Source organism: Cytobacillus solani, from assembly GCF_001420595.1.
GTDB classification, from domain to species: Bacteria; Bacillota; Bacilli; order Bacillales; family Cytobacillaceae; genus Cytobacillus; species Cytobacillus solani.
Genome location: NZ_LJIX01000006.1, coordinates 1,386,073 through 1,501,415, shown reverse-complemented (window position 1 = coordinate 1,501,415; position 115,343 = coordinate 1,386,073). Strand labels below are relative to the sequence as shown.

General features: G+C 36.9%; 117 protein-coding genes, 1 tRNA gene, 1 pseudogene and 1 other annotated feature (1 of these 120 running past the window's edge). Of the genes and pseudogenes, 28 read left to right on the top strand and 91 right to left on the bottom strand.

Annotated elements, in window-relative coordinates; genetic code table 11:
* The 4 genes from AN957_RS09220 to AN957_RS09205 all read right to left on the bottom strand — a co-directional run bounded on the left by AN957_RS09220 (position 1) and on the right by AN957_RS09205 (position 4,433).
* Entirely contained in the window at positions 1-714 is a 714-nt protein-coding gene (locus AN957_RS09220) for an amino acid ABC transporter permease (RefSeq protein ID WP_231690041.1), read from the bottom strand.
* 12 nt (positions 715-726) lie between these two features.
* Positions 727-1,434, bottom strand: a complete 708-nt coding sequence (locus tag AN957_RS09215; RefSeq protein ID WP_053475311.1) for an amino acid ABC transporter permease — start codon at positions 1,432-1,434, stop codon at positions 727-729.
* Positions 1,435-1,470: 36 nt separating this feature from the next.
* Positions 1,471-2,334 (bottom strand): transporter substrate-binding domain-containing protein, encoded by an 864-nt coding sequence (locus AN957_RS09210; protein ID WP_231690040.1) that lies wholly within the window; start codon positions 2,332-2,334, stop codon positions 1,471-1,473.
* A 434-nt stretch (positions 2,335-2,768) separates the two neighbouring features.
* A complete protein-coding gene (locus AN957_RS09205) occupies positions 2,769-4,433 on the bottom strand; it encodes a sensor domain-containing diguanylate cyclase (RefSeq protein WP_056683601.1) in 1,665 nt (554 codons plus the stop codon).
* 284 nt (positions 4,434-4,717) lie between these two features.
* Between AN957_RS09205 and AN957_RS09200 the strand changes: the two genes are divergently transcribed.
* Positions 4,718-5,080, top strand: coding sequence for a hypothetical protein (locus AN957_RS09200; protein WP_056683598.1), 363 nt, complete (start codon positions 4,718-4,720; stop codon positions 5,078-5,080).
* A 39-nt stretch (positions 5,081-5,119) separates the two neighbouring features.
* The gene (locus tag AN957_RS09195) at positions 5,120-5,704 is read left to right on the top strand and encodes a peroxiredoxin family protein (protein WP_056683595.1); all 585 of its coding nucleotides are present in this window, start codon (positions 5,120-5,122) and stop codon (positions 5,702-5,704) included.
* Between the two features lie 47 nt (positions 5,705-5,751).
* On the opposite strand, the gene AN957_RS09190 is transcribed toward AN957_RS09195, so the two are convergent.
* The 10 genes from AN957_RS09190 to AN957_RS09145 all read right to left on the bottom strand — a co-directional run bounded on the left by AN957_RS09190 (position 5,752) and on the right by AN957_RS09145 (position 13,215).
* A complete protein-coding gene (locus tag AN957_RS09190; protein ID WP_053475308.1) occupies positions 5,752-6,528 on the bottom strand; it encodes a sulfite exporter TauE/SafE family protein in 777 nt (258 codons plus the stop codon).
* Positions 6,529-6,655: 127 nt separating this feature from the next.
* Positions 6,656-7,783 carry an MBL fold metallo-hydrolase gene (locus AN957_RS09185; protein ID WP_053475307.1) on the bottom strand — a complete coding sequence of 376 codons (1,128 nt, stop codon included), beginning with the start codon at positions 7,781-7,783 and terminating at the stop codon, positions 6,656-6,658.
* 40 nt (positions 7,784-7,823) lie between these two features.
* Positions 7,824-8,402 (bottom strand): sulfurtransferase TusA family protein, encoded by a 579-nt coding sequence (locus tag AN957_RS09180; RefSeq protein ID WP_053475306.1) that lies wholly within the window; start codon positions 8,400-8,402, stop codon positions 7,824-7,826.
* 75 nt (positions 8,403-8,477) lie between these two features.
* Positions 8,478-8,957, bottom strand: a complete 480-nt coding sequence (locus AN957_RS09175; RefSeq protein WP_053475305.1) for a DsrE/DsrF/DrsH-like family protein — start codon at positions 8,955-8,957, stop codon at positions 8,478-8,480.
* A gap of 62 nt (positions 8,958-9,019) precedes the next feature.
* Positions 9,020-9,247: a sulfurtransferase TusA family protein gene (locus AN957_RS09170; protein WP_053475304.1), complete on the bottom strand. Its 228-nt coding sequence runs from the start codon at positions 9,245-9,247 to the stop codon at positions 9,020-9,022.
* 84 nt (positions 9,248-9,331) lie between these two features.
* Positions 9,332-9,937 (bottom strand): SAM-dependent methyltransferase, encoded by a 606-nt coding sequence (locus AN957_RS09165; RefSeq protein WP_053475303.1) that lies wholly within the window; start codon positions 9,935-9,937, stop codon positions 9,332-9,334.
* A gap of 567 nt (positions 9,938-10,504) precedes the next feature.
* Entirely contained in the window at positions 10,505-12,157 is a 1,653-nt protein-coding gene (locus tag AN957_RS09160) for a CoA-disulfide reductase (RefSeq protein WP_056683592.1), read from the bottom strand.
* 50 nt (positions 12,158-12,207) lie between these two features.
* The gene (locus AN957_RS09155) at positions 12,208-12,504 is read right to left on the bottom strand and encodes a rhodanese-like domain-containing protein (RefSeq protein ID WP_053477488.1); all 297 of its coding nucleotides are present in this window, start codon (positions 12,502-12,504) and stop codon (positions 12,208-12,210) included.
* 23 nt (positions 12,505-12,527) lie between these two features.
* A complete protein-coding gene (locus AN957_RS09150; protein WP_053475301.1) occupies positions 12,528-12,887 on the bottom strand; it encodes a rhodanese-like domain-containing protein in 360 nt (119 codons plus the stop codon).
* A gap of 67 nt (positions 12,888-12,954) precedes the next feature.
* Positions 12,955-13,215, bottom strand: a complete 261-nt coding sequence (locus AN957_RS09145; protein WP_053475300.1) for a metal-sensitive transcriptional regulator — start codon at positions 13,213-13,215, stop codon at positions 12,955-12,957.
* 219 nt (positions 13,216-13,434) lie between these two features.
* Here AN957_RS09145 and AN957_RS09140 point away from each other — a divergent pair, with 219 nt between their 5' ends.
* Entirely contained in the window at positions 13,435-15,030 is a 1,596-nt protein-coding gene (locus AN957_RS09140) for a catalase (protein WP_056683589.1), read from the top strand.
* A gap of 363 nt (positions 15,031-15,393) precedes the next feature.
* Here AN957_RS09140 and AN957_RS09135 read toward each other — a convergent pair whose 3' ends face one another.
* From AN957_RS09135 to dapA, 6 genes and pseudogenes are all read right to left on the bottom strand, one after another.
* Complete coding sequence (locus tag AN957_RS09135; protein WP_053475298.1) at positions 15,394-15,942, bottom strand: histidine phosphatase family protein; 549 nt, start codon at positions 15,940-15,942, stop codon at positions 15,394-15,396.
* A gap of 37 nt (positions 15,943-15,979) precedes the next feature.
* Entirely contained in the window at positions 15,980-16,435 is a 456-nt protein-coding gene (locus tag AN957_RS09130; protein ID WP_053475297.1) for a GNAT family N-acetyltransferase, read from the bottom strand.
* Positions 16,436-16,698: 263 nt separating this feature from the next.
* Positions 16,699-17,246: pseudogene (locus tag AN957_RS09125) on the bottom strand (GNAT family N-acetyltransferase); the annotation flags it as partial.
* Positions 17,247-17,618: 372 nt separating this feature from the next.
* Positions 17,619-18,926 (bottom strand): fosfomycin efflux MFS transporter AbaF, encoded by a 1,308-nt coding sequence (gene abaF, locus AN957_RS09120; RefSeq protein ID WP_053475296.1) that lies wholly within the window; start codon positions 18,924-18,926, stop codon positions 17,619-17,621.
* A gap of 31 nt (positions 18,927-18,957) precedes the next feature.
* Positions 18,958-20,442 carry an aldehyde dehydrogenase gene (locus AN957_RS09115; RefSeq protein ID WP_056683586.1) on the bottom strand — a complete coding sequence of 495 codons (1,485 nt, stop codon included), beginning with the start codon at positions 20,440-20,442 and terminating at the stop codon, positions 18,958-18,960.
* A 19-nt stretch (positions 20,443-20,461) separates the two neighbouring features.
* Positions 20,462-21,325 (bottom strand): 4-hydroxy-tetrahydrodipicolinate synthase, encoded by an 864-nt coding sequence (gene dapA / locus AN957_RS09110; protein ID WP_053475294.1) that lies wholly within the window; start codon positions 21,323-21,325, stop codon positions 20,462-20,464.
* 565 nt (positions 21,326-21,890) lie between these two features.
* On the opposite strand from dapA, the gene AN957_RS09100 reads away from it, so the two are divergent.
* Entirely contained in the window at positions 21,891-22,433 is a 543-nt protein-coding gene (locus AN957_RS09100) for a helix-turn-helix domain-containing protein (RefSeq protein ID WP_053475292.1), read from the top strand.
* Between the two features lie 200 nt (positions 22,434-22,633).
* On the opposite strand, the gene AN957_RS09095 is transcribed toward AN957_RS09100, so the two are convergent.
* From AN957_RS09095 to AN957_RS09075, 5 genes are all read right to left on the bottom strand, one after another.
* Positions 22,634-22,705: transfer RNA gene (locus AN957_RS09095), tRNA-Val, on the bottom strand.
* 171 nt (positions 22,706-22,876) lie between these two features.
* Positions 22,877-23,527: an amino acid ABC transporter permease gene (locus AN957_RS09090; RefSeq protein WP_056683584.1), complete on the bottom strand. Its 651-nt coding sequence runs from the start codon at positions 23,525-23,527 to the stop codon at positions 22,877-22,879.
* A gap of 11 nt (positions 23,528-23,538) precedes the next feature.
* Positions 23,539-24,192 (bottom strand): amino acid ABC transporter permease, encoded by a 654-nt coding sequence (locus AN957_RS09085; protein ID WP_056683581.1) that lies wholly within the window; start codon positions 24,190-24,192, stop codon positions 23,539-23,541.
* A 72-nt stretch (positions 24,193-24,264) separates the two neighbouring features.
* Positions 24,265-25,077 (bottom strand): transporter substrate-binding domain-containing protein, encoded by an 813-nt coding sequence (locus AN957_RS09080; protein ID WP_056687118.1) that lies wholly within the window; start codon positions 25,075-25,077, stop codon positions 24,265-24,267.
* Positions 25,078-25,105: 28 nt separating this feature from the next.
* Positions 25,106-25,834 (bottom strand): amino acid ABC transporter ATP-binding protein, encoded by a 729-nt coding sequence (locus tag AN957_RS09075; RefSeq protein ID WP_056683579.1) that lies wholly within the window; start codon positions 25,832-25,834, stop codon positions 25,106-25,108.
* 370 nt (positions 25,835-26,204) lie between these two features.
* On the opposite strand from AN957_RS09075, the gene AN957_RS09070 reads away from it, so the two are divergent.
* The 3 genes from AN957_RS09070 (at position 26,205) to AN957_RS09060 (ending at position 28,113) form a co-directional block, all read left to right on the top strand.
* Positions 26,205-26,930, top strand: coding sequence for an alpha/beta hydrolase (locus tag AN957_RS09070; protein WP_056683576.1), 726 nt, complete (start codon positions 26,205-26,207; stop codon positions 26,928-26,930).
* Positions 26,931-27,171: 241 nt separating this feature from the next.
* Positions 27,172-27,684, top strand: a complete 513-nt coding sequence (locus tag AN957_RS09065; RefSeq protein WP_053475287.1) for a YjcG family protein — start codon at positions 27,172-27,174, stop codon at positions 27,682-27,684.
* Between the two features lie 6 nt (positions 27,685-27,690).
* Positions 27,691-28,113 carry a GNAT family N-acetyltransferase gene (locus AN957_RS09060; protein WP_053475286.1) on the top strand — a complete coding sequence of 141 codons (423 nt, stop codon included), beginning with the start codon at positions 27,691-27,693 and terminating at the stop codon, positions 28,111-28,113.
* Positions 28,114-28,171: 58 nt separating this feature from the next.
* On the opposite strand, the gene AN957_RS09055 is transcribed toward AN957_RS09060, so the two are convergent.
* Entirely contained in the window at positions 28,172-28,459 is a 288-nt protein-coding gene (locus AN957_RS09055) for a hypothetical protein (protein ID WP_053475285.1), read from the bottom strand.
* Between the two features lie 122 nt (positions 28,460-28,581).
* On the opposite strand from AN957_RS09055, the gene AN957_RS09050 reads away from it, so the two are divergent.
* Positions 28,582-30,888, top strand: coding sequence for a UvrD-helicase domain-containing protein (locus AN957_RS09050; protein ID WP_056683573.1), 2,307 nt, complete (start codon positions 28,582-28,584; stop codon positions 30,886-30,888).
* Positions 30,889-30,926: 38 nt separating this feature from the next.
* On the opposite strand, the gene spoVIF is transcribed toward AN957_RS09050, so the two are convergent.
* From spoVIF to AN957_RS09020, 7 genes are all read right to left on the bottom strand, one after another.
* Complete coding sequence (gene spoVIF / locus AN957_RS09045; protein WP_053475283.1) at positions 30,927-31,181, bottom strand: sporulation-specific transcription regulator SpoVIF; 255 nt, start codon at positions 31,179-31,181, stop codon at positions 30,927-30,929.
* A gap of 112 nt (positions 31,182-31,293) precedes the next feature.
* Positions 31,294-31,431, bottom strand: a complete 138-nt coding sequence (locus AN957_RS26765) for a YjcZ family sporulation protein (protein WP_075209115.1) — start codon at positions 31,429-31,431, stop codon at positions 31,294-31,296.
* Between the two features lie 86 nt (positions 31,432-31,517).
* On the bottom strand, positions 31,518-31,874 hold the full coding sequence (gene spoVAE / locus AN957_RS09040) for a stage V sporulation protein AE (RefSeq protein WP_053475282.1): 357 nt from the start codon (positions 31,872-31,874) through the stop codon (positions 31,518-31,520).
* A 15-nt stretch (positions 31,875-31,889) separates the two neighbouring features.
* Positions 31,890-32,903: a stage V sporulation protein AD gene (spoVAD, locus tag AN957_RS09035; RefSeq protein WP_053475281.1), complete on the bottom strand. Its 1,014-nt coding sequence runs from the start codon at positions 32,901-32,903 to the stop codon at positions 31,890-31,892.
* Positions 32,903-33,382, bottom strand: coding sequence for a stage V sporulation protein AC (spoVAC, locus tag AN957_RS09030; protein ID WP_053475280.1), 480 nt, complete (start codon positions 33,380-33,382; stop codon positions 32,903-32,905). The genes spoVAD and spoVAC overlap by 1 nt, the downstream gene beginning before the upstream one ends.
* Positions 33,383-33,397: 15 nt before the next feature.
* The gene (locus tag AN957_RS09025; protein WP_053475279.1) at positions 33,398-33,865 is read right to left on the bottom strand and encodes a YhcN/YlaJ family sporulation lipoprotein; all 468 of its coding nucleotides are present in this window, start codon (positions 33,863-33,865) and stop codon (positions 33,398-33,400) included.
* Positions 33,866-34,234: 369 nt separating this feature from the next.
* Positions 34,235-34,591 (bottom strand): DUF1360 domain-containing protein, encoded by a 357-nt coding sequence (locus AN957_RS09020; protein WP_053475278.1) that lies wholly within the window; start codon positions 34,589-34,591, stop codon positions 34,235-34,237.
* 140 nt (positions 34,592-34,731) lie between these two features.
* Here AN957_RS09020 and AN957_RS09015 point away from each other — a divergent pair, with 140 nt between their 5' ends.
* The gene (locus AN957_RS09015) at positions 34,732-35,238 is read left to right on the top strand and encodes a CotY/CotZ family spore coat protein (RefSeq protein WP_053475277.1); all 507 of its coding nucleotides are present in this window, start codon (positions 34,732-34,734) and stop codon (positions 35,236-35,238) included.
* A gap of 54 nt (positions 35,239-35,292) precedes the next feature.
* Here the strand turns inward: AN957_RS09015 and AN957_RS09010 are convergent, their stop codons facing one another.
* From AN957_RS09010 to mgtE, 4 genes are all read right to left on the bottom strand, one after another.
* The gene (locus AN957_RS09010) at positions 35,293-35,871 is read right to left on the bottom strand and encodes a CotO family spore coat protein (RefSeq protein ID WP_053475276.1); all 579 of its coding nucleotides are present in this window, start codon (positions 35,869-35,871) and stop codon (positions 35,293-35,295) included.
* 123 nt (positions 35,872-35,994) lie between these two features.
* Positions 35,995-36,765: an enoyl-ACP reductase FabI gene (gene fabI / locus AN957_RS09005; RefSeq protein WP_053475275.1), complete on the bottom strand. Its 771-nt coding sequence runs from the start codon at positions 36,763-36,765 to the stop codon at positions 35,995-35,997.
* A gap of 145 nt (positions 36,766-36,910) precedes the next feature.
* A complete protein-coding gene (locus tag AN957_RS09000; protein ID WP_056683570.1) occupies positions 36,911-38,773 on the bottom strand; it encodes a monovalent cation:proton antiporter family protein in 1,863 nt (620 codons plus the stop codon).
* Between the two features lie 74 nt (positions 38,774-38,847).
* Positions 38,848-40,224 carry a magnesium transporter gene (mgtE, locus tag AN957_RS08995; RefSeq protein WP_053475273.1) on the bottom strand — a complete coding sequence of 459 codons (1,377 nt, stop codon included), beginning with the start codon at positions 40,222-40,224 and terminating at the stop codon, positions 38,848-38,850.
* Positions 40,225-40,450: 226 nt separating this feature from the next.
* Here mgtE and prpE point away from each other — a divergent pair, with 226 nt between their 5' ends.
* Entirely contained in the window at positions 40,451-41,188 is a 738-nt protein-coding gene (gene prpE, locus AN957_RS08990) for a bis(5'-nucleosyl)-tetraphosphatase PrpE (RefSeq protein ID WP_056683567.1), read from the top strand.
* Between the two features lie 303 nt (positions 41,189-41,491).
* On the opposite strand, the gene AN957_RS08985 is transcribed toward prpE, so the two are convergent.
* The 4 genes from AN957_RS08985 to AN957_RS08970 form a co-directional block, all read right to left on the bottom strand.
* On the bottom strand, positions 41,492-42,376 hold the full coding sequence (locus AN957_RS08985) for an RluA family pseudouridine synthase (RefSeq protein ID WP_053475271.1): 885 nt from the start codon (positions 42,374-42,376) through the stop codon (positions 41,492-41,494).
* 189 nt (positions 42,377-42,565) lie between these two features.
* Complete coding sequence (locus tag AN957_RS08980) at positions 42,566-43,360, bottom strand: NAD kinase (RefSeq protein WP_053475270.1); 795 nt, start codon at positions 43,358-43,360, stop codon at positions 42,566-42,568.
* A gap of 47 nt (positions 43,361-43,407) precedes the next feature.
* The gene (gene yjbM, locus AN957_RS08975; protein ID WP_056683564.1) at positions 43,408-44,040 is read right to left on the bottom strand and encodes a GTP diphosphokinase; all 633 of its coding nucleotides are present in this window, start codon (positions 44,038-44,040) and stop codon (positions 43,408-43,410) included.
* 80 nt (positions 44,041-44,120) lie between these two features.
* Positions 44,121-44,492, bottom strand: coding sequence for a UPF0738 family protein (locus AN957_RS08970; protein WP_056683561.1), 372 nt, complete (start codon positions 44,490-44,492; stop codon positions 44,121-44,123).
* A 124-nt stretch (positions 44,493-44,616) separates the two neighbouring features.
* Between AN957_RS08970 and AN957_RS08965 the strand changes: the two genes are divergently transcribed.
* The 4 genes from AN957_RS08965 to AN957_RS08950 all read left to right on the top strand — a co-directional run bounded on the left by AN957_RS08965 (position 44,617) and on the right by AN957_RS08950 (position 47,466).
* Positions 44,617-45,204 carry a CYTH domain-containing protein gene (locus AN957_RS08965; RefSeq protein WP_056683558.1) on the top strand — a complete coding sequence of 196 codons (588 nt, stop codon included), beginning with the start codon at positions 44,617-44,619 and terminating at the stop codon, positions 45,202-45,204.
* A gap of 18 nt (positions 45,205-45,222) precedes the next feature.
* Positions 45,223-45,861: a lytic transglycosylase domain-containing protein gene (locus tag AN957_RS08960; protein WP_053475266.1), complete on the top strand. Its 639-nt coding sequence runs from the start codon at positions 45,223-45,225 to the stop codon at positions 45,859-45,861.
* 313 nt (positions 45,862-46,174) lie between these two features.
* A complete protein-coding gene (locus AN957_RS08955) occupies positions 46,175-46,582 on the top strand; it encodes a globin domain-containing protein (protein ID WP_056683555.1) in 408 nt (135 codons plus the stop codon).
* Positions 46,579-47,466: a ClpXP adapter SpxH family protein gene (locus tag AN957_RS08950; RefSeq protein ID WP_053475264.1), complete on the top strand. Its 888-nt coding sequence runs from the start codon at positions 46,579-46,581 to the stop codon at positions 47,464-47,466. Before AN957_RS08955 ends, AN957_RS08950 begins: the two co-directional genes overlap by 4 nt.
* A 643-nt stretch (positions 47,467-48,109) precedes the next feature.
* Here AN957_RS08950 and pepF read toward each other — a convergent pair.
* The 6 genes from pepF to AN957_RS08915 form a co-directional block, all read right to left on the bottom strand.
* Positions 48,110-49,927, bottom strand: a complete 1,818-nt coding sequence (gene pepF / locus AN957_RS08940) for an oligoendopeptidase F (RefSeq protein ID WP_056683549.1) — start codon at positions 49,925-49,927, stop codon at positions 48,110-48,112.
* A gap of 132 nt (positions 49,928-50,059) precedes the next feature.
* Entirely contained in the window at positions 50,060-51,256 is a 1,197-nt protein-coding gene (locus AN957_RS08935; RefSeq protein ID WP_056683546.1) for a competence protein CoiA, read from the bottom strand.
* Between the two features lie 95 nt (positions 51,257-51,351).
* A complete protein-coding gene (cls, locus tag AN957_RS08930; RefSeq protein WP_053475260.1) occupies positions 51,352-52,869 on the bottom strand; it encodes a cardiolipin synthase in 1,518 nt (505 codons plus the stop codon).
* A gap of 83 nt (positions 52,870-52,952) precedes the next feature.
* Positions 52,953-53,615 (bottom strand): adaptor protein MecA, encoded by a 663-nt coding sequence (mecA, locus tag AN957_RS08925; protein ID WP_053475259.1) that lies wholly within the window; start codon positions 53,613-53,615, stop codon positions 52,953-52,955.
* Between the two features lie 392 nt (positions 53,616-54,007).
* The gene (gene spxA / locus AN957_RS08920; protein ID WP_053475258.1) at positions 54,008-54,403 is read right to left on the bottom strand and encodes a transcriptional regulator SpxA; all 396 of its coding nucleotides are present in this window, start codon (positions 54,401-54,403) and stop codon (positions 54,008-54,010) included.
* Positions 54,404-54,741: 338 nt separating this feature from the next.
* Positions 54,742-55,317 (bottom strand): GNAT family N-acetyltransferase, encoded by a 576-nt coding sequence (locus AN957_RS08915; RefSeq protein ID WP_056683543.1) that lies wholly within the window; start codon positions 55,315-55,317, stop codon positions 54,742-54,744.
* 184 nt (positions 55,318-55,501) lie between these two features.
* On the opposite strand from AN957_RS08915, the gene AN957_RS08910 reads away from it, so the two are divergent.
* Complete coding sequence (locus AN957_RS08910) at positions 55,502-55,687, top strand: hypothetical protein (protein WP_053475256.1); 186 nt, start codon at positions 55,502-55,504, stop codon at positions 55,685-55,687.
* A gap of 207 nt (positions 55,688-55,894) precedes the next feature.
* On the opposite strand, the gene AN957_RS08905 is transcribed toward AN957_RS08910, so the two are convergent.
* The 5 genes from AN957_RS08905 to AN957_RS08885 all read right to left on the bottom strand — a co-directional run bounded on the left by AN957_RS08905 (position 55,895) and on the right by AN957_RS08885 (position 61,756).
* A complete protein-coding gene (locus tag AN957_RS08905) occupies positions 55,895-56,830 on the bottom strand; it encodes an ABC transporter ATP-binding protein (protein WP_053475255.1) in 936 nt (311 codons plus the stop codon).
* 2 nt (positions 56,831-56,832) lie between these two features.
* The gene (locus AN957_RS08900; protein ID WP_053475254.1) at positions 56,833-57,900 is read right to left on the bottom strand and encodes an ABC transporter ATP-binding protein; all 1,068 of its coding nucleotides are present in this window, start codon (positions 57,898-57,900) and stop codon (positions 56,833-56,835) included.
* Positions 57,901-58,039: 139 nt separating this feature from the next.
* Entirely contained in the window at positions 58,040-58,957 is a 918-nt protein-coding gene (locus AN957_RS08895; RefSeq protein WP_053475253.1) for an ABC transporter permease, read from the bottom strand.
* Complete coding sequence (locus tag AN957_RS08890; RefSeq protein ID WP_053475252.1) at positions 58,958-59,893, bottom strand: ABC transporter permease; 936 nt, start codon at positions 59,891-59,893, stop codon at positions 58,958-58,960. It abuts the gene before it with no gap.
* A gap of 216 nt (positions 59,894-60,109) precedes the next feature.
* Positions 60,110-61,756, bottom strand: a complete 1,647-nt coding sequence (locus AN957_RS08885; protein ID WP_053475251.1) for a peptide ABC transporter substrate-binding protein — start codon at positions 61,754-61,756, stop codon at positions 60,110-60,112.
* 574 nt (positions 61,757-62,330) lie between these two features.
* Positions 62,331-62,547, top strand: a binding site (T-box leader).
* A 133-nt stretch (positions 62,548-62,680) separates the two neighbouring features.
* Between AN957_RS08885 and trpS the strand changes: the two genes are divergently transcribed.
* Entirely contained in the window at positions 62,681-63,670 is a 990-nt protein-coding gene (trpS, locus tag AN957_RS08880) for a tryptophan--tRNA ligase (protein ID WP_056683540.1), read from the top strand.
* Positions 63,671-63,700: 30 nt separating this feature from the next.
* Here trpS and AN957_RS08875 read toward each other — a convergent pair whose 3' ends face one another.
* The 9 genes from AN957_RS08875 to AN957_RS08835 form a co-directional block, all read right to left on the bottom strand.
* A complete protein-coding gene (locus AN957_RS08875; RefSeq protein WP_056683537.1) occupies positions 63,701-64,447 on the bottom strand; it encodes a YjbA family protein in 747 nt (248 codons plus the stop codon).
* A gap of 164 nt (positions 64,448-64,611) precedes the next feature.
* Complete coding sequence (opp4C, locus tag AN957_RS08870) at positions 64,612-65,526, bottom strand: oligopeptide ABC transporter permease (RefSeq protein WP_056683535.1); 915 nt, start codon at positions 65,524-65,526, stop codon at positions 64,612-64,614.
* A 12-nt stretch (positions 65,527-65,538) separates the two neighbouring features.
* Complete coding sequence (locus AN957_RS08865) at positions 65,539-66,489, bottom strand: ABC transporter permease (RefSeq protein WP_056683532.1); 951 nt, start codon at positions 66,487-66,489, stop codon at positions 65,539-65,541.
* A gap of 138 nt (positions 66,490-66,627) precedes the next feature.
* Complete coding sequence (locus AN957_RS08860; protein ID WP_053475246.1) at positions 66,628-68,298, bottom strand: peptide-binding protein; 1,671 nt, start codon at positions 68,296-68,298, stop codon at positions 66,628-66,630.
* A gap of 196 nt (positions 68,299-68,494) precedes the next feature.
* Complete coding sequence (locus AN957_RS08855) at positions 68,495-69,517, bottom strand: ABC transporter ATP-binding protein (protein WP_053475245.1); 1,023 nt, start codon at positions 69,515-69,517, stop codon at positions 68,495-68,497.
* Positions 69,514-70,494: an ABC transporter ATP-binding protein gene (locus AN957_RS08850; RefSeq protein WP_053475244.1), complete on the bottom strand. Its 981-nt coding sequence runs from the start codon at positions 70,492-70,494 to the stop codon at positions 69,514-69,516. The genes AN957_RS08855 and AN957_RS08850 overlap by 4 nt, the downstream gene beginning before the upstream one ends.
* A 326-nt stretch (positions 70,495-70,820) precedes the next feature.
* Entirely contained in the window at positions 70,821-71,600 is a 780-nt protein-coding gene (locus tag AN957_RS08845; protein ID WP_075209114.1) for a DUF2268 domain-containing putative Zn-dependent protease, read from the bottom strand.
* Between the two features lie 341 nt (positions 71,601-71,941).
* Positions 71,942-73,180: a beta-ketoacyl-ACP synthase II gene (fabF, locus tag AN957_RS08840; RefSeq protein ID WP_056683528.1), complete on the bottom strand. Its 1,239-nt coding sequence runs from the start codon at positions 73,178-73,180 to the stop codon at positions 71,942-71,944.
* A gap of 67 nt (positions 73,181-73,247) precedes the next feature.
* Positions 73,248-74,180 carry a beta-ketoacyl-ACP synthase III gene (locus tag AN957_RS08835; RefSeq protein WP_056683525.1) on the bottom strand — a complete coding sequence of 311 codons (933 nt, stop codon included), beginning with the start codon at positions 74,178-74,180 and terminating at the stop codon, positions 73,248-73,250.
* A gap of 219 nt (positions 74,181-74,399) precedes the next feature.
* Between AN957_RS08835 and AN957_RS08830 the strand changes: the two genes are divergently transcribed.
* Complete coding sequence (locus AN957_RS08830) at positions 74,400-74,756, top strand: hypothetical protein (RefSeq protein WP_056683522.1); 357 nt, start codon at positions 74,400-74,402, stop codon at positions 74,754-74,756.
* A gap of 194 nt (positions 74,757-74,950) precedes the next feature.
* Here AN957_RS08830 and AN957_RS08825 read toward each other — a convergent pair whose 3' ends face one another.
* From AN957_RS08825 to AN957_RS08810, 4 genes are all read right to left on the bottom strand, one after another.
* Positions 74,951-75,145, bottom strand: coding sequence for a ComZ family protein (locus AN957_RS08825; RefSeq protein WP_053475240.1), 195 nt, complete (start codon positions 75,143-75,145; stop codon positions 74,951-74,953).
* Positions 75,146-75,167: 22 nt separating this feature from the next.
* Complete coding sequence (locus AN957_RS08820; RefSeq protein ID WP_053475239.1) at positions 75,168-76,127, bottom strand: BMP family ABC transporter substrate-binding protein; 960 nt, start codon at positions 76,125-76,127, stop codon at positions 75,168-75,170.
* A 132-nt stretch (positions 76,128-76,259) separates the two neighbouring features.
* Positions 76,260-76,760: a hypothetical protein gene (locus AN957_RS08815; protein WP_056683520.1), complete on the bottom strand. Its 501-nt coding sequence runs from the start codon at positions 76,758-76,760 to the stop codon at positions 76,260-76,262.
* 80 nt (positions 76,761-76,840) lie between these two features.
* Positions 76,841-77,584 (bottom strand): alpha/beta hydrolase family protein, encoded by a 744-nt coding sequence (locus AN957_RS08810; protein WP_053475237.1) that lies wholly within the window; start codon positions 77,582-77,584, stop codon positions 76,841-76,843.
* 214 nt (positions 77,585-77,798) lie between these two features.
* Between AN957_RS08810 and AN957_RS08805 the strand changes: the two genes are divergently transcribed.
* Positions 77,799-77,990, top strand: a complete 192-nt coding sequence (locus AN957_RS08805) for a DUF2929 family protein (protein ID WP_053475236.1) — start codon at positions 77,799-77,801, stop codon at positions 77,988-77,990.
* A gap of 228 nt (positions 77,991-78,218) precedes the next feature.
* Here the strand turns inward: AN957_RS08805 and clpB are convergent, their stop codons facing one another.
* Together clpB and AN957_RS08795 are read right to left on the bottom strand one after the other, a co-directional pair.
* Positions 78,219-80,825 carry an ATP-dependent chaperone ClpB gene (gene clpB, locus AN957_RS08800; protein WP_056683517.1) on the bottom strand — a complete coding sequence of 869 codons (2,607 nt, stop codon included), beginning with the start codon at positions 80,823-80,825 and terminating at the stop codon, positions 78,219-78,221.
* Positions 80,826-80,965: 140 nt separating this feature from the next.
* Positions 80,966-81,145: a YjzC family protein gene (locus AN957_RS08795; protein ID WP_053475234.1), complete on the bottom strand. Its 180-nt coding sequence runs from the start codon at positions 81,143-81,145 to the stop codon at positions 80,966-80,968.
* A gap of 177 nt (positions 81,146-81,322) precedes the next feature.
* Here AN957_RS08795 and AN957_RS08790 point away from each other — a divergent pair, with 177 nt between their 5' ends.
* Positions 81,323-82,135 carry an undecaprenyl-diphosphate phosphatase gene (locus tag AN957_RS08790; RefSeq protein WP_053475233.1) on the top strand — a complete coding sequence of 271 codons (813 nt, stop codon included), beginning with the start codon at positions 81,323-81,325 and terminating at the stop codon, positions 82,133-82,135.
* A 41-nt stretch (positions 82,136-82,176) separates the two neighbouring features.
* On the opposite strand, the gene argF is transcribed toward AN957_RS08790, so the two are convergent.
* The 7 genes from argF to argC form a co-directional block, all read right to left on the bottom strand.
* Positions 82,177-83,133: an ornithine carbamoyltransferase gene (argF, locus tag AN957_RS08785; protein WP_056683514.1), complete on the bottom strand. Its 957-nt coding sequence runs from the start codon at positions 83,131-83,133 to the stop codon at positions 82,177-82,179.
* Entirely contained in the window at positions 83,133-86,246 is a 3,114-nt protein-coding gene (locus AN957_RS08780) for a carbamoyl-phosphate synthase (glutamine-hydrolyzing) large subunit (protein ID WP_056683512.1), read from the bottom strand. The genes argF and AN957_RS08780 overlap by 1 nt, the downstream gene beginning before the upstream one ends.
* On the bottom strand, positions 86,239-87,321 hold the full coding sequence (locus tag AN957_RS08775; RefSeq protein ID WP_056683510.1) for a carbamoyl phosphate synthase small subunit: 1,083 nt from the start codon (positions 87,319-87,321) through the stop codon (positions 86,239-86,241). Before AN957_RS08775 ends, AN957_RS08780 begins: the two co-directional genes overlap by 8 nt.
* A 74-nt stretch (positions 87,322-87,395) precedes the next feature.
* On the bottom strand, positions 87,396-88,553 hold the full coding sequence (locus tag AN957_RS08770) for an acetylornithine transaminase (protein WP_053475230.1): 1,158 nt from the start codon (positions 88,551-88,553) through the stop codon (positions 87,396-87,398).
* The gene (argB, locus tag AN957_RS08765; protein WP_056683507.1) at positions 88,550-89,323 is read right to left on the bottom strand and encodes an acetylglutamate kinase; all 774 of its coding nucleotides are present in this window, start codon (positions 89,321-89,323) and stop codon (positions 88,550-88,552) included. Before argB ends, AN957_RS08770 begins: the two co-directional genes overlap by 4 nt.
* 14 nt (positions 89,324-89,337) lie before the next feature.
* Complete coding sequence (gene argJ / locus AN957_RS08760; RefSeq protein ID WP_056683504.1) at positions 89,338-90,570, bottom strand: bifunctional ornithine acetyltransferase/N-acetylglutamate synthase; 1,233 nt, start codon at positions 90,568-90,570, stop codon at positions 89,338-89,340.
* A 13-nt stretch (positions 90,571-90,583) separates the two neighbouring features.
* A complete protein-coding gene (gene argC / locus AN957_RS08755) occupies positions 90,584-91,615 on the bottom strand; it encodes an N-acetyl-gamma-glutamyl-phosphate reductase (RefSeq protein WP_056683501.1) in 1,032 nt (343 codons plus the stop codon).
* A gap of 191 nt (positions 91,616-91,806) precedes the next feature.
* On the opposite strand from argC, the gene AN957_RS08750 reads away from it, so the two are divergent.
* Positions 91,807-92,499, top strand: coding sequence for a Crp/Fnr family transcriptional regulator (locus AN957_RS08750; protein ID WP_056683498.1), 693 nt, complete (start codon positions 91,807-91,809; stop codon positions 92,497-92,499).
* Positions 92,500-92,543: 44 nt separating this feature from the next.
* On the opposite strand, the gene AN957_RS08745 is transcribed toward AN957_RS08750, so the two are convergent.
* From AN957_RS08745 to AN957_RS08735, 3 genes are all read right to left on the bottom strand, one after another.
* Positions 92,544-93,260 (bottom strand): YwiC-like family protein, encoded by a 717-nt coding sequence (locus AN957_RS08745; protein ID WP_056683496.1) that lies wholly within the window; start codon positions 93,258-93,260, stop codon positions 92,544-92,546.
* A 124-nt stretch (positions 93,261-93,384) separates the two neighbouring features.
* Positions 93,385-93,906: a molybdopterin-guanine dinucleotide biosynthesis protein B gene (gene mobB, locus AN957_RS08740; RefSeq protein ID WP_053475224.1), complete on the bottom strand. Its 522-nt coding sequence runs from the start codon at positions 93,904-93,906 to the stop codon at positions 93,385-93,387.
* Positions 93,900-95,165 (bottom strand): molybdopterin molybdotransferase MoeA, encoded by a 1,266-nt coding sequence (locus tag AN957_RS08735; protein ID WP_056683493.1) that lies wholly within the window; start codon positions 95,163-95,165, stop codon positions 93,900-93,902. Before AN957_RS08735 ends, mobB begins: the two co-directional genes overlap by 7 nt.
* A 211-nt stretch (positions 95,166-95,376) precedes the next feature.
* Between AN957_RS08735 and ric the strand changes: the two genes are divergently transcribed.
* On the top strand, positions 95,377-96,075 hold the full coding sequence (gene ric, locus AN957_RS08730) for an iron-sulfur cluster repair di-iron protein (RefSeq protein WP_053475222.1): 699 nt from the start codon (positions 95,377-95,379) through the stop codon (positions 96,073-96,075).
* A 141-nt stretch (positions 96,076-96,216) separates the two neighbouring features.
* Here ric and moaA read toward each other — a convergent pair whose 3' ends face one another.
* The 4 genes from moaA to AN957_RS08710 form a co-directional block, all read right to left on the bottom strand.
* Positions 96,217-97,233, bottom strand: a complete 1,017-nt coding sequence (gene moaA / locus AN957_RS08725) for a GTP 3',8-cyclase MoaA (RefSeq protein ID WP_056683489.1) — start codon at positions 97,231-97,233, stop codon at positions 96,217-96,219.
* A 292-nt stretch (positions 97,234-97,525) separates the two neighbouring features.
* Positions 97,526-98,653, bottom strand: a complete 1,128-nt coding sequence (locus AN957_RS08720; protein ID WP_053475220.1) for a TIGR04053 family radical SAM/SPASM domain-containing protein — start codon at positions 98,651-98,653, stop codon at positions 97,526-97,528.
* Positions 98,654-98,900: 247 nt separating this feature from the next.
* A complete protein-coding gene (locus AN957_RS08715; protein WP_056683486.1) occupies positions 98,901-100,190 on the bottom strand; it encodes a methyl-accepting chemotaxis protein in 1,290 nt (429 codons plus the stop codon).
* 129 nt (positions 100,191-100,319) lie between these two features.
* Entirely contained in the window at positions 100,320-100,811 is a 492-nt protein-coding gene (locus AN957_RS08710; protein WP_056683482.1) for a YajQ family cyclic di-GMP-binding protein, read from the bottom strand.
* A 143-nt stretch (positions 100,812-100,954) separates the two neighbouring features.
* On the opposite strand from AN957_RS08710, the gene AN957_RS08705 reads away from it, so the two are divergent.
* Positions 100,955-101,821 carry a CvfB family protein gene (locus AN957_RS08705; RefSeq protein WP_056687115.1) on the top strand — a complete coding sequence of 289 codons (867 nt, stop codon included), beginning with the start codon at positions 100,955-100,957 and terminating at the stop codon, positions 101,819-101,821.
* Between the two features lie 36 nt (positions 101,822-101,857).
* Here the strand turns inward: AN957_RS08705 and AN957_RS26760 are convergent, their stop codons facing one another.
* Both AN957_RS26760 and AN957_RS08700 read right to left on the bottom strand, forming a co-directional pair.
* Entirely contained in the window at positions 101,858-101,989 is a 132-nt protein-coding gene (locus AN957_RS26760) for a DUF3941 domain-containing protein (RefSeq protein WP_075209113.1), read from the bottom strand.
* Between the two features lie 151 nt (positions 101,990-102,140).
* Positions 102,141-103,001, bottom strand: coding sequence for a DegV family protein (locus AN957_RS08700; RefSeq protein WP_053475217.1), 861 nt, complete (start codon positions 102,999-103,001; stop codon positions 102,141-102,143).
* A 124-nt stretch (positions 103,002-103,125) separates the two neighbouring features.
* Here AN957_RS08700 and AN957_RS08695 point away from each other — a divergent pair, with 124 nt between their 5' ends.
* Together AN957_RS08695 and AN957_RS08690 are read left to right on the top strand one after the other, a co-directional pair.
* Positions 103,126-103,956 carry a YitT family protein gene (locus AN957_RS08695; protein WP_056683479.1) on the top strand — a complete coding sequence of 277 codons (831 nt, stop codon included), beginning with the start codon at positions 103,126-103,128 and terminating at the stop codon, positions 103,954-103,956.
* 20 nt (positions 103,957-103,976) lie between these two features.
* A complete protein-coding gene (locus AN957_RS08690) occupies positions 103,977-104,387 on the top strand; it encodes a Gmad2 immunoglobulin-like domain-containing protein (RefSeq protein ID WP_056683476.1) in 411 nt (136 codons plus the stop codon).
* Between the two features lie 41 nt (positions 104,388-104,428).
* Here the strand turns inward: AN957_RS08690 and AN957_RS08685 are convergent, their stop codons facing one another.
* From AN957_RS08685 to AN957_RS08680, 3 genes are all read right to left on the bottom strand, one after another.
* Positions 104,429-104,614 carry a DUF3813 domain-containing protein gene (locus AN957_RS08685; protein WP_053475214.1) on the bottom strand — a complete coding sequence of 62 codons (186 nt, stop codon included), beginning with the start codon at positions 104,612-104,614 and terminating at the stop codon, positions 104,429-104,431.
* Position 104,615: 1 nt separating this feature from the next.
* Entirely contained in the window at positions 104,616-104,768 is a 153-nt protein-coding gene (locus AN957_RS28030; RefSeq protein WP_162840473.1) for a hypothetical protein, read from the bottom strand.
* A 127-nt stretch (positions 104,769-104,895) separates the two neighbouring features.
* Entirely contained in the window at positions 104,896-105,714 is an 819-nt protein-coding gene (locus tag AN957_RS08680; protein WP_053475213.1) for a Cof-type HAD-IIB family hydrolase, read from the bottom strand.
* Positions 105,715-105,940: 226 nt separating this feature from the next.
* Between AN957_RS08680 and AN957_RS08675 the strand changes: the two genes are divergently transcribed.
* The 3 genes from AN957_RS08675 to AN957_RS08665 all read left to right on the top strand — a co-directional run bounded on the left by AN957_RS08675 (position 105,941) and on the right by AN957_RS08665 (position 107,479).
* Entirely contained in the window at positions 105,941-106,708 is a 768-nt protein-coding gene (locus tag AN957_RS08675; RefSeq protein ID WP_056683473.1) for an alpha/beta fold hydrolase, read from the top strand.
* A gap of 119 nt (positions 106,709-106,827) precedes the next feature.
* Positions 106,828-107,136, top strand: coding sequence for a metal-sulfur cluster assembly factor (locus AN957_RS08670; protein ID WP_053475211.1), 309 nt, complete (start codon positions 106,828-106,830; stop codon positions 107,134-107,136).
* A gap of 4 nt (positions 107,137-107,140) precedes the next feature.
* Positions 107,141-107,479 (top strand): DsrE family protein, encoded by a 339-nt coding sequence (locus tag AN957_RS08665; protein ID WP_053477484.1) that lies wholly within the window; start codon positions 107,141-107,143, stop codon positions 107,477-107,479.
* Between the two features lie 58 nt (positions 107,480-107,537).
* Here AN957_RS08665 and AN957_RS08660 read toward each other — a convergent pair whose 3' ends face one another.
* A complete protein-coding gene (locus tag AN957_RS08660) occupies positions 107,538-109,037 on the bottom strand; it encodes an alpha-amylase family glycosyl hydrolase (protein WP_053477483.1) in 1,500 nt (499 codons plus the stop codon).
* A gap of 297 nt (positions 109,038-109,334) precedes the next feature.
* Between AN957_RS08660 and AN957_RS08655 the strand changes: the two genes are divergently transcribed.
* Positions 109,335-109,898 (top strand): DUF2777 domain-containing protein, encoded by a 564-nt coding sequence (locus AN957_RS08655; protein WP_053475210.1) that lies wholly within the window; start codon positions 109,335-109,337, stop codon positions 109,896-109,898.
* 105 nt (positions 109,899-110,003) lie between these two features.
* On the opposite strand, the gene AN957_RS08650 is transcribed toward AN957_RS08655, so the two are convergent.
* The 4 genes from AN957_RS08650 to AN957_RS08635 all read right to left on the bottom strand — a co-directional run.
* Positions 110,004-112,925, bottom strand: coding sequence for a bifunctional diguanylate cyclase/phosphodiesterase (locus AN957_RS08650; protein ID WP_053475209.1), 2,922 nt, complete (start codon positions 112,923-112,925; stop codon positions 110,004-110,006).
* Between the two features lie 150 nt (positions 112,926-113,075).
* Entirely contained in the window at positions 113,076-113,423 is a 348-nt protein-coding gene (locus tag AN957_RS08645; RefSeq protein ID WP_053475208.1) for a DUF1516 family protein, read from the bottom strand.
* Positions 113,424-113,507: 84 nt separating this feature from the next.
* Complete coding sequence (locus AN957_RS08640; protein ID WP_053475207.1) at positions 113,508-114,413, bottom strand: fumarylacetoacetate hydrolase family protein; 906 nt, start codon at positions 114,411-114,413, stop codon at positions 113,508-113,510.
* A gap of 54 nt (positions 114,414-114,467) precedes the next feature.
* Positions 114,468-115,343, bottom strand: the 3' portion of a protein-coding gene (locus AN957_RS08635; protein WP_056683470.1) for a DUF418 domain-containing protein. The gene runs 312 nt beyond the window's last position; 876 of the gene's 1,188 nt are visible here — the last part of the coding sequence; its start codon lies beyond the right edge, outside the window; its stop codon occupies positions 114,468-114,470.

Sequence of the window (115,343 nt, the reverse complement as noted above, 5' to 3'; positions counted from 1 at the left end):
TCAAGCATTTACTGCCTTATACTTAATTAACCGTTTCTCATAAAGTTTGAAAATATATTCTACTAAACTACACAAAATCAAATAGACTAGAAAGATATCGATGTATGCCTCAACATAATTGTATCCCACATTGGCAGCTACTTTTGCCCTTAAAGTGATCTCTTGCAAGGACAGTGCATATCCTAGAGAAGTTGCTTTAATCAGATTAACCGTTACAGTACAAATATTTGGTAATGCAACAACCAATGTCTGAGGGATAATAATTCTTCTAAAAGCTTGCACATTTGTTAAACCAACTGATTGTGCAGCTTCCAGCTGTCCTTTACTCACCGTATTTAATGCCGAACGAAACACTTCAATTAAGATGGCAGTCGTATTAAAGGAAAAAACGATGAAAGCGTACCAAATCGGATTCACATCATACACATTCATCTCGAAGTTATATTTAGTAACTATAGAATCAAGCAATAAAGGGATACTGCTATATACAATAAAAATTTGAACAATAATTGGAGTTCCCCTTACAAAAGAAACGTATATTTGTGCAAATCGATGCAATACCAGAAAACGGTTAATTCTTGATAAGGCAAGTATAAAACCTAAAGGGAGCGCAACCATTAAAGCTACGATTGTGATGGCCAATGCGATAGGCACCCCTGATAATGCAACAAAAAAAGTATCAATCAAAAATTTATAATCCAGACCTTCCGACACTCTTTCACCGCCTTACAACGCTTTCAATGATTGTTTTCCCTTACTAAATGCCCTTTCTAATTTCAAGAAGAAATGTTCAATCGCAATGGAAATAACCCAGTAAATAATAGATAATGCTAGAAAAATTTCCAACGCATGCGCATTGTAGTTACTTGCAATAATAAGATTAGCCTTCCCTACAATATCAATTAACCCAATTGTATAGGCTAAAGCCCCTTCCTGAAGCAGTGCTAGCAAGCTATTGCCAAAGTTAGGAAGCGCGACCACGAATGCCTGTGGAAAAATAATCCTCCCGTAAGCTTGGATATTGCTTAAACCGACACTGACAGCCGCTTCAAATTGGCCTTTATCAATCGATTCATATGCAGAGCGAATGACCTCACACATTAACGCACCAAACTGAAGTGAAAAAGTAACAATTACAAAAACAGCTTTGTCAATGTCATTTAGGTTCATCCCTAAATTATTACCAATGGCAGGAATCCCATAATAAACTAAGAAAAGAAGAACGATGGAAGGTGTACATCTTAATATGGTTATATAGCCATTGGCTAAATTCCTAGCAATCTTGCTTTTTCCTAATTTGGCAGCTGCTAAGATAAAGCCAATAATTGTTCCAAATAGAATGGATAAACAAGCAACCATAAATGTCACTTTTAAAAAGGGAAGTAACATGGGTATCGACTGCAGAATATAAGTTGCATCAAAATATTTTTCCATATTTCCTCCCTATCTGCTTTTTCTTTAGCGCTGTTATTATCTGTTCACCTTATCCAATACTTCAAACAAATCTTTTCCATAGAATTCCACACTAAATTCATTTGTCTTTTTTTCTTCTTTTAGCTGTTTTACAGCTTCATCATAGGCATCAGCAAATTCCTGTTCTTTTTTATTAAATAGCGGCCAAGTTTTAATCACTGCGAACTCATTATAAACAACATCATTTTTTAAATGATGGTATGGACCATCTTTAGCAGTCACTTGTTTTTGAAAAGGTCCTTCTATCATTACGCCTCCATCTACACGGCCTTCATTTACCCACTGAACAACATCAACAGAAAATTCATCACCGGCTTTAAGTTTTACCTTATTATCCGGATTAGCTATGTTATATTCATCGATAATCGTATATTGAGCGTTATTTGCAGCAATTGGTGCTAATGTGAAACCAGCTGATGCAAAATCTGCCAAACTTTTAATATTCTCATTTTCTTTTTTTAGGACGAGACCCGCACTGCTTAGTCCTATGAATTCTTTTGGAAATATAAATTTTTCCGTTCTTTCCTGTGTCCAGAAAGCATTCTTTACACCTGCCTGATATTTTCCTTGTTCAACACCAATCAATAAGTCATCACTTGATGTCCCAACATATTCAAATTCGTATGCTGGAAGTAATTCATCCACTTTTTTCATTACTTCCACATCATATCCAGTAGGTTTCCCATTTTCATCTATCCAGGACATTGGTTTTGAAGCTTGATCATAGGCTACTTTTACTTTTCTGATCTTATTATCAGATGAAGCTCCAGACTCTGTACTAGTCTTAGAACCTGATCCACATCCGGCCAAAATCATTACAAGTGCAAATCCAGTTACAAAAGTTTTTAAAACTACTTTCACTTTATTCACTCCCCTACCTCAATACCAATAAAACACAGTTGTTTAATCGGATTAATATAAATAAGATGTTAGCATTATCTAAATTTTCCGTCAATGCATTTTTGTAAAATTTTATCAATAAAAAACGACACCCTTTGCAGAGTATCGTCTTCTATTTATATTTAAACTTTTCAGGGAACTGCTTGACAATATTGGAGAGACAGTTGCGGAATCAATTGGATCTTGGTAATATCATAAAGCCTTATTTTGGAGAAGAAGCAGGCACAAAGTGTAACTATTACAATGAGTGAAATGAATAACTTTTTCAATTACTAATTCTCCTTTACCTATATTTTTTCCAATTTAGTATGCGCACTAGTTCTTTTCTGATATAAAAAAAATCATGCAGGGTTCATCCATCAGGATGCTCTACATGAAATATCTTCAGTCCATCTTTATTTAATTCGATACGTATTCCTGCCAGCTCTTTTTGCTTCATAAAGTGCGAGATCAGCCGTCTTTAGTATACTTGATTCAGTTGGATATTCATCAAATATAATGGCAATGCCCATACTCGTTGTAATTTTAAACTCATGATTGTTAATATTCCATGGCTCATCCATAGATTTTTGAATTTGCTCTGCAATTGCCGCTACTTCTTTTTTTGACTGTCTATTTGGTAAAAGAACAGTGAATTCATCCCCGCCAAGTCGAGCAATTATTTGATCGTTTTGAAGACAATTACTAACCCTCTTACTGAACTCCACCAACACCTCATCACCAATATCATGACCCATTTCGTCATTGATACATTTAAAGTGATCAATATCCATCAAAATGACAGCCAATCCCATTTTATTTTTTTTGCACTCATTTAATGTATGTGTTAGTTTCTCTTTAAATAATCGGCGATTTGGCAAATTGGTTAATGAATCATGGAAAGCAATATGCTTCAGCTTCAGTTCATATTCCTTTTGCATGTGAATGTCTCTTGTCACACAGACCATATGTATGAATTGACTTTGATTATCAAATACAGGTGTTCCACATAATTCACACCAAATCCAGCCTTTTGTTTTATGCTTGTTCAACACTTGCAGCTTCCATGATTTTTCATTTTTTATAGATTGTAAGATCGATTCCCACAATTTATCCTTATGTTCTAAATGAATATTATGAAAAAAATACTTTCCTATGTATTCCTCCTTATTAAAGCCAAGCACAGTCTTATATGAGGGGGATACATATATAATTTTTCCCTTTTCATCAAGCATTGTAATTAAATCTTGAGAGTTTTCTGCAATTATTCTAAAACGCTGTTCACTTTCCTGATACATTTTCAGAATCATTAATTGTTCGGTAACATCTTTTAATATCCAGTAAATACCAACCACTTCACCATTCACAATTGTCGGTGTGAATTTCGCAATGACTTCCACACGGTTACCAGATTTATTCGTAATAGCAATATTAATATGCTGATTTTTCCCTTCAACTGCACGATTGAAGCTTTCCATTGTTGTATTTATATTCTCTACAACAACCAATGAAATAAAATTGGAATCGGTTAGGCTATTTGCTTGGTAGCCAGTTACATCTTTAACAGCAGCATTGCCTTTTATGATCTGACCATTCCTATTAATTGAAAAAATAGCATCTTCATTAAATTCATACAAGGAACGATAGCGCTGCTTACTTTCAAGAAGACTGTCCCAATAGCTTTTTAATTCAAATTCGCCCCATTTTTTCTCTGTTACGTCATGGACAAGTGCAACGATATGTGTACATTTGTTTGAATCATCGAAAAGAGGAGATAGTGTTATTTCTGAATAATACATTTCACCTAATAGAGAAGTGCTTGAGTCTTCATATGTTACACTTTCAAGGCTAATAACAACTTTTTTATAATGTTCAATTAAAAAATCCGCTCTTTCAGCTGCATATACATCACGAATTGATTGCCCAATTACAGTTTTAGTAAGTCCTGTTTTCTCCATAGCGGCACGGTTCAAATAAACATAGACAAAATCCAAGTCATTAATAACCTTCACGATGAAGACACTTTCTTTTATACCTTCCATGAGAACACTATTTAATAAATCCCCTTTGATTTCAAACATCAATCATCACCTTTCTTATTTTGCTCCTACTAAAATATTTTATTTATCCCTATTGTTATGAGGATAATAGATTTTTACCTTTTTCTTCAGAATAATACTACACATTTTCAATTTCCTTAGCAATGTCCAATAGTTATATATTTTATCCTTTTTCTTACCATTCTAAAATAAATAATGCAAAACTTATTTTAAAAATAAAAGGAAGTACCATATCCATCAAATTACTTACTTCTTTCATTATTCTTAATCAAACTTTAACAAAATGATCCCATAATTAAGGAGATATGCCCCTATCCATTGTCTATTATAACGGCGGGACAAAAGGGCATATGCTAGCAGAGGCTATTCTCTCCTTGTATCTGCTTTTTATCGCAGGCAAGAAAAAAGAAATGGCTCAGGTTTCTTTGCTTTATTTTATTTGCTATGAAACTGTTATTAATATACTAGAACCAGATTGGATAGAAATGATCATTCACTCCATCGTGTTATTAGGATATTTATTTACCCTTTATATCCTTAATAGAAAAAAAACGCTGCTTTTCAATCAACTTTTTACTGTATTCATCCTGTTGGAATTGTTTGTATTTAGCTTATTCCATTCAATCCTTTCGCTAGAGGCATTGACTTTTCCTGGATTGGAATCATAACACTCATTCTATCTAAATATCATAAGGAGGGGTTCAGTATTGAGTAAAAATCTACTATCCATAGCCATCCTAATATTAGCCATGGGTATTGTATTCGTGAATGTATGGAAGCCATCTCAGGCAGATGGAGAAAAGGATCTTCCTAAAGAAGAAGCTTTTCGTGGAAGTGAGGAGATCCCTGGTGCAAGTTTTTCAAAGGTGAAGGAAGGCAGACCTGCGCCTGACTTTGAATTAACCACCTTAGACGGTGAAACTATCAAACTATCCGATTACAAAGGGAAAAAGGTTATTTTAAATTTCTGGGCAACATGGTGCCCGCCTTGTAAGGCTGAGATGCCTCATATGCAAAACTTCTATGAAGAAAACAATAATAAAGGAATTGAAGTATTAACTGTAAATCTTACCAATATCGACAAAGGCGAGGAAAACATCAAAACTTTTGTTAAAGAATATGGGCTCACCTTTCCGATCCCCCTCGACGAAAACGGATTGATTGGACCTCAGTATCAAGCTTTTACCATTCCTACCAGCTATATAATTGATTCAAATGGAATGATTACAAAGAAAATTGTCGGTCCAATGGACGAGGCAATGATGAAGAATTTAACAAACAATATTAAATAAAGTTCAAAAAAAGACGTATCAATAACGTCTTTTTCTTTTGAATTAAATTATAAAATATCGATCCATATCTTTACTGAAGTTGCCAAAATTAATACAGCTAAAATCATCTGTAATACTTTTGTATTTATCCTTTTGCCGGAATAAGCTCCAAGAGGTGATGCAATAAGACTTGCTGCCACCATGATAAGCGCAGGAAAATACTCCACTTGCCCTGTCGTAATCTTCCCAACCGCTGAACCAATTGATGAGATAAATGTTATGGCAAGTGAGGAGGCAATAGTCATACGTGTAGGTATCTTTAACACAACAAGCATGATAGGCACTAACAGGAATGCTCCCCCTGCACCAACGATTCCAGCCCCTATACCGACGATTAATGCAAGTGATGCGGCAAGCCATTTGTTAAATTTCACCTGTTCTAAAGGAATTTCATCAATCCCTTTTTTCGGAACTAACATCATAACTACTGCAATTAAAGCAAGAATTCCATAAACGACATTAATTCCACCTTCAGTCATATGAGTTGAGCCAAATCCGCCGATAAAACTGCCAATTAGAATGCTAATACCCATGTAAGTAATTAAAGTTTTATTTAGGAATCCACCTTTACGATAAGCCCAAACACCACCAATCGTGGCAAAAAACACTTGAATGGCGGTTATTCCAGAAACCTCATGTGAACTAAAATTTGCCACACCAAGTGCTGCTGGAATTAAAAGCAGCATCGGGAAGTTAATAATCGATCCACCTACCCCTAGCAACCCCGAAATATAAGATCCAATAAATCCAATTAAAAAAATGGTTATTATAAATTCAATGTCCATCTTCTTTCCTCCTAAGAAAAGGGAACCTGAACCGGTTCCCTTTTTATATGAGATACTATTAATCCAAACTTTTACTAATATTTCCTCCCCTTATATTAGAGGTCAATTGTTAAGCCTACATTAAGATTTACCTAACAGCACAGCGATTAGGACCAATTTCCATCTCACGCTGCTGCTCTTCATCTGGATAGATTTTCCCCATATTTGTTTGACGAATTTCCTGAAAGGCATTTGGCTGCGGCGGCAAATTTTCTGTTACAAGTTTTCTAAACTCGTTTTCATCTTCAATGTTTAACCCATGATTGTTTTCAAACAAAGTGCCTAATTTTTCTGCTACGCTTCCATTTTCATTTAATTCATCAATGATCATAAAATGAGCCGGCAGAACGATGAGTTCCTCAGAAAGCTCTCGATAGCTTGAATATAAACTTTCTCTTAAATCACCAACCCAGTCCTCTGCCATTCCAGCAAGATCAGGTCTTCCGATCGAATCAACGAATAAAATATCCCCTGAAAGTAAGAACTTTTCATCAACGACAAAGGATGTAGAACCAATTGTATGTCCTGGAGAATATAATGCGTGAATATCAATAGCGGTATTTCCAATTCTCACGATATTTCCACCTTCAAGCGGACTGTAATCAAAGGTTACCTCCTCTGCGTCTTTAGGAGGCAGCCAGTAGGCAGCATTAGTTTTCTCTGCAATCACTCTACCCCCAGATATATGATCTGCATGTAAATGTGTATCAAATACATGTGTAATCGTTACATCCAAGTTTTTAGCAAATTCAAGATAATGATTAATCATACGTGTGGCATCGATTATAGCAGCTTCTCCATTTGAAACAACCATATAGGATAAGCAGCCTTTACCAATACGAACGAATTGATAGATTTCTCCACCGTTGTATAGATCCCCAACTTTCACAGGCTCTAAGTGCTCACTCCAAGCCTTCATTCCTCCCTCTAGATAGGATACTGATAAGCCTGCTTCAGATATCATATCGGCTACCATGATAGAGGAACCTTCCTTTGCACATACAACAAGTATATTTTTACTAGAAGGCAGCTTATCCAGCATATCTTCGACCCCATCAAGCAATTCAAAGTAAGGAATATTTAAATAATCGAAGTTTTCTCCTTCAATTTTCCAGTCTGCAAAATCTGCTTCATTTCGTACATCTAAAATAAATAATTCTTCTTTATTAATAACTTTTCGTGTCACTTCTTTTGGTGTCATTGGTTTAACTGACATTCACAATTACCCCCTGCGGTATATAATAAGTTAAATTTTTTTACTTTCTTTGAACACTATCCATTTCACCAAACCATTGACTCATGCCTGGCAGAACATTAACAACATGGATAAAGCCTTTTTCTGTTAACTTTTGGGCAGCAAGATCACTGCGATTTCCTGTACGGCATACAACGAAAATATGATCCTCTTTGTTTAATTCGTTTAATCGATCTTTTAATTCTCCCAAAGGAATAGATCGTGCATTTGGAATATGGTTAAAGGCAAACTCTGCCGCTTCCCTTACATCCAGTACAACGATATTTTCATTCATGTTTAGTTTTTTCTCAAGCTCTTCATTACTTATTACATTTGGATGTTTTTTTTCAATCGTTTCATCACTAGATGACTTTCTTAAATAATGCTTTAATACATCTCCCTCTTCGAGTGTTCCCAAATACTGATGACCGCTACTCTCAGCCCAAGCTTTTAAGTCTGCTATTGAGCCTTTATCTGTCGCCTGAACTTCTAGAACGAGACCAGCTTCCAATTCATTCATCGCCTTTTTCGTTTTCACAATCGGCATTGGACATGCTAATCCTTTTGCATCTAATCGTACATTTGCTTTAATTGTCTCCATTCATAAGCCTCCAAATCAATATATACCTATATAGGTATTATTATTCTTAAAAAGTTTTAATCTAGCCTATTTTTATTAGATAAATAAGTTTACATTCCCATCCTCTGCATCTGCTAAATAAGCTGCCACTCCAGCGTATTCAATATTCTCCAATAGCTCTTCTTGCTGCAATCCTAATAAATCCATTGTCATCGTACATGCGACTAACTTAACCTCTTGTTCTTGCGCCATTTCAATTAGCTGAGGAAGAGACATCGCATTATGCTTTTTCATGACATCTTTAATCATTTTCGGACCAAAACCAGCAAAGTTCATTCTGGAAAGACCCATTTTTTCTGCACCTCTAGGCATCATCTTACCAAACATTTTTTCCATAAAGCCTTTTTTAACGTCAATCTGCTCATCTTTGCGCAAGGCATTTAATCCCCAAAATGTATGGAATATGGTTACTTCATGATCATAGGCTGCTGCACCATTGGCAATGATATAAGCTGCCATTGACTTATCATAATCCCCACTGAATAATACAATCGTTGTTTTTTTCTTTTCGCCCATAATTTCCTCCTATATAATTCATTTTACGACTACCCGTATAGGTATCTATGAATCAAAAAAAATTACCCTTTTTTTAACCAAAACTTCAGCACATTATTTTCTTCTTCATGCTTCAAAAGCTCATGTCCACTTGATTTTGCCCATGCGGTTAGGTCATTTTTAGCACCTTTATCAGTTGAATGAACCTCTAATACTTGACCAGATTCAAGTTCATTTATTGCCTTCTTTGTTTTAACGATTGGCATTGGACATGCTAAACCTTTTGCATCTAATACTTTATCTACTATCATTTTTATTCCTCCAAGTTTTTATTTTACTATTACCCCTATGGGTATATTACTAAAAGAAAAAAAGAAAGTCAACCAAAAAAATTATCATTTTTTAAGCGGTTTTTGTCCAACAAACTGGATCACATGGGATAAACCTTTATGCAGTTCTCCTTCATTTCGTTCAACCTCTCCTATAAAAAAGTGAACAATACGCCAATCTGAAAAAGTTTGCAAAAATTCTTCAGGAGTATATAAAAAGCCTATATCTTTAGGTCCTCCGCTTTGATAAGGAATTTGGCAGTTAGAATATACTTCAGATATAAAATATCCGCCAGGCTTAACTGCCTCTTTAATTCCCCTAAGTGTTTTTATGCGCAAATCTTTTGGGAAGTGACCAAAAATACATACTAGCTCATCCCATAACTCTTTCTTCCAATGTGCTTCATTTAAGTCGACAAGCTCAGTATGAACGGTTACACCCCGTGTTTCAGCAAGCTGTTTCGTTTTTATCAGCCCAGATTCTGCATAATCCCATGCAGTTACATTCATTCCTTGTTCAGCTAAAAAAACCGCATTTCTTCCTTCCCCTTCAGCTATAGCCAAGACATTACCTGATAATTGAAGCCGTTTCTGTGTTTCTGCTAGAAACACATTCGGCTCAGTTCCATAAACATAGCTCTCATCTTGAAAACGTATATTCCATGGATTCATATTCTATCCCCCTCTATATATAGCTTTTCTTAAGCCTTTATAGGCGAATCACGATAAATTGCCCCCCGTCAAATAAAGTTTTTGTATAATCTATTTTCACATGATCAAAATACACGTGATCTCTTTCACTAATTAAAAAGTGGATTCCACTTTCTTCTACTATTTTATCATTGTCTAAAGCTGACTCTTCCAGAGTCAGGCGAAGCTTAGGTCCCCCTCAGCCAATTCCCATCGATAAGCGAATAAATGGTGTTTTTCCTTCATTGATCACATCTTGAATTTCTTCCGTAATGATTGAAATTGCTGCCTGAGTTATTTTAACCATACTACAAACCCTCCTAAAATCATTTTTAATTACCCATACGGGTATATTATAGGTAATTTATTTGTTAGTCAAATTGTTTGTTTTATATTATTTTTATTATTAATGCACTTATTATCTATGGGTACCAATTTAAAATAGATCACTCAAAATTGACTATAAAAGCAGGTAAATTTCATTTGTATCGAAATCCCCCTGCTTTTTAGGCTAAAACTTTTTTACCGTTTTTCTTAGAAAAAAGCCTCTTAATTGCGTCCGAAAACAGAAGAATACGTTTTCCATCCGCCATCAACATTCTTAACATCATACCCATTATTTTTAAGAATCCTGCTTGCTAAATACCCTCTTAGACCAACCTGACAACTAACATAAATGGTTTGATCCTTTGGAAGTTTGTCTAATTTCTCACGAAGTTCATTTAATGAAATATTTATAGAACCGGCAATAAATCCATTTTCGCGTTCTTTTGTTTCTCTAACGTCAATTAATAATCCACCTTTAACAATAATTTCATCGATCTCATGCCATTGTACCTGTTCCAGTTCCCCTTCCATGACGTTCGTTGCCACATATCCCGCCATGTTCACTGGATCTTTTGCAGAGGAATAGGGTGGGGCGTATGACAATTCTAAATAAGTTAAATCTTCAACGGTTAATCCGCCTTTTATTGCTGTTGCAATTACATCTATTCTTTTATCCACTCCATCTGCTCCAACCGCTTGAGCCCCAAAAATTCTTCCTGTTTCTTGATCAAAAATTAATTTTAATGAGATTGATGCAGCACCAGGATAATACCCTGCATGAGAGCTTGGATGAATATGAACAACCTCGTATGGAATTCCTAACCGTTTTAACGTTTTTTCGTTATTTCCGGTTGAAGCGACAGTTAAATCAAACACCTTTGCAATTGAAGTCCCTAGCGTTCCTTGATACGTCTCTTTTTTGCCCATCAAATTATTTGCGGCAATCCGTCCTTGGCGATTAGCTGGGCCAGCAAGCGGAATCATCGCCTTCATGCCGCTAATGTAATCGACTACCTCCACTGCATCACCAACAGCATAAATATCCTCATTCGATGTTTGAAGATATTCATTGACGAGGATTCCACCACGTTCACCTATCACAAGACCAGCCGACTTTGCCAATTCATTTTCCGGCTTTACGCCAATAGACAAAATTGTCATATCTGTTTCTATTTCAGTTCCATCTGACAAGAAAATCTTCCTGCCATTTTCAGCAAATGATTGAACACCATTTTCTAAGATTAGCTTCACACCTTTATCTATTAAATGATTGTGCAAAATATTAGCCATTTCAAAATCAATCGGTGCCATAATTTGATTAGCCATCTCGATAATTGTTACTTCCATTCCTCTTTCCGCGAGGTTTTCAGCCATTTCTATTCCTATGAATCCACCTCCGATCACAACAGCCTTCTTAGGATTTTGGTTATCAACATAGCTTTTGATTTTATCTGTATCCGGAATATTTCTTAGCGTAAATAATGTTTCATTTTCTTCTAAACCAGGGATTGGCGGAACAATTGGTTTTGCACCAGGCGAGAGTAAAAGCTTGTCATATGTTTCATCATATACTTCCTCTGTTTGCAAGTTTTTAATAGTAACTTTTTTGTATTCTGGATTGATCTCGATAACTTCACTTAAATTGCGAATATCCATATTAAAACGTTCAGACATGCCTTTAACCGTTTGTACTAATAGCTTTCCTCTCTCTTTAATCGTTTCACCAATATAATAAGGCAAACCACAATTAGCAAAAGAGATATATTCACCTCGTTCAATGAGAATAATTTCTACATCTTCGCTAATTCTTCTTAACCTTGCAGCAGCCGTTGCTCCTCCGGCAACCCCGCCAACGATGATAACCTTCTGTTTCATAACTTCCCCTCCAAATATATACCTACTTAGGTATTATTTTATATAAATTATTATTCAACTTTTCCTTCCCATGAAAGCATTCCGCCAGTCATATTAATGACTTGAAAGCCATAGGTATCAAGCAATTGTGCTGCTCTCCCACTTCTTCCGCCAGATCGGCAAACGATTATATACTCCTTTGTCTTCTCTAACTCATGCATACGAAATTCAACTAAACCTAGTGGCATATTAACTGCTCCTGGAATCTTTCCCTCAGCAACTTCCTCCGTTTCTCGAACATCGATAATATTGAGTTCTTTTCCTTCATTTAATAGTGTTTCTACTTCTTTCGCAGTAATTGTTTTCATCATTCATTTCCTCCGCTTCTTAGTTACGACCAGGCGCTCATGCCGCCTTTGACATTCGTTACATTTTTAAATCCTAGTTTTTTTAATAATTTACTAGCTTTGTTGCTTCTCATGCCACTTTGACAGATAACGATTACCTCTTTGTCCTTTGATAGCTCATTTGCTTTTTTAGCTAATTGTTGAAGAGGAATATTGATAAATCCACGGATATTGCGCGAATGAAATTCTCCAGGTGTTCTTACATCAATAAATTGTTTATTTTTATTAGTTAATTCTTTTTTCAATTCTAATGTACTAATTTGTCTTACACCTTTTGTCGGTAACATCCGTGATATAATTAAAAGAATGACAAGCACGAAAATAATATACTTTAAATATTCCATTTGTATCTCCTTTCATTACCCCCATAGGTATATAAATATCTAAAAAAAGAAGTTTCCTTCTTCTTTATTACCTGCTTTTCACAAGCAGGTTGACTGCTTCTTTAATCAATTCATCTGTTTTTTCTCCATTTCTTTCTGCCTCAAGAACACATTCCACTAGATTAGAACTAACAATGACACCTACTGTTCGATCGACGGCTGAACGAACCGCTGACAATTGGGTAATCACTTCTTTACAATCTTTATTGTCTTCCATCATTTTCAAAATCCCTCTTAACTGCCCTTCCATTCGCTTCACTCTATTTTTAATTTGATCATTATACTCCATGAGATAACCCCTTTCTATCACTTAATCGTTCATCTACGTATAACTTACAGAGCAGAATTAGTATGATCTTATATCGTTATATTATACCCTTATAGGTATATTGTCAACGAATCATTTTTAACTAAATGAGGATTTTTTTATACTAGCTGGGGAAAATAGCCTATGTAGTTGAAAAATACTAGGATACGTATGTTTATTAACACTAAAGGAGATAGGAAGATGACAAATGAACAAAGTAGCCATGAAACAAATGTAGAAAACGAAAATACGCTAACGAACAGGCAAGGTCACCCAGTTACAAATAACCAAAATATAAGGACAGTTGGAAATCGAGGACCTGCTACATTAGAAAATTACGATTTCATTGAGAAAATCAGCCACTTTGACAGAGAGCGTGTTCCTGAACGTGTCGTTCATGCCCGCGGTGCAGGAGCGCATGGTTATTTCGAAACATATGGGACAGCCGGTGATGAACCCGTTTCTAAATATACACGTGCGAAATTATTCCAAGAAAAAGGTAAACAAACCCCTGTCTTCGTTAGGTTTTCATCTGTTATCCATGGCGGTCATTCTCCTGAAACTCTTCGTGACCCACGTGGATTTGCTGTTAAGTTTTATACAGAGGACGGGAACTGGGATCTTGTTGGGAATAACTTGAAAATTTTCTTTATCCGAGATGCGATTAAATTCCCAGATATGATTCATGCGTTTAAGCCTGACCCAATAACGAATATTCAGGACAGTCAGCGTTTTTTTGACTTTTGTGCAAGCTCTCCTGAAACATTCCATATGGTGACATTTGTCTATTCCCCATGGGGGATTCCAGCCAACTACCGAATGATGCAGGGGTCAGGTGTGAACACATATAAATGGGTAAACAATGATGGGGTAGCAGTCCTTGTTAAATATCATTGGGAGCCGAAACAAGGAATCAAAAACCTGACAATGAAAGAAGCAAGTGAAATTCAAGCAACGAATTTCAATCATGCAACACAGGATCTATATGAAGCGATTGAGCGTGGAGAATACCCTGAATGGGAGCTTCTTGTTCAAATTATGAGCGACGATGAGCACCCAGAATTAGATTTTGATCCACTCGATGATACAAAGCTTTGGCCAGAGGATCAGTTCCCATGGCTTCCAGTTGGAAAAATGATCTTAAATCGAAATCCAGAGGACTACTTTACTGAGGTAGAGCAAGCTGCATTTGGAACAGGTGTCCTTGTGGACGGGCTTGATTTTTCAGATGACAAAATGCTACAGGGTCGTACCTTCTCTTATTCAGACACACAGCGCCACCGTGTCGGAGCCAATTATTTGCAGCTGCCTATTAACGCACCAAAGAAGCGGGTCGCAACCAATCAAAGCGGCGGCCAAATGCAATATAAGGTAGATCGTGCACCTGGGCAAAACCCACATATTAATTATGAACCATCAATCTTAGGTGGATTAAAAGAAGCTGAACAAGTGGGAAAAGAATACACCCCTCAGATTGAAGGAAAGCTTGTCCGCCAATCCATCGACAGGCAAAGCAATACGAAACAAGCAGGTGAAACGTATCGCAGATTTGAGCAATGGGAAAAAGATGAGCTACTAGCAAACCTGATTTCTGATCTATCAACTTGTGATCAGCGAATTCAAGAGAAAATGATTGCACTTGCTGAAGAAGCTGATGACGAATATGGCAAGAGACTAAGAGAAGGGTTAGCTCATGCATCTAAAGAGGGATCCAATCAAAAGCCACTCGGAAGCAGAGGTGGGGATAAAGCACCTGAGAAAGCAATTGAAAAAGGACATGATGCTGAACCATATTAATTTTATTACCAAAGAAAATATTGTGACTTGGTGACAGTCATGAAAAGCAGATAATCGTGAAGCAAATAGGGCAGGACAAGTTCGGACTTGTTGATGATTTCTTGAGTCATCGTGTCCGAACTTGAGTCTACTTCAGACTACTTTGATGATTTCTTGACCTTTCGTGTCCGAACTTGATTCCACTTCAGACTACTTTGATGATTTCTTGACCTTTCGTGTCCGAACTTGATTCCACTTCAGACTACTTTTGCAGTTTCTTGAGCTTAAGTATCCGAACACGAGGCGAATTCGGATTAATTTGGGTTAAAATCATGAGAAATAAGAGATCCCCTTTACTAACTTAAGTGTAGGCCTCTTCATTCATTAATTTTCCTCCCATATTCTTCCAATCTGTACTTCATTATTTTTAAAACGCATAATAAACACATCTGGATTACTCAATTGCTGCCATTCATCAAAGCCAAAAGATTTATTGTAGAAGTTTAATAGTAATGACATGATATTTCCATGTGTGACGATTACCGAACTTTGTGCTTGGCTTCCGATCATTTCATTTACAACCTGCACGATGCGATCCATCGCTTCTTTACTAGATTCTCCGCCTTCATACCTTAAATCCATATCACTGAATGTCATCTTAAGTTTTTCGAACCAATCGGGCATCGAATTAGCACTAAGTACACGTTCTGCTAATCGCTCATCCGTCTCAATTTCAATAGTTATCTTCTGTGCAAAAGGCTTTATTGTTTCGACAGCACGCAAAAAAGGGCTTGAAAAGATTCTGTCCACTTTAATAGAACTTAGAAAATCTGCTAACTTTTCTGCTTGTTTTATCCCCTCTGCTGTCAATTGTGATTCGGGTGGCTGTCCCACAGCTTGGCAATGTCTAATTAAATAAATAGTCTTTTCCATCTTTCTCCCCACTTTCATAGAACAAAACCTACAACTATCAATACAAGTCCTGAGACAAACGGATCATATCCCTGCACCATATTCCATTTTCATAAATATCTTCCTCGTAATGTCTTATAAAAAAATCGGTATCAACACCAGTAATTCTAAATCCGCATTTTTGATAAAGAGCCAATTGCCCTACACTTGAATTCCCGGTTCCTAATTCAATCGTCTTGTACCCTTTTTCCTTAGATCGATGTATAGCATCTAGTATTAAATTCTTCCCTATTCCTTTACCTTGTTCAGCCTCGGATACAGCAACATTTACTAATTCAACTGTTTCAGGTCTAGTTGGAAGTATTACATATACACCATTGATTTCTTTTCCTTTTTCACATACATAGCATTCCCCTCGGTTCACATAATCCTCTATTAGTTTTCGAGAGGGGTCTGCTAATAATAATAGATTCATTGGCAGCTGTTCATTATCATTCAATCTTCGAATTTGCATCGTATCCTCCTAATTTGTGCATATTAAGTCACATAAATATTCTTATTGCCGCTGTTCCTCTAAATAGGTTGATTAAGAAAACCTGAAACTTATCAACAAAAATATCTGCAAAATCATTCCCTAACTCCTTAATTCACTGTATAAATGAGTAACCCATAAAGGATTTCCCTCTCCATAAATAAATAGTTCGAACCATCCTCTAGTAGTTTCTAACATTTCTTTTTTCCACATAGAATCCCCTCCACTATCCTAACTTAAATTTATTAGCAGAGTATTTTTTCGTAGCAAGTACATTCGTGTACTCTTTTAAACTTTCTTTTTATGTTTTCTTTACCTTGTCCAACATAATGTGCAAATGTTTGAACAGGAATTAGGTTGGGCATTTCACTTCTTATTTGTTCCTTTAGCTCCTTCCCGCCATCCATGTAAACGTGTAAATATGAATCTGTTTTTTTAAATTCATTCTTTTCATACCACCTCATTACCCAATCATCATCTCTCGTCATGCTTCCAAACGATTTAACTGCTTTTCTTTTGCTAATTGCTCAGCCTTCATTAGTAATCGTTTAGCAATCCCTCTTCTACGAAATTCTGGATGTACAGCAATATGCCAAATCATACCACCAAGACCAGTTCCTCTTGAACAAACAGTTCCTTCCTTCCATTCATATTCGATATCTAAAGGCCCCACGATTTGTCCTTCATCCACAGCTACTAGTTCAATAGATGGATTTTCATATTTTTCTTTTTCTTTTAGCACATGATCGAATTATGCCGTATCAAGAAATGATAGAACCCAGCCAGTTTCATCATTTTACATATAGTCTCTAATTTCCATAAATTTCTCCTCATTCAATGATAATCAAAAAAACTTGTTCTGAGGGACTCCTTCCAAAAATAAATAAAGACCTCGTATCCATACGAAGGTCTTTGTAAGTGAATTTGTATTCAGTATATATTGGTTTGAAGGAGGAAAGAGCCACCGTATTTAAAATCAAGTATGCAGTTTATATTTATCATATAAAATCCCTTCTCTTCCGTTCCTTACACATTAAATTATATCGAACTTTCAGAAAAAGTAAACTTAAATAATTATAGAGACCGTTTTTATCAAAATTTATTTTAAATCAAGAGTTTTAAAGTTTTTGTAAATGCCGATTAGCATCAGCCTTACTCAATAAACCTACTCTGCTTTCTTAAAAGTCAGTGATTTTCCTTTTGTTTCTTTCACTACCATTATACTTAAAATAGAAATGATACTTGATAGGACTAAATAAATTGAAATTGGGATGGAGCTATTAAATTTGTTTAGTAGGCTTAATGAAATTAATGGAGCCAATGAGCCTGCTAAAATGGGTGCTACTTGATAGCATAGAGATAATGCTGTATATCTGATATGAGTAGGAAATAATTCTGTCATTAATGCTGAGTATGGCGAATACGTCATCGATTGTATAAATAAACCAAATGTAATTGCAGTCATGATTAGCCAGTCATTTCCTGTATCCATCATTGGAAACCCAATAAATCCCCAGAAAGCAGTTAAAACGGCTCCAGTAATATAGATCGGCTTACGTCCCCAAACATCACTTAAATGTCCCATTAATGGGATAAAGAAAAAGTGGATAGCATGGGCACCAAACATTAATAATAATATTTGTGTAGTATCTTTATCCACCACAAGTTTTAAATAACTAATGGAGAAAGTTACAACCATATAATATAAGATGTTTTCTGCAAAACGAGCTCCAATACCTGCAATAATAGCCTTTTTATGGTATTTAAACACTTCAATAATTCCTAATTGCTGTTTTTCTAATTTAGCTTGTTTTTCTTGTGCCTCTTTGAAAACAGGGGCATCATCTATACTTTTTCGAATCCAAAGACCAATTAGTACAACAACTGCAGAAAACCAAAATGCTACGCGCCAGCCCCAGTCCAAAAATTGTTCAGGGCTTAAGTTTTTAGATAAAAGTAAAAGAATGATTGTTGCTATTAAATTACCCAAGGGCACGCCTGCCTGCGGCCAGCTTGCCCAGTAACCGCGCCTATCATTTGGGCTGTGCTCAGATACTAATATTACAGCTCCTCCCCATTCTCCTCCAAAAGCAAAACCTTGAATTAAACGTAATGTAACGAGTAAGATGGGAGCCCAGTAGCCAATACTATGGAATGTTGGAATACATCCCATTAAAAAGGTCGTAATCCCAACGATAATTAAACTAAGCTGTAATAATTTTTTACGCCCAATTTTATCACCGTAATGACCAAAGACAAGCCCTCCGATCGGTCTAGCTAAAAATCCTACCGCATAGAGTGCAAATGCAGCGAGGATACCGTCAATAGCACTTCCAGTTTGTCGGAAAAACAATTCTCCAAAAACTAGAGCTGAAGCTGTACCATACAAGAAAAATTCATACCATTCAGCTACAGATCCAATCATAGAAGCAGCAACTACTTTTTTTAGCTGCTTATTATCTGTTTTTGCCATATTTATTCCCCCATAAAAGCCAATCAAATTTTTATGAATTCATATACCAAATCACTTTTGTTTGCACATATTGTTCAAAAGCTTCTAAGCCGTTGTCTTTTCCACCGAAGCCAGATTGTTTAAAGCCTCCAAAAGGAGTGGTGATATCTCCTTCACTAAAACCATTTACAGAAACTGTTCCAGCTTTAATGGCACGTGCCACCCGCATCGTACGTTGTACATTCTGGCTGTAGAAAGAAGCAGCCAAACCGTAAGAGGTGTTATTGGCAAGGGCGATGGCTTCTTCTTCCGTTTCAAATGTGCTTACCGCTAATATAGGACCAAATACTTCGTTTTGGAACAAGGTCATGTTAGCGGTTACATTGTCAAAAATAGTGGGTTCTACGTACCAGCCGCTCCCCACTTCACTGTGAATATTGCCCCCAGTAACTAAACGGCCGCCTTCTTGCAGCGTAATGTCCAAGAATGATTTCACTTTATTAAAGTGTGCTTCTTCGACCATGGGGCCAATGGCAACAGATTCATCCATTGGGTTACCGACTTTCCAGCTTGTTAATTCAGATTTTAATTTTTCTAATAATACTTCTTTGATTGATTCATGCACAATTAAACGTGAACCGCAGCTGCAATTTTCACTCATATTCCAAAAGGCAGCAGATAGTATATGCGGAACAGCCGCATCCAAATTAGCGTCTTCAAACACCACTTGTGGACTTTTGCCACCGCACTCTAAAACAATTTCTTTGAGGTTGCTCTCTGCTGAGTACTTCAAGAAATAGCGGCCTACTTCAGTTGAACCCGTAAAGGAGACAATATCCACATCCATGTGACGACCTAATGGTTCGCCTACTTTTTCGCCCAAACCACACACCAAGCTTAGAGCACCTTTTGGCACACCTGCTTCATAAGCAAGTTCTGTCATCCGGAAAGCGCTAAGTGAAGTTAATTCCGCAGGTTTTACAATGACAGAATTACCGGCCGCTAAAGCGGGTGCCACTTTCCAAGCATACATTTGCGCAGGAAAATTCCAAGGCAATACCGCACCAACCACGCCAATAGGTTCAGTGACAATCAAGCCCAAAGCATCGTTGCTCGTAGGAGCGACTTTTCCAAAAAGTTTATCAACTGCTTCTGCATACCAATAAAAAGTATCGATTGTTGCTGGCATGTCAGTATTCAAACATTCGGTAATCGGTTTACCAGCATCCACGCAATCCAAGGCAGCCAATTCCTCACTGTGCTCTTCTAGCAATTGTGCCCAGCGAAGCATCACTTTTTTGCGCTCATTGGGGGATAATTGACTCCAACTACCTGCTTCGAATATGTCTCTTGCTGCCTTAACAGCAGCACCCACGTCCCGTGCATCCCCATCGGCAATATATCCAATTAAACTGTTGTCGATTGGGGTGCGGTTTTCTAATTTACCGGCTGTGCTCACAAAACCATCAATTAAGTTGCCTGCCCATAGTTTGCCTTCTTTGGCGAGGGCAAAGACTTGTTCTTTTGTTATAGTCATTTATCTCTCCTCCAGATTATTATTTAAAGAAAGCTAAGAATTCTGCTTTTTCTTCTACTGATAAATCAGATAAAGGCAGGCGAACCGTACCAACGTTGATTTCACCTTTTAAGCAGCCTAGTTTGGCTTTTTGATTGTAGTTACCTGACTCCATTGAGTAAATAGCAGGGTAAATATCGCTCATGATTTGTCGAGCCTTGTCCCAGTCACCAGCTTGGGCAGCATTAAACATGGCGACTTGCTCTTCCGGAAACACATTACCTGCACCAGCGATCCAGCTTTTCGCACCCCAGAAGAAAAAATCTACGGGTTGATCATCACACCCACAAATTACTTCAAAATTTTCAAATGGTGTTTGCAGCAAACGTAAAGCGCGGCTAAAGTCACCACTGCTTTCTTTAATTGCAACGATATTCTGATTCTTCGCCAAGTGCACCACTGTGTCATATTCAATTTCAATGCCTATGCGAGCAGGAAAATTGTACATGATAATAGGTAAATCGATTTCCGCTGCCACAGTTTCATAGTGAGCAATCACACCAGATTGATCAGGTAGACTATATGGTGGGGGTGCCAACATTAAGCCTTCATAGCCCATAGCTTTGGCTTGTTTGGCACGGTTAACGGCCCCTTCAGTGGATAAATCATTGATACCGGCAATCAAAGTTACGCGACCTTTGGCTACTTCTGCCACAGTTTTTAAAACCATTTCACGTTCTGCTTCATTTAAGGCGTAATATTCGCCAGTAGTGCCGCACACCACTAAGCCAGAAACACCTTTATCAATAAATGTGTTAGTCAATTGTTTTAATGTTTCTACATCCAAGTTTTGATCGCTTTTAAAAGGGGTAACCAAAGGAACTAAAATACCATGAAAATTCATCTTCATTCTCCTCAAATGTTAGATTTTATTTAATAATAGATTACTTAATTAATAATTATATATTGAAGTGACACTTCAATTAATTAAGATATTAACACACTGAATTTTCATTGTAAATGGAATTTTTAGAATTTTATAGAAGGAAATTCTCTACTTTCTAGATTTGTAATTACTTTCTTTTTAAGTATTACTTCATTTAATAATGTAATAGAACTTTTTTTACAATCTAATTTTTCCATCTTTATTGAATAAATATATGTTTTAATCAAATGAAGAGGATGCTTCATCTTCATTCCTGACAGAATCTCAAACAATTCGTTCATTTGCATAGAATTGCGTGTTACCTTGTTAATTTTTACGTACTTAGGTTCATTCATGTTGATTTTTGTGTTATTCTTATCCATGTGTGCTCTTTAAGTAGGGATTTGGACAGGATTACCATACCTAATAATTTGGAGCATTATTGTATTTTTTTTGCTATTTTATAGTAAAAGTAAATTGAGTTTCTTTGTAAATAAACTTCCCAGAATAGAAGGATTAATGTCAGTAAAGGGGGTTTGGAAAAGTGAACGATTTAATTGGAGAAAGAATAAAGAGTTTACGAAAAGAGCGCAAGTTAACATTAAAACAAATAGCAGATCATACTAATCTTTCAATCAGCTTTTTATCTCAAGTGGAACGTTCAAAATCATCCATAACGCTTGAATCATTGAAAAAAATATCTGAAGCACTTGGAGTTAACCCAAGTTACTTCTTTTCAAAATCTGATAGTAAAGATGCAACAACCGTTATGAGAAACGTAATAAAAACTAACACTCTTCATAACCCATTTTTTTATATGGATTTGGCGGGCAAAATTAAAAATCCACTATTTAATCCTATATTAGTCTTGCTTAATCCAGGAGCTAATAGAGAGGATTCTTATTCACATTCGGGGCAAGAATTTCTTTATGTTCTTGAAGGAAAACTTACAATTATTATTGACAAAGAGGAACATGATTTGAATCCCTTTGACTGTATTTTCCTAGATTCAACAACCCCCCACAATTGGATTAATAAAACAGATTCGATTGTAAAATTCCTTTGCATTTCAAGTACTCCTGTATAAGTCAGAATGGGGAAAATCAACACTTTATAATGGTTACCCCTCTCTATCAACTTGAGATACTTTACATGGAGGAAGCTCGTTTTACTGATTAGGAATAGTTAGCAATTGGAACTTAAAGATAAAAAAAGATCGCTTCCGAAGAAGCAATCTTTTTGACAGAAACCCTTTGTTCCGAAGGGTTTCACGGGTTTGGCACCCAATGATCTGAGAGGGATTTGAACCCCCGACCCCTACCCTGTCAAGGTAGTGTTCTCCCGCTGAACTATCAGATCGTAATATGCAAGAAACTATACTATCAATTATAATAAAATAGATTACAAAGTCAATATATTTTTCCTTACTTCTAGATTAATATCGATGAAATTTTGACTAATACCATTAAAAAATAAAGAAACCGATTTTCTTTTAAAGATTGAAAGACGGTTTCTTTATTACTATATTTATTATGCTTGCCTGCTTTCCAGCCTCCGAGCAATTAAAGATAAGCCATAATTAACAATGAAATACATAACTGATACTAAAATAAAAATTGGTATAACATAATTTATGTTCTGAGCATAAATAATTTGTGCATTATGCATTAATTCTGGCAATGCAATAATGACAGCCAAAGAGGTATCTTTCAGTAATGATATAAACTGACTAACAATTGGCGGAACCATTCTTCGAAGGGCCTGAGGCATAACTATTTTAGATAATGTTTGAATATAGGTTAAACCAGATGATCGGGCTGCTTCGATTTGTCCTTTATCAATTGAGTTCAATCCACTTCTAACAATCTCAGACAGCATTGCAGATTCAAATACAGTTAGTGCTGTGATAGCAGCAGCTGTAATACTCATTTTAATTCCTATTTCCGGAAGAGCAAAATAAGTAAAGAATATAATTAATAATAGAGGTAAATTCCTTATGGTTTCCACTATCAATGCTAAAACCTTTGATATAACGGGAATCTTTGCATACCTTAATGTTCCAATGATAATACCAATGATAAAACTCAATACAATCGAAATAAAGGCGATATAAAGTGTCACCATAAAACCATTAAAAAGGAATTTTAAATGATCGCCTGATAAAGCTCCTGCAAAATCCATAATTCCCCTCCTTAATGATTTCTAGCTAGACGTTTTTCTAGATACCCTACGCCAAGACTTAATGGAATGGTTAAGACAAGATAAAACAAGGCTACAAAAATATATACATCAAATGTAACAAATGTAGTTGAAGAAACAATATCACCGAAATACATTAAATCCAAACCAGCAACAATTCCTAAAATAGAAGAATTTTTCACTAGATTAATAAACTGGTTGCCAATTGGAGGGATGACGATTTTTATTGCCTGAGGCAGAATAATTTTTGTCATTGTTTGTAAATAGGTGAGACCTGATGATCTAGCTGCCTCCATTTGCCCCTTTGGTACAGATTGAATGCCTGCTCGAATCGCTTCCGCAATAAATGATGCTGTGTAAATAGCAAGAGCTATTGTACCTGCAACAAAACCCGATAAGGTTAATCCAAGAGCTGGAAGCCCGATAAAAAAGAAGAAGGTAATGATAAGAAGTGGAATGTTTCTTATAAACTCCACATATGCAGTACCAATCCAATTTAGAGGCTTAAGAGGAGAAATCCTGAATATTGCAATAATTACACCAAGAATAAAACTGCCTATAAGTGCAATGATGCTCGATAACACCGTATTTTTAAAACCTTCTAAATATGTATCCAAATTATTTATAAGTATAGATAAATCAATCATCCGAATCTCCCCCCTTTCTTAAGAAGTGGTCGGGATGAGCAATTGGACGCCCATCCCGAATCTTTTGCAGGTTTAGTTCGTTTTAATCCACTTACTGTGAATTTCATCATATTTTCCATTTTCCTTCAATTTCTTTAAAGCATCATTGATTGCATCAACTAACTCTGCATTTCCTTTTTTAACGGCAATTCCATAAGGTTCTTCAGTAAAGGTTCCACCGACTAGCTCATAGTTAGAGTCTTGATCAGCCATACCATAAAGAATCGAATCATCTGTTGTTAGCGCATCCCCCTGCCCAGATTTCAATGCAGTAAACGCTTCGGTATAGTTTTCAAATTCTAACACAGTTGTATCAGGGGCTTTTTCGCGAATATTTACTGCAGAAGTCGACCCTTTAACAGCAAGAACTTTAGTACCCTTTTTCAAATCCTCAATTCCTTTAATCGCACTTCCTTTTTTAACAAGCAATGATTGACCTGCATCGAAATAAACATCAGAGAAATCAACTTCTTTTTTACGTTCTTCTGATATTGTCATTGTCGCAACAATCGCATCAATATCTCCATTATTCAATAAAGGAATACGTGTTTTAGATGTAACTTCTTTAAACTCAACTTTCGATTCATCCCCAAGAATTTCTTTTGCTATTTCTTTAGAAATATCAATATCAAATCCTTCAACTTCACCTGTACTCGGATTCTTTAATCCAAACAATCTAGTATCATGTTTTACACCAAATACAATCTTATCCTTCTCTTTAATTTGTTCTAATGCATTTTTGCCTCCGGTTCCGCTTGTTTCCTTACTTCCATCTCCTCCACAAGCAGAAAGCAACAGTGTTGCACTTAATAAAACCATTCCAGCTATTTTTTTACTCTTACTCATAAACATACTATTAATCCCCCTCTTTTTTTTAATGATTTAATATACGGCTAAGAAACAAACGAGCCCTTTCTTCTTTTGGATTCGCATAGAACTCAGCCGGTTTTGCCTGTTCAAGAATTTGGCCATGGTCCATAAAAATAATGCGATCTGCTACTTCTTTCGCAAATCCCATCTCATGAGTAACCACTACCATTGTCATTCCTTCCTTTGCTAAGGCTTTCATTACATCAAGCACTTCGCCTATCATTTCAGGATCTAATGCAGAAGTAGGCTCATCAAAGAGCATAATATCCGGTTTCATTGCTAATCCTCTTGCAATTGCAACCCTTTGCTGCTGTCCCCCAGATAATTGGGAGGGATAACTATTTGCCTTATCAGGTATCCCCACCTTTTCTAGAAAGTACATAGCAGTTTTCTCAGCTTCTTCTTTGGTTTGCTTTAGAACCATAATTGGGGCAATTGTAATATTTTCAAGAACCGTTTTATGTGGATATAAGTTAAAATGCTGAAATACCATTCCAATATTTCTTCTTAACTGATTAATATCTGTTTTCTTATCATTTACTTCAGTATTATTAATTGTTAATTTCCCGTCAGTGATTGACTCCAACCGATTTATACAGCGGAGCATAGTACTCTTCCCTGAACCTGAAGGGCCAATAACAACAACGACCTCACCCTTCTCTATTTTTAGATTAATATCTTTAAGTACATGAAAGTCCCCATAATACTTGTTAACCGCTGCAAATTGAATCATATAACTCCCCCATAACTCATCATCAGTTATTTATGTATGTCATCTATCAATGAATTATCTTAATAAACTATTATTTTCCGCTAATTAATAATATTCTGACAGATATAAACATTATTTTACTATTTGTTTCAGAATTAGTAAATGTTTTTTTGATAATTGCAAATATTCACCTCCCTCTTATAGCAAGTAATCTCTAATAAAATATAGATAATAAAATGGTTTTTTCTATAAAAATACATATAATAACAGAAGTGTTTTTTATAATACGACAGATATTTTTCTTTTCACGAATCAAAAAAAAGCATTTCCACTTATATTATGTTAAAATATCATGCAAAGCTTTACATATCATCAAATGGAGGAATCATCGATGGAAAATTCTAGAGGATCAATTAGAGATGTAACATTTACGAGTAAAGAGTTGGGGGAAGATGTTGAACTGCTTATCTACTTGCCGGCCACGTTTACTCCTTTATATAAGTATTCAATTTTAATTGCTCCTGATGGCAAGGATTATTTTCAACTAGGAAGAATTGGGAGAACTGCTGATGAATTATTAAAGAATAGAGAAATTGAGAACATTATTATTGTTGGCATCCCATATAAAAATGTGGAAGATCGCTGGAAGAAATATCATCCAAACGGCGAACAGAACAAAGCATTTATACGTTTCTTAGCGCATGAGCTAGTACCATATTTAGATCAGGAGTTCCCTACGTATCAAATGGGAATGGGCCGTGCATTGATTGGTGATTCACTTGCAGCAACTGTATCAATAATGGCTGCTTTAGAGTACCCGCATACGTTTGGAAAAGTAATACTTCAATCACCGATGGTTGATGAGAAAGTCATGAATGCTGTTAAAGAAGTAACTCAGCCACATTTAACAAGTATTTATCATGTCATTGGGAAGCAAGAAACCGCTGTTCAAACGACTAAAAAAGAAGAAAAGGATTTCCTTACACCAAATAGAGAGTTATCTAAGCTGTTTAGTGAAAAGGGGTTCCCTTACTTCTACGATGAATTTGACGGTGACCATACATGGACACATTGGCAACCTGATTTAAAACGTGCATTAAAGAAAATGTTTTCTTAATATAATCGCTAAGCAAGCTTAGGATGATATTTATTAAGGATTGAGCGAAGCCTCGCTTTTAGGCGTGCTTCGCTTTTCTCTAAACTTTTTTAGATATTCCTTCTACCTATATTTGAAAATTAAGCATTCCTATACTTTATATTTGGAAAATTTGTTATAATGGGCATATACATTTTTTTCATATTGATTGCTGTTGCCCATTCAAATGAAGTTTATAAAATCTATTTATGGAGGTTATGTTATGAAGCTAGGTATCGTTATTTTCCCTTCAAAAAAATTGCAAGATGAAGCTAACTCATATCGAAAACGATATGACCCAAATTATTCGTTAATTCCTCCTCATTTAACTCTCAAACCAAGTTTTCACGCTTCCGAAGATCAAATTGAGCAGTTAACCGTCATTTTAGATGAGATTTCTAATCGTTTTGAACCTTTTCAAATAAAGTCCACAAAATTTAGTTCATTCAAACCAGTGAATAATGTCATTTACTTTAAATTTGAGGCTTCAGAAGTGCTTGAAGAACTGCAAAAAGTAATCAATGATAACATTTCTGGGGATATGCCTGAATATGCCTTTGTCCCTCATATTACCATTGGGCAGGAATTATCCAATGACGAGCATTCAGATGTATATGGATCGTTACGAATGAACCAATTTAATTATGAAGAAACAGTCGATCGTTTCCACCTGTTGTATCAGCTTGAAAATGGCTCTTGGACAGTTTATGAAACATTTCGGCTTGGAAAGGAATAAAAAATTGTGGAAGTAAAAATTGTATCAAATGATAATCAATTGCAAGAAGCTTTTTCTATTCGTAAAAAAGTCTTTGTTGAAGAACAGCAAGTACCGTTAGAAGAAGAAATTGATCAATATGAAGATGAGGCGGTTCACTTTCTTCTTTATGATCAGAACCTTCCAATTGGTGCTGGCAGATTTCGTCCAGTAGATGGCTTTGGAAAAGTTGAAAGAATTTGCGTTTTGGAAGATCATCGTAAATCAGGCTCAGGAAAAGCCATCATGGATAAAATAGAGGAATACGGAAAAAGGGAAGGTTATAAAAAATTAAAGCTAAATGCCCAAACTCATGCGATTCCCTTTTATAACAAACTTGGTTATGAAATTGTTTCAGAGGAATTTTTGGATGCGGGGATTCCACATCGCACAATGATAAAAAAGATTTAAAAAACTTCTGTCCAATGGGCAGAAGTTTTTTCATGTAAAGAAAGAGATTAAAAGTTGTTTATACAGACTCATTATAATAAATACCCTTTCCAGTTAGTTGGCTTTGCAGCTTTTCTATTTGTTCTTTTTTGTGCACACTTTTAGAATGAATTTGTTCTTGAACCATTTTTGTCCTTTTTATAGGAAGAATCTGCCCGTTTAGTGTCGGATGATCATATTCTCGAGGATTCGTTGTGGGTTTTATTCTATTGATTGGCACAAAACGATAAGGATCATACCCTTTGCTAATTACTCTCTCTACATACTGGCTATATTGATAATTTGTAATAGGTGCGATATACCCCATTAAACTCCCCTCCTGTTATATAGACATACGATCAAACATTTGATTTTATGTTCCCTTTCGTAATTTCTTTAATTTTGTTATGATAAGGTTTGTCTTAATTGTGTTGAAAAAGAGGAACTAAAATGAAAACAGCCATGTTACATAATAAAATCATAAATATTAATAGAGTTAGCAGGGAAATGTTTCAGTCCCTGTATGACAATGGAAAAAAGGGACACTTGCAATGCCCGGTTTGCAAAGAAAAAGTGCGATTTTATATAGGAATTAATCAGGAACCTCATTTCTATCATATTCCTGAGCTTAATCATACGTGTAAAGATCCAGATGATTCTCCTTCTATTCCACAAGAAAAAGTTGAGTATGAGGAGCGGAATGGATTTAGACTCCCTGTTTCGCGCACCATTACAGCCGTTCAAGAGTCAGATAGTAAAATTAAACAAGCTCAGATGGTGAAAAACATTCCTCCCTTCATCCCTGAAACTATGAGCAAATACAATTGTTCCTTCCATTATTTACGTACATTAGCACAATCCGGAGTTATTCTTGATAGTGAGCAAGCAGATGCAGTGTGTCGTACAGAGGGTCCGCTTCTTGTGCTTGCTGGGGCTGGCAGTGGAAAAACAAGGGTTTTGACAACTCGAACAGCATTCATGATTCAAGAAAAAGAAATTGACCCAAAATCAATTATGCTTGTTACTTTTACCGCAAAGGCCGCTGCTGAGATGAAGGAAAGACTTTCCCGTTACCCCAATATGGAAAGACTGCAAATCCGGCAAATTGTTTCCGGAACCTTCCATAGCCTTTTTTATCGGATATTATCCTTTCATGCCCCAGAGAAGTGGTCCTCTGATAAATTATTAAGCAAAGGCTGGCAGCGTGAACAAATGATTAAGCATGCTGGAAGAGAATTACATTTAGATGAAAAAGAGTTCGCTTACGATCTTGCTCTTCAACAAATAGGTTTTTGGAAGAATACGCTTATTTCCCCTGAACAGGTTAGGCCCACATCATCATGGGAGGAAAGTGTTGTTAACCTGTATAAGAAGTATGAACAAGCAAAGGAAAAAGAAGGTTTATTCGATTTCGATGATATGCTGACAGGGTGCTATGACCTTTTTCTGCATAATCCTGCTATTCTCGAAAACTATCAAAATCGTTTTCAGTATTTCTTAATTGATGAGTTTCAGGATATTAACAAAGTTCAGTATGAACTGATAAAAATGCTATCGGCCAAGTCGAAAAATGTTTGTGCTGTAGGGGATGATGATCAATCTATTTATGCATTTCGCGGCAGTGACCCCAAATACCTGCTAGATTTTGAAAAAGATTTTCCTGGTGCAGAGGTTATTGCTTTAAAACAAAATTATCGATCCACTCACGAAATCGTTTCGACAGCAAATCAAGTGATTTTACAAAATAAGAAAAGACGAGCAAAAAAAATGAAAGCTCAATATACTGGAGAGAAGTTCCCTTGCTTGTTTTTTCCTTTTGATGAAGAAGAAGAAGCAACATCCATTGTAACTGATATACAGGAGAAAATTGAGGAAGGCTTTGAACCAAAAGACTTTGCCATCCTGTTTCGAACGAATACAGGCAGCCGTGCTGTTTTTGAACGCCTTGCCAACTCAAGTCTTCCTTTTAGAATTGATCAGGATGCTGAATCCTTCTATGATCGGTTTATAGTGAGAAGTATGCTTTCCTTTTTGAAATTGTCTTTAAATGAAGATGAGAAGGGAGCCATGCAAAATATCCTTCCTGCCCTTTTTATGAAGCAAACCGTTATTAAGGATATGATGGCAGAAAGCATTTTAAATGACTGCACCCTTCTTGAATGCTTAAAACATGTAAAGACTGGCTTTGCTTTTCAAGAAAGAAAATTTAAAAAAGTAGTTCCCGTTATTCGCTCCATTGCCCACCTTTCTCCCATTATGGCGATTGAAAAAATTGAAAAAGAACTAGGCTTTCAAGACTTCATCAAAAAACGCGGCAATGAAGGGAATAAAATTGAAAAGGGCTCTGATGATCTTAAAGACTTGAAAGTAGCGGCTAAAAGCTTTACATCTATCCTAGACTTTTTAGAACATACGGAACATATGAGGGCCATGAATAAGGAGATTAAGCAACAAAGTAAGAAAAATCAAAACGCAATCACTTTAAGTACAGTTCACCGTGCAAAAGGGCTAGAATATAAGGTCGTTTATATAATCGGTGCTGTTGATGGCAGCCTGCCACACGACCATGCCCTAGAGGCATATAGAAATGGAGATTTTGCCCCGATTGAGGAAGAACGCCGCCTGATGTATGTTGCAATTACACGAGCAATGAATCATCTCTACATTTCTGTTCCTGAAAAAAACCGTGGGAGGAAAGCTTATCCATCCAGATTTCTATCACCATTAATAAGAGAAAAAGCAAACCAAAATCAATAAAAAAATAGACCTGGTATTTTGCCAGGTCCATTTTTTACTTACTTCTTATTAATCATTTTTGAAATTGTACCGAAATCAAGCTGTTTTCCTTCAGTAACAATTGATTTTACAATTTTATCTTCTGTTTCCTTAGAAACTGGTTTATTGGCAATTTGTGAAACCCTTCTAATAACACCTCTAACCGTTTTTTCATCTTTGAAATTAGCACTTTGCAGTGAATTAGCTAATTCAAACACATCATTCATATTCACGCCTGTTTTCTTTTCCAAGTTTTTAAAGAAGTTATTATCCATGTAAAGATCACGCCCCTTTTAGTAAGCTACTTTATATAGTATGAAGGAGCGTGAAAAATGTGAGAGGCAACTTACTATTATTACAGCCAGCTGCCAGCCCTTTTGAGTTCTGCTAATTATAGAAACTCGCACCAACTATAATTAGAAGAATAAACAATACGACAATAAGCACAAATGTAGATCCTGCGTAGCCGCCACCGCCATATCCATAACCGCCGTAGCCGCCGCATCCTCCAAAGCCAAAGCCCATACCTATCACCTCACTTTTTCAAGTCTTTACAACATATGTAAAATAACTAAAAGGTGTATAGGCAAGCCCCTAAATAAGATATTTCTTTAGCCCTTTGGTTTAAAGATGAGTGCACCAATAAATCCAAAAACAATCGCTGCTGATATACCTGAGCTTGTTACTTCAAACATTCCGGATAGGACGCCAACTAGCCCATGCTTTTCTGCTTCAGCCATCGCTCCATGTACAAGGGAGTTACCAAAGCTTGTAATTGGAATCGTTGCTCCAGCACCTGCAAAATCAATTAATGGCTCATATAATCCAACACCATCTAAGATTGCACCGATAACAACAAGTAAACTTAAAGTATGCCCTGGTGTTAGTTTTGCGACATCAAATAATAATTGACCAATAACACAGAAAACCCCGCCAACAACAAATGCCCAAAAGAACATTGCAAGCATATATCTCCCTCCTTATTATTCCATCTCAATTGAGACCGCATGTGCGATGCAAGGGATGGTTTCGTTTTGCTGAAAAGTTAATGGGGATAGAAGCGCACCTGTGGCCACAACAAGAATTTTTTTATACACCCCTTGCCTCATTTGATTCAATAAATGGCCATAGAGAACGGTTGCGGAACATCCTGCACCACTTCCTCCAGCATTGACAGGCTGGTCCTCTTTATAAATCAATAATCCGCAATCCTGAAATTTTCCCCGTTCTATTTTCAAACCGGCGGTTGTTAATAATTCATAGGTAGTATTCTGCCCGATTTCTCCCAAATCCCCAGTAACAATGAGATCATAATAAGAAGGATCGATCTGTAAATCTTTAAAATGAGCAGTTATCGTATCAGCCGCCGCTGGAGCCATAGCGCCACCCATATTAAACGGATCAGTCAAACCCATATCAACGACTTTCCCGATTGTTGCTGAAGTTGTAACAGGCAAACTTTTTACCCCTCCGTTTGCTGATAATATTGCCATACCTGCTCCTGTTATTGTCCATTGTGCAGTTGGCGGCTTTTGTCCGCCATATTCAGTCGGATATCTGAATTGCTTTTCAACAGCCGCATTATGGCTTGAAGCTCCAGTCAAAATATGCTTGGCACCTTGATAATTAATCATAAAAGAACCGAGAGCAAGCCCTTCCATTGAAGTGGAACAGGCACCAAATATTCCGAAATATGGAATTTGATTTGTACGTGCACTCATACTTGATGGAGTAATCTGATTGATTAAATCTCCTGCGATAAAGAAATGGACATCTTCCTCCTGTAACTTTGCCCGTTGAAGCGCAACTTGACTAGCTTCCTCAATTAAAACACGATGGGCTTTTTCATACGTATCCTGTCCCATCCATAAATCGTCATGGAGAACATCAAAATCACTGGCAAGCTTCCCATTCGCTTCAAATGGACCGCCTGAAACTCCAGTTGCTGTGATCACAGGGCGATTATTAAAGATCCAGGTTTGTTTCCCTTTCAGCATTACAAAACCCCCCATTGGATTAATATTGTTTTGATCAGCGCCACGACAAATGCTGAAAATACACCAAATAGAATAACGGCACCAGCCAGTTTAAACATATTTCCCCCAACTCCTAGGACAAACCCTTCTGTGCGATGCTCAATTGCAGCTGAAATGACGGCATTTCCAAAGCCCGTAACCGGTACAGCACTTCCTGCTCCTGCATACTGCCCAAGATGGTCATAGATTCCAAACCCTGTCAGAAGCATAGAGAAAAACACCATTGTGGCCACTGTAGGATTCCCTGCTGTTTGTTCAGTAAAGTTAAAGAAATAAATGTAGAAGTATGTGACTGCTTGGCCAATTGTACAAATTAAGCCGCCCACCCAAAATGCTTTTATACAGTTTTTTAAAACGGGGCGTTTCAATTCATGTTTTTGTTGAAGCCCTTGATATTTTTGCTGAGCAGGAGTCAAATTTTTCTTTTTTTTATCCGCCATTGCCAGTTCTCCTTTCTATGCCATTTCATTTTTCAATTCAATAATTTCCTTTAACCTCTTATTTGCCTTTTTCTCAGAGTAATCCGGATTTTGCATTTTTTCATTTAGCTTAACAGCCTCTAAAAAAATCTTATAATCACTTGAAACAGTAAATTTTTCGTCCGGAAATTTCTTATCAAGCCTCCCCTTTATTTTCTTTTCAATCTTCTTCATATGAAAACGTTGAAGATGCTTTACCTTATACACAACAAGAGTGTCTTTTTTTCCTTTCACAACCGCCACATCATATATTTCCTTATACGATGCGATTTCTTCTTTAATGTTTGTAACTAAATCTAAGTTGCCTTCTGTATTTTCATCAATTAAAACGGGATTAGGATCCGTCTTTTTGATTAGAGCCAGTTCACTCTCTTTTGATTCATTTTGACTGCAGCCAGCTAACCCCAGCAAAATAAAAATAACGATATACACAGATATTCTCATGATTTAACCCTTCCTATTCAGAATTCATTTATGATTATTGTCCACGAAAAAATGTGAAATTATGAATGAATTCCCATAGGCTCTTATTTCCAATTTCAAAAAAAATCAGCCGGCTTCTGCCGGCTGATTTTAGCTCATTTTCTTTTTTCCACATCCACAGCCTTTTTTCTTCTTTTTTACCGGCTGTGGCTTTATTTTGTCTGGTTGAACATATTTATTTAACAAAACTTTCGCCTCCCCTTATAATTGTTTATCACTTTAATTGCTGCGGCAATCCAGATTAAATAAGTATTTATATTAATGTATGAAGATTGATTTTTCTTGTGTAACACAGATGCCTATGGAAACAAGTATTATTAGGTAGCAGGGCTAATTTTCCATCCAATTCTGTATAGCTGTTTCAATCAATGCTGCTAAGCCAGCAACAGCTAAAACAAGAAGGATTGGCAATGTAAGGGGCATATTGAATAAATACAATAAACATAAAATGATAGAGGACCATACACCCGTACACCAGTAACAGCTAAGCAAATTACCGAAGAATCCGCGAATGCCCCCTTTTTTAGGAACTAAATAAATTTCTACCTCCCCATCCTTATTTGTCTCTTCTAGTTCTTCAAAAAATGGCCGTCTAATAAATTCAGTTATTTTATCATAGACAAGCAGTCTTGTTAGGCGAAAGCTAGCCAATGCTAATATAAGCAATTCCATAAATGAAATATACATATTCAATACCTCCAGCACTTATTTATTTCGAAAAAACGCCTATTTTTTCATAAAACAAGGCGTTTGTCCGTTACCCATTGGGTACTTCGGCAATATGTTATTAGTGTAGTATCACAAGAATTAAACAAGGAGGAAATAAAATGGGTTGTGGAAAAAAAGGCGACTTCAAAGGCAACAGCTGTGTGTGCGAAGTAGTTCGTGCAATAAAAGATATTCAAGATAATGCAGAAGATGTATGTGAATGTCCTTCCAACTGTTTCTTAGAGCCACTTGGGCATATCTCACCTGGAAAAAAGAAACATAGACATCCAGATACTCGTGTTTTTGTTTTAAAAACTGCTGACGGATCACCGTTTCATGCATTTTTCACAGGAAACGAGTGTGCATGTGTTTCAATCTTCTTCCGAGTAGAAGATATCTTTGATAATTGCTGCGCAGTACTTCGTGTTCTTGAACCGGTAAATAGAATTCCTGGACCAGATAACGATAGAACAGTTGACTTAGCAAAAAATTGCTGCATTGATCTTGAAAAGGTTTGTAAAGTTGACTACTTCCGGGCTACAGATAGTTGTATTACTGTAGATCTAAGCTGCTTCTGTGCAGTTCAATGTATCGATGACGTCTTTCTTGGCATTTGTGAAGATTAAATTTCAATCGAAATGTAGCCAGTCGTTAAATATACGACTGGCTTTTTTCATCGATCATCTTCGTAAACCGATCATTTTGATATCCTCTAACTCACTTAACGAAATCTTCATAGTCTCTCCATTGAGCAGTTTAATTTCAATAAACTCATTTAATTGATCGTTTAGAAACCCCTTAACCGTATTCCCATTTGCAATAAATAAACACGGAACTGGCGGCAGCTGCTTTGGAAACTCCATTAAATATTGGAGCCGCTCCATAATATTCATTTCTTTAAAGCTTTTTACTCTTTGAAATGAAGGCTTTCGTTCTGTACGAAATGATAATGCAGTGTTTTCCTCTTTTTTTCTGCGATCTGTTTCAAACTCTTCCAGAGTATCCTGGATCTTTTCCTCTTGGAATAAGTCAGCTTTAATTAATTTTTCTCCATGGGCTTCTTTTTGAAACTTCGTGCCAGATAACTTTTCCTCTTCTACTTCTTGTTTTGCTTTCGTCTCTATCGATTCGTTCATTTGAGCCTCTTTTAGTGATTCAGCTCTTTTACTGGAGTAAGTTTCCTGCATTTTTATGGTAGGAAATTGAAAGGTAGGCTGTTGAATGTAAAACAATGGTTCCTTCTCTTTCCTTTTTGTCATTATCATCCACCTCCAAGACATATGTGTTCACCCTATATGTATGCAAAATGGCTGATGACGTTGCTTGAGGAATGAAAAAAACCTGCTTCACTATGTGAGCAGGTCGTTTTTTTGCTTTATTATTTAGACGATATGGAAACCAGAATCAACGTGAATATTTTCTCCTGTAATTCCTCGTGATAACTCACTAAATAAGAATACAGCTGTATCGCCAACCTCTTCAGGAGTGGTTGTTCTGCGAAGTGGTGAACGTTCTTCAATCTCTTTCAAAATTGAATTGAAATCACTTACCCCTTTAGCAGATAATGTACGGATTGGTCCAGCAGAAATTGAATTAACTCTGATTCCATCTTTTCCTAAGTCTGCTGCTAAATATTTCACACTTGCATCAAGAGATGCTTTTGCAACGCCCATGACATTATAATTTTTGATTGCGCGCTCCCCGCCAAGATACGTTAATGTCACAATACTTCCGCCTTCAGTCATTAACTTCTTAGCTTCCTTTGCAACAGCAGTTAAGGAATACGAGCTGATATTATGTGCCAGCAAAAAGCCATCTCGAGTTGTATTCATGTAATCGCCTTGAAGCTCTTCCTTATTTGCAAACGCAATACAATGTGCCACTCCGTGGATTATACCAGCCTTCTCTTTAATTTCCCCAAAGCATTTTGCAATTTCTTCATCGACTGTTACATCACAAGGAAGGACTAGAGATTGTCCATCCCCTAGTGATTCCGCTAGCTCTCGAACGCCTTTTTCCATTCTTTCACCTGCATATGTGAAAATTAAGCGTGCTCCAGCTGTATGAAGCGATCTAGCAATTCCCCATGCAATACTGCGTTTATTGGCAACACCCATAACAACAAATGTTTTCCCATTTAATGAAAGTGTCATTTTAAATCCTCCTGAATTATTACAAGTTATTAGTACCTAGTGCTAATTTTACTATACATTCGATAAAAAGAAAAGGAATCTTGCTGAAAAAAGACAGTAAAAAACTAGTCTGCCGTTTTATCTAGCAGACTAGCTCACAACAACTTTAACACCACTCGCAAAACTCCAGCTCACGTTTGAGCTCATCAACATATTCCTTCGTTCCTGTAACAATTAATCGGTCATTTATTTGAAGCTCTGTATCCCCATGCGGAACAATGGAGTCATGTCCACGGAATATCCGTACGAAAATAACATCACCAGTGAACGGGAATGCTCTTAAGGACATCCCTTCAAACTGGTTATTTAACAGCTTAATTTCATAAAGAGCGGTTTCCTGATTCGTTAATATATTCATCACGCTTGGTGATTCAATCAAAGCTCTTAGCAAGGTTTTTTGCGACATTAATACTGAAAATACTTCGATGTCATGGTCCCACAAACTTTCCTGCAAATCAGGACTTTCAAGACGGCAAATCACCCGACCCACTCCATATTCCTTAAATGCAATCGCAAGAGTGGCATTTGCCTCCTCTTCTCCAGTGGAAATAACAACAATATCGGAATGAATCGCCTCTGTTTGCTCGAGCGTTTGAAGAGAGTAATCCTCCAATTCGATAATTTCAAATAAGGAATCCGAGATACCCTTATCTGCCTTTTCTAGTTTTTTATGATACAGGATTGGTTCATATAAACCCGATTTCAGCTCGCTATAGACTGGCAACGTCAGCTGATTCGCTCCTATAAATGCCACTTTCAATTTCTTTTCAATATTATTTTCCTTAGGGAAAAACTTCTTAAAAACAATTGGTGTGAAAATACTTGTAATGACCGCTACCAAAATTAAAGTTCCGCTCATTTCAGAAGTTATGACCCCAATTCTTTCACCAATCGTTGCGGCTGCAATGACTAATGATAAGGTAGATGTTAATAAGAATGCCGAAGCGATAACAGTATTTTTGTCATACCACCGTTTTAATAAATAAACGGGAAGAATTTTCGATATTAGCAGTCCAATTAGTAATAGCGGAATTAACATCAGCATTTTTTTATCGCTTAATAAGGACCATACATCTAAATCTACGCCAACCATTACAAAGAATATTGGGATTAAGAAACCATAACCGAATGAATCCAGCTTATGGACGAGTTCTTGGTTTGGTGCTAATAAGGATACGAGTACTCCTGCAAGGAAAGCTCCCAAAATATTCTCTGCCCCTACTGTTTCTGAAAGTGCTACAAGGAAAATTATGAGTGCAAATACAGCCCTTGTTCCAATTTGCACGGTTCCAGTTGACATCGCCTCAATAAATTTACGATTTTTGAATCGTCTCCCGATAAAATACAGTAGGACTCCAGCTGCAAAGAGAATAAGCAACAACCATGTATTACCCTGTCCTCCATCATATAAAGAAACAAAAACAGCAAGTAAGATCATTGTTACAAGATCAGCAATGACCGCTACTAATAAAATAATTTGGCCAATTGTCGTTTTCATAAGATGTGCTTCCTTTAACGTTGGAACGACAACACCTAATGAAATTGTTGATATAATTAAGGTCATTAAGAATACATTATCGATAAAGCCCATCAGGACGAACAGATACGACAATCCTAATGAAACAGCAAAAATACCTGTAAAAATAATCGTTGATGCTAAGAAAGCATTCGGTTCTAATTTCCCACTCGGCAGCTTATCTCTCTTTTTCTTCCCAGAGAATGCAGTAAAATCTATTTCTAACCCACTGAGGAACATGAGAAAAATAAATCCAAGCGTTGATAAAGTCTCAAGCCACATATCGGGATGAACAAGATTAAATCCGCTTTTTCCAATGATTAAGCCCATTAATATTTCTGCTACAACGACAGGCAGAAAATTCATCTTCAACCGATGCAGCAGAATGGGAGTCAGAAAAGCAACAATAATAACTATTACTAATGATGCAACCGATGCGCCATGTTCTTCCATCAAATCTCCCCTTTCGAAAAAATAAGTAAATCAGTTTTGTCCACTAATGATGCTATGCGCCTTATATTAATAACCTAAAGCAGATAACTCATGAATAAAGTAGCCATACCAAAATAAATTAATATGCTGATTAAATCATTTATTGTTGTAATGAATGGACCTGAGGCAACAGCTGGATCAATCTTAAACTTATGCATAATCAGTGGAATTAGAGCGCCAGCTAAAGTAGCTACAATTAAAGTACATAAAATAGAAATACCAACGAGTATGCCTAGAAAAATATTCCCCTTCCAAATAAAAATGATAATTGATACAAGAACTCCGCAAATCGCACCTGTTATCAGTCCGGTACCGGCTTCTCTTACAATCAACTTCCATTTATTTTCCTTTTCCAAATCACCTGTCGCAATCCCACGGACAGCAACCGCAAGAGCCTGGGTTCCAGTATTCCCAGCCATACCGGCAATTAACGGAATAAAAACTGCTAAAATAGCTACTTTATTTAAGGTTTCCTCAAATCGTCCAATTAAGCTTGCTGTCATCATTCCGAGAAACAACAAGATAATCAGCCATGGGAGCCGCTTTCGTGCCGCTGAGAGTGGATTACGGTCGATCGTATCCATATCCGATACAGCAGCAAGCTTGGAATAATCATCAGATGCTTCTTCTTCCATGACATCCATAACATCATCAACCGTAATAATTCCTAATAAGTGATTTTGAAAATCGACTACAGGCAAGGCTAAGAAATTATAATCCTTTATTTTACGGGCAACCTCTTCCTGGTCATCCCCAACCGAAACAGAAACAATTCGGTCATTGGTTATATCTGCAATCATTGTGTCATCATCATTAACAATTAAATCTCTTAATGAAATGACACCTAATAATCGTCTGTGCTCATCTAAGACATAGATATAATAAATCGTCTCCGCTTTTGGAGCCTCATTTTTTAAAATATACATCGCTGAACGTACCGTTTGATTGGCTGATATTGAAACGAAATCAGTTGTCATGATACTTCCAGCTGTATACTCTTCATAATGAAGAAGATCCTTTATTTCCTGGGCTGCTTCTTCATCCATAATGGTTAAATAGCTAACTACCTGTTCCTTTTCAAGCTCATTTAATACGTCTACTGCATCATCGACATACATCTTTGAAATCATGTCAGCAGCGTAATTCGGATTCATTTCTGCAAGGACATCTTTATATTCATCATCATCTATTTCTAGGTTTTCAAATAGTGTTGCCATTTCCTCAGGCGAGAGGTAATGATAAATTTTCTCACGATGCTCCTCATCCAATTCCTTAAAAAATGAAGCCTGGTCATAAGGATGCAATTCCAAAAATTCTCCACGAAATCCTTCAATATCTTCATTTTTTAAAGAATCGATTAGTATTTCCTTATTTATGTGATGGACCGCATGCTCTTCTTTTACTTCTTCCATCTCATTCCCTCCTTCCTTATTGCCTTCAATACCTCATAATACTAGCAAATCTTTACTTTTTTGTCGCTTACTATTAATTAAATTCCATATTTTTTATTTACTTTCCCCTGAAAAAGGCATTTAAATCATCAGGAGATTTGGGTCTTGTAAGACAATGGAATAGAACAATTGTAGAAATGAAATGATAAAATGGACTACATAAGAATAGCCAAGGTAGGTGTAAGTGATGGAATTAGATATTATAGGAGATATACATGGATGCTATCAAGAATTTCAGGAGCTAACAAATAAGCTCGGATATAAATGGGATTCTGAAGGGATTCCTATAAATTCTAATGGAAGAAAATTAGCCTTTGTCGGTGATTTAACGGATCGTGGACCCCATTCTCTGAAGGTTGCTGAAGCGGTTTCGGCCATTGTCAATAAAGGGTTAGGTTACTATGTTCCAGGGAATCACTGCAATAAGTTGTATCGATTCTTTTTAGGCAATAAAGTGCAGCACACACACGGTCTCGAGACGACAGTTGCCGAATATGAAGCACTTGATCAAAAAGAAAAGAAGAGGATTCGCGATAAATTTATTCATCTATACGAAAATGCCCCATTACATTTGATTCTTGATAACGGGAAGCTCGTTATTGCCCATGCAGGTATCCGCGAAGATTTAACTGGGAAACACTCAAATAAAGTCAAAACCTTTGTTTTGTATGGAGATATAACGGGGGAAAAGCATCCCGATGGTTCTCCTGTAAGGCGTGACTGGGCCAAACAATATAAAGGTGATGCTGTCATCGTTTACGGACATACACCAGTTAAAGAAGTTCGCATCGTAAACAATACATACAATATTGATACCGGTGCGGTTTTTGGCAACAAATTAGCCGCTCTAAAATACCCCGAAATGGAAATCGTTTCAGTTCCATCAACGATGCCGCTTGTGGAGGAGAAATTTCGAGAAATTTAACTTCTTTGAGTAATAGTTAATAATTTTTTTCTAAATTGAGTTTTAGAATAATTTTATGTGACCACTTTTCCTAGTTTTTTACTTTTTCGGGCTGTAAAATAATTTTATGTGACCGCTTTCCTAGTTTTTTTACTTTTTCGGGCTGCAAAATAATTTTATGTGACCGCTTTTTCTAGGTTTTTACTTTTTTAGGTGCTTAACGTATTGTACTTGACCACTTTATCTACTCAATTGGATCCTTCCGAAAACCTTTTTTTGAGCTATTTACATTACAAAGCAAAAAAGCCGGGAGCTCCGGCTTTTTCAAATTAATTGCCTCATATCCTCAGGCAGCTCTTGCTGAAAGGTTAGATGTTCTTCCAAAAACGGGTGATAAAAGCTCAGCTCACAGCAATGAAGTGCTTGTCTATTTATTAAGTCCACACTTCCACCATATAAATCATCCCCTAATAATGGATGGCCTAAATAAGATAGATGAACACGTATTTGATGCGTTCGACCTGTTTGTAATTGCAGTTTTAAATGGGTAAAAGTCGGATAACAGGAAATCACTTCATAGCGCGTACAAGCATACTGACCATTCGGGCTGACTTCTCTTTCAATGATGCTGTCCTTTTTACGTGCAATTGGCTGTTCAATTACTCCAATACGATTCGTCAAAACCCCTTCAGGAAACGCCTCATATATTCTTTTCACACCTTTAGCTTTCTGCTGTTCACTTAATAAATGATGGACATGCCGGTGTTTTGCAATAAGTACTAATCCAGATGTATCACGATCAAGTCTGGTAACAATATGGGCTGTTGCTTTTAGACCTTTTTGTTCGTAATGACCAATCAAAGCATTGGCCAAGCTTCCAGCAGGATGTTCTCTTGAGGGAATCGTACTCATACCTGCAGGTTTATTCACAACGAGTATAAAATCATCCTCATATAAGATATGTAATGAAATCCTCTCACCTTCCATTCCTTCACTGGGATATTCTTCAGGAAAGCCGATGGTGAGACAATCACCCTGCTTGAGCGAGTACCTGACCGTTTGTTCCGATCCATTTACTGTAATAAAACCGCCTTTAAACTTTATATCTGTTAATGCGGCTTTAGAAATTTGCTTTTCTTTTAAAAAATCCTTAATGATTTTATTGGCATCGGACTCAGTTACTTGCCATTGTAATTGAAATCTTGTCATAACATACCTCTTAACAGCTCGTCTTATGCTTGTCGCCGATAATCGGGCGTCTTCCGCTTTTCCTTGTCTAGCTCCAGACGCCATCGGCTCGAGGTCATAAGTCATCTCGTCATGAAGGTTAAAGTACAAACCTTCCTGACGATCTGTCTTATGCTTGTCGCCGATAATCGGGCGTCTTCCGCTTTTCCTTTAGTCCGCAACAAACGAGTCATGAACCCTTTTCCAGAATGGAAATGGCCGGAAGCGGGCAAAGCGAATTTTTTCATCGGCTACGCGAAATTGGATGGACTTCACATCTTTATGGAGCATGGTTAAATGGTCGACAGCAATTAAAAAGTCCGGTGCATTTACTGGTTTCAGCGTACATGTATGATGCGCCGGGAGGACAAGCGGGGAGCCAACTGTCCGGAAAACCTTATTATTGATTGAGGCCATTTCAGCAAGCTGAATTGCCGGTATTGAAGGATGCAGGATGGCGCCACCGAGTGCCTTATTATAGGCAGTACTCCCTGAAGGTGTTGAAACACAAAGTCCATCTCCTCTAAACCGTTCAAAGTGCTGACCGCGAATGTCAACATCCATAACGAGTGTCGCATCAACAGCTTTTACAGTGGCTTCATTTAATCCAAGGAAGCGTGTTTCTCGGCCTCCATTTTGATAGCGGATAATTACCTCTACTAATGGGTATTCAATCACCTGAAATGGAGTTTTGGCAATGGCGATCACAAGCTTTTCAATTTCCTCTGGGACCCAATCCGCATAAAATCCTAAATGACCTGTATGAACGCCAACAAACGCGGTTTTGTCTAGACGTCCCGTATAGCGGTGGAACGCATACAGCAGTGTTCCATCCCCGCCTACTGAGATAACAATGTCAGGCTGCTCTTCGTCATATATTAGATCAAAATCTAATAAATACGTTTTCATTTTATGCATGAGCGTATTCGATTTAGTATCACCTTTCGATGTAATAGCAAATTTCATTCGTATCATGCTCCTCTATATTAGAAATGCAATTGACCTCTTGAATATTATGTATTTTCCTGCTGTTCCTTTTTCTTTGTAAAAAACGCTTGAGCATCCTGGATTTCTCCTCTGATAAGCGACATTTCCTCATCAAGCCTGAAAGCTGCTTCTGCTGCACGCTGCAGTCTCATTTTAATATCCTCAGGGAACTGGCCTTTATATTTGTAATTTAAAGAATGCTCAATCGTTGCCCAAAAATTCATTGCTAATGTCCGAATTTGAATTTCAGCAAGAATCTTCTTCTCCCCATGAATAGTCTGAACTGGATAACGTATAACCACATGGTAGGAACGGTAGCCGCTCACCTTTTTATGGGATATGTAATCTCTTTCTTCAACAATTTCAAAGTCATTTCTATTTCTCAGCAGTTCAACGACCCGCTTAATATCATCAACAAACTGGCACATCATTCGCAGTCCTGCTATATCCTGCATTTCTGTTTCCAGCTTATCCAAAGGAATTCCTTTTTGGTTGGCTTTATCTATAATACTCGCTATTGGCTTCACTCTGCCAGTAACAAATTCAATTGGAGAATGAGAGGATGCTTGCTCATACTGCTTTCTCATCCCTTTTAGCTTTACCTTCAATTCTTCTACTGCTTGCTTATATGGACTTAAAAATTGATCCCAATTCTTCATATGTAAAACACACCACCTTATCCATTTTATATTTATGTAAGATAGCCTGAAAAATTAGGCTTGGGTGGATGATCTAAATTTTATACAAATAGTGCTTCGACTTTTTCTACCATTACTTCCCCGTAATTGCTATTCCCTTTAATATTTTCAATTAAGTAGCTTAGTTCTTCGTGAAAATCTGTTAAAAGCAACTGTTCATTTTGGTCAGTTATGTATATTGCTGTACAATTCTCAAGCGCATTTTTAAGCTTAGGCCACGTTGACTCAGGAATGGAAATATAGGTATATTCGTCATCCTTATCAACAACATATATAAAAGCCAATTGGTCAGAATCAACAAGCATTTGTCCCATTGGCTTCATTTCCAAAATCGAAGCCCCTTCTTCAACATGCAATACCAATTCCTCATTTTTATTCCATTCAGCATTGATAATTTTAATTTTCTTTTTCATTTTTTCTACCTCCAAACTCTTTTATTATTCTATCACACGGTGAGAAATAATCTAAAAAAAAATTGCTGATAAATGAGAAGAAAGCGATAATAAGATGATGACTGATTGAAAGGATGAATAATCTTTGTCTCAAAATATTGAAATTGAATTTAAAAACTTACTTACGAAACAAGAATTTGAAAGGCTAGTCAACCATTTTAGATTGAATGATACTGACTTTTTCACACAGGAAAATCATTATTTTGATACACCCGATTTTGCTTTAAAGGAACAAGCTTCCGCCCTCCGTATCCGAAAAAAAGAAGAGAAATATGAACTAACATTAAAACAGCCCTATCAGGATGCTCTCCTAGAAACAAATGAATCAATTGAACCTTTAGCTGCGGAAAAAATATTCGAAACAGGAAAGATTATGAATGAGACAATTATTAAGCTAATCAAAGAGATGAATGTCGATCCTGATAGGATTCAATATTTTGGCTCATTAACAACAAAAAGAGCTGAAGTGGAATATGAGAATGGACTAGTCGTTATAGACAATAGTTTCTATTTAAATATAGAAGATTTTGAGTTAGAATATGAAGTAAGCAACAGAAAAGACGGTCAGAAGAAGTTCTCCGCCTTGCTTGAACAATTAAAAATCCCTGTTCGAAAGACAGAAAACAAAATTAAACGTTTTTATAACATAAAGTATATGCAGTATAACGATTGATAAAGGAGAAAGTATTTTATGAACGTAGAGCAGTTGAAAGTTATGCTTGAATTACAAGCATTGAAGGGTTTTAATAGCTCCCAATCAGGGACTGATTCAAATACAATGTTTCAAGATCTTCTTACTGAATTATTAGCAGATTCAAGCCTATCTTCGGCTGATCCATCTTACAATCAGCAAGGAACAGTTGCATCATTACAATCTTATTTGAATACTTCATTTTCTCCGTTAGCAGGTACAGCATTACCGCCTGTCAATCTAACAAAGTTTTCCGGATCTAATAAGAACTTTAATGAAATTATTGAAAAGGCTGCAGCACTTTATAACATTCCCGAAAAACTGCTGCATTCTGTTATTAAGCAGGAATCAAACTTTAATCCGAATGCAGTTAGCTATGCTGGTGCATCTGGTCTTATGCAATTAATGCCTGACACAGCAAGAGGATTAGGCGTCAAAAATGTATTTGATCCTCAGGAAAATGTATTTGGCGGTGCCAAGTACTTGCGCCAAATGTTAAACAAGTATGATGAGAATATTGAATTAGCACTAGCTGCCTACAATGCTGGACCTGGTAATGTAGATAAATATGGGGGTATCCCTCCATTTAAAGAAACTCAAAATTATGTACAAAAAATCAAATCTCACTTTCTCGCATAAAGGGAAACTTCAATACGTGGGGTCCATCCCCACTGAATTTACAAGCTGTAGCCTACTTTAGTTTTCCTCAATTCCTAAAGTGGGAGTCATACAGTCCGTTAAATTTCGATATTACAATTATATTCAAAAGCCGTCTAAAGAAAGGACGGTTTTTGCATGTAAAGAATGCCATCGTGAACCATACACTCTTAAAAAACATGTATAAATTGCCATTGTAAGCTATTTATTTGAGATATAAAGCACTCATTGATAGAATAAAGGTAATTCAACAGAGGTATGGAATGTCTTGCATTCCATAAAAAGGAGTATTAGTATGGTCGAGAAAATGAATACACCTTTCGATATCATCGGTGCGGATAAGCTTCACAAGCTTGTTGAGGCTTTTTATAATCGCGTTGGGCAGCACCCAGATCTTATTCCCATTTTCCCTAATAATCTTACAGAAACAGCTAGAAAACAAAAGCAATTTTTAACTCAATATTTAGGTGGCCCCCCCTTATATACAGCAGAACATGGACATCCTATGCTCCGTGCCAGGCACATGCCTTTTGAAATAACTGAAACAAGGGCGAAGGCTTGGCTGTCATGCATGAATGAAGCAATGGATGAAGTTGAACTCTTTGAACCAATAAGAGAAGATTTCTATGCACGACTCTTTTTAACTGCACAGCATATGGTTAATACATCTGAAAACGATATGATGAAAGGTGAGAACTTGTGAACAATCAGGAATCATTCAAATCAAAGTCGTCATCTCCTCACTGTCATGGCAATGAGAAGAAGCCGCTTGAATTGTACATGTTCATTGATCCTCTTTGTCCAGAGTGCTGGGCACTTGAACCAATTATTAAAAAACTAATGATTGAATACGGTCGTTACTTTTCCATTAAACATGTATTAAGCGGCAGGTTAGCGACATTAAATATGGCAAGAAAGCAAAACTATGAGAGTATGGCTGATCTTTGGGAAAAGACAGCAAGTCGAACAGGAATGTCATGTGATGGCAATCTATGGCTCGAGAATCCAATTTCTTCTCCACATCTTGCCTCCATTGCGATTAAAGCTGCCGAGCTTCAAGGAAGAAGAGCCGGCATCCGTTTTTTACGAAAGCTGCAAGAAGTTTTGTTTTTAGAAAAACAAAATGTTTCGAACTTAGATATTTTAACAAAGTGTGCAAAAACAGTTGGACTTGATGTCGATGAATTTATTTCTGATATTCATTCAGAAAGTGCATCAAGAGCCCTCCAATGTGATTTGAAAATCACTTCCGAAATGGAAGTTCAGGAAATTCCTACTCTTGTCTTCTTTAATGAACATATCGAGGAAGAAGGAATTAAGATTACTGGAAATTACCCATATGAAGTGTATGAACAAATCTTAGAGGAAATGTTAATGAAGAAGCCAGAACGATCTGTGCTTCCGCCGTTAGAGGTATTTTTACAATATTTTAAATTTGTCGCATCACAGGAGATTGCTGTTGTCTATAACCTAACAGTCAATGAAGTGGAAAAAGAAATGAAAAAGCTGCAATTAAAGCAAGTAGTTGAACAAATTCCCGTTAAATACGGAATGTTTTGGAAGTATAACGAATTAAATCAACCCTGACCTTATAAATCAGATATATATATATTATTTTCTTCAGAAAAAGACCATGCCTTCGTCAGCATGGTCTTTTTTCTTTTTTATCGAACAAAGGGGATGGGAGAAATTTTTCACGGCCCAAACAAAGGGGTTAATGTTTGTTTGTGATCAACTTCATGTCATTACTATATCATTTTAATTTTTCATCGACAATAAGTTTGTGTGTTTCTTCACAAGATTGTCAAATCCATCGCATAATTCATGGACAAGCGCATACAATGTCATTAAACAGGACACTTCATTTTTGAGAGGAAGAGTGCAGGTGAAAATGAAAAAGCTTACGATAGCCATGTTGATACTATTTATTCTTTTCTCCTTAGGACTAAATATTCTTGGCCTCATGAAACTATTTCCAATTTATATTAGTTCTCCTATCCTTTTTTTATCTGTATTTATTTTAATTACCTTTATTAACGATCGAAAAAAATTCAGGGGTTTTTAGAAATTGAAAAGCGAAGGCGACTGTACAGCCCTGACTAGCATAAGCCGAGCTGGATGGAAGGTCGTTCTTAAACCTTCTAGCCTGCTTGGCTTATAACCTCGAGGAGTAGGAGCCACAGCTAGACAAAAAAGGAGAACGGAAGCAATCCGTTCTCCTTTTGTCCATTTAACCTAGCAGGTTTTCCATTTCAATTAATTTTTCCTCAAATACTTTACATGCATCCTCAATTGGTTTTGAGCTGTTCATATCTACTCCTGCTTTCTTTAATACCTCAATTGGGTAATCGGAGCTACCTGCTTTAAGAAATTCGATATATCGCTCTACCGCTGGGTTGCCTTCTTCTAAAATTTGTTTGCTTAGTGCTGTCGCTGCACTGAAGCCAGTTGCATACTGATAAACATAGTAATTGTAATAGAAATGCGGGATTCGAGACCACTCTAATCCAATTTCCTCATCAATAACAAGATCCTCTTCACCAAAATACTTCTTATTCAGCTCATAATATTCCTTTGTTAATGATTCAGCGGTTAACGCTTCATTATTTTGTACCTTCTGATAAATGAGATGCTCAAATTCTGCAAACATCGTTTGACGGAATACTGTTCCTCTAAAGCCTTCTAAATAATGATTTAGCAAGAATAAACGCTTCTTCTCATCATCGATCGTCTTCAGCAAATAATCATTAAGGAGCGATTCATTGCATGTGGACGCAACTTCAGCAACAAAAATCGAATAGTTTCCATACGGGTACGGCTGAGATTTCCTTGTATAGTAACTATGAACAGAATGGCCAAATTCATGTGCAAGGGTAAACAGATTGTTCACATTGTCCTGCCAGTTCATCAAAATATATGGGTTAGTTCCGTATGTTCCGGATGAGTAGGCACCGCTCCGCTTCCCTTTATTTTCATGGACATCCACCCAGCGATTATCAAAGCCTTCTTTTAGGACATTTAGATAGTCGTCCCCTAAAGGTGCTAATCCTTTTAATATTAATTCCTTTGCTTCATCATATTTCACTTCCATTTTCACATCTTTTACAAGAGGTGTATATAGGTCGTACATATGAAGCTCTTCTAAACCAAGTACTTTTTTACGCAGCTTGACATAGCGGTGTAATAGGTGAAGGTTATCGTTCACTGTTTTTACAAGATTATCATAGACAGATTCAGGAATATTATTAGCTGCAAGTGCGGCATGACGGGCAGAATCATAATTTCTTACTTTGGCATTAAAATTATTTGTTTTCACATTTCCGCTTAATGTACTTGCAAATGTATTGCGGAACTTGCCATATGTGTCATAGACAGCTTTGAACGCATCATGTCTTACTCGCTGATCATCGCTTTCAAGAAAGCGGATATAGCGCCCATGAGTAATCTCCACTTCCTCCCCATTTTCATCTGTAATAGACGGGAACTCAAGATCTGCATTATTTAGCATGCCGAACGTATTGCTTGATGCACCAAATACTTCAGAAGCTTGTGCAAGTAGACTTTCCGCCTCAGCAGATAAAACATGTGGACGCTGAAGATTAATTTCTTCCAACGAATGCTTGTAAACTTTCAGCTCTTCCTTTTCCTCTAAAAAGGCATTAATTTTCCCCTCATCAACAGCAAGTAGTTCTGGAACAATATAGGCAAGACTGCTTGCTGCTTTGGAGTATAAGCCTTTAATCCGGTCATCCATCCCCTGATAAAAGGAATTTGTTGTATCTTGGTCATAGCGCATATGTGCATATGTATAAAGCTTTGAGAGACGTTCTAAGAGGTGATCCTGATATTGAAGGGCTTCATACAATTGATTTGCACTTTCACCAAGTTTCCCTTGATACTGGCTTGCTTCTGGTACTAGAGCTTCTACTTCCTTGTATTCTTTATCCCATGCATCATCACTAGCAAAAATATCCTCCAGTTTCCATGTATCCTCTACAGAGATTTCACTTCTATTCGGAAGTTTTTTAACTGCTGTTTCGTTAGCCATTTTCTTATCCTCCATTCAACATTTCGTCATTCGAAAAAAATCCTCATTTGTTTATTTCTATCCTTACGTACAAAATCCTCCTTTTAATAGAAATTCACCTCCTCCTATTGTATTCAAAAGAGACGATTTCCATTATTGTAACTTATTTAAGTGTTTATAGATTATTTTTCCATATTCCTGATAAAAATCCGTTTGCATTTTTTCCTGCTCCACATAGGTTTCAGCATATCGATTCCTTACTACTTGAAAATAATAATGATCAACCACCTTCAAATAATTTACTTTAACAAGCAGTTGGATATACTCTTTAACAGCTTCTAAATCATTGCCCTTTTTTACTAAAGGAAGCGTTCTAATTTGAATATCCCCTTTTTGCATTCTTTTTCTAAAAACATGAACAACTTCCTTCATTGAAAATGGCCGTCGATGGTGAAAAACATCCATTAATAAATAGCTTTGCCACTTTAGGACAGATGTTTCAATAAAAGGTGCATTGGTAACAGGAAGGCCGATTTCTGGTGGTAAAAGGGCTGGAATGAGGGAGTGTTTGTATAAATCCTGGAGGAATTTATTCTGAGAGGTTCCATATAGGGGACTAATATTTTTTTCCTTTCTGATTTCAATTTGCCAATCATTAAGTCTAACTTGTTGTTTCCAGCTCGGCTTCAGCAAATCGATTAATTGAGCCTTATCCAGATCAATGATCGAAAATTTCGTAATGACATTTTTCACTGTAACAGGAAGAATGGAATGTAGGGTAATGAGGGTTTTGGTGTCAGGACAGAAGGACGGCATATGCCATTGCTCTGTAGAAGATTTAGAGAGAAATAAATAATCAAAGCTTGATAATGCTGCTTTATTGCTTCCTTTTCGTTTTATATTTTTTCCGGATATGATCCAAATCGGGGTTATGTTTGCTTGTAAATAGTTATTTGTTCTTTTCACAAATAATTCTTCTGGAATGACTGAACATTGGTATTCGATTGCATATTGGACATCTTCATAAACAAAACTAATATCTGGCCGCTGGGAAATTTCTTGCCTGTAAGGCTCAAGTATCGGCTTCAAACCTAATGAATCCAACCATTTATACAAGAGAAGTTTTCCTCTTAAATGGTAGTCTGATTCTCTCTCATAGCTTTCAGCACACACACTTCCAGCTTTATGAGCAAAATGAGCAATCCTTTTCGAACCGATTTTTAAAATCACCTGTTCGCCACATTCCGGGCAAAAGAAAATCTCCTTTCTTCTTATTTCCTTTAGCATTTCTTGGTTATGCTTCTCAGCCAAACTAACCCATTCGCCCTGTCTCGTCTTTGAAACAAGCAAAATCTCATCTCCTTTCTTTTATTATTTATTCATTCGACGAGAAATGACAAATACCTTTTAATTATTAAAAAACCTAGCCCAAAATGGACTAGGTTCTATAAAAACGGGGATAGCAATCTTGATGTTGATTCAATCATACGGTATCCAATATGTCTTCGCTTAAATTTATTAATATCTATTTTCCTTGAATTTTTCAGGTCATTTATATATTCTTTTACAAGCTTTTGGGTACTTCTTGTTCGATATAAAAATGCATTTACTTCAAAATTCAAATGAAAACTTCTCATATCCATATTAGATGTACCGATGGATGCCAATTCCTCATCAACAATGACAATTTTACTATGCATGAAGCCTTTTTTATATTCATATATTTTCACGCCTGCCTCCAGCAGCTCTGGAAAATAAGATCTTGAAGCATAGAATACAATTTTCTTATCTGGCCTTTGCGGCATAAGCAAACGAACATCAATTCCACTTAGTGCGGCTACCTTTAAAGCAGAAAAAATATCTTCATCCGGAATAAAATATGGAGAGGCAATCCATACTGATTTTTCTGCAGAAGTAATCATGGAAAAGAAGATATTTTTGATGACGCTCCATTCATTATCTGGTCCCCCAGCAACTAATTGAACCCCGCCATGAATATTCTCTTCCAATACAGGGGACAAATAGTCAGCAGATAAAATGTTTTGATTCGTCATATAATACCAATCCTGCAGAAAAATCAATTGAAGGCTTCTAACAGCTTCCCCTTTCATCATCATATGGGTATCACGCCAGAAACCAAAGCTCTCAACGCGACCTAAATATTCATCCCCAATATTCAACCCGCCAACAAAGCCGATACTTCCATCGATCACGATAATTTTACGATGATTGCGGAAATTAATCTTACTGTTTAGGAAAGGCAACCGGACGGGACCAAATGGAATCATTTCCACTCCAGCCTGCCTAAGTTCGGAAATGTATTTTTTGGATAATTGCAAAGACCCAACGGCATCAAATAGGAATCTTACCTTCACCCCTTCTTTTACCTTTTGAATGAGAATCTCCTTTATTTCCTGACCAATATGATCATGACGGACGATATAATATTCCAAATGGATATGGTGAGTGGCACTTTTTAATGACTCCAATATTTCATGGAACGTTTCGTCTCCATTTGTAAGCACTTGCGTTTGGGTAGCGAATGATATAGGACTATGTCCTAAGTTCTGTGCTAGATAGAATAATTTCCGCTGATGATCTGCCAATTGCTTAATTTTCTCTTCATTAATCAGATCATGTTCGCCTTCAAATCGTAAAAATGCCTGCTTATCAAGAATATATTTTTGTCTAAACATTTTCTCTTTTTTATAATTTCGGCCGAATAAAAGATAAAAGATAAATCCGACTAACGGAAAGCTGCCTAAAACAACTAACCAAGTTAATGTTTGTGCGGGATGACGATTTTCTAGGAAGATGACGAAAGCAATAAAAATTACTGACATCGACATTAATAAACTTATATAGCCTAAATATCCGCCTGATGGATTTACATAGAGATCATATACAAAAATAAATCCAACTAAAAGGCTAATAAATAAACCGATTCTTACTGTATTTTTCACCTTTGCACCTACTATCAACAATTCTTTCTTTTTCTATTTTCGCAAAAAAACCCGATTTCAAAAATTGAAATCGGCTTTTCTAATTAAAAATACTTTCTTATTTGTTCAAACACGTTTTCATCCATAATTTGAGTCCCGTATTCTTCTATAAAATGAATGGTTCTCTGTGTTTCAAGACCGTATTCCAATAGAATTGATAATAAATTATCAATATCTTCTTCTTCAAATTCCTCTTCAGGAAATTCAACAAATAAATAATATTTACCTTCAAAAGAGTATAATTTCGTAGGAATGTTGTCTAGTCCTCCACGTTTGGAAAGGGAGATAAGATCTTCAAAATCGGCGAACGTTAGAAGAAAGTCTAGATTTTCTTCGTAGTCTAATTCACTTTCTTCCATATTCGGATTAAAATGCTGGTCTAGAAGATCTTCAATCCGCTCGTCTACTGGAAGATGATTTAACTTTTCATCAGATACAGGAAGCTCTAGCTTTTGACCATCTTTAGAAAGCTGTGCTTTTGTAACTAAAATTTCTAAGCCCTTATCTAGTGCTTGAACTTGAATCCATAGCGGACCTTCTACAGAAAATTCTTCTTCCTGGTGAACTTCATCCATCATTTCCCAAAAAAGCTCTTCGCTTCGTTCACGATTATACCATATCTCATCGCGTTCAAAGCCTCTTTCTTCTATATCAACGTATGAAATATAAAATTTAACTGTATGATCGTTAATACGCTCGATTTCCATATTGCAACTCTCCCTTCTGGAAATTGTTACTGCCTCTATAGTAAAGAGAAGCACTTGAAGGGAATATTCCCCCATATATACGTTTGTTAATTCTCATTCCGATATACGGTTATCCCTTTATAAGAAGGTAATTGATATTGCACCTTGTACATTTATTTTATGACAAAAAGAGTATAAAGGGAATGAAAATGTCACAACTTTATAAAAACCATTATATGCCCATATAATTTCTTGTATTTTATCAAAGTTTCAGCTCTTTCACAAATTAAAAACTTATCTAAAATTAAAAAGACCTTCCATCCGCAGAAAGAAGGCCTATTTTATACTAGATAGAAAGTAATCTTATTACTTAAGAAAACAATCTAGATAAATTAAGCTAAGCTATTTAGTTACTAATTGACTAAGCGCTGTGCCTCACGAAGCTGAAATGTACGAACTTTTCTTGGAAGGAATCGTCTAATTTCATCCTCATTATATCCAACCTGCAAACGTTTTTCATCAAGAATGATTGGGCGACGAAGCAAACCTGGATTTTCCTTAATTAACTCAAAAAGGTTTTGCAATGGCATTGCCTCTAAGTTCACATCAAGTTTTTGAAATATTTTTGAACGTGTTGAAATAATCTCATCTGTTCCATCTTCAGTCATGCGAAGAATTTCTTTAATTTCCTCAATCGAAAGTGGTTCTGAAAAAATATTTCTTTCTTTATAAGGGATATCATGCTCTTCCAGCCATGATTTTGCTTTTCTGCAAGATGTACAACTTGGTGAAGTGTATAATGTGACCATTTTACAATTTCACTCCTTTATTATTGACATATCAAATCACAATATATAGAATTTGGTTTGTTTATGAATGAACATACGAGCTAATCTTAAATTAAAATTACTTTAATTAAGTAATTTATATTGAGTATTATACACCAGATCCAGCTAATTTGGTATATGTTTTTCAATTATCGAGAAGCTGTCCCATTATCATGATTCAAATGTTCATTTTGTAATCCTATAATATAAGACGAATGAGGAGATGAAAAGTTTCATTTTTTTCATAAAAATTTTTAACTTTCTCAAGCAGGTTGATAAATGCAAACACAGCCATTCAAGAGAACAGCTGTGAGAGAGTCTTAGATTTCATCTAATATATTATTTGTATCTTTATCTTCTTCGAAAGTCAGTACTTCATCAACAGGCTGATACGATTCTCCATAAAAATGGGTATCACGATACGTATGAATCATTTCATATGTTTTTTGCATAGCGCTAAAAACTAGTCCTTCACTTTCATTATTCGGTGCCCAATAGAGAATTTCCATTTCATTGATTTCCTTTGTTGCGAGTGAACGTCTTCTGTAACCAATCGAACTCGCATGTTCAAACCCTTCTTTCTTGTAAAAGCGCAGCCTTTTTTCCGTGTCTGTATCCTCATAATCAACTGGCTCCACCTCCAAAATAATTGGTTTTTGCTTTTTCTTAAGCATCTCTAATAGCTTATGGCCAAGTCCCTGTCCTCGTGATTCTTTAGATACGTACAAGTAATCAATAAATACAAAATTATCAAGCTCTGCATACATGAGAACATGATAGGGTCCTTCATCCTTATGATATATGTCAGGACGATCCTTTAAAAGTGTCTCCATATGCTCTTTTGATTTCATTTCTTCTACAGGAAAATATTGATTTAGCTTTTCATACCAATTCATGTTTCGGCTCCTTTTTTGTCAGTAATTTACATCTTAATAATTTAACATACGAAAAATTCATAATCAAATGAGCGAATCATTATTTTCCCCTTTAAATACTTGGGAACATCTACTACAATAAGAGTAGAGGTTATACATTCTTAATCCAGATGAATGCTGTAAAATAGAATGATGGGGGTTTATCATGGGAGGATACATATTCGATTTAACAGTTGTTGCTCTACTTATAATTGGATTAACTGCTACATTAGGTGTTCTTACGAATGGGATAGGCGAAAAGCTCTTCAGTGGAAAAAAAGGGTCTGAATTTGTTGATCAATCTTTAAAGATTCAGACTGGCTGGAAGCAAGTTGGAGGAAAAAGGAAATAGATTGTTTGGAGATGCTACTGTCCGTTAGCATCTCTTTTTTAGTCTATAAAATAGAAAAGCGGAGCAGACTGTACAGCCCCGACAAGCATTAGACAAGCTGGATGGAAGGTCGTTCTTAAATCTGCTAGCAAACTTGACTTAGACAAAAGAGGGGTTAGGAGCAGCAGTTAGACAAAAAAAACGATCTCACTCAAGAGATCGCTTCTTTTATTTCACATATTGCGCTTTAAAGGTTTGTGCTTCCTTTTCAGAACAATAAACATAATGACCCGGTACTATTTCGCGCATTTCAACTTGTTCCTTATCGCTATAATTATGAACTTTCGGATCATAAGACACACGCTTACGTGTACGCTCCGTATCTGGATCTGGAAGTGGAATAGCTGATAACAATGATTGTGTATATAGGTGCATTGGATTGTTATATAAATCTTCAGCCGAAGCAAGTTCAACTAACTTTCCGAAATACATTACACCGATACGATCACTAATATATTTTACCATTGAAAGGTCATGGGCAATAAATAAATATGTTAGACCTTTTTCACGTTGCAGCTTTTTCATTAAGTTGACAACCTGTGCCTGAATGGATACATCAAGTGCTGAAATTGGCTCATCGGCAATAATGAAATCTGGATCCACCGCTAGTGCACGGGCAATCCCAATACGCTGTCTTTGACCGCCTGAAAATTCATGCGGATAACGGTTAGCATGTTCCTTATTTAACCCAACAGTTTCTAACAGTTCATAAACCTTTTCAATCCGTTCTTTCTTATCTTTTGCAAGTCCATGAATATCAATGCCCTCGGCAATAATATCTGCAACAGTCATTCTTGGATTTAGAGAGGCATAAGGATCTTGGAAAATCATTTGCATTTTTCGATTGAATTTCTTCAGTTCCTTTGCTGATTTTTTTCCGTGAACGTCTTCTCCATTGAAAAGGACTTGACCATCCGTTGCATCGTAAAGGCGTATAATCGTACGGCCGGTAGTAGATTTTCCACATCCGGATTCGCCTACAAGACCAAGTGTTTCACCTTTATATATATCAAACGTAATTCCATCAACAGCTTTTACTGTATTGCCTTTGCCAACATTAAAATGCTGCTTTAAATTCTTAATTTCTAATAATTTTTCAGCCATGTTTATTTACCCTCCTTCATAAGGACAGCTTGATCAAATGTAGAGGATAATTGACGCATGCGCTTTTTCACAGCTTCTGGCGGCTCAACCTTTGGTGCATCTGGATGGAGAAGCCAAGTTTTTGCAAAATGAGTTTCAGAGATTTGATACATCGGTGGTTCTTCTTCAAAATCAATGGCAAGTGCATATTGATTTCTAGCTGCAAACGCATCGCCCTTAGGGGGGTTAGTTAAATCTGGTGGTGTACCAGGAATTGCAGCAAGATCTGCCTTATTATCATTATCCAAACTAGGCATGGAAGCTAATAATCCCCATGTGTAAGGATGACGCGGATCATAGAAAATTTCATCGACCGTACCCATCTCAACAATTTGTCCTGCATACATTACTGCTACACGGTCAGCAACGTTTGCAACAACACCAAGGTCATGAGTAATGAAAATAATCGATGTGTCCATTTTGCTTTGTAAATCTTTCATTAAGTCAAGAATTTGTGCCTGAATAGTAACATCCAATGCGGTTGTAGGCTCATCAGCAATTAAGAGCTTAGGATTGGCTGCAAGCGCAATCGCAATCATTGCACGCTGCCTCATACCACCTGAAAACTCATGCGGATATTGATTGACACGTCTTTCTGGCATTGGAATACCAACTAGATTAAGCAGTTCCACTGCACGTGTTTTTGCGGCTTGCTTAGACATATTTTGATGCTTAATTAAGCCTTCCATAATTTGAGTCCCGATTTTCATAGTTGGGTTCAAAGAAGTCATCGGATCTTGGAAGATCATGCTGATTTCTTTTCCACGAATTTTTTCCATTTGTTTTTCTGTTTTAGGAACAATATCGTCTCCGTTGAAAAGAATTTGACCGCCTGTAATTTTGCCAGGTGGCATTGGTATTAATTTCATAATCGTCTGGGAGGTCACACTCTTACCAGACCCTGATTCACCAACAATGGCTAGTGTCTCTCCTTTATGAAGGTCAAAGCTTACTCCACGAACCGCTTTTACTGATCCTCCATATGTTTGGAATGAGACTTCTAAATCTTTTACTTCAAGTATTTTTTCCATATTCTCACTCCCTTTTCAAGCTACGGCGTCTAGGGTCTCGAGGGCTTAAGTCAATCTGTCAGGAAGAAGAAAGAACAGTCTTCATGTCAGCTTGCTTTAAGCTTGTCGCCCCTAACCAAGCCGCCTCCGCATTCCATCATTATTTGCGAAGTCTTGGGTCTAATGCGTCACGTAAGCCATCTCCAACAACATTAAACGCAAAAATCGTTAAACTGATAAAGATAGCAGGGAAAAATAGACGCCATGGATAATATCGGATAGCTGGCAACCCATCGTTTGCCATTGTTCCCCAGCTGGCAAGCGGCGGTGTTAAACCTAACCCGATAAAGCTTAAGAATGCTTCCGTGAAAATGGCATTTGGAATTGTTAATGTCATCGTAACAAGAATTGGTGCCATTGAGTTTGGAATTAAGTGTTTTGCCATAATTCGACTCGTATTTGCACCGAGTGTTTTTGCTGCTAGTACATACTCTTGACTCTTTAATGATAATACCTGTCCGCGAACAATCCGAGCCATATTGATCCATCCTGTGATGGTCATTGCTAGAATCATTGTCCCTAATCCTTGTCCAAGGACGACCATTAATAAGATTACTAATAGTAGGTAAGGAACTCCGTAAAGAACGTCTGCAAAACGCATCATCATTTCGTCTGTACGGCCGCCTTTATAGCCTGAGATACCGCCCCATAATACACCGATGAATAAATCGATCAGTGCAGCAGCAACCCCAATAAAGATCGAAATTCGTGCACCTTCCCAAGTACGGGCGAAAACATCACGTCCAAGATCATCTGTACCAAACCAGTGCTCAGAAGATGGTTCTTGGTTTTTATTCGTTAAATCATTCGTTGCATAATCATATTCAGTCATATATGGTCCAAAGATTGCCATAAAGATTAATATAGCTAATAATACTAATCCAAACATAGCAAGCTTGTTTTTTCGGAATCGGATAAATACGTCTTTCCAGAACGAAAGACTTGGTTTTGAAATTTTTTCAGCTTCTGAAATTTTAGTACCAACGAGTTGAAATTTATCTTTCGAAATCTGCATAATTTACTCTCCTTTCTTCCCACCAGCAAGTTTGATGCGCGGGTCGATGATTCCGTATGCTATGTCAACAAGGAGAATAGATGCGAGCAATATAATACTATAGAACACGGTCACACCCATAATAACCGTATAATCACGGTTGGTAATACTAGTAACAAAGTGAGCACCTAATCCAGGGATACCAAAGATTCTTTCAATAACGAAACTTCCTGTTAAAATCCCTGCAGTTAATGGCCCCATATACGTTACGACAGGTAAAAGTGCATTACGGATCGCGTGCTTTACAGTAATAACCCCTTGGCTAAGACCTTTTGCCTTCGCTGTTTTGATATAATCATTGCTCATTACTTCTAACATACTTGAACGTGTTAAACGGGCAATAAATGCCATCGGTGTTGAAGCTAATGCCAGTGCTGGCAGAATGGTATGCATAAATGTTTCAAAACGTGCTACAGGGAAGATCCCCATTTTAATCGCAAGAAAATATTGTAAAAAGGTTGCCATAATAAAGGATGGTACCGAAATACCCGCTACTGCAATAATCATTGCCGTGTAATCCTGCCATTTATTATGCTTTAGTGCAGCAATAATTCCTAAAATGAGACCAAAAGCAACTGCTAGTAAAATTGCTTCCATACCAAGAATGAATGATACAGGAAAACCTTCACTAATTAGATCATTAACCGTTTGGCTTTTATACTTAAATGACGGACCAAAATCCCATTTCACTACCTTTAATAAATAGTCCCCGTATTGTGCGTACCAAGGCTTATCCAAGCCATAATGAGCATTCAGATTCGCTTCAATTTCGGGAGGCAGCTGTTTCTCAGATGTAAATGGGTTTCCCGGTGCAATGCGCATGAAGAAAAACGTCGCTGTAATGATCAACCAAAGTGAGATGAGCATGTACAGTAAGCGCTTTCCAATATATTTTGCCATTGACAAACACCTCCTATTTAATACGAAAAGCATAGAGCACACAATAATTGACAACTAGCATAAGTCAATTCCTTACAAAAGGTGTACTTTCCTTTGGAAAGGAATTAGCTTATGCACTCGAGCCATTGTCGCTCAGTGCTAGACAGTTTCTCTAAAGCCGAAACGAAGGTATACGGGTCATTAGTGTCCCATATACCTTTCGTTTATTAGCTATTTTTATTCAAAATGTGCCCATTTGTACTGAACATCACCAAGACCAGAAACAACTACATCTTTTAAGTTCTCAGCTTGTACCCAGTTGTTTGTATAGAAATAGATTGGTAATACTGGCATATCTTCCATGAATATTGCTTCAGCATCTTTTAACATTTGTTGACGAGCATCATGATCGCCTTCAGTTGCAGATTTAGCAAGTAAATCTTGGAATTCTTTGCTTTCCCAACCTGTATCGTTGTTACCGCCTTCAGCGTCACGGTACATTTCTAGGAAGTTAATTGCATCGTTAAAGTCACCTAACCAGCCCATACGAGCTACTTGATAATCTAATGAATGTACTTTATCTAGGTAAACAGCCCACTCTTGGTTTTCAAGAGTTACTTCAATACCAAGGTTTTTCTTCCACATATCTTGGATTGCTTGAGCAATCTTTTGGTGTGCCTCAGATGTGTTGTAAGAAAGCACGATAGCTGGAAGCTCAGAAGCTTCTTTGTAACCAAGCTCTTCTAACCCTTTTTGTAAAAATTCTTTTGCTTTTTCAACGTCATTATCAGGGAAGTATCCTTTTTCGTTTTCAGGGAACATTGACGGCGGTACGATACCCATAGCCGGTAATTGCTCACCTTGTAGAATATTGTCAATTACTTCTTGACGGTTGATTGCATGTGCTAAAGCTTTACGAATATTTACGTTTGCTGTTGGTCCTTCAGTTGTATTGAACTTATAGTTGTAAATACCTGCAATTGATTTAGTAACTAAACGGCCTTCATCTTTAAGTGCTTGCATTGCATCAGTTGGAAGTGCGCCAGTTGGAGCACCAGCCCAATCAAGCTCGCCATTATCAAACATAGATAATTCTGTATTTGGATCGTTAATCATAATCATTTCAATGTTAGTTAATTTTACAGTGTCTGCATCCCAATATTTTTCATTCTTTTCAAGAAGAATTTTATCGCTGTGAGACCATTCAGTCATAACGAAAGGACCGTTAGATGTATAGTTTTCACCAGCATCGTTAGCCCAATCAGGATTTGCTTCAGCAATTTTGCTGTTGATTGGCAGATAAGTATAGAATGCTGTTAATTCTAAGAAGAATGGAGTTGGGTTTGCTAATGTAACTTCAAGTGTTTTGTCATCTTTTGCAACAACACCTACAGCATCAAGAGATCCACCGTTAAGGTTTGCATCCTCAGCACCTTGAATATAATAAAGCTGATATGCATACTCTGATTGGTTATTTGGATCTAATGCCCATTTCCAAGCATATTCAAAATCTTTAGCAGTTACAGGGTCACCATTAGACCAAGTTGCATCACGTAAAGTGAACGTGTAAACTTTTTGGTCTTCGGAAATGTCAATTTTTTCTGCTGCTGCTTCATGAGGTTGTCCATCTTCACCAATACGTGTTAACCCTTCGAATGTTTGACGAAGAACCGTACCGGAAGTAGCATCTTTCGCTAATCCTGGGTGTAAAGAAGGTGGTTCAGTGTTAATATTAACACTTAATTCTTGCGGAACATCAGATTTTCCAGCGTCTTTGTCGCCGCCCTTTTCGCCGCTGCCCGTATCGCCTTTGCCGCCACAAGCTGCAAGGAACATGCTAAGAACTAGCAACATACTAAAAAAGATCGATAGTCTTTTTTTCACGGATGAAACCCCCTATATATATTTACCCAAACGTTCTCTACATTTTTCTCTACGAAATACAACTGTACGCTCCAGGTATATTACTCAAATAGTCTGTAAATTTAGAGTGAAAAAATAAGCAGACTATCTGCAAGTAATTCAAAAAGCAAGTTTTCTCGCCTCTATGCAAATACGATATTGTACATGCTTTTTAACAAGCGGCAACTTACTCTTATACTACTATAATAAATACCCCGAAATTCGAGTTGTTATTTTTTCGTAAAACTTGTAACAATTTCGTAAAGAATTCGTTTGTTAGGTTTATTATAAATAGTTTAAAAATTTATTGCAAGTAGGTTTTCTCTGTTATATATCAATCTAGTAATCCTAATTTTATAAAAATACTTATAAAATAAGTGTTTCATAGACCTTAAAAAAATTTTTGATTTCGCCAATTTTCGAGTTTTTTTGCATATTTTTGAATAATAATTTAAAAAAATTCGGTTTAATTTTGTGATAAATTTACTATCTTTTTTTTATGAAAATCTTGATTTTCATACCCATTTACTATAATATTACACTTAATATAATAAAAGCAATGGCAATGATAAAGAGTAGTACATTTATTTTTGGTTCCTAGAGAGCTTGTGGTGGGTGCAAACAAGTAACCAAGTAAATCGAATGGACTTTTGAGCCTTCTGTCAAAGACGTACCCTCACGTTATAGGGGTTCCATGTATATCATATGCATGGTTTCGAGTGACTCAAATACTTGAGTAATTAGGGTGGCAACGCGGACCATTCGTCCCTATTTTTTTAGGGCGAATGGTCTTATTTGTGTTTATTTTCTGTCAACCATGTTCAACTTATATGAAAGAAACACTTCTTTTACCCGATCGTCCATTTATTAAATGCCTTTATCAGCCAACAATTAGGAGGAAAGTTAATGAAAACTATATTTTCTGGCATCCAGCCAAGCGGAACTATTACACTTGGTAATTATATTGGTGCCCTTAAGCAATTCGTTGAATTACAAAATGAATATAATTGTTATTTTTGTATTGTCGACCAGCATGCCATCACTGTTCCGCAGGACAAACTTGAATTGAGAAAAAACATCCGCAGCCTTGCAGCACTATATTTAGCTGTTGGGATTGATCCTGAAAAGGCAACTCTCTTTATTCAGTCTGAGGTTCCTGCTCATGCTCAAGCCGGATGGATGATGCAATGTATTTCATATATCGGTGAGCTCGAAAGAATGACCCAATTTAAAGATAAATCTGCGGGCAAAGATGCTGTTTCAGCAGCTCTTTTAACTTACCCGCCATTAATGGTTGCTGACATTTTGTTATATAATACAGATCTCGTACCCGTGGGTGAAGATCAAAAGCAGCATATTGAATTAACACGTGATTTGGCAGAAAGATTCAATAAAAAGTATAACGACATCTTTACAATTCCTGACGTACGCATTCCTAAAGTTGGCGCCCGAATTATGTCCCTCCAAGAGCCAACAAAGAAAATGAGCAAATCTGATCCTAACACAAAAGCGTCTATTCGCTTGCTCGATGATCTAAAGCAAATTGAGAAGAAAATTAAAAGTGCTGTAACAGATTCGGAAGGCATTGTAAAATATGATAAAGAAAACAAACCAGGTGTTTCTAACCTTCTATCTATTTATTCGATTTTCTCAGGAAAAGAGATTAGTGAAATTGAAAAGATGTATGAAGGAAAAGGTTATGGAGATTTTAAAGCTGATTTAGCAGAAGTAGTTATAAATGAAATCAAACCAATTCAAGATAAATATACAGAACTTATGCAGTCAAGTGAACTTGATGAAATCCTTGACCGAGGTGCTGAAAAAGCGCAAGCAGTTGCAAATAAAATGCTGAAAAAGATGGAAAATGCGATGGGGTTGGGGAGAAAACGGAGGTAATTAAAAAAGGAGCTAATTTTAGCTCCTTTTTTAATTTACTTTCGGTCCATGCTCCATTTCCCATAATTTCTCAAAAAATGGCTGACCTTTTATTAGGTTTTCACAAAATTGTTCATGCTTGCTTGTCCATCCGTATTTACTCTGATCGAATAAATGAAGCCAAGCCTCTTCAAAATCCATTTGTTGAATTTCATTATAAAATTCTGGACTCCATTCCGTATACCAATAACGCACTTCTGCAACATTTTTTGAAGAATACAATTGATCAAGTGCCATAAACATTAATTGTTTTAACTGTCTTTCTTTTCTTGTTAATCCATTCATAAGCTCTGGTGAAGGTGAAAGAATATGAAAGTCTTTTAATATCCTTTGATCATTGAAAGAATAAGTAATTTCATCATGATTTTCTAGCATTTCATAAGCAAGCTGTTCTTGCCGTGGAATTAACCTGCTCTTCCGAATCGGAATATTATAACCAATCGTATCAACTGCTAATATTCCTACTCCATCAGATACAACGAAACAATATTCCAGTTGAACACGTTCATGGTTTTTTCGCAAATAAGCTTTTTGATAGATGTCATCTAAAAGTTGTTTAGGAAGCTCTGATAAATCATTTTCAATGTAATTAAATAAAATGGGATCAATTTTTATTAGTGGCACTTGATCAAGTAATTCTACACCGTCGTCTTTACGCCATTCATGAAAGTGACAAACATTATAGCCATTTTCTTCACCTTCAAACCAGTTCACCCAAACATCATGAAGATATAACATCTTTTAACCCCCACTTCAACAAACTATTTGTCATTAAGTATGGGCAGTCAGCAGTAAAATTATTCCTACATTAGTAGATGGATATTTACTTATCAACTTTAACAAATGTTTACAAAAAAAAGCCTCCATGAATGAATTGACTTCAGGAGACTTTTTTCTTTATTTTAATCTAAAGATTTAGGATCTAATGCGTCACGGAGACCATCACCAATAAAATTGAAGGAAAGAACTGTTAGTAAAATGAGCAATCCTGGGAAGAACGGATACCATGGCGCGGTTAACATAACCGTGTAGTTTTGTGCATCCTGAAGCATATTCCCCCAGGTCGGTGTAGGTGGTGAAATCCCTAGCCCAAAATAACTTAGGGCTGCTTCTGCTAAGATAACTCCACCGATTAGCAAGGTTGCTGATACAATGATTGGGCCCATTGCATTCGGTAAAATGTGACTGAAAATAATCTTGTAAGACTTTGTTCCAATCGTTTTCGAAGCAAGGACAAATTCTCTTGATCTTAGAGTCAAAAATTCTCCCCTCACTAGACGTGCTGTGCTTGTCCAGCTTGTTAATGCAAAAATAAGGATAAGATTTCCTACACTCGGTTTAAAAATTGTTACGATTGTTATTAAAAGAAAGAAACTAGGTATAGAAATTACGATATCAACAACCCTCATGAGAATTGCATCAATGATCCCACCGTAGTACCCAGCAAGTGCTCCAAATGAAACTCCAATAATTAAAGCACCTAACACTGCTCCAAAGCCAACAAGTAAAGAAACTCGTCCACCATAGAGTAGTCTTGTAAATATGTCCCTGCCATAACGGTCCGTTCCAAGCCAGTATTCACTACTCGGCGGTTTAAGCTTGTCTATTAAATTTTGCTGTTCATAACTGTACGGCGCAATGAGCGGAGCGAATACTGCGGCCATTATTATAATGAACAATAAAATTGACCCTATTACAGCAAGTTTATTTTTGAAAAATTTCCGAAAAAATATTCTCGTTAATGTATCGGGTTTTTCCTTTAAATGGGGGTTTAGTTGTAATTCTTCTTGTGAAATTTCCACATTGCTTTGTGACATAGCTACCCCTCCTTAATATTCAATACGCGGATCAAATATCGCGTATAAAATATCTGCTAATAGATTTCCAATAACTACAAAGATGGCTGAAACAACAGTTAATGCCATTATAACTGGGTAGTCCCTCTGAAAAGCAGAGTCAATGAATAAAGAACCGATCCCTGGCCATGCAAATATTTTTTCAGTAATCGCAGCTCCACCAATAAAAGAAGGAAGCATTAATCCGAATAAAGTAACAATCGGAATCATTCCATTCCTTAAACCATGCTTCAGAACAACTTTCTTCTCTTTAAAGCCTTTTGACAATGCGGTCCGGATATAATCCTGCTTTAACACGTCCAGCATCGAGGATCGTGTATAACGTGTTAATGCAGCCATATCTGCTGTTGCTAGAACGATTGCAGGTAGGATTAAATGATGAATACGATCCCAAATACTAAACGGCGCATTCAATGTTGCTACCCCCCCTGTTGGGAACCAGGCAAATTTGACAGAAAAAAACATGATTAGCATTAACCCAAACCAGAAGCCTGGAGTTGCAATTCCTAAGAAAGAACCTACCGTTACTGTATAATCGAGTTTGGAATAGGGTCGCATCGCAGAATATATCCCAAAAGGAATTGCAATTAACGCTGCTAACAATGTTGACACAACCATTAATAATAACGTATTTGGCAGCCTGTTCATGATGAGCTCACTTACAGGAACCCCGCGCTTGATTAATGAGTTTCCAAAATCACCTTTCACCATATTGCCGAGCCATTTGAAATATTGAACATGCACAGGATCATTCAATCCATATTTCTCTTCAAACTTCTCTCGATCTGAAGGTTTCATAGTAGGGTCCATTAGCATAGATACCGGTCCGCCTGGTGCTGCCTTTATAATCGCAAAAGATAATATGGTAATTCCTAATAACAAGGGAATAGCCATTAATGTTCGCCGAAAAATATATGAGGCCATCGTCTATTCTCCCTCTCAATGTATTCATTTTATTCGAAATACATGGCTAACAAAGATAACCAGTAGAATTTTCAGTATTTAATAAAAAAGTAAGGGAAGGGTAAACAATCCCTTACTTTTTTTATATTTTGTCAAATATTATTCAGTCTTTAACCACCAATCTTTAATGTGGTACATTTGGTCTTTCGCATGGAATTCATAGCCTTCTAGATTTTTAGGAAGTGCACGGAATTCCTCTGGATAGTAAAGGAAAGTATATGCCTGATCTTCAGCAAGACCTTGTTGAATTTTCCCAATCATTTCCTTACGTTTCTCTTTATCAAGCTCTTGAAGCTGCTCATCCATTAGCTTGTCAAGCTCTGGATTTGAGTAGCCAGTAAAGTTAAGACCTTTTTCAATTTCTTTAGTATGGAAAATACCACTTGGATCAGGGTCAATACCTAAACTCCAGCCAAGAACAATTCCCTCAAAATTCCATACACCTGGATCGATATCAGCAATTAATGCACTAAATTCTACGATTTGAGGGATAATTTCAATCCCTACTTCTTTTAGCTGCTGCTGAAGAATGACAACAATATCTTCACGAACTTTATTTCCTTGGTTTGTTTTTACTTCAACTGAGAATTTTTCTCCGTCTTTTTCAAGGATGCCGTCAGCACCTGGCTTCCAGCCAGCATCGGCTAACATTTTCTTCGCTTTTTCTACATCGTATTCAAACTTTGGTACATCTGGATTATAAGCCCAGCTTAGTGGACTTTCAGGTACATGTGCTACTTCACCAAGTCCTGCCATGACGTTTTCAACAATCGCAGTACGGTCGATTGCATGTGTGATTGCTTGGCGGACAGACTTATCTTGGAATTTCGGATCGCGCTGGTTAAAGCCTAGGAATGTATATGAAAGAGCTAAACCAGATTCTAAACGAAGATTTGCAGCATCTGCAAAACTTTCAACTGTTGGTACGTCAGGCTGTGCAATGCCTGCATAATAATGGATATCTCCAGCTTGTAATTGAGCTAAGATTGCATTTGCATCTGGTACAATTTTATAAGTAACAGAATCTAGGTTAGGACGGCCATCCCAATAATCTTCATTGGCAACTACTTTTACATATTCACCGTCTTTCCACTCTTCAAACTTGAATGGACCAGATCCAATTGGAGTTTTCGTATTAAATTCATGTTCTCCCATATCAGCAATTGGAACGTCACCTAAAATATGTTCAGGAAGAATTCCAAAACCAAGACTGACTACTGGGAATTGTGCATCTACTTGTTTTAAAGTAAATTTAACCGTGTATTGATCAATTTTTTCGACTTTATCAATATTCTCGAAATAAGATTTACGTACACCATCATAATCAGGGCTTAATGGAATGTTGTATGTAAATACAACATCATCAGCATCTAAAGGTTCTCCATCATGGAACTTCGCATTTTCTACAATTTTAATTGTAAATGTTAGGCCATCTTCAGAGGCTTCATATTTCTCTGCTAATCCTCCATCAGTTACTGGGTTAAATTCCAAATCAGAACCCATTAAACTGTCATAAAGCATCGTTTCAATATCAGAACTTGAAGCATCATTTGAAAAAAGTGGATTAAACATAGTTGGTGAACCTGTTGATCCAATAATCAAGTCTCCCCCAACTTGAGGCTCATCATTTGCAGTTCCTTCAGCTGCTGGAGTTTCTTCTTTTTCTGTTTCTTTTGCAGGTTCATTTGTTTTTTGACCGCCTGAACATGCAGCAAGGAACATTGATAATACTAGCATTAAGCTAATTAATAACCATGCCGACTTCTTCATTCGTTTCCCCCCTGGGTTTATTTTTTTGAATCTAAATCCTATTTCAGAGAACGTTTGTAATATACCGCCCCCCTTCTAAGGTTTTATATACTAAATGCTTGCCCCCTAAAAAAGGTCTCAAGTCATTTAATAGCTAGATAATTATTTTAATATTCTGATGTTAATGTATAGAGTTCACCTATAGCAGATTAAAAGTTTAATATAAGTGGCAAGCAACAAAGTGTTCCTTCCTAATCTCCTTAAAATCGGGAACCTGCTCACTGCACATTTGGGTTGCAACTGGACAACGAGTATGGAACACACAGCCTTGTGGAGGGTTTGCCGGACTTGGCAGATCACCTTTTAGAATGATCCTTTCCCTTACCTGTACACCTTTTTTCTTTGGAACTGGAACTGCTGACATCAGTGCCTGTGTATAAGGATGAAGAGGCTCCTCATACAAATCCTTTTTTCCGGCAAACTCCATAATTTTTCCTAGATACATTACGCCAACTCTATCACTTATATGGCGAACAACACTTAAATCATGAGAAATAAATACATATGTTAAGTCTAATTCATCCTGCAAGTCTTCCATTAGATTGATGATTTGAGCCTGGATGGACACATCAAGTGCAGATACTGGCTCATCGGCAATAATCATATCTGGATTTAATGCAAGTGCACGTGCTATACCAATCCTCTGTCTTTGCCCACCAGAAAATTCATGTGGATATCGGTTAATAAATAATGGGTTGAATCCAACTTTGTCCAAGAGATCCTGAATTTTTTCTTTTCTCTCTTTATGACTATATAAATTATGAGTTATCATTGGTTCACTAAGTATTGATTTTAATGTTTTTCTAGGATTTAATGATGCATAAGGATCCTGAAAAACCATTTGAATATCCTTCCGTACAGTACGGCGGAGTTCTCCATCATTCATTTTCGAAATGTTTTTTCCTTTGAAAATAATGTCCCCGCTTGTCGGTTCATATAATCGAATAAGTGTTCTTCCAGCTGTTGATTTCCCGCAGCCGGATTCACCCACCAATCCAATGGTTTCACCCTTTTTCACTTTAAATGTAAGACCATCTACAGCTTTTATTGACCCTACTGTTCGTTGTAAGAAACCGGCTTTTATTGGAAAGTATTTTTTTAAATCCTTAACTTCTAAAATATATTCTGAATCATTGTTTTTCTTCGAATGTTTAAGTAGTTCAGATGTTGTTCCGTTCATTTCGTTGCCTCCTTGTCATCATGTAAAAAGCAGCGAACTGACCGAGATCCTATTTCCCTAAGTACAGGCGCCTCATTTCTACATCGATCAAACGCATGGGGACAGCGTGGTGAAAATCTGCATCCAGCAGGAAAATGCTCTGGCGGAGGAACCGTTCCTTCAATTGAATAGAGTCTATCTAAATCCCCCTCCAATGATGGAATGGACCCCATTAAACCTATTGTATATGGATGCAACGGCTCTTCGAATAGATCATCCACTGAAGCTTCTTCCACAACTTGACCACAATACATAACGACTACACGATCAGCCACTTCTGAAACTACACCAAGATCATGGGTAATTAGAAGAATAGAAGTATCATATTTTTTGCTTAGTTCTTTCATTAAATCTAGTATCTGTGCTTGAATTGTCACGTCTAAGGCAGTTGTCGGCTCATCTGCAATGAGAAGCTTTGGGTTACAACTCATTGCAATTGCAATCATTACTCTCTGCCTCATTCCACCTGATAGTCGATGCGGATAATCATCAATAAGTTCCTTAGCACGAGAAAAACCTACCGTTTCAAGCATCTCAATTGCTTTCAAACTTGCTGCTCGCTTTGATAATTTTTGATGATACATAAGTACTTCAATGATTTGCTCACCTATTGTCAAAACAGGATTAAGGGATGTCATTGGTTCTTGGAAAATCATCGAGATATCGTTCCCTCGGATTTTACACATATCATTATCAGAAAGTCTTGCTAAATCTTGACCGTTAAAAAGAATTTCCCCATCAACGATTTCACCAGGTGGACTCGGAATTAACCTCATGATAGAAAGTGAGGTAATACTTTTACCTGAACCGGATTCCCCAACAAGTGCAACAGTCTCACCTTTATGTATTTTTAAGTCAACACCATCAACGGCCGGAATTGTAACTTTCTTTCTCTTAAAATGCGTTTTTAAGTTTTTTAATTCCAATAATGCTGTCATAATGCCCTCCGTCCATCAAAAAATAATTACTATTCAATTGTTTGATGCCATCCATTTCTTATGAATATCCAAAAAGCTATTTCACAATCAAATGAAACTATGTTTGTAAATAATTTCAATATATTCGCCAAATTGGAATTTCAATATTATTTAATAGTATATTATTACAGAAACATTACGAATACAAGATCTTTTTGAAATATTCACGTTTTTATAAATAGTCCAGTTAATTTGAATAGTCTATTATTTTTGTTTTTACACAATTTCTAACCAAAAAAAATCAAGCCTAAGAGTCGTTTCAATTGGCTTGATAATTAAATATTCACCTAATCCATTACTGTTAAAAAAAGGTCAGATTCCAAGATAAATGTGTCATTTGCCGTTAGTTTATACTTTTCATTAAACATGGCTATCATCTCACACCCGACTGCATATCCTATCATATTTGGATAACCTTTATTACCAAAGAGAATCTCATCATGTAACTTTTCATTTTTTTTTACTTCTAAGTTCTTTTGTAAAAATTGTTTCCAATACTTGCTGATTTCTTTTTTAGTATAATAATCACACCATTTCGCCTGATAGCTGCTCCCGCAATAAACAGCTACTGCATGCTCGGCAAGTCCCTCCAAAACAATTGAATCTAATAAGGTAAAATCCTTTATATGTTTTTTCTGCCTGTTCAACCTGCAAGTATGGTGGTATTCATGAACAATAAGTGCTTCAATTTCTTTTTCATCCTCTAGCGGTGGAATGAAAAGGAATAGTTTATCCTTGAATGCTACACCTGATTTTTCACTTTTCCCGTTATCGAAAAAACTGTTGCTGGCTGCCGCAGGAAATATATATACAGGAATATCTAACCCCTTCCACTTTTTTCTGTACTTTTGAAAAATCCTTTCAGCAGTCTCCCAGCAATTTAACTCTAGTAATTTTTTATACTCCTCATATGTCCTTCGATTCGGCCTATACATACCAAATCTCATTAAGTAATGATAAATGTTGGCCGGTTTCTTTTCCCCAAAGGTTTCCATAAACACTTGACAAATTTCAACTGGATCATCAAATTTTTTTTCCAGCCATTTATCGGTTCTAACTACCCCCACATTCTCACCCGCCCTATTTCAGAATATCCGCTATGATATAGTTTATGATTTGGGGATTCATTTGTTTAATTGAAAAGGCTTAAGCAAATATGCCCGTGCAAATACTACGGAAAGACATAATAGGATTAGACGTTCTTAAGTGAATGTAAGTGTGGAAATCCTCGTGTGCTAGGCACCCGAGCTCAATTTTGGTTACCGTGTTTATCCTCAATTGCGGGCATCAGAACTAATCTTAAGTTACTTTGAAATGTTAAATTCCTCTTTCTAGGGTACAAGAACTAGTCTTTCGTTCCTGCGAAACACTAAAAAAGACCAAATCAATATGATTTGGCCTTTAATAATTACTCGTATTTTTTAAAAGCGATTGTTGCGTTGTGTCCGCCAAATCCTAAGGAGTTACTGATGACAGCTTTGACTTCTTGTTTCCTAGATTTGTTTGGCACATAGTCTAAGTCACACTCAGGGTCTGGTGTTTCGTAGTTAATCGTTGGAGGCAGTTCGCCATCCTGTATTGCCTTGACTGCGAAAATTGCTTCAATTCCACCAGCTGCCCCAAGAAGGTGTCCAGTCATCGATTTCGTTGAGCTTACCGCTAACTTATAAGCGTGCTCACCAAATACTTCTTTAATCGCCAATGTTTCAAATTTATCATTATAATCAGTGCTCGTACCATGAGCATTGATATAGTCAATTTCCTCCGGTTTTAGCCCAGCATCATCGATTGCCATTTTCATCGCTCTTGCTCCGCCTTCACCAGCTGGTGCAGGTGCTGTAATATGGTAGGCATCTCCAGTAGCTCCATAGCCGACGATTTCAGCATAAATATGAGCTCCGCGAGCCAACGCATGCTCTAATTCCTCCAGTATGACAATTCCTGCTCCCTCACCAATAACAAATCCATCTCGATTTTTATCAAATGGACGGCTTGCGGTCTTAGGGTCAGGGTTAGTAGAAAGGGCCGTATTCGCACAGAATCCTGCTACAGACATTCTTGTAATTGGTGCTTCTGCTCCTCCTGTGATCATTGCTACCGCATCACCACGTTGGATGACCTTGAACGCATCACCAATTGAATTCGTTCCTGTCGCACAAGCAGTTACAGTACAAGAGTTAAATCCCTTTGCACCTAACGTGATTGATACTTGTCCAGTAGCCATATCCGGAATCATCATCGGAACAAAAAATGGACTAACCCTTCTATATCCGCGATTAAGAAACGTTTCAAATTGATTTTCAAATGTTTCCATCCCGCCAATTCCAGATCCAATCCATACGCCAACCCGGTGTGCATTTTCATCATTAATCGACAGGTTTGCGTCTTTTACAGCCATTAAGGAAGCGGCTATCGCATAGTGAGTGAAGCGATCCATTTTTCGGGCATCCTTCTTTTCAATATAATCTTCAATATTAAAATCTTTTACTTCTGCTGCAACCTTAGCAGGATACTCATCCGCGTTAACCCTTGTTAACGGTCCCACTCCAGAAACACCTGCCAGTATATTTTTCCAAGTTGTATCTACATCATTTCCAAGTGGTGTCACGGCGCCAATTCCTGTAACAACAACTCTTTTTTTATCCATTTTATCGAATCTCCTTTTTAAGAAAAAATTATCGGTATTACAAAATGTGTGAAGGCTATTATATTTTTTAACGTCCCCAGCGAAGTGCAATCGCCCCCCAAGTTAAACCTCCACCAAAACCAACCATAACAATTAAATCATCATCTTTCACTCTTCCTGCCTCTAATTCTTCTACTAAAGCAATTGGAATCGAAGCGGAAGATGTATTTCCATATTTATGAACAGTCTTTGACATTTTCTCTTCTGGCAGTTCAAGCCGTTGTCTTGAAGCCTCCATAATTCTTATATTCGCCTGATGGGGGATAAGCAGGTCAACATCTGCTTTAGAAAGACCAGCCTTCTCCAATACTTTTACACTGCTTTCTCCCATTTGTCGGACAGCAAACTTAAAAACCTCACGCCCATTCATCACGATATAATCTTCTTGGTATAAATGCTTTCCGCCACTGCCATCTGCCCCAAGGTCAAATGATAGAATTCCTCTTCCTTCCGATACAGTACCTAGAACAACAGCACCGGCACCATCCCCAAACAAGACTGCTGTATTCCGGTCTTCCCAATCGGTAATTTTTGAAAGTTTCTCAACACCTACTACTAAAATATGCTTATATGAGCCACATTCAATAAATTGTTTTGCTGTTATCATACCATACATAAACCCAGCGCATGCAGCACTTACGTCCATTGCAGCTGCATTAACTGCTCCAAGCCTTTCTTGGAGTATCGTTGCCACGGATGGAAATGGCCGGTCAGGAGTTACAGTTGCTACGATAATCATACCAATTTCAGCAGCAGGAATATTTGCATGAGCAATCGCATTTTTGGCAGCCTCATATGCAAGATCAGATGTATTTGTGTCATCATCCGCTATTCGTCTTTCCTCAATACCTGTTCTCGTTCTGATCCATTCATCTGATGTATCTACCATTTTTTCAAGGTCTGCATTTGTAAGTATTTTTTCTGGGAGACATCTTCCAATCCCGATAATTCCTGCATTCATCCAACCTACACTCCTTTTTATTTCTTTATTGTCTATTCATATTACGTTCAAGTTATTTTATTATCAATTATTATGACTTGGTACTAATTTTATCAAATTTACATATAAATAATCAAGATTTAATTTAGTTCTCCCAGAACAACTAGGGACATCTATCTACACGGCTGTATTAAAAATTCATAAGCTAAAATACACGAATCTTATGGAGGTTGAGAAGATATGGGGGAAGATCACATGAAGCATTTAAATACAGAAGCAGATCCGCTAACAAGCTTTATGTTCGGAAAGGACAAATATAAAAGAAATCCAGTTGAAATGAATGATATAAGCGAAATGGAGGATAGAGAATTCGATCATCCTTTAATAAAAATAAGTGAGAGAGATTGGCTTTTTGGGGCTAAAGAGGGTGCATTAGAAGAAAAGAAACAAGATCCAAGGGCTCTATCTTTTCTTAATAAGATTAACATAGGGGACCTTATTGAAAATATAGAAGTTCTCATCCATTCAGTTGATCAATTAAAGCCTTTATATAAAAAGGCTACTCCGCTTATTAATCAATTTTTAAAGAAGTCATAAGAAAAGCGTAAGCGCCTTGGTCATCGCCGTACAAACTGGAAGGGCCTAGACTGAGATATAGGAAACACGGTGAGCAAGAACGAACCAATATTGAATTATCGTAGGAAAGGGGGCCTGAAGTTTGATAGGCGATAGGACGCTTGCGCTAGACAATCATAAAAAAACCGGCTTATTTATCAGAGCCGGTTTCTTCATTATTCCATTTCTTTAATCGCGTCTGCTTTTCCCATTTCATAGGCTTCAGTCATAACCTTTGTAAATAAAGTCATAAATGGCTGAATCATTTCCAATGAAAGTTCGATCCCTGCTCCATCTAATTGCTGCTTTGCTTCTGGTATGTATTTCATTGCGATTTGCATAAATTCTAATGTTTTATCTGTCGTTTGCATTGATAGTTCCTCCAATTGTTAATCATTCATTAGGCAATCTTCCAGTTTTCTTATACTTTTCAATTGCGGCATTAATTAACTCAATATATTCTTTGTCAACATTAGGGCTAAACTTACCTAATGTAATTACGTCATCTTGAAAATCAAAAGAAAGGTTTCCTGATTTCAGCTTCCCTTCATTGAACTTTTTAGCGACTAATTCATAGAGTACATCAACATGCTGAATGGTACTTGTTAACACTGCTGATTCACCCAGGTCAGACTGATCTGAAATATATCCAATTGCATAATGCCCTTTTTCTTTCACCTTTTCAATGACTGGAACATTATATCCATCTCCTGCAGGGTATATAACATCTGCATTCTTGGCAAAAATCCTATCCAAGCTTTGAATTGCTTGCGTGCCATCATCCCAGTTGCCAACATATTCAATAATTACTTTGACATTTTCATTTTCATAATTTGCACCCTCATAGAAGCCTTCGATTTCAGGTTGCCACTCGTATGCGGCAATTATTCCAATTGTATCCGTTTTTGTCATATGCCCGGCAATCATTCCTCCGAAAAACCCCATCGCATAAGCTTCGAAATTTAAGCTTGTTGTGTTAGAATTTTCAGCGTCACCATTAAAACTCACAAAATGGATATGTGGATATTTGTTCGATATTTTGTTGAAATACTCCGAATACTCATTTCCATGACCAAAAATTATATTTACCCCTTTTTGATCAAATTCTTTAACCGCACGTTCCACAACCATTTGGGAGTTCATGCCCTCTTTATAGTAAACTTCTATATTATGATGGGACTGTATCTTTAGCATTCCTTTATAGCCTTTTGTACCCCAAACTTGATCATTTACTGTATCCGGGACTAACAAGCCAGCTTTCTTAAGATTTCCTGCAGACATTGCTTGTCCACAAGAGGCTAATAAAAGAAGGCATAAAAAGATCATCCCAAAACGCATTATCAATTTATGCATCTTCCAATACTCCGCCCCTCTGTAATAGCCACATCCATATTTCCCTCTTTCTCTCTATCCTGAAAAATACCCGACTATTTTTATTCTACCCTTAACAGATAAGAATTGAAAAGTGTTTTTTCCGATACTCAGCTAGAATCCGCCTTCTATCAAGTCTTTTATAGATTCTTTTTGTATATCCAGTTCCCTTGATAAATAAAGGTAATGATAATCATTAGCCTTCACATTTAGAATTATTTTATTAAATCGTTCATTTGTAGAAACATGGTCTTCTATAGGGAGAAGGCAAATCACTTTTGACTGTGTATCCTTTATTTTTTTATCATTATGGACAAGAAACTTCTCAAGATGTTCACTAATTTCCAAAGAACAGCCCGGTTTACGCAAGTAAAAATAATTAAAATCAATTATAATTAATGTTTGCTCTTGAATTTCTGCGGAGGGCAGCCACTCCATCTGAAGCACTTCTTGAAAATTAGCATTTCTGCCTATTTCCATTCGCTTTTCCTCAACAAGTTCCTCATCCATATTCCTATAATGAATCCCTGTTACCTCATATCCCTCCTCCAATAAGGAGGTACAAAAGCGAAACCCTAAACTTTCGTATGTCCCTATTATTACTGCCCTGTCCATTTCCAAGCCTCCCCTTTTTCTTAATGTATCCTATGCTAATAAACTATTAATTATTTCTTTTAATTTAAGTTAGGCTAGGATTATAAAAATCTTTCATTTTGTTTTAAAAAATTTACGATTTGACCGCCAATTCCTTGTCTTTTTTCAGGCAGTATATAACAAATAGAAAATGGCAATTCTTTTTCTCTCCAGTTTACTGTGAGACTTTTCAATAGGTTTGCTTGTTTATAGGCACGGCGATCAGATAATATTTGGATAACTTTTATAGGGATTGGATCATTTTCAATTAAAGCATTTGTGTTTACCTGCTTAATTTTAGCTTCTACTTGCTTCATTTCAGCATCATATGAAACCGATAATTCCTTTAGTAATTTCTTATAAAAAAATTTATGTTCTTTTTCTAATTCTAAATGATGGGGTAGGGAAACAATTGGATTAATCAATACACAGGTTCGAATTTGGCTAGGACCCATCTCATTCATTAGTCTAAGTGCGATCAAAGCCCCCATTCCTTCAGCAATGACATGAATTTTCCCATTGATAATCTCTGTACGGATAATATGCTCATACAATCTTCTTGCAAGGTGGACTGCTTTGTCATTTCCCCAGTTCTTCCCGTAAAGATTTGAATAAAAGATCGTATATCCTTCTTCTTTAAATTGCTTTAATAAAGCTGATTTCCCCTCATTTTGTGTCCAAAAACTGCTCTCAGCATGAACATAATTCCTTTCATCACCAATTACAAGGATACCGAAACCACTAGGCTTTTCGGGATAATGAATCATATTCCATTCGGTATCCAGTTGAAAGTTTCGGCTTTCCATTTTAATTCTCCTTTCCAATGATCGTTCCTAATAATGTATGAAACGTCACATAAAATGATAGGGGGTTTGCCTATTGTTTCTAGTCAAATATCATTTAAGGAAAAGTATTACTCAATTTTGCGATTGATTCGAATTTATTGGCATAATAACGTTTATTAATTAATTAGCTTATGGTAATATGAAAAGGGATTTTAAAATGTAAGAGGTGAATACATTGAGATTCTTTTGGACTTTTTTCTGGACATTTCTTCTTGTGCAAATGATTAACTATGTTGTTAGTTCAATGATCGGTACTGCATTCGAATTGAAAACCGGGTTGATCCTTTCAGTAGCTGCGACAATTTTAATTTTCATCGTTGCTGCCATTATTCCTGAAGGGCCAAGTGAAAAGGAAGCTATTCATTAGAAAAGCGTAGGCACCCCGCTTAGCAACTTATGGACTGGACGGCTTCTGACTGAGATAAAGGAAACACAAAGAGCGAAAGCGTAATCGTGCTTGACTTATCGGGGAACGAAGGAACGGAAGGCAATAGCCGCAGGGTGCCAAAGCTAGATAGCTATCTAATTTCAAAAATTATCATTCGTACTTTTAATAATTAGTCATCCTGCCAATCGTCAGGATGACTTTTTAATTTCATTTAATTTTCAATGAAATGTCTTCATTTTCTATTGAGATCGTCACTTGGCTATGTTCTTTGATTTGCCCGGCGATTATTTTCTTAGCTAGTAATGTTTCAACATTTCGTTGAATGAAGCGTTTTAATGGTCTTGCACCATAAACTGGATCAAAACCGTTTTCTGCAATATATTCTTTCGCCTCTTCGTTTATACTAAGCTGAATATGCTGATCTGATAATCTTTCTTGAAGCTCTTTAATGAGTTTGGTAACGATCGCTTTTATTTCTGTCAATGCTAATGGTTTAAATAATGTAATTTCATCCACCCGATTTAAAAACTCTGGACGGAAATGTCCTCTAAGTGTACTCATCACTTTTTTCCGTGTTTCTTCATTAATATAGGAATCCATTTTCCCTTCAACGCGTTCAAGTAAAAACTGTGAACCAATATTCGATGTCATGATGATTACTGTATTTTTAAAATCAACTGTCCGCCCCTGAGAATCTGTAATTCTTCCGTCATCAAGCATTTGCAGAAGGATGTTAAAAACTTCTGGGTGGGCTTTTTCAATTTCATCAAGCAAAATAACAGAGTAAGGCCTTCTCCTTACTGCTTCTGTCAGTTGTCCACCCTCTTCATATCCTACATACCCTGGAGGCGCACCAATTAATCTAGAAACGGCATGTTTTTCCATATACTCTGACATATCAATCCGAATGATTTGTTCCTCGCTATCAAACAATGATTGTGCCAGCGCTTTCGCAAGCTCCGTTTTCCCAACACCTGTAGGTCCGAGGAAAATAAATGAACCGATTGGACGATTTGGATCCTTTATTCCAGCTCGTGCACGGAGTACAGCATCAGAAACTAGTCCGACTGCTTCATCTTGTCCGACGACTCTTTCTCGTAAAATATTTTCCAGCCGAAGCAGTTTTTCCCGTTCCCCTTCAACCAGCTTAGCAACTGGAATTCCTGTCCATCTAGCAACAATCCCTGCAATTTCCTCTTCTGTTACTTCTTCTCTTAATAATCTGTCCCCTTCACTGTTATTAACTTCTATTTCTAGCTGTTTCAATTCCTTTTCCAGCTCAGGGATTTTTCCGTGGCGAAGCTCAGCTGCCTTATTAAGATCATAATTATTTTCAGCATCCTGAAGTTCATGGCGCAATTTTTCAAGCATCTCTCTTTTATGCTGAACCCTTTGTATTCCTTCTTTTTCAAGCTCCCATTTTGCTTTCATGGCATGGGCTCTGTCCTTCATCTCAGCTAGTTCCTTTTGTAAGGAAAAAAGTCTCGCTTGACTTGCCTCATCGTTTTCTTTTCTTAATGCTGCTTCTTCAATTTCAAGCTGCATGACACGCCGAGTCACCTCGTCTAATTCAGAAGGCATAGAATCTATCTCTGTACGGATCATTGCACATGCCTCATCCACCAAATCAATTGCTTTATCCGGAAGGAATCGGTCTGAAATATACCTGTCCGACAAAGTGACAGCAGCCACAAGTGCTCGATCATGAATATTGACCCCGTGGTGCACCTCATAACGTTCTTTCAATCCTCTTAATATGGAAATCGAATCCTCCACATTTGGTTCCTGGACAAGGACCTGCTGAAAGCGACGCTCAAGAGCTGGATCCTTCTCAATGTATTTCCGGTGCTCATCTAGGGTTGTCGCTCCGATACAATGCAGTTCTCCTCTTGCAAGCATCGGCTTTAACATATTGCCTGCATCCATTGCCCCTTCGGTTTTTCCAGCGCCAACAATCGTATGGATTTCATCGATGAAAAGCAGAATGCTGCCTTCGCTTTTCTTGATTTCATTCAAAACAGCCTTTAATCGTTCTTCAAATTCCCCTCTAAATTTTGCACCTGCAATTAAGGCACTCATATCAAGAGAAAAGATCGTTTTATTTTTTAAACCTTCAGGTACATCCTTACGTACGATTCTTTGGGCTAAGCCTTCAACGATTGCTGTTTTCCCTACTCCAGGCTCCCCAATTAGAACGGGGTTGTTTTTCGTTTTCCTTGATAAAATACGTATGACATTTCTAATTTCACTATCTCTTCCAATGACTGGATCAAGTTTCCCATCCTTTACTTCTGCTACAAGGTCTCTTCCATATTTCTTTAATGCATCATATGTTGCTTCAGGATTTTGGGATGTCACTTTTTGATTCCCCCTTATTTCAATTATCGCAAGTTCAAGCTTTTTCCTATCAGCACCAGCATTTATTAATGCAGCTCCTACCTCTGATTGTCCTGATGCAGCAGCTGCTAAAATTAGATGCTCTACTGACATAAATTCATCTTTTAATTTTTTCATTTCGGACTCTGCATCTGCTAAGAGACGCTGGAACTTATTTGTAATGTATACCTTGCCTTGCTCGATGCCACTGCCTGAAACTTGCGGCTTTTTACTTAGAAGATACTGTAGCTCCTCACTTATTTTTTCAATGGATACCTCAGTCTTTTTAAGGATTGAAACAATCAGACTATTTTCTTGTTCGAGAAGAGCCAAGAACAGATGAACTTCATCCACTTCTTGATGCTGTTCACGAATAGCTATTGTCTGGGCAGCCATAATTCCTTCCTGCATCCGCTCTGTCATTCGGTTTAAATCCATGATAACCTCCTTTTGACCTTTTTTGACCTTTATTCTTATTATAATCCATATGTAAAGCCATCCACAAGGGATGGCTCTAGTTAAAAACTATTTTCTTGTGAATTTTTTGGTACAGATTATTGCCAGGTTTCCATTTAAATTTATGGCTTTCTTTGATACGTCCACACACGGTTATGATTAGAGTTTTCTGGGAAGCGATCTCCTGCTCTTAACTTTAACAGTTGTGGATTATTTACATTGCTTCCAGTCTCCCCAACCTCGATATATACTCCATTATTTGGTGCCTTCTGTCCTGCTTTAAATTGGCGATTTTGTCCCATGACAAATACCTCCTTTAGGTTTCTCGAATCTTTTATATTATTTCCAATGAATATTTCCTCATGAATGAATTTGTTTCCAATTTCCACTAGTAAATTTTAGTATTTTTCTTTACAGGGCAACCTCTTTATTGTTAAATGAGGGTTGTATGAAACTTTTTCTTTGGGGGATCTATAAAAGTGGAAGATATTTTCGAACTGCTTAAATATTTATTTCTTGGTCTTTTTCAAGGTATAACTGAACCAATTCCGATTTCGTCAAGCGGACATTTAGAAATAGCTGAATACTTTTTCGGATTAGAAATAGAAGGATTGAGCTTTGCCTTACTAGTAAACACGGCCTCTTTGTTTGCGGTATTGTTTATTTATCGAGAAGATATTATGAGGTTAATTCGAAATGGACTTCGTTTTGTGACAACAAAAGAGAAAAGTGCAGAAGCAGATTTTCGATTTATCATCTACCTAATCATTGGTACAATCCCTGCTGGTGTAATTGGCATATTATTCGAAGACTTCATAGATGAACATTTAGCGAGTATAAAAACCGTGGGTCTTACTCTCCTAGTTACTGGTCTTGCTTTATGGCTTATCCGTAATTTAAGGGGGAGAAAGAATGATGCAGACCTTTCTTATAGGGATGCAATCATCGTTGGACTCGCTCAGGCAGTTGCATTAATACCAGGAATTAGCCGTTCAGGTGCAACAATTGTTGCTGCCATGGCTCTTGGGATGAAACAAGAGACTGCGTTGAAATTTTCATTTCTCCTATACATTCCAGTAAGTGTTGGCGGCATGATACTAGGGTTTAGCGATATCCTTAATGATGAAAATTTAGCATCTCTGGCATTGCCGTACACGATTGCATTTATCGCTTCTTTAATTGCCTCCTATTTTTCTTTGAAATGGTTTATGAATATTATGGCTAAAGGAAATTTAAAGTATTTCGCGATTTATTGCTTTATCGTTGGTCCGTTAGTCTTCTTTTTTTCTTAATTAAATTGTTTAAGGCCCTCTCATTTGAGAAGGCCTTTTCTTTACAAAATCTCCGTCAGCAATGCTTTTTGAACATGAAGACGATTTCCAGCTTGTTGAAAAACGGCTGAATGAGGACCATCGATGATTTCTGCTGACACTTCTTCTCCTCTATGGGCAGGTAAGCAATGAAGGAAAACGAAATCATTCTTTCCATGTTGGACAAGCTCCTCATTCACTTGGAAGTTCGAAAATACTTTCTTCCTCTGTTCATTTTCTTTCTCCTGTCCCATACTCGCCCATACATCTGTATAAATTGCATCCGCTCCTTTTACTGCATCAAAAGGATCATTCGTTATCTCTATTTTCGATCCACTTGCCTTGGCAAATTCTAATGCCATTTTAGTAATAGCTGCATTTGGCTCGTAGCCTGCTGGACTGGCAATTGTTATATCCATTCCTACCTTTGCAGAGGCAATCATCAGAGAGTGTGCGACATTATTTCCATCCCCTACGTAGCATAGCTTCTGCCCAGCTAATGTTCCTTTTTCCTCTTGGATTGTTAATAAATCTGCTAAAACCTGACATGGATGATAGAGATCGGTCAAACCATTGATGACAGGGATGGTTGCATGAGAGCTGAGCTCTTCAATCGTTTGATGGGAAAACGTACGAATCATGATTGCATCCACATAATAAGAGAGCACCTTTGCCGTATCAGCGATTGATTCTCCTCTTCCAAGCTGCAAGTCATTGCTGTTTAAATAGAGCGCATGACCGCCAAGCTGCAGCATTCCCGCCTCAAATGAAACTCTCGTACGTGTGGAAGACTTTTCAAAAATCATTCCTAAGATTTTTCCTTGTAATGGTTTGGGGTCTTCACCTGTATAAGAAGCATTTTTCATTTTTTGTGCTTTTGTTACTATCCCTTTTATTTCATCGGCTGAGAAATCAGCTAATGTTAAGAAGTGTTTTCCTTTAATATTTAATTGTTTTTCAGTTGCTTGTATCGAAATCATTATATATGCACTTCCTTTAATTTAAAATTTTCCGTCCCTTCTCCAAGCCACTCTTCAACCGACTGTACATTCCAATCTTCAACCGTCAATCCTTCTAAAAATGCCTGAAGAGTTTCTACTTCTGTAAAAGTTAATATTCTTTTTTTTATCGCTTCTTCCCTTAGTTTTTTGCTCTTTTTTGAATCGTTTGGGCTAAAAAGAGCAACCGTTTCTTTCGTCATTTCCTCAGTTAAAACTAACTCAACTCCCGCTGCCACAGCAAGAGAACCCAGTTTACTATCGATTGTATGATCTAAAATAGCAATTTGCATTGTATCCGCTTTTTTCAACTGACCATTATAAAAGGCCTTCTTTAGCGCCTCCTCATAAGTTGAAGCTAAAGCAATTCCTTCTCCTGTCGATTTCATTTCCGGACCTACTTTCGCATCAAGACCCTTTAATGCATAGTTTGAAAAAACGGGATATTTTACACATACAAATGGATACTTCTGATAAACAGTTATTTCATCATTCGACAATTGATATTTCCCAAGCAATACTTTTGTCGCTATTTGCACAAGGGGAATACCCGTCACTTTACTTACAATTGGAACCGTTCTGCTTGCACGAGGATTCACTTCCAGAACGAAAACTTCATCCCCATTGATAATAAATTGGATATTCATTAGACCTTTGTATTGAAGTTTTTGAACAATTGCCTTTCCGTAGGCAATCATTTTTTTCTGGGCATCGTTTGAAAGGTTTTTCGGAGGAAGAATGGACATACTATCCCCTGAGTGAACGCCTGTTTTTTCAATATGCTCCATGATAGCGGGTATGCAAATATGATTGCCATCAGCTGCTAAATCAAATTCCGCCTCAATCCCTTGATAGAACTTATCTACAAGGATTGGGTAAGGGATATCTTTTTTCTGCAAATAGGTTTCAACTTCTGCCTGACAGCCAATTATCTCCATCCCTTTTCCCCCAATGACAAACGAAGGACGGATTAAAATCGGAAAACCCAGTTTTTGAATGGCTGAATACAGCTCATTTTTCGTATAAACAACCTCTCCATCAATATGAGGGATATTCAAATCATCCAATAGCTGATAAAAAAGCTTGCGATCCTCTAACCGATCAATTGTTCTTGACTCTGTCCCTAGTAATGTTAATCCGTAGTCTTCTAGTTTCTCAGCAAGATTAAGGGCCGTCTGTCCGCCTAATTGAACGATAACTTCTTTTATTCCTTCGGCTTCAATCACATTTAAGATATCCTCAAGAATAAGCGGTTCAAAATAGAGTCGATCCGCAATTGTAAAATCTGTGCTCACTGTTTCAGGATTGTTGTTAATCATAATCGTTTCAATATTTTCTTCCTTTAAAGCAAATACGCCCTGGACAGAGCAATAATCAAACTCGATCCCTTGCCCAATACGAATAGGACCGCTGCCAATGATTAATACTTTCCTCTTATTACTTTTCACAAGCTCATTTTCACCAAAATAACTGGAATAAAAATAATTGGATTGTGCCTCAAATTCTGCTGCACAAGTATCTACCATTTTATATACAGGCAGGACCCCAAGCATTTTTCGCTTATCACGAATTTCTCGCTCTGTTACATTCCATTCTTTGGCTAAATATTGATCACTAAAGCCCTTTTCCTTTAAAATTTGCATCTGTCCTTTTGTTACTGAATGAAAGGACAGATCAGCAACATGACTCTCTAGTTTTACTAACTCTAAAAAGGAATGTAAGAAATAATAATCAATTTTTGTTGTGTCATGCAGGGTTTCTACTGATTTTCCGCGGCGCAAAAGCTCCATTACAATAAAAAATCTTTCATCTGTTTGCTCTATTAACATTTTTTCTAAATGTTCAGTCGCTGCCTCTAAAAAGGATGGGTTTGCTAAATCTGATTCCTTCCCTTCTAGTGAATGGACTGCTTTTAAAAGAGCACGTTCTAGGTTTCGATCGATCCCCATCACTTCACCAGTTGCCTTCATCTGCGTGCCAAGTTTTCTGTCAGCCATAGGAAATTTATCAAAGGCCCATTTGGGAAACTTTACAATTTCATAATCAAGAGCAGGTTCAAAGCTTGCAAACGTATCTCCTGTTACTGGATTAGTAATTTCTGATAATGTATAGCCCACCGCAAGCTTTGCTGCCATTCTTGCAATTGGATAGCCAGTAGCTTTAGAAGCAAGGGCGGAAGAACGGCTAACCCTTGGATTAACCTCAATTAAATAATAATTTTTACTTTGTGGATCTAAGGCAAATTGAATATTACAGCCCCCTATGATCTCCAATGCAGAAATTATTTTTATTGAAGCAGTCCGAAGCATCTGATATTCCTCATCTGTCAGCGTTTGTGAAGGAGCAACAACAATCGAATCACCCGTATGGATGCCAACAGGGTCGATATTTTCCATATTGCAAATCGTTATGCAAGTATTCATTGAATCACGCATCACTTCATACTCAATTTCTTTAAATCCTGCAATACTTTTTTCAATCAAGCATTGGTTGATTGCACTTTCATTCAAACCACCTTTTACGAGTGATTCTAACTCAGCAAGACTCGTTGCAATTCCACCCCCTGTTCCCCCAAGCGTATAGGCAGGACGAACAATGATTGGAAATCCGATTGTTTCTCCGAATTGAATCGCTTCCGCTACATCATGAACAATTATACTTTCTGGAACTGGTTCATTCAGTTTTTTCATTAGCTGTCTAAAAGCTTCTCTGTCTTCGCCCTTTTTTATCGACTCCATACTGCTTCCTAAAAGCTTCACGCCATAGCGCTCAAAAACGCCTGCTTCACTTAGCTGAAAAGCTAAATTTAGCCCTGTTTGCCCGCCTAAAGTGGCAAGGATTCCATCCGGACGCTCCTTTTCGATAATTTTTTCTAGGCTATCTACGGTTAATGGCTCAAAATAAATGCGATCAGCGAAATTTTTATCTGACATAATAGTTGCTGGATTATTATTTACTAGGATGACCTTATAGCCTTCTTCTTTCAATGCTGCACATCCTTGCGTCCCCGCATAATCAAATTCTGCTGCTTGCCCAATCACGATGGGACCTGATCCAATGACAAGGATTGACTGGATGCTTGTATCTTTAGGCATATGCAATAACGCTCCTCTTCTCGACTTTTATGATATTCATGAATTCTTCAAAAATATATTCTCCATCTGCAGGTCCTGGGTGTGCTTCTGGATGGAATTGCACAGTCTGAATCGGCAAAATTTGGTGAATGAGTCCTTCGACTGATTGATCATGAAGATTAATAAAGCGCTTTTCAAATCCTGTTTTCAGGAGACTTTCTTCATCAACAACATAACTGTGATTTTGAGAGGACATAAATACCTTGCCATATTTCAAATCGGCTACTGGATGATTTGCACCTCTGTGACCGAAGGGAAGCTTTTTCGTGTCTCCCCCTAAAGCTAAGACAGCCAGCTGGTGCCCGAGGCAGATTCCTAATGTTGGATAATGTTCTAGCATCTTTTTAACATTTGGTAAAATACTTGTTAGCTCTTTCGGATCTCCTGGACCATTGGAAAGAACAATTCCATCTGGCTTAAGTTTTTTTATTTCTGGAAATGTTGTATTAAATGGAACGGTCGTCACCCGACAGTTTCTTTTTAGGAAAGAATGGATGATTGATTTCTTTAAACCATAATCAACAAGAACAATATGGGTTTCACCATCCCCATAGCACCCATTTGTACTTGCTGTAACCTTAGTAACCTTTTCCTCTTTTGGTAATACAAAATGATCCTTATTGTACAATTCGTTAGAAGACAAAACAGCCGGCATGGTGCCTTCCTTCCTGATTGTCTTAACAACTGCCCTTGTATCTAAATGACCCAACAGCGGAATGTCCCATTTTTGCAAATACTCTTTAAGTGAGTAAGTTGATTGATAATGGGATGGATGATTCGTTGCTTCATAAACAACGACACCTGCCACATGTGGTTCCTTACTCTCAAAATCCAGTTCATTTATGCCATAGTTTCCGATTAGAGGATACGTAAAAACGATAATCTGATCCTTATAAGAAGGATCTGTCAGCACCTCTTGGTAACCCGTCATTCCAGTAAAGAATACTATTTCCCCTTCAATCTGCTGATTAGGGGGAGGTGTCAGCCATTGTCCAGTGAAACTTTGATTATTTTTCAAGTGTAAATATCCTTCCATATTTCCACCTCTTATAAAATGTATATTTATTTATTTAAATTAATTTTTATTCATTAATAAGAAAAAATATCAGCCTATACGGCTGCTTTTGAATAATTTCTTATTACAGATTGTAAAATGTGTATCGCTTTATCTATTTCAGCTTTCGTAACCGTTAAAGGCGGCAAAAGCCTTAACACATTGCTTCCTGCTGGAAGTGCCAGTAATCCATGATTTCTTAATTCCTTTAACAATATAGGCAGATCGATCGATGTTTCTAATCCAATCATCATTCCTAATTGTCTACTGTTTAATATGTCAGGAATTCCTTTCAATTCCTTACTAATTTGTTCAAACAGGTATACACTTTTTTTCTCTACTTCCTCTAAAAATCCTGCTTGAAAAATGACCTCCATCGTGGCTTTTGCAGCCGCAATTGCCAAAGGATTGCCACCAAAAGTTGACCCGTGGCTACCCGGTCCAAAAAAGTGAGCGAGCTCCTTTTTCCCAATCACAGCTCCAATTGGGAGTCCGCTGCCTAATCCTTTTGCAGAGGTAACAATATCAGGCATTAATTGAAAATGCTGAAAGGCGAAGGGTTTCCCTGTCCGGCCAATTCCCGTTTGGATTTCATCAATGATCAGAAGCGCACCATGATCCTCACAAAGTTGACTAACTTCATTTAAAAAGGCTTGCTCTCCAATATGAATGCCGCCCTCTCCTTGAACGACCTCAAGCATCACTGCTGCCGTCTCATCATCCACTTCTTTTTTAATCGCCTCAATATCATTAAATGGAAGGTAAACAAACGTTTCAAGCATTGGTCCATAACCCATTTTAATTTTATTCTGTCCAGTTGCTGACATTGTCGCAAAAGTTCGGCCATGAAAAGAGTTTTCAAAGGTAATGATTTTTTTTCTGCCAGTTGCTTTTCGAGCAAGCTTGATGGCTGCTTCATTCGCTTCTGCACCGCTATTAGCGAAAAAAACACAATCCATTTTCGCACTTTCTGCCAATCGCTTCGCAGCATTCTCTTGTTCTTCCTGAATGAACAGATTGGAAACATGCCAATAGCGGTTAAGCTGACTAGTAATTGCCTCCTGAACTACTGCTGGACGATGCCCTAAATTGCAAACACCAATTCCTGAGGTAAAGTCCAAGTATTTTTTCCCATTTTTATCGATAATTACGCTTCCTTCTGACTGATCAGGCTCAACTTCCCAGCGGGAATATGTGGGAAATAAATAGCTCATCGTAAGATCCCCTCTTTTGCGAAAATTTCTGTTCCAATCCAATGACCTTGGTTGAAAAATGTTTCTTTTCCAGACACAATTCTCACATTTTGCAGCCCTTTTTCAATCACATTTACTGCTGAACGAACTTTCGGGATCATTCCACCTGTTATCTGATCGGCATGAATATACGACTCTATTTCTTCCTTACTTAGTTGCGAAACTAGCTCTCCATTAATAATAATTCCTTGTACATCAGTTACAAAAATACAATGGTCAACTTGGAGATTATTTGCAATCGCTGCTGCTGCAAAATCAGCATTGATATTTAATTTCTCTCCATTACTTGCTGTAGCAATAGGGGTAATGACTGGTGTATACTTCTCATTTAGCAGCATAGAGATAATCTCTGTCTTTACCTTGACTATATCGCCGACAAAGCCTAGCCTTTCTTGATCGATAAAATCAGCTTGTAAGAAGCCGCCGTCGCTTCCGTTTATTCCGAACGCATTAAACCCGTGAGAACTAAGCTTTGCTGTCAGTGTACGATTAGTTTTTCCAGCCAAGACCATTTCGACAATTTCCATCGTTTCAGCTGACGTTTTCCGAAGCCCATTTATATACTCTTGAGGAACTTGATAAAGTTCAAGAAGGTCATTTATATCTGGCCCCCCGCCATGAACAAACAGAAGATGGTAACCTTCGCTCTCCAAATCTTTTAAACTATTAAAAAATGCAGTTGATAAATCATCAATGACACTACCACCGCATTTTATTAAAATGGTTTTCACCCCTTCTTCCCTCCCTAAGTCCGATAACTTGCATTGATTTTTACGTAATCATAGGACAGGTCACAGCCCCATGCTTTACCGTTTCCATTCCCTTGATGAAGATCTACATGAATTTGAATCATGTTATCTTGCAAATAGATAGATGCTTCCTCTTCGGAGAATGGCTGTGGCTCACTGTTTTTTAACATTGTGATTGGCCCAATTGAAATATCAACTGTATCTGGATTTACCTTTGCATCGCTTTGCCCAATTGCTCCGATTATTCTCCCCCAGTTTGCATCTTCCCCATAAATCGCTGTTTTCACAAGATTAGAACCGACAATTTGCTTAGCAGCCATTCTTGCTTCACCATCATTTATCGCTCCATTCACTTCGACTTCAATTAATTTCGTTGCTCCCTCTCCGTCCTTAGCGATTTGCTTCGCTAGACTTTCACAGCTCTTTGCAAGTAATTGAACAAAATGATCCCAGTCTGCATGTGCAGGAGTTAATGAATTGGTTCCACTTTCTCCATTAGCCATTACAAGCACCATGTCATTCGTCGATGTATCCCCATCAACCGTGATTTGATTAAAGGTTGTATTCGTTATTTCCTTAAGTACTGCATGAAGATAATTGCTCTCTATATTTACATCTGTCGTAATAAAGGCAAGCATCGTTGCCATATTTGGATGAATCATTCCTGATCCTTTGGCTGCTCCACCCATATAAACCGTCTTTCCATCAATTTCTGTTGAAAAGCAACAGCTTTTCATAACTAGATCAGTAGTTAAAATCGCTGTTTGAAAATCTGCTGCAAATTCCTCTTCTTTTCCAGGTTCAAGCATTTGAATGCCCTTTTGAATTTTTCCCATTGGCAGAAACTCTCCAATCACACCTGTAGAAGCCACCGCCACATGATGTGGTTGAAGATGAAACTTTTCTGCGGTCCATTGTCTCATTTGAAAAGCATCACGCAAGCCTTGTTCACCTGTACATGCATTCGCACATGCACTGTTCACAATTACGGCTTGAATCTTTTGCTCTTCCGCAATACTTTCTTGAGTGACCTTAAGCGGTGCTGCTTGGAACTTGCTCGTTGTATAGACAGCTGCACAATTAGCAGGTACATTACTAATAATCAGACCTACATCCTTCTTTGAATATCTTAGCCCCGCGTGTACACCGGACGCTTTATACCCCTTTGGGGTTGTAATACTTCCTCCAGCGATATCTTTTATCGCTTGAGCTTGTGACATAGTATACATGAATTCTTCCCCCTTATGGAAACATCGGGACAAAATCAAGCCCCGTTGTTTCTTCTAAACCGCTCATGATATTCGCATTTTGAACTGCCTGCCCCGCTGCCCCCTTCATCAAATTATCAATGACAGAAATGATTGTCAGCCTTCCAGTTCTGCTGTCCGCATGCAGGCCAATATCACAATAATTGGAACCGGCTACTTCTTTAATTGATGGGAAAGTATTTTCTGGGCGAATACGGATAAATGGTTGTTGATGATAGATTTCTCTATATAACTCTAGTAGTTGGCTAGTACTGTGCTCTTCCTTTAATCGAACGTACGTTGTCGTCATAATTCCTCTTGTAATCGGCAATAGATGTGTGGTGAAGGTAACTGGCTGAACATCACTATTCCATTGGAGAAGCTGCTGTTCAATTTCCGGAGTATGCTGATGCTCATTTACCTTATATACTTTGAAATTCTCATTTGCTTCAGACAAGCTTGTATTTCTTGATAATGATTTCCCTGCACCCGAAACGCCTGACTTTGCATCAATGATGATACTTGCTGGATCAATCAAGTCTGACATTACAACTGGGGCTAGACTTAAAAGTGACGCGGTTGGAAAACAGCCAGGATTGGCTATTAAATTTGAGTTTTTTATCGTTTCCCTATTCCATTCGGGCAGCCCATATGCTGCTTGGGATTTCAAGCTTTCATGAACAGGCTCTTGTTTATACCAAGTCTCATAATCTTTAGCAGGCAATCGTAAATCTCCTGAAAGATCAATTACTTTTATGTTCTTGTTCACAAATTCACTTGCTAATTGCCCAGAAATGCCTGATGGAGTAGCAAGAAAAACAATATCCGATTGATTAGCTATTTGTTCAGCATCAATAGGTTCTAACTTTTTATCAAATAAACGATAAAGGTGTGGATATTCCTCCCAGATTGGTATTTCATCTTTCGTTGAATGGATGGACTGAATCTTAAATGTAGGATGCTGGTGTAAAATTCGCAGTAATTCAACTCCTCCATATCCAGTTGTTCCAATGATTGAGACTTTCATGATTTTCCCCTTCACTTTTTGTATATTTACTCATTTTATTAAATATTTATAAATTTTATATTTCTCTTATTATAGAAAGTTAAGAATGGAAAATCAACTATTTTTTCTTGAAGTTTTTAATCTTTGCAATATAATAGTAGTATTATCTTATATACGCAGGACGGATGCATTACCGAAAGAGGAGGTAATACATGCAATCAAATATTGAAATTGCCGAAAAACTAAATGTGCTATTACAAGCCTCACACCATAACAGAAAAGTTGAAAAAGGATCCTTTTTATATCAAGAAGGAATGACCGCAAATGAACTATTCATCGTTCAAAGTGGATTAATTCAAATTAGTAAGATTGTACCTGATGGACGTGAGCTTACATTAAGAATGTGTGGAGAAGGAGATTTAATTGGGGAATTATCACTTTTCTGTCCATCACCTAAATATATGCTTAATGCAAAAGTTGTTGAGAGTGGGGTTGTAGCAATTATTAATAAGGAGGAGCTTGAAGAAAAGCTCAATCAAGATCATTCGCTTGCACTTGAATTAATGAAGTGGATTAGCCTCCAATATCGAAAAACACAAACAAAATTTCGGGATCTTGTCCTTCACGGTAAAAAAGGAGCGCTATACTCTACCTTAATCCGCCTTACAAATAGCTATGGAATTGAAACTGAGAAGGGAATTACGATCAATACCCCTTTAACAAACCAAGAGCTTGCAAATTTTTGTGGAACCTCACGAGAAGTTGTCAATAGAATGTTAGGCGAACTTCGTAAGAATGAAGTACTTTCAATTGAAAAAGGGATGATTACCATTCACGATCTATCTTATTTAAAAAACTCCATTGATTGTGAAAGTTGCCCAGTTAACATTTGTAATATTGAATAATAAAAAAGCTGCATCTCCATATTGAGATGCAGCTTCTTTATAGTTTAAATAACAACTATGACCATAATGATGAAAAAGAAGACGGAGTTTATTATTTCTAGAATGCCTAAATTTTTCATTGTCATTCCTTTGCCATAAAAGACAAATGCTCTGATCAAGCTTGGGATGAAAGCAACAGCAATTAGCCATTCCCCTAATAGAACCCAAATAAATGGAACAGCCAAATGAAATCCCCATGAAAGCCATTTAAAAGTTGGATTTTTCTTCTCGCGTATCATTGTTTTTACAAAAAAAGTACAACCAGTGAAGAATAGTATGGATGTAATAAATACTTTGATTGCTAATGAATTGATTTCAGCGTTCGGCAAATAGCTGCTTGCTAAACCAGCAATAGCAAATACACAAATCGCACTAATATCATTCGTAAATGCCCTTTCACGGTTTTTTGATGAAAAATAGGCATTTAAAATAAAAAATGGAATCATAATGAAACCAAATATAATAATCGACGGCTGAACAAATAGCGGTATTAACAGCAATAAGATGGCCGGAACAAAATAGATGATTGTCCACTTCGTATAATACTGCATTTTTTTCTTTTTAAATAATAAAAGCATTGGATATGTAGCTAAATATAAAAATAACCAGCCAATAAAAAAGGCGATATGTGACCACAGAAACTCAGAAGCAACAACCCCGAGCCAAAATGGGATAATTAACATTGCCCATGCACCATGCTGTTTTGGTAAACAAATCTTCATGATTATCCCCCCTTATAGCATGTTACCTCTACTATATCTAAATTCAAAAGGTAAAAAAGTGAAGATCATCACAGAAAAAACCGTCAAATTGTGACGGTTTTTCGACAAATATCAACATCTATTTCTACTCATTAGTCAGATAATTGTATATCCATTCATAACCTAAGTCATTGTTAATATGGAAAAAAGGGACTGAGTGTAGGCTGCTTTTCATTTCCAAACATTCTTCATTCCAAAACAATACAACTTGAATATTCTTTAATTTCGACAAATGGTTAAGATCATCTACATTCCTTACTAAAACTATTTTTGGATAACCTTCCTTTTTGTGACCTTCAATAAGAATGATATCTGTTTGTAAAATTTCAAGAATTTTAATTTGCTCGCTTAAAGACCAGCTGTTTTTTTCTGCTTGAAGCAAAATACGTCCGTCCCCTTCAATTAAGGATGCGAGGGCACCTGAGGAAATATGCTGGCTGGAATCTTTGCCTTCCACTATATCTGGCTTCCCTCCGTGCCCATGATGCTTAATGGTAGCCACGTTACAATTATCAGCAGCAAGACGTTCAATAAGCTTTTTAACAACGGTCGTTTTGCCGCTGTTTTGAAAACCAACAATCTGAAGAATAATTGGTTTTCTTACCATGGCCACTCGCTTCCATTAAAGTCCTCAAGCAATAATACCTCTACTTCAGAACCTGCATCAAATCCTCTCGTTCCTCCAGGCAATATCATTAATGAATTCGCCCCAGCAAGACTCATAACGATATTCGATTTATCAAGCCCGCTCGGTGAAGCAATCAGCTTGCCATCTGAAACAGTTACTGCACTTCTAACAAACCGGGTAAAAGGATTGGCCTTTAGGAAATCAACATCAAGAATAGCCTTTTCCTTTCGAAGATGCGGCTTTTCAGCAAACAGCATTCTCCTAATGATTGGCCTTGCAAATAATTCAAATCCCACATAACATGCAGATGGGTTTCCTGATAGACCAAATAAAAGCTTCCCTTCAAATTGCGCTACAGTTGTTACACTGCCTGGACGCATCGCTACTTTATTAAATAACACTTCTGCTTTCATTTTTTCATAAATAGCAGGCAAATAATCAAAATCACCAACGGATACACCGCCAGTAGTTATGAGCATATCTACTTTCCCAAGTGCATTTTTTACTGCCTCATAGCAAGTTTCAAATTCATCAGGAAGCTGTCCAAAATAATGCACATCAGCACCTGCTCGTTCAATTTGAGCTGCAATCATGTAAGAATTGCTGTTTCTTATTTTTCCTGGCTCTAATGCGTCGTGTACATCCAGCAGCTCTGTACCTGTTGCATATAATCCTACAATTGGCCGTTTTGCTACGGGAACCTGAGAGTAGCCAAAAGTTGCAAGGATTGCTTGAATTCCAGGATTAATTTTTGTCCCTTTTTTTATTAATACATCCCCTTCTCTCGCGTCTTCACCTTTAAAGGAGACGTTGTCACCTGGTTTATATGTACGTTTAATAGACATATAGTGCTTGCCATCTTTTTCAAATGCTTTTGCCAGCTCAAGCATAACAACTGCATCACATTCTTTCGGCATTTGTGCACCTGTCATAATTCTAACCGCTTGAAAGGCACTGACCGTCTTCGTTGTTACCATTCCCGCACCGATATGATCAACGACTTCAAATTCCACTGGATTTGTTTGAGATGCATCCTTTGTATCGATTGTTCTTACAGCAAATCCATCATATGGAGCACGGTCAAAATGAGGAACATCGCTAGTCGCTTTTAAATCCTCTGATAAATATCTTCCATAGCTTTCTTTTATAGAGACATTTTCTGTTTGTCCGCTCCATTCGTGGTTCATAATCCTTCTAACTGCCTCTCCAACCGGGATGGGTGTTCTTCTCTCTATCATTCCTATCAGCTCCTCAAAAGAAATGGGCTTATCTATCTTATATTATATATGTACAGCATCGTATTCAACATGACAAACCTCACAAACCCTTTTCTCTATTGTTTTTTCAAAAAAGAGTAAGAAGTGTGATAAGGGTCACCTGCTCAAAGTTTATTATCCGTTATGCTTATTATGAAATAAAGAATGAACTACTAAGGAGGATATTAATAAAATGGCATTGACTATTACTGAAACCACATTAGTTAAGGATATTGTAAATGAGCAACCAAAAACAAGCGATGTTTTTAAACGTTATCGTATAGATTTTTGCTGTGGCGGAAACATTCCGTTAAATAAAGCTGCTGCTGACCTTTCAATAGATATGGACAAATTAATGTCTGATCTGCAGGAAGTCTATATAAAAGAAGAAAATAATAAAGATGATATGGCTGTTTGGACAGATAGCAGTTCTGAAAACATTATTAAACATATTAGTGAACACTATCATGCCACTACACTTGATGAACTTGCACAATTAAGTCCATATGTCACAAAAGTATCAAAAGTTCATGGTGACAGCCATCCAGAACTATTAAAAGTTTATGAATTATTTTATGAGTTTAAAAAAGAAATGATCGAACATACAGCAAAGGAAGAAGAAGTTGTCTTTCCGATGCTTAAAAAACTAGAGGATCCGACACTCGAAAATCGCCAAGAAATTATTGATTATATAACTGAGCTTGAAAAAGAGCATGATCATGTAGGAGAAATATTAAGACAGCTTAGAGAAGTTACATCAGATTATGAGCTTCCACTTGATGCATGCGGAACATACACGCTAGTATACAAGCGTCTTGAGGCACTAGAAGGCTTTACATTCATGCATGTTCACTTAGAGAATAATATTTTATTCCCAAGATACTTAGGCTAAAATATTTTTCATAAAAAGGCTTTTGAGGCACGTCTTCAAACTCAATTAAAAAAGTGCCGTATGCCTTGCAAGACTATCTTTAGCACAATTTAAAACAAGGACAAAAATACCCCCCTGTCAATTAAAACAGGGGGGATATTTTTATCCGCCGATATAAGACATTTCGATTTTCTTTCTTGTCTTCACGCTTTCTTCCGTTCGCTCATCTGAGTAGCGATCCTTTCTTCCGCTCCAAATAGATGTAATTCGATCGGCAATCTCTTCATCTGTCACATCTTTTCGCATAAATTCTTTAATATCATGTCCTTCGCCATTAAACAGGCATGTAAAGATTTGACCATTTGCTGAAAGCCTTGAACGAGTACAGCTTGAACAGAAAGATTCGGACACAGATGGAATAAATCCAACATCCACATTTGTCCCTTCATATCGATATCGCTTAGCTACCTCTCCGAAATAGGCAGGATCTACTGGTTCTAAAAGATAATGTTCTTTAAGCAATTCATAAATTTCCTTCTTAGTTACCACATCATCCATTTTCCAGCCATTTGTGCTGCCAACATCCATATATTCGATAAAGCGAAGCTGCAATCCTTGCTCCTTACAAAACCTTGCCATCGGAACAATTTCTGAATCGTTTAAGCCCTTCTTCACAACCATATTAATTTTTACTCCAAGGCCAGCATCCTGTGCTGCTTTAATCCCTTCAAGAATAACGTCAACTCCGACGCCCCTGCCATTAATCTTTCCAAAAAGCTCACTATTTAGAGTATCCAAGCTGACGTTCACACGTAAAAGACCAGCTTCTTTTAACTCTTTTGCAAACTTTGGCAGCAATACCCCATTTGTTGTTAAACCAATATCCTTTAAGCCTTCAATTTCTGAAAGCTTCTTAACTAAAGTTGGTAAGTCCTTCCTTAACAAGGGCTCTCCACCTGTAAGACGAATTTTTTCAACACCTAGGCTGACAAATATTTTCGCTAGACGTTCGATTTCTTCATAGGTTAATAATTCACTTTTTGGTAAAAAAGCAAAATCAGGACCGAACTTTTCAGCAGGCATACAGTAAGTACAACGAAAATTACAGCGATCTATCACTGAAATTCGTAAATCTCTTAATGGTCTATTTAATTGATCTTTAATAATTGTTTTTTCCATTTTATCAACTCCTGATTAAGAGTGATCTCTTTAATATCTATTCTATCATACGTTCCTTTGAGAAACTGTACACAAACTCACATTAACGTTCAGATTCAAAATGAATGGATTGTATATATAATACCCATTACACCATATAACTACCTATATGTTAATAACATATTGAAAATGTCATGATGTTGTCATTATTCTCATTATATTAAAGGTATCATTTATCAATTAAGACTAAAGAAAGTGCAGCCTTAGAGCAAGACTGCACTTTCTGGTAAAACGACTGTTTGCGTATACTTATCTATTTGGCTGCAGATTTCTTTCTTAGTGCTTTAGGAATATAGACGCAGAATGGTTCGCTTTCCATATAATCTCCAGTCATCGCATATGCACGTGATCTTGAACCTCCACATACATATCTAAATTCACAAACCCCGCATTTCCCTTTATATTTATCAGGATTTCGCAAATCTTTAAAGATAGGAGATTCTCTATAAATCTCTCCTAGCGATTGTTCTCTAACATTCCCTGCTTTTACAGGCAGTAAACCACTCGGATACACATCACCTACATGGGAAATAAAGACGAAGCCATTTCCATCATTTACTCCTTTTGGCGCTCTGCCAAGCCCATCAATCGAGCCGGTTAAGCCTTGCTGCGTCAATGCATCTAAATATTGTATTTCATCTCTTTGATCTTTAGCCTCGCGCATTTTTTGCTGAATAACAACACGGCGATAATGCTGAGCGGCAGTCGTCTTAATGTCGAATGGCACCCTTTTGCTTAGCTCATACAGCCAAGTAAACACTTTTTCATGTTCAACAGGAGAAATCATATCAGATTCCTGTCCTCTTCCTGTCGGCACAAGGAAAAAGACGCTCCAAAGCACACATTTTAATCCTTCAACAACTTTAGCCATCTCATCTAAATAATCAATATTATATCTGGAGATAACCGTGTTGATTTGGATAGGTATTTCAAGTTCATGCAAATATTTAATTCGTTCCATTGTTAAATCGAATGAGCCCGTTGTCCCACGAAAATGATCATGAACTTCCGCATTAGGTCCATCTAAACTAAATGCCCATCGAGACAATCCAACTTCCTTCGCCTTCTCAATTGCTTCTTTCGTTACATTAGGAGTTGCACTAGGTGTCATCGAAACGCGTACACCTTTCTTGACAGCATATTCTGCAATGTCAAAGACATCCTCTCTCATTAATGGATCCCCGCCTGTAAATACAAGCATTGGATTATTCATTTCATAGATTTGATCAATTAATTTTTTTCCCTCTTCAAATGATAATTCACGAGGGTCTCTTCTATATTGAGCTTCTGCACGGCAATGTAAGCATTTCAGCTGGCAAGCTCTCGTTAATTCCCATATGACGATAAATGGGTCCTGGTTAAAATCACGATTAAAAGGCATGTAAAAATCCTCCTTCAACACTCTCTCATTTGAATTCTAGTCATGAAAAAATGTCGGATTTTATTTATCAATAGAACATCTCTATATTCAAATTATAGAGGAGTATTCTAAATAAATAAGTGAAGAATCTCACATTGACAAAATAATAATAGAGCAGAAAAGCTCTTTTTCGTTCCATTTCTTTCGCTTAATACAAAAAACACACTGTGATTGATAGAATCCAGTGTGTTTCTCCTTTATTAACGGCTTATGAAATTTTAAATATATGAGTTAGTTTTTGAAGATCCTCTGCTACTTCTTCTAACTCCTTTGTTGAACTAGCCACTTCATCAATAGAAGCAAGCTGCTCTTGTGAAGCTGCTGAAACACTCATCGAATTATGACTGTTCAGGTTCGCAATGGAACTGACTGCAGAAACAGCTGCAGTTACTTCCGCAGCACTGCCAGAAATCATTTTCCCACCATTAAGGATTTTCTCCATTTGACCATTCATCTCAGCCATCGATTGAGAGATTCGATGGAAAATATCTTTTGTTTCGTTGGTCATAATAATTCCTTCTTGAACATCATCTATTACATGCTTCATCGTCGCAACGGAATCACCTGTTTGCTTTTGAATCTCATTGACAAGCTCTGCAATTTGCAGGGCAGATTCGTTTGACTGCTCAGCAAGCTTGCGGACCTCTTCAGCTACAACCGCAAAGCCTTTTCCTGCTTCCCCGGCACGTGCAGCCTCGATTGCAGCATTTAGCGCTAATAAATTCGTTTGATTAGCGATATCCGTAATAACTGTTAAAAATTGACCAATTTCTTTTGTCTGTTCTTGAAGCATTTGAATCGAATGATCTGACTGGCTGACAGAGTTTTGAATAAGGCTCATTTGCTTTACCGTTCTATCAACTGTTTTTTCCCCTTCTTCAGCAACTGCTGTATTCATTCTAGATTGATTGCTAATGACTTGTGTATTACGAGAAATATCATCAATCTCATTACTTACTACATTCATAGCAGCTGCGATTTTTTCCATTCCAGCAGTTTGTTCCTCAGATCCTGCAGCAACTCCTTGGATTGCAGCGGAAATTTGTTCAGAAACCAATGCTGTATTTTCTGAGTTTGCAGATAATTGATTAACTGACACTGTTATTCTGTCTGATGTGTGATTAATTTTGCTAACAACATTTTTAAGATGTTCAGTCATTTGCTGAAAGCCTTTTGCCAATTGGCTAATTTCATCATCTACACGTTTTGAAAAATCCACTTCAACACTTAAATCTCCTTCTGAAACCTTGTTCGTTGCTTCTAATAGTTTACGGAGCGGATTAATAATGATCCATCGAGTGAATACTGCAACAATAAATGTTGCTATTATGAGGTTAATAATCGTGTTAATATAGATACCAAAACTTTTATGTACATCTACGAAATCCATAACATACTCATTTAGCTTTGAAGAAAGTGGTGTACTAATAATTGATGCGATCACAATGACTGCAATCATTTTTAATCGAATACTTCTAAATTTAATTTTATCCAGCATAAAAGATCCTCTCCTAATGGCATTCAATGGTGCGGCTTTCCTAGATAATTATACCTACAAGACTTACGAAACGCCACTATAAAGTCATAGAAAAAAAGCAGCCTCATTAAGGACTGCCTTCCTATTCCATTATCTATAATTCACAAATTGTACATCAACAGTCAAGTCAGCTTCCTTCACTGCAGCAATAATCTTTTGCAGGTCATCACGATTTTTGCCGGTCACACGGACTTGATCATCTTGAACTTGGCTTTTAACCTTCAAGCCACTGTTTTTAATAAGTAAATTGATTTTCTTGGCATTTTCTTTATCAATTCCTTGAGCTATTTTTGCTCGTTGACGGACTGTACCGCCTGATGCCCCTTCTAACTTGCCATAATCCAGGTTTTTAACAGGAATTCCCCTTTTAATCATTTTACTAAATAGGACATCCTTAAGCTGATCTAATTTAAATTCATCATCAGAAATTAACACAAGCTCTTCCTTATCAAGCGTTACATTGCTCTTGCTGCCTTTGAAGTCATAGCGGGTTTGAATTTCCTTCATTGTAATATTAATTGCATTTGTTACTTCTGAAAAATCAACTTTGGATACAATATCAAATGAACTTTCTTTTGACATGGCTGCCTCCTTAAACTCCCTCTTTTACTAAAGAGGTTTCACTTTGTTCCTTAATTATAGTAAAATATAGCAGTTCACACAACTTAAGGAGATATTTTCGAGACTTTAAATATATGAAAGAAAAATTAAAGGAGCGTTTTTTAATGGCAATTATTGATTATATTGGACAAACTGTAAAATTAAAGGTAGAAAGACTGGCTGAATTTGGCTACTTTTTATCAAATGGGGATGAAGATGTCCTATTACACAAAAACGATACGGAAATGGAATTAGAAGAAGGACAAGAGGTGGAGGTTTTTCTTTATACTGATTCAAGAGGAAGGATTGCAGCCACAACAACAATTCCTGAAATTACAACGAAAAACTACGGGTGGGCCCAAGTAAGTGATGTTAAGCCTGGAATCGGCATTTTTATTAATATTGGAATTAAGAAGGATATGCTGCTTGGAGAAGAAGATCTTCCTGTGCATCAATCGGTCTGGCCGAAGGAAGGAGATATGCTTTATATCACTTTAAGAGTAAACCGAAATGAGCGTATTTATGTTAAATTAGCAACAGATCCAATTATTGATGGAATAGCAATTAAAGCAACCAGACAAGATTTCAATAAAAACATTCACGGACATATATATCGAACGGCGAAAGTTGGAAGCTGGATTTATACAGCAGAAGGCTTTAAAGGATTCATTCATGAATCTCAGCGAAAAGAAGAGCCGCGTCTTGGTGAAAAGGTAGACGGTCGAATTATTGATGTGAAAGAAGATGGAACAATCAATGTGTCATTAGCACCGAGGAAACAGGAAGCACTCGATCAAGATTCGGAAACCATCATGAATTATTTAGCTTCACGTAATGGGGCCATGCCATATGGAGATAAAAGTACACCAGAGGATATACAAGAACGCTTTCAAATGAGCAAGGCTTCATTTAAACGTGCACTTGGGCGATTAATGAAGGAAGGACGGATTTATCAAGAAGAGGGCTGGACATACAGTAAAGGGGAAAAATGAACGAGCAGGCGGCCTTTAAACCGCCTGCTCGTTTTTTTATATATGGTCTGTCTTCTTAGAGTACTGGTTTTTGCCAGCCTTGCGATTTTTTTCACGCATCATATTTTTTTCATGTCGAAAGGCATTATTATCCTGCGCTTTTTTATCATTATCAGAAGTTCGGGGCATGCTATAAATACTCCTTCCATTTAATTCAAAATTTCAGCCTTCTTGAAGAGAGCTGCTACATGTTAGTGTCTGTAAAATGAAAAGGAGTATGTAAGATTAAATGTGGGAAATGAAAAAGCAATCGGCAGATCCGATTGCTTAAGAAATAGTATTATGATTGCACTTTATTAAGAAAAAATATGGCGATTGTTCCAGAACCAGTATGCGAACCAATTGCTGAGCCAATGGAAGAAATATAAAACTCTTTTGTATTAAATTCCTGTTTAATAAGTTCTTTCATTTCTATTGCTGTTTCTTCGTCGTCCGCATGGCTTATGCCAATTATTTGTTGATCTAATGATTGACCTCTTTCTTTCATTATTTCAATAATACGGCGTAGAAGTTTCTTTTTTCCTCGGTGCTTTTCGATCGGAACAAGCTTTCCATCTTCAACATTTAATAATGGCTTAATGTTCAAAAGACCTCCGAGAAATGCAGATGCTCTTGAAACACGTCCACCTTTAGCAAGATAGTCAAGATCATGAACTGTAAATAAATGCTCCATGTGCTGACAGCGGAATTCGATATCCTTTAAAATATCTTCCTTGGTAGTATTTTCTTTAGCTAGTCTTGCTGCTTCTTTAACAATAAGGCCAAAGCCTAGTGAAGCACATTTTGTATCAATGATTGTTAACTTAAAATCTGGATAAGCTTCTTTTACCTGATCTAGCATCATGACTGCTGTTTGGTAGGTCCCTGATAATTCAGAAGAAAATGCGATATAAATCCCATCTTCACCGTTTTCAGCCATTTTTGTAAATGCTTCCTCAAAGACTTGAGGTGACACTTGAGAAGTCTTTGGAACCTTTCCCTCACGAATCGCTTGATAGACCTTTTTTGAATCAATTGTTAATAGGTCTACATATTCAGTATCATCTAAGTGAACTTTTAACGGCAATAGCGTAACATTATTTTCTTCATAAAAGCTTAGCGGCAGATCACTTGCGCTGTCTGTCAATATTTTCACCGACATCCTAATTCACCTGCTTTCCAAACAATATATATTCTTTAAGTGTATATAAATTAGAAAAAAAAGACAACGAAAATTACTCGGCAGTTGAAATAATGCCAACAAAAAAAAACTGGGAGGGTCTATTTTGGTTTTGATTGAAGCTAAAAAGATATTTGTTGTGCTTATTGGTGCACTATTAGGTGCAATTTCTATGAATTTCTTTCTTATCCCAGCAAATATTTATGCTAGCGGATTCACTGGAGTAGCTCAGCTATTATCAAGTATTCTTGGTGGTCACGCTTCAACAGGTGTTCTTCTCTTCCTATTAAATATTCCCGTTACAATACTCGGATGGCGGGAAGTAGGAAAATCATTTACCCTTTATAGTTTTATTAGTGTTTTTGCAATGTCATTCTTTTTGGAAATAATCCCTATTAAGCACTTTTCAGAGGATATTTTATTAAATGCAGTATTTGGCGGAGTCATTGCAGCCGTTGGGGTCGGCATGACTTTAAAATGGGGAGCGTCAACAGGTGGAATGGATATTATTACTATGGTCCTTTCTCGCATGAAAGACAAACCTATCGGGACATATTTTTTTACGCTAAATTCGATCATTATTATTACAGCAGGTGCTCTATACGGATGGGAGAAAGCATTATATACGATTGTAACCTTGTATGCCTCAACAAGGGTAATTGATGCGATCCATACAAGACACGTAAAGGTTACTGCAATGATTATTACAAATAAATCAGAGGAAATGAAAAAAATGATTCATGAGAGGCTCATTCGGGGTATAACTACTGTACCAGCAAAAGGAGCTTTTTCAAATGAAAGCAAGGAAATGATGATTGTTGTGATCACTCGTTATGAATTATTTGAACTTGAAAGAATAATTAAAGAAATAGATCCACATGCTTTTACTAATATTGTACAAACGGTTGGTATTTTTGGTTCCTTTCGCAAGGATTAAAAACTCTTTGGAGGGATATTATGCGAATGCTATTGGTTTCTATTATAATCAGCTTAATGCATGTACAGCCTTTTCATGCAGACAGTAAAGAGTTTCCTCAAATTGCTGGTGATTCCATAAAAAGTGATGTATTTAGAAAGGTTGAGGCATCGGGGGAAAATGGAGTATTTGAGGTAACAGGTGAAATCCGTTCAAATAAGAAAGAATTCTATTATATTGTTGAAGATGGCCATAATGAACTGATTTCTGAAAAAAAGCAGAATGTAAACACTAGTCACTCGCAATGGGCTAAATTCTCGTTTAAACTTATACTCCAGAAAGAAGATATTCCTGAAAATGGAACGATCATCCTTTATTTGTTTGAAAAAAACGACAAAAATCAAAAATCAAATACGTATCCGATCGTATTAGTACAAATGCCCACTCAATAAAATAGAGAAAAGCTGACACATCAAATGTCAGCTTTTCTCCTTTATTTCAATTCATCCAGATCCATCTGCATCTCACTGAGCTGTGCCTGCTCTGCTCTAGTTGCATTTGCGAATGCAGAACTTAAAGCATTTTGAGCGCTAATGATCCGTTGCTGCTGATCGACTGGTTCAACATTTTTCGTTTGTTCAACCAAACGTCTTGCTTCTTGAAACAGTCTATTGCCCATTTTATATTCCTCCAAGAGAAGATTCTTTCACATTCTTTAACTTTTCAGCTTCAGCTTCAGCATATGTCATGTGATACGGGATACGTTCTGCGTGCTTAGTAACAGAATCTACTCCTTGCTGTACAAAGCGCTTCGATTTCGTACGTTTACCCAATCGAATCCCCTCCAAATGAAGAAATGTTGAAACAGCTACCAACTGTTTCGTTTTATAGTATGTGCAATGTCTTCTCGTTTAAAAAGGGAATCATTTAACCGTTTTGAGAAAAAACGGCAGAAGGATATCAAAACATCTTTAAATTTAATAATTCATTTAAATAGACGCCAACACCATCTTCTTCATTTGTCAGTGTGGATTCATTTGCCGTTGTTTTTACTAAGTCGATGGCGTTCCCCATCGCTACGCCGAAGCCTGCATAATCAAGCATTTCAAGATCATTGTCTTCATCCCCAAAGGCAATAATTCTTTCAGAAGGTATTTGGAAATAATCTGCAGCTCTTTTAAGCCCTACTGCTTTATTCAAGCCAGTCTTTACAATCTCTATCACATGAAACGGGGCAGCCCAGCTCCGGTGGTCGATAACCTCAGCATGTACAGCTGAAAGGTGGTCACGGATCGTTTTCACATGCTCTTCATCTGTGTGAATGAGCATGCTTGTTGGTGATGCCTTTAAAAAATTTCGAATATCACCCGTTGTAATGTTGGGATTCCCTAAGCTAAAAATATCAAGCAGCTTTTCATCATGATAATGAATGTATACATCATCGATGACCTCTGCAATGATATTGTGGAATTGAAATGAACTGCATGCCTCTACTATATCTTTCGCAATATTCACTTCCAGCGGAGAATGATAGATGCCCCAGTTAGGATCCTTTGGATGATGAGTAAAAGCACCATTAAAATTTACAATTGGCGTATCAAGATTCATTTCTCTATAATACATCTCGCTGGACCTGAATGGTCTTCCAGTAGCAATCATAACGATATGACCTTGTTCACGAGCTTTTTGAATGACATCCTTTGTCTTTTTCGAGATGGTTTTATCATCCTTCAACAATGTTCCATCTAAATCTAATGCAATTAAATGTTTTTCAGCCATAATATGAACACCTGCTTTGTACGAATTTTTCTATTCTAAGTGTAAAGGTTTGGGAAAAAAAAAGTCTACATGGTACACTTATGAATGATGGAAATTATTAATAGTGAAAATAACTTTTTCTATAAACACTATGTTAACAAATATATTTAAATTTTGTTACTAAATATACTTTTTCCACTTATTTTTACATAATTTATAGATTCGCTTTACAAAAGGAGGTCTAAAATTGATTAGTATTGAAAATAAAATCATTAAGGAAATTCCAATCTTACATATTGCAGATCATGGAAAATGGGGCGAAGAGCTTCCGCTTATTTTATTTGTACATGGATTTACGAGCATTTACGAAAAAAATCTCCATTACGCTTACTTGCTGGCGAAAAAAGGGTTTCGCGTCATTCTCCCTGAAGCGCTTTATCATGGGGAAAGAAATGAAGGCTTGTCTGGACATAATTTGAATTTTCGTTTTTGGGATATCGTCCTCCAAACAATTGAAGAACTTGATATTCTAAAAACTTCGTTTGAAAAGGAGAAGCTTATTGATCCTTCCCGGATCGGACTCGCTGGTACTTCAATGGGTGGAATTGTCACTCTTGGTGCACTTACAAAATATCCATGGATAAAGGCAGCTGTTAGCTTAATGGGCATGCCTTATTATGAAAAGTTTGCTCATTGGCAATTAGATGAAATGCAAAAAAATGACTTACCTATCCCAATTGAGAAAGATGAGATTACTCATTTAATGGGGAAGCTAAGAGAACTTGATTTAAGCTTGCAAACGAATAAATTACAAAATCGGCCATTGCTTTTCTGGCACGGAAAGAAAGACCCTGTCGTACCTTTTAATTATACTTATCATTTTTATGAGAGCATCCAATCCCTGTATCATCATGAACCAGAAAAATTGAAATTTATTATTGATGAAAAGTCAGGGCATAATGTCAGCAATGAAGGTGTGGTTCAAACAGTAAAATGGTTTGAGCAATTTGTATAAAGTGAAACTTCGATCAGTGGGGGCAACCCGTTAATCTGCGATAAAACAACTTTAATTCATTATCGCCCATATTTTTGTTATGATAAAAATAAGCACAAAGAAGAAGGAGATGTTTTCAATTGGATCAGGATTTAAAGGACAGTATTATGAGTGCACTAGAGCTTGTTGTCGATCCTGAAATTGGCATTGATATTGTCAATCTCGGATTAGTTTATGATGTAAAAATGGATGAAGAAGGAAAAACTACCATTGATATGACATTAACTTCAATGGGCTGTCCGCTTGCGGGTACGATTGTTGACAATGTCAAAAGTGCATTAACTGATATACCAGAAGTAAAGGAAACAGAAGTAAATATTGTTTGGAATCCTCCTTGGACAAAGGATAAAATGTCTAGGTATGCCAAAATCGCCTTAGGGATTAGGTAATATGATGAAAAATAAAGTAATCCTTGTTAGCTCAGATCAGCTTGGCACAGGTGATAAAGAACTCGGTGAAAGCGTGCTTGAAACCTTCTTTACGTTACTTAAACAAAGAGAAGATCTGCCTGCAGCCATTTTTTGTATGAATCGTGGAGTATTTACCTTAACTGATCACTCATTTGTTTCAGTCCACCTTAAGGAGCTCGAAGATAAAGGTGTCGAAGTGCTAGCATGCAAAACTTGTGTTGATTATTACAAAGTTGAAGAAAATCTTGTTGCAGGGAAAATTAGCGGGATGCCTTCTTTCATTGATCTGGCCTCAAAATATGAAGTACTAACTATTTCTTAATATGCACAAAAAACACACTTGAATTTTTCATTATGAAATCAAGTGTGTTTTTCTAATTTTAATCCTGTTTTGCTCTTTTTTTCTTAGATCTTCTCCAAGCCAGAATGATAAAAGTTAAAAACGCTCCATACACAACAACTGTTGCAATGACATAGGGAATATTTAACCCAGACTTTTCAGCTAATATATACACCTCAGCCTCTTCACGATCTAAGAATAGCGTATAGCCTTTTTCACTGCTTTTAACCTGATCATCAGAAAGGAGGCCTCTTAACTCTTTATTATCCTCCAGTAGCTCACTCGGGATGGTAATATCTTGCGACGAAGATGAGTTATTGATGGCAATGACTGTCGTTTCACCTTCATAGGTCCGTTTATAAACAGAAAGTTCATTTTCCTCTGCTAAAAGTTCCAATGATCCCCTTGTAAGGCTTGGATATTTTTCGCGCAGTTCTCCAAGCTTTGTGATGTAATCAATTAGCTCCTTATCTGTACGAAAATCCATTTGCCTATGATTTGCTTCCCCTTCTCCGCCTTCTAATGCAATTTCACTGCCATAATAAACAATAGGAATCCCTGGGGTCGTATAAAGATAAGTAAGGGCAAGCTTCCACCGTGGTCCAGGATGCTGATTTTTCGTAACTGTATTATGAGTAAAGCGAATCATATCATCCGTATCCATTACACTTCCCATTAAGTATGGATCTGGGTAAACAGCCATTAATTTTTCCTTATTTGTAATGAGCTCACTTAATGAATTGTCAACCTCATCAAAAATTGGCCTTATATTTTCAGAAAGCGGGTAATCAATTAGACCATCGATGCCCATTTCCTGAAAATTTGCAATGGTCGCAGGATCATCAGATTTAACTTCTCCAAGCAGATAGAAATGATCCTTAGCCCCTTTAATTTCTTTAACAAATTCTTTCATAAATCTTTCTGATGCAAGATCTGCACGTTCTAAATAATACCCATCAATATTTGATTCTTTTATCCACCATTTTGCGGCATCTATTAAGTAATTCTTTACTTCCTGATTATCCTGATTCAAGGAAAGAAGTCCATCCTCTTTTTGCTCACGAAACCAATCCTTCTTGTCAGCTTCTGTTTGCCAAGGGTGGTTTGGCCCAACTTGGTTCAATTCAAAATTTAAGACAACCTTCATTTCTCTTTTATGAGCTTCTTTCACTAGCTTCTTAAATTCATCCATAGTGCCGTAATGTTCTTCGGTCTTATAGAAGTCTTGAATCCATTTCCCATGATAGCCATTCTCTTCATTATCAAAAATGGAGTTTAACCGAATGGCAGTAAAGCCCATATCTTTAATATAATCCAGCTTGTTAATAATCCCCAAGAAATCCCCGCCATGAAAAGCTTTAGGGTCTTGAACATTTACCTCATAATCATTTTTGTTATCGCCGTTATTAAAGCGATCTACCATTACATCATACATTGTTTCATCTTGCCATTTACGATCTTCCTTTTCAGCTGCTCCTGTAGGGAGGGCATAAAAAAGAAGAAACGGAATGAAGATGAGAGTCCACACTCTTTTTTTCATCTTTCTCTCCTTCAACTCCTTCAATATCAAAGCTTCCTCTATTTGCTTAGACATATGATCACAACTCTTTAAGAGTAGCCTTTTCTCTCCATATCGTCAAACAAAGTCTCCATTTGTAACTCAAAAAAATACAAATGTTGGATCAAATGCCTATTCTCATTTTGTATCAGAATATCGGCAAAAAGAATATCCTGCTATAGGGAGCTCTATTAAAAATAGGTATTTATCTCGCAAATGTTATAAAAAGAATGGAAACTGTCTAAAAAGAATGGTGAAGGATACAAATGGAGGTCTTTTATGAATAGACAGCAGCGTACAAAACTGATAGAGTATCAAACTCGAGCATTTACTGTAGGGACAATTGAATTTATTAATGATCAGTGGGTGTTCTTTGATAAAGAAACGGAAGAGGCAGCATTATTAGATGAATTCCTTCATCAGGAAATGGAAGTATACCGAATGAAACGCTGGAAAAAAGGCGTTCTATTTGAAGAAGGAAAAATCACTTCACCTGATGAGGTATTGATTCTCAAAGATAAGGATATAATTCGTATTCGCAAACTGCTTGTGTTCTCATTAGAAAAACTGCTAGAGGAAATAAACGATGATGCGTTCTTCCAATTTATCACAACGTTAAATTCCATGAAATTTTCTATTTACGATTGTATTTATTGCTACAATCAATTAAATTTTCTATCCACCTCTGAAAGAAAAAGCGGCGTGAACTTTATTGTTTTTGATAATCAAGAACAGATCTGCAATATCCAGCATCACTTTAGTTATTTTGAAAAAACGAACGATCGGTTCGAATTCACCTTAAACAGTGGGAAAAGAATGGTTATTGAGAAAATATCTTCTTAAAAGTAAATTGTTTTTAATTCTACAAACTTATTTTAAGTATATATCATTATAGAAAAGAGACTAAATAAAAAAGGGTTCTGCTTGACTGAACCCTTTTTCATTTATTTAATTTTCCAGTATCGCTGAATCTTTTAAGCCTTTTTCAAAATCCGTTATCAGCAGTGGCTTATGAATGTAGAAGCCTTGTGCGTAATGGCATTTTAATTCCTTCAGAAGCTCAATTTGTTCTTTCGTTTCTACTCCTTCTGCTAGAACCTTAACTGCTAACCCATGCCCCATTGTAATAATAGCTTTAACGATCGCAATGTCAGACGTATTGATACGAAGATTATTTATGAACGAACGGTCAATCTTCAAAGTATTAATAGGTAAATTCTTCAGGTAACTTAACGAAGAATACCCCGTACCAAAATCATCTATAGACACCTTCACACCAAGCTTTTGCAGTGACCTCATCGTATCGATGCTGTAATCAACATTCTTCAGCATGGTACTTTCTGTTAATTCCAATGTTAGATAGTGCGGCTCTAATTTCGAATCATTTAATGCTCTTTTTACTTCCTTCAAAAACCCGGGCTGCTGGAATTGAAAAGCGGAAACATTCACAGATACAGATATGCTATCATATCCAAGCAGCTGCCATTTTTTATTTTGCATACAGGCTGTTCTTAGCACCCAACTGCCAATCTCTTCTATTAATCCTGTTTCTTCAGCCAATGGAATGAAATCTGCTGGAGAAACAAGACCTAATTTAGGATGGTTCCAGCGGATCAACGCCTCACTCCCAAATATTTCTCCTGTCTCTAAATCAATTAAAGGCTGATACATTAAATAAAATTCCTTCTTTTGTAGTGCTCTTCTTAAATAACTTTCCAATTCAAGCCTTGTGATCGCTTGGTCATTCATTTCATTTGAGAAGAATGTAATCCGGTTGCCACCTTGATTCTTCGATCGATTTGTAGCAATGTCCGCATTTTTCAAGAGGGAATGTTCATCCTGCCCATCCTCTGGATAAAGGCTTACACCAATACTGGCAGTGACATAGAAATCTTGTCCTTTATGTTCCACAGGATTTGATATATCCTGAAGAATCATTTTGGAAGCTTTCATTACTTCCTCTACATTTACATCTTTTGATAGAACAACAGTAAATTTATCACCGCCAAATCTGCCAAGATAAGAACCATTCGGAAGTGCTTTTTCAATGCGATAAGCTAATTCCTTTAAAACCATATCACCAGCAAAATGTCCGAGGCTGTCATTGATTAGTTTAAAACGGTCAATATCAATGGAAAGAACCGCAAGCATTCGCTTTTTCTTTTTTGCTCGAGAAAGCATATTCTCCAGTTGCTCTGTAAACTTTACCCGATTAGGGAGTCCAGTATCATGGTCATAGTAGGCTAGCTCTGTTATCTTATCTTCGATTTTTTTTTGTTCTGTAATATTTCTGCCAATCCCATATATCCCCACACATTCATCATTCACTATGATGGGGATATTCTTTATTTGAAATAGGTTGGTTTCTCCAGAACTTGACTGTATATTCACATTGTAATACTGCTCTTTTCCTTTCAGAGCTTTAGAAAAATGCATTCTTACTCTCGGTACATCCTCACTTTTAATGAGTTTCATAGCAGATTTTCCAATTATTTCAGCCTTGCTGTATCCAAAGGCTTTCTCAAAAGCAGGATTCACATTTTTAATTTGGCCATTTAAATCTGTTGAAAATACAAGATCTGTATTCGTATTAAAAAGTGATTCATAGTACTGCTCTGATACCTTTAAGCTTTCATTTAGAAGATAGAAATCATTATGTGATGCCTGCATTAAATGAGTCAGTGCCGTAACATTTTTTAAATAAGCTGGGGTCGTGTATTTAAATGTCAGTTTACGATTTATTTGTTTTTGTTGACTATTTTCCGATAGAGCTAGATACGTTAATGCATGCCCTAATAACTGCGGTGATTTTGTATTTCCTCCAGCTAACTCTCCATAAGCAAAAAAACCATTAGTAGAGGAAATGCTTTGAAGCATGCCTAATTCCTTTTCTGTAAAGTCAGGGGCAAATCGCTTTCGGGCCATACAATCATAAACAAAAATCGTATCCACTTGTTTTTTTGCCAGCTGCTTCATATTTTCTAGCGAGCTTCCAACAATTCCCTCAATATCTGGGTAAGCAAAGGTGATTTCTGCCCCTTCCCTTATTTCCCGATTCACTCGAATAGCTCCATTTTTCAATATATCTAATATAAATAGTGGGACCTTTTCTCCCTTATCTTTCATAATAAACGGAAATTCATTCCCTGAATCAGGAAGATCATCAACAAAGCCTTTTCCTAAATATTGCTTTAAAATTTGTATAGGTTTCTTATGGTCGATTGAGTAAATATTCGTACCTTTTGCCTTCGTAATTGCAAAGGACTTCCCTATTTCCTGCCATTTATAATTACTATAAGCTTGGGCAACGAGCTGGTCACTTTGAAGTGCAACCGCTACTGCCCCTTGAGTGGTTAATTCTTCCCCTGTAAAAGCATAGGATTCTATCGATCTTTCATTACCGCCAGCCAATCCACCAGCTACAACTAATTCAGGGTTTCCTTCATAAAGACCGTTCAACAATTTTTGAGCATCTACATTCGCTCCAACTGGGAAAATAAGCATCGCTTTCGTATCAAAATCCACTAACTTTTGGGCGAAATCCTTCCCCATTTCAAAACTATTTTCATAATCATTTTGATGAAGCAAAACGGATTTTAGTTCTGTCTTTTCAAAAATGGTAAAAGAAATGACCGCTTTATTTTCCATCATTTGACCGTCGATAATTCCTCCTGCACCTGTACAGCCGATTACCGTTGCAAATGGTAGTATACTTCTGAACTCCGTTTGCAGCTGAAGAAGAAAAGACCGATCTATTTTACTTGAAAAAACTTGGATAAGAAGATTTGGATATTCACAGAGCTCATGATATTGGATAAAATGATCTAGCTGCTCATGATTTTCATATAAACAAGTAATTGTTTTAGCCATTAGAAGAACCACCATAGTTAAAGTTTAATTTTTTCACAATTCTCTTATGTTAAAAATAACATAAATATCACTATTATGGGATGACAAAAAAACGAAAAAGCTGTCTTTTCGACAGCTTTTTCAAAAAACCTTAACATGTTCGTACTCTTTTTAAAAAGTTAATGGAAGCTTAATGAAGCCTAAATATAAAACTAGAGCGAGAGAAATAATAAATAAAATCCAATAAACTGCCGTACTCTTGCCTTTTACTAACCCTACGATAATCATTTCGATCGCAGCAATTACTATTATGCCGACTATAGATTTAATTACGTACATCATATCAATATTAATGCTGCTTAATATCCAAATGCCTGTACCAATTGTTAATAAATAGAAGAGTCTCAAAATCATTTGTACGACTTTCAAGCCTCTTGCCTTCCCGCTTTTATGTAATCCAAGAGCAACGAAGAATAATATCAGTGTTAAAGCCCAAGTTGTTATGTGTGCATGTATCATCTTAAAGTCCTCCTTAACTAAAATCGATTACATCATACCATATTCACACTTAAAAAGCATAAATTTAAGGTTTAGGGCGTTTGATTAAAGTTCAATTTTATTATATAAAGTTCCAAGCTTTTCAACCGTGATTTCTATCGCATCTCCTGGCTGCAGGAAACGAGGTGGTTTGAAGCCTTTGCCTACTCCCGCTGGTGTACCAGTTGTAATGATATCTCCAGGTTCAAGCGTCATTCCCTGGGATAGTACAGAGATGATCTCTTCGATTGGGAATATAAAGTTTTCAGTATTGGATTTTTGTCTTGTCTCTCCGTTTACCATTGTCTGTATATCTAGCTTATTCGGATTTTCTATGTTTGAAGAGTGAACAATCCACGGACCCATCGGACAGGTAGTATCCAAGCTTTTGCCAATAAAGAATTGCTTATGACGGAATTGTAAGTCCCTTGCAGTAATGTCGTTTAAAATCGTATAGCCGAAGACATATTCAAGCGCTTTTTCTTTACTGATTCCTCGTCCCTTCTTACCAATAATAATAGCCAGTTCTCCCTCATAATCTAGCTGCTTAGTTATGTGCTGATGATTTAGTACGGTTTCTTTATGTCCAATTACTGTCGTAGGTGCCTTTGTAAAAACCAGGATATGCTCAGGTATATCATCCTTACTGCCCATTTCAATCGCATGTTCCGCATAATTTTTGCCTATACAAAATATATTTTTAGATGGCTTAGGGATTGGTGCCAAAAGTTTAACAGAATCTAACGAGATGAATAGTTCATCTGCTTCTCCATTCTCAGCCCAAGCTTGTAAGCTACTAACCTTTTGAATAAAAGAATCTCCTAAGGCAATGCATTCCTGCATGGTAGGTGGAACATCATTCTTTCCATCTTTCTTTTCTGCTGCTTTGCCTAGTGGCAGAATTCTTCTTGCATCCCCGCTAACTAGCCCTACAAATACTTCTCCATCTAATTCTGCTGTCACAAACTTCATTTGAACACCTCATTTATCAGATAATTGATTCAATTTTATTTTATCATGTATCGTTCAGTTTTCCCGCTTCCATTTCGGCCAGTTGAAATAGGTAAAGCTTCTCCATAACCATTCCACCGGACCATAATAAAAGCGGCTAATCCAAAAGCGGCTGACTGCGATTTGAAGAATATAAATAAGCACAACCATCACTGTACCTGTCACAACAGTAACTTTCCCATACAAGCCAAGCCCGTAATTATAGAAGATCAAGGTTGATACAATAGATTGAAACAAATAGTTGCTCATTGATAATTTTCCTACGAAAGATAAAGGAGAAAGGATCTTATAAAAAACTGTTTTCTCAATTGCTAATGCAATTGCCACTCCGTAGCCTATTGCGAGCAGCGGTCCCCCAAAGATATCTTGCACATACTCTGTTGCAAAATTCTTTCCCAAGATATAAGGAAGGAGCTTGAAAATGATCCCGATTAGTAATGACAAACTAGCTAGCAATGTTAGAAATTTTTTATGTTCTTTAGGCTTTTCTAGCCATTTTAGTTTGGCAGCACCACCACCTATTAAAAATAATGGAAAGATAGAAATAAGCATAAAAGGTGCGTTTGCAAGATTATTCGTTTCATACCAGTCACTCATTCTCTGAATCATAATTTCAGCAAAGCTGCCATTTTGATAGACTTGCAAGGTCATTTCTGCCTGTTCTGGGTCGTAAATTGTGATTTCCTCTGCGGGCGCAACTAATAAGCTAACAAATAATAAAAGAGAGACAAGCAGATTAGGAATAATATATAACAGGACCCCCGTTATTATTAAATTACGTCCCTTCATGCGAATAAATAGGAGAAAGAGGAATCCCATGACAGCATAAGTGATTAAAATATCCCCATGCCAAATAAACAATGCATGTAGAATCCCAATCATTAGCAAGAA

What these genes read in the sequence shown, in the direction of transcription:
- AN957_RS09200 (WP_056683598.1), top strand. Translation starts at nt 4,718, where the DNA reads ATGCCCCTATCCATTGTCTATTATAACGGCGGGACAAAAGGGCATATG.
- AN957_RS09165 (WP_053475303.1), bottom strand. Translation starts at nt 9,937, where the DNA reads ATGAATCCATGGAATATACGTTTTCAAGATGAGAGCTATGTTTATGGA.
- AN957_RS09025 (WP_053475279.1), bottom strand. Translation starts at nt 33,865, where the DNA reads ATGAGAATATCTGTGTATATCGTTATTTTTATTTTGCTGGGGTTAGCT.
- pepF (WP_056683549.1), bottom strand. Translation starts at nt 49,927, where the DNA reads ATGGCTAACGAAACAGCAGTTAAAAAACTTCCGAATAGAAGTGAAATC.
- AN957_RS08985 (WP_053475271.1), bottom strand. Translation starts at nt 42,376, where the DNA reads ATGACAAGATTTCAATTACAATGGCAAGTAACTGAGTCCGATGCCAAT.
- AN957_RS08905 (WP_053475255.1), bottom strand. Translation starts at nt 56,830, where the DNA reads ATGGCTGAAAAATTATTAGAAATTAAGAATTTAAAGCAGCATTTTAAT.
- mecA (WP_053475259.1), bottom strand. Translation starts at nt 53,615, where the DNA reads ATGGAAATCGAGCGTATTAACGATCATACAGTTAAATTTTATATTTCA.
- trpS (WP_056683540.1), top strand. Translation starts at nt 62,681, where the DNA reads ATGAAAACTATATTTTCTGGCATCCAGCCAAGCGGAACTATTACACTT.
- AN957_RS09190 (WP_053475308.1), bottom strand. Translation starts at nt 6,528, where the DNA reads ATGGACATTGAATTTATAATAACCATTTTTTTAATTGGATTTATTGGA.
- AN957_RS09215 (WP_053475311.1), bottom strand. Translation starts at nt 1,434, where the DNA reads ATGGAAAAATATTTTGATGCAACTTATATTCTGCAGTCGATACCCATG.
- AN957_RS09155 (WP_053477488.1), bottom strand. Translation starts at nt 12,504, where the DNA reads ATGAAAACAATTACTGCGAAAGAAGTAGAAACACTATTAAATGAAGGA.
- AN957_RS08890 (WP_053475252.1), bottom strand. Translation starts at nt 59,893, where the DNA reads ATGGCAAAATATATTGGAAAGCGCTTACTGTACATGCTCATCTCACTT.
- AN957_RS09015 (WP_053475277.1), top strand. Translation starts at nt 34,732, where the DNA reads ATGGGTTGTGGAAAAAAAGGCGACTTCAAAGGCAACAGCTGTGTGTGC.
- AN957_RS09070 (WP_056683576.1), top strand. Translation starts at nt 26,205, where the DNA reads ATGGAAAATTCTAGAGGATCAATTAGAGATGTAACATTTACGAGTAAA.
- argF (WP_056683514.1), bottom strand. Translation starts at nt 83,133, where the DNA reads ATGATTTCGATACAAGCAACTGAAAAACAATTAAATATTAAAGGAAAA.
- clpB (WP_056683517.1), bottom strand. Translation starts at nt 80,825, where the DNA reads ATGGATTTAAACCGAATGACAGAGCGGATGCAGGAAGGAATTATGGCT.
- AN957_RS08650 (WP_053475209.1), bottom strand. Translation starts at nt 112,925, where the DNA reads ATGGCTAAAACAATTACTTGTTTATATGAAAATCATGAGCAGCTAGAT.
- AN957_RS08830 (WP_056683522.1), top strand. Translation starts at nt 74,400, where the DNA reads ATGGGGGAAGATCACATGAAGCATTTAAATACAGAAGCAGATCCGCTA.
- AN957_RS09080 (WP_056687118.1), bottom strand. Translation starts at nt 25,077, where the DNA reads ATGAGTAAGAGTAAAAAAATAGCTGGAATGGTTTTATTAAGTGCAACA.
- AN957_RS08770 (WP_053475230.1), bottom strand. Translation starts at nt 88,553, where the DNA reads ATGAGCTATTTATTTCCCACATATTCCCGCTGGGAAGTTGAGCCTGAT.
- AN957_RS09170 (WP_053475304.1), bottom strand. Translation starts at nt 9,247, where the DNA reads ATGATAGTAGATAAAGTATTAGATGCAAAAGGTTTAGCATGTCCAATG.
- AN957_RS09145 (WP_053475300.1), bottom strand. Translation starts at nt 13,215, where the DNA reads ATGGAGTATAATGATCAAATTAAAAATAGAGTGAAGCGAATGGAAGGG.
- spoVAE (WP_053475282.1), bottom strand. Translation starts at nt 31,874, where the DNA reads ATGCTTGCAATGTTCTTTTGGGCATTTGTTGTTGGCGGGGTTTTCTGT.
- AN957_RS08955 (WP_056683555.1), top strand. Translation starts at nt 46,175, where the DNA reads ATGGTCGAGAAAATGAATACACCTTTCGATATCATCGGTGCGGATAAG.
- yjbM (WP_056683564.1), bottom strand. Translation starts at nt 44,040, where the DNA reads ATGAAGAATTGGGATCAATTTTTAAGTCCATATAAGCAAGCAGTAGAA.
- argC (WP_056683501.1), bottom strand. Translation starts at nt 91,615, where the DNA reads ATGAAAGTCTCAATCATTGGAACAACTGGATATGGAGGAGTTGAATTA.
- AN957_RS09075 (WP_056683579.1), bottom strand. Translation starts at nt 25,834, where the DNA reads ATGATTCAATTTGCAGCGGTTAACAAGTATTATGGGGACTTTCATGTA.
- fabF (WP_056683528.1), bottom strand. Translation starts at nt 73,180, where the DNA reads ATGGATAAAAAAAGAGTTGTTGTTACAGGAATTGGCGCCGTGACACCA.
- abaF (WP_053475296.1), bottom strand. Translation starts at nt 18,926, where the DNA reads ATGGCAAAAACAGATAATAAGCAGCTAAAAAAAGTAGTTGCTGCTTCT.
- moaA (WP_056683489.1), bottom strand. Translation starts at nt 97,233, where the DNA reads ATGGAAAAAACAATTATTAAAGATCAATTAAATAGACCATTAAGAGAT.
- AN957_RS08855 (WP_053475245.1), bottom strand. Translation starts at nt 69,517, where the DNA reads ATGAACGGAACAACATCTGAACTACTTAAACATTCGAAGAAAAACAAT.
- fabI (WP_053475275.1), bottom strand. Translation starts at nt 36,765, where the DNA reads ATGACACTTTCATTAAATGGGAAAACATTTGTTGTTATGGGTGTTGCC.
- mobB (WP_053475224.1), bottom strand. Translation starts at nt 93,906, where the DNA reads ATGGTAAGAAAACCAATTATTCTTCAGATTGTTGGTTTTCAAAACAGC.
- AN957_RS09130 (WP_053475297.1), bottom strand. Translation starts at nt 16,435, where the DNA reads ATGCAAATTCGAAGATTGAATGATAATGAACAGCTGCCAATGAATCTA.
- AN957_RS08795 (WP_053475234.1), bottom strand. Translation starts at nt 81,145, where the DNA reads ATGGGACAAAATCGCCAATTTAAAGCAGGACAGAAGGCACCAAATAAT.
- AN957_RS08700 (WP_053475217.1), bottom strand. Translation starts at nt 103,001, where the DNA reads ATGTCGGTGAAAATATTGACAGACAGCGCAAGTGATCTGCCGCTAAGC.
- AN957_RS09205 (WP_056683601.1), bottom strand. Translation starts at nt 4,433, where the DNA reads ATGTTTGAAATCAAAGGGGATTTATTAAATAGTGTTCTCATGGAAGGT.
- AN957_RS08715 (WP_056683486.1), bottom strand. Translation starts at nt 100,190, where the DNA reads ATGCTGGATAAAATTAAATTTAGAAGTATTCGATTAAAAATGATTGCA.
- dapA (WP_053475294.1), bottom strand. Translation starts at nt 21,325, where the DNA reads ATGAATTTTCATGGTATTTTAGTTCCTTTGGTTACCCCTTTTAAAAGC.
- AN957_RS09185 (WP_053475307.1), bottom strand. Translation starts at nt 7,783, where the DNA reads ATGTCAGTTAAACCAATGACACCAAAAGAAGTGACACGAAAAGTTATT.
- AN957_RS08915 (WP_056683543.1), bottom strand. Translation starts at nt 55,317, where the DNA reads ATGAATTGGTATGAAAAGCTAAATCAATATTTTCCTGTAGAAGAAATG.
- AN957_RS08980 (WP_053475270.1), bottom strand. Translation starts at nt 43,360, where the DNA reads ATGAAATTTGCTATTACATCGAAAGGTGATACTAAATCGAATACGCTC.
- AN957_RS09085 (WP_056683581.1), bottom strand. Translation starts at nt 24,192, where the DNA reads ATGATTGATTTATCTATACTTATAAATAATTTGGATACATATTTAGAA.
- AN957_RS09010 (WP_053475276.1), bottom strand. Translation starts at nt 35,871, where the DNA reads ATGACAAAAAGGAAAGAGAAGGAACCATTGTTTTACATTCAACAGCCT.
- spoVAC (WP_053475280.1), bottom strand. Translation starts at nt 33,382, where the DNA reads ATGGCGGATAAAAAAAAGAAAAATTTGACTCCTGCTCAGCAAAAATAT.
- AN957_RS09175 (WP_053475305.1), bottom strand. Translation starts at nt 8,957, where the DNA reads ATGGGCGAAAAGAAAAAAACAACGATTGTATTATTCAGTGGGGATTAT.
- AN957_RS08750 (WP_056683498.1), top strand. Translation starts at nt 91,807, where the DNA reads ATGCAATCAAATATTGAAATTGCCGAAAAACTAAATGTGCTATTACAA.
- AN957_RS08960 (WP_053475266.1), top strand. Translation starts at nt 45,223, where the DNA reads ATGAACGTAGAGCAGTTGAAAGTTATGCTTGAATTACAAGCATTGAAG.
- AN957_RS08820 (WP_053475239.1), bottom strand. Translation starts at nt 76,127, where the DNA reads ATGCATAAATTGATAATGCGTTTTGGGATGATCTTTTTATGCCTTCTT.
- argJ (WP_056683504.1), bottom strand. Translation starts at nt 90,570, where the DNA reads ATGTATACTATGTCACAAGCTCAAGCGATAAAAGATATCGCTGGAGGA.
- AN957_RS08645 (WP_053475208.1), bottom strand. Translation starts at nt 113,423, where the DNA reads ATGATACATGCACACATAACAACTTGGGCTTTAACACTGATATTATTC.
- AN957_RS09020 (WP_053475278.1), bottom strand. Translation starts at nt 34,591, where the DNA reads ATGTATATTTCATTTATGGAATTGCTTATATTAGCATTGGCTAGCTTT.
- AN957_RS08815 (WP_056683520.1), bottom strand. Translation starts at nt 76,760, where the DNA reads ATGGACAGGGCAGTAATAATAGGGACATACGAAAGTTTAGGGTTTCGC.
- spxA (WP_053475258.1), bottom strand. Translation starts at nt 54,403, where the DNA reads ATGGTCACATTATACACTTCACCAAGTTGTACATCTTGCAGAAAAGCA.
- AN957_RS08970 (WP_056683561.1), bottom strand. Translation starts at nt 44,492, where the DNA reads ATGAAAAAGAAAATTAAAATTATCAATGCTGAATGGAATAAAAATGAG.
- AN957_RS08810 (WP_053475237.1), bottom strand. Translation starts at nt 77,584, where the DNA reads ATGGAAAGCCGAAACTTTCAACTGGATACCGAATGGAATATGATTCAT.
- ric (WP_053475222.1), top strand. Translation starts at nt 95,377, where the DNA reads ATGGCATTGACTATTACTGAAACCACATTAGTTAAGGATATTGTAAAT.
- mgtE (WP_053475273.1), bottom strand. Translation starts at nt 40,224, where the DNA reads ATGGAAGAAGTAAAAGAAGAGCATGCGGTCCATCACATAAATAAGGAA.
- AN957_RS08900 (WP_053475254.1), bottom strand. Translation starts at nt 57,900, where the DNA reads ATGGAAAAAATACTTGAAGTAAAAGATTTAGAAGTCTCATTCCAAACA.
- AN957_RS08680 (WP_053475213.1), bottom strand. Translation starts at nt 105,714, where the DNA reads ATGGCTGAAAAACATTTAATTGCATTAGATTTAGATGGAACATTGTTG.
- opp4C (WP_056683535.1), bottom strand. Translation starts at nt 65,526, where the DNA reads ATGTCACAAAGCAATGTGGAAATTTCACAAGAAGAATTACAACTAAAC.
- AN957_RS09055 (WP_053475285.1), bottom strand. Translation starts at nt 28,459, where the DNA reads ATGGGGTATATCGCACCTATTACAAATTATCAATATAGCCAGTATGTA.
- AN957_RS08660 (WP_053477483.1), bottom strand. Translation starts at nt 109,037, where the DNA reads ATGAAAAAAAGAGTGTGGACTCTCATCTTCATTCCGTTTCTTCTTTTT.
- AN957_RS08665 (WP_053477484.1), top strand. Translation starts at nt 107,141, where the DNA reads ATGAAAAATAAAGTAATCCTTGTTAGCTCAGATCAGCTTGGCACAGGT.
- AN957_RS08775 (WP_056683510.1), bottom strand. Translation starts at nt 87,321, where the DNA reads ATGGAAGGATATTTACACTTGAAAAATAATCAAAGTTTCACTGGACAA.
- AN957_RS09065 (WP_053475287.1), top strand. Translation starts at nt 27,172, where the DNA reads ATGAAGCTAGGTATCGTTATTTTCCCTTCAAAAAAATTGCAAGATGAA.
- AN957_RS09140 (WP_056683589.1), top strand. Translation starts at nt 13,435, where the DNA reads ATGACAAATGAACAAAGTAGCCATGAAACAAATGTAGAAAACGAAAAT.
- AN957_RS08860 (WP_053475246.1), bottom strand. Translation starts at nt 68,298, where the DNA reads ATGAAGAAGTCGGCATGGTTATTAATTAGCTTAATGCTAGTATTATCA.
- AN957_RS09115 (WP_056683586.1), bottom strand. Translation starts at nt 20,442, where the DNA reads ATGACTATAACAAAAGAACAAGTCTTTGCCCTCGCCAAAGAAGGCAAA.
- AN957_RS08705 (WP_056687115.1), top strand. Translation starts at nt 100,955, where the DNA reads ATGGCAATTATTGATTATATTGGACAAACTGTAAAATTAAAGGTAGAA.
- AN957_RS08685 (WP_053475214.1), bottom strand. Translation starts at nt 104,614, where the DNA reads ATGGGCAATAGACTGTTTCAAGAAGCAAGACGTTTGGTTGAACAAACG.
- AN957_RS08735 (WP_056683493.1), bottom strand. Translation starts at nt 95,165, where the DNA reads ATGATAGAGAGAAGAACACCCATCCCGGTTGGAGAGGCAGTTAGAAGG.
- AN957_RS08745 (WP_056683496.1), bottom strand. Translation starts at nt 93,260, where the DNA reads ATGAAGATTTGTTTACCAAAACAGCATGGTGCATGGGCAATGTTAATT.
- AN957_RS09000 (WP_056683570.1), bottom strand. Translation starts at nt 38,773, where the DNA reads ATGGAAGAACATGGCGCATCGGTTGCATCATTAGTAATAGTTATTATT.
- AN957_RS08640 (WP_053475207.1), bottom strand. Translation starts at nt 114,413, where the DNA reads ATGAAGTTTGTGACAGCAGAATTAGATGGAGAAGTATTTGTAGGGCTA.
- AN957_RS09050 (WP_056683573.1), top strand. Translation starts at nt 28,582, where the DNA reads ATGAAAACAGCCATGTTACATAATAAAATCATAAATATTAATAGAGTT.
- spoVAD (WP_053475281.1), bottom strand. Translation starts at nt 32,903, where the DNA reads ATGCTGAAAGGGAAACAAACCTGGATCTTTAATAATCGCCCTGTGATC.
- AN957_RS08875 (WP_056683537.1), bottom strand. Translation starts at nt 64,447, where the DNA reads ATGTTATATCTTCATGATGTTTGGGTGAACTGGTTTGAAGGTGAAGAA.
- AN957_RS09160 (WP_056683592.1), bottom strand. Translation starts at nt 12,157, where the DNA reads ATGAAACAGAAGGTTATCATCGTTGGCGGGGTTGCCGGAGGAGCAACG.
- AN957_RS08865 (WP_056683532.1), bottom strand. Translation starts at nt 66,489, where the DNA reads ATGGCCTCATATATTTTTCGGCGAACATTAATGGCTATTCCCTTGTTA.
- AN957_RS08835 (WP_056683525.1), bottom strand. Translation starts at nt 74,180, where the DNA reads ATGAATGCAGGAATTATCGGGATTGGAAGATGTCTCCCAGAAAAAATA.
- AN957_RS08720 (WP_053475220.1), bottom strand. Translation starts at nt 98,653, where the DNA reads ATGCCTTTTAATCGTGATTTTAACCAGGACCCATTTATCGTCATATGG.
- AN957_RS09090 (WP_056683584.1), bottom strand. Translation starts at nt 23,527, where the DNA reads ATGGATTTTGCAGGAGCTTTATCAGGCGATCATTTAAAATTCCTTTTT.
- AN957_RS26760 (WP_075209113.1), bottom strand. Translation starts at nt 101,989, where the DNA reads ATGCCCCGAACTTCTGATAATGATAAAAAAGCGCAGGATAATAATGCC.
- AN957_RS08690 (WP_056683476.1), top strand. Translation starts at nt 103,977, where the DNA reads ATGCGAATGCTATTGGTTTCTATTATAATCAGCTTAATGCATGTACAG.
- AN957_RS26765 (WP_075209115.1), bottom strand. Translation starts at nt 31,431, where the DNA reads ATGGGCTTTGGCTTTGGAGGATGCGGCGGCTACGGCGGTTATGGATAT.
- spoVIF (WP_053475283.1), bottom strand. Translation starts at nt 31,181, where the DNA reads ATGGATAATAACTTCTTTAAAAACTTGGAAAAGAAAACAGGCGTGAAT.
- AN957_RS08910 (WP_053475256.1), top strand. Translation starts at nt 55,502, where the DNA reads ATGGGAGGATACATATTCGATTTAACAGTTGTTGCTCTACTTATAATT.
- AN957_RS08850 (WP_053475244.1), bottom strand. Translation starts at nt 70,494, where the DNA reads ATGACAGCATTATTGGAATTAAAAAACTTAAAAACGCATTTTAAGAGA.
- AN957_RS09135 (WP_053475298.1), bottom strand. Translation starts at nt 15,942, where the DNA reads ATGGAAAAGACTATTTATTTAATTAGACATTGCCAAGCTGTGGGACAG.
- AN957_RS08825 (WP_053475240.1), bottom strand. Translation starts at nt 75,145, where the DNA reads ATGCAAACGACAGATAAAACATTAGAATTTATGCAAATCGCAATGAAA.
- AN957_RS08780 (WP_056683512.1), bottom strand. Translation starts at nt 86,246, where the DNA reads ATGCCTAAAGATACAAGCATCCAGTCAATCCTTGTCATTGGATCAGGT.
- AN957_RS09150 (WP_053475301.1), bottom strand. Translation starts at nt 12,887, where the DNA reads ATGGAATATTTAAAGTATATTATTTTCGTGCTTGTCATTCTTTTAATT.
- prpE (WP_056683567.1), top strand. Translation starts at nt 40,451, where the DNA reads ATGGAATTAGATATTATAGGAGATATACATGGATGCTATCAAGAATTT.
- AN957_RS09180 (WP_053475306.1), bottom strand. Translation starts at nt 8,402, where the DNA reads ATGGAGACAATTAAAGCAAATGTACGATTAGATGCAAAAGGATTAGCA.
- AN957_RS08655 (WP_053475210.1), top strand. Translation starts at nt 109,335, where the DNA reads ATGAATAGACAGCAGCGTACAAAACTGATAGAGTATCAAACTCGAGCA.
- AN957_RS08710 (WP_056683482.1), bottom strand. Translation starts at nt 100,811, where the DNA reads ATGTCAAAAGAAAGTTCATTTGATATTGTATCCAAAGTTGATTTTTCA.